At 67.2% G+C, this 93,158-nt stretch carries 80 protein-coding genes (1 of these 80 only partly in view); 34 read left to right on the plus strand and 46 right to left on the minus strand.

What is annotated here, in order from left to right; genetic code table 11:
- From WKW79_RS10605 to WKW79_RS10620, 4 genes are all read right to left on the minus strand, one after another.
- A protein-coding gene (locus tag WKW79_RS10605; protein ID WP_340335095.1) for a TonB-dependent receptor crosses the window boundary here: on the minus strand, positions 1–2,263 show its 5' portion. It extends 83 nt beyond the left edge of the window; only the first 2,263 of its 2,346 coding nucleotides appear in the window; the start codon lies at positions 2,261–2,263; its stop codon lies off the left edge, out of view.
- A gap of 83 nt (positions 2,264–2,346) precedes the next feature.
- Positions 2,347–2,718, minus strand: a complete 372-nt coding sequence (locus WKW79_RS10610; protein ID WP_340335096.1) for a DUF2946 family protein — start codon at positions 2,716–2,718, stop codon at positions 2,347–2,349.
- A gap of 11 nt (positions 2,719–2,729) precedes the next feature.
- Positions 2,730–3,722 (minus strand): TraB/GumN family protein, encoded by a 993-nt coding sequence (locus tag WKW79_RS10615; RefSeq protein WP_340335097.1) that lies wholly within the window; start codon positions 3,720–3,722, stop codon positions 2,730–2,732.
- Positions 3,719–4,966, minus strand: a complete 1,248-nt coding sequence (locus WKW79_RS10620; protein WP_340335098.1) for a cystathionine gamma-synthase family protein — start codon at positions 4,964–4,966, stop codon at positions 3,719–3,721. Before WKW79_RS10620 ends, WKW79_RS10615 begins: the two co-directional genes overlap by 4 nt.
- A 37-nt stretch (positions 4,967–5,003) precedes the next feature.
- On the opposite strand from WKW79_RS10620, the gene WKW79_RS10625 reads away from it, so the two are divergent.
- Both WKW79_RS10625 and WKW79_RS10630 read left to right on the plus strand, forming a co-directional pair.
- Positions 5,004–5,417, plus strand: a complete 414-nt coding sequence (locus tag WKW79_RS10625; protein WP_340335099.1) for a VOC family protein — start codon at positions 5,004–5,006, stop codon at positions 5,415–5,417.
- 88 nt (positions 5,418–5,505) lie between these two features.
- Positions 5,506–7,020: an ATP-binding protein gene (locus WKW79_RS10630; RefSeq protein WP_340335100.1), complete on the plus strand. Its 1,515-nt coding sequence runs from the start codon at positions 5,506–5,508 to the stop codon at positions 7,018–7,020.
- 252 nt (positions 7,021–7,272) lie between these two features.
- Here WKW79_RS10630 and WKW79_RS10635 read toward each other — a convergent pair whose 3' ends face one another.
- The 5 genes from WKW79_RS10635 to WKW79_RS10655 all read right to left on the minus strand — a co-directional run bounded on the left by WKW79_RS10635 (position 7,273) and on the right by WKW79_RS10655 (position 11,899).
- A complete protein-coding gene (locus WKW79_RS10635) occupies positions 7,273–8,247 on the minus strand; it encodes a Bug family tripartite tricarboxylate transporter substrate binding protein (protein ID WP_340335189.1) in 975 nt (324 codons plus the stop codon).
- Between the two features lie 34 nt (positions 8,248–8,281).
- Complete coding sequence (locus WKW79_RS10640) at positions 8,282–8,506, minus strand: hypothetical protein (RefSeq protein WP_340335101.1); 225 nt, start codon at positions 8,504–8,506, stop codon at positions 8,282–8,284.
- Positions 8,503–10,101 carry an FAD-dependent monooxygenase gene (locus tag WKW79_RS10645; RefSeq protein WP_422823867.1) on the minus strand — a complete coding sequence of 533 codons (1,599 nt, stop codon included), beginning with the start codon at positions 10,099–10,101 and terminating at the stop codon, positions 8,503–8,505. Before WKW79_RS10645 ends, WKW79_RS10640 begins: the two co-directional genes overlap by 4 nt.
- Before the next feature lie 156 nt (positions 10,102–10,257).
- Positions 10,258–11,382 carry an alpha/beta hydrolase gene (locus tag WKW79_RS10650; protein WP_340335103.1) on the minus strand — a complete coding sequence of 375 codons (1,125 nt, stop codon included), beginning with the start codon at positions 11,380–11,382 and terminating at the stop codon, positions 10,258–10,260.
- Positions 11,375–11,899, minus strand: a complete 525-nt coding sequence (locus tag WKW79_RS10655) for a VOC family protein (RefSeq protein ID WP_340335104.1) — start codon at positions 11,897–11,899, stop codon at positions 11,375–11,377. The genes WKW79_RS10650 and WKW79_RS10655 overlap by 8 nt, the downstream gene beginning before the upstream one ends.
- Before the next feature lie 75 nt (positions 11,900–11,974).
- Between WKW79_RS10655 and WKW79_RS10660 the strand changes: the two genes are divergently transcribed.
- Entirely contained in the window at positions 11,975–12,769 is a 795-nt protein-coding gene (locus tag WKW79_RS10660) for a helix-turn-helix transcriptional regulator (protein ID WP_340335105.1), read from the plus strand.
- Positions 12,770–12,814: 45 nt separating this feature from the next.
- On the plus strand, positions 12,815–14,155 hold the full coding sequence (gene fic / locus WKW79_RS10665) for a protein adenylyltransferase Fic (protein WP_422823862.1): 1,341 nt from the start codon (positions 12,815–12,817) through the stop codon (positions 14,153–14,155).
- A gap of 122 nt (positions 14,156–14,277) precedes the next feature.
- Here fic and WKW79_RS10670 read toward each other — a convergent pair whose 3' ends face one another.
- On the minus strand, positions 14,278–15,324 hold the full coding sequence (locus tag WKW79_RS10670; RefSeq protein WP_340335106.1) for a fumarylacetoacetate hydrolase family protein: 1,047 nt from the start codon (positions 15,322–15,324) through the stop codon (positions 14,278–14,280).
- A gap of 199 nt (positions 15,325–15,523) precedes the next feature.
- Here WKW79_RS10670 and WKW79_RS10675 point away from each other — a divergent pair, with 199 nt between their 5' ends.
- The 3 genes from WKW79_RS10675 (at position 15,524) to WKW79_RS10685 (ending at position 18,075) form a co-directional block, all read left to right on the plus strand.
- Positions 15,524–16,636 carry a DUF3108 domain-containing protein gene (locus WKW79_RS10675; protein WP_340335107.1) on the plus strand — a complete coding sequence of 371 codons (1,113 nt, stop codon included), beginning with the start codon at positions 15,524–15,526 and terminating at the stop codon, positions 16,634–16,636.
- 198 nt (positions 16,637–16,834) lie between these two features.
- Entirely contained in the window at positions 16,835–17,113 is a 279-nt protein-coding gene (locus WKW79_RS10680; protein ID WP_340335108.1) for a BTH_I0359 family protein, read from the plus strand.
- A gap of 143 nt (positions 17,114–17,256) precedes the next feature.
- Positions 17,257–18,075: a ChaN family lipoprotein gene (locus WKW79_RS10685; RefSeq protein ID WP_340335109.1), complete on the plus strand. Its 819-nt coding sequence runs from the start codon at positions 17,257–17,259 to the stop codon at positions 18,073–18,075.
- A gap of 61 nt (positions 18,076–18,136) precedes the next feature.
- On the opposite strand, the gene aptA is transcribed toward WKW79_RS10685, so the two are convergent.
- The 6 genes from aptA to WKW79_RS10715 form a co-directional block, all read right to left on the minus strand.
- Positions 18,137–19,471: an omega-aminotransferase AptA gene (gene aptA, locus WKW79_RS10690; protein ID WP_340335110.1), complete on the minus strand. Its 1,335-nt coding sequence runs from the start codon at positions 19,469–19,471 to the stop codon at positions 18,137–18,139.
- Positions 19,472–19,566: 95 nt separating this feature from the next.
- Positions 19,567–20,226, minus strand: coding sequence for a LutC/YkgG family protein (locus WKW79_RS10695; RefSeq protein ID WP_340335111.1), 660 nt, complete (start codon positions 20,224–20,226; stop codon positions 19,567–19,569).
- Positions 20,223–21,650: a lactate utilization protein B gene (locus WKW79_RS10700; RefSeq protein ID WP_340335112.1), complete on the minus strand. Its 1,428-nt coding sequence runs from the start codon at positions 21,648–21,650 to the stop codon at positions 20,223–20,225. Before WKW79_RS10700 ends, WKW79_RS10695 begins: the two co-directional genes overlap by 4 nt.
- A gap of 7 nt (positions 21,651–21,657) precedes the next feature.
- Positions 21,658–22,437: a (Fe-S)-binding protein gene (locus WKW79_RS10705; RefSeq protein WP_340335113.1), complete on the minus strand. Its 780-nt coding sequence runs from the start codon at positions 22,435–22,437 to the stop codon at positions 21,658–21,660.
- A gap of 17 nt (positions 22,438–22,454) precedes the next feature.
- The gene (locus WKW79_RS10710) at positions 22,455–24,116 is read right to left on the minus strand and encodes an L-lactate permease (protein WP_340335114.1); all 1,662 of its coding nucleotides are present in this window, start codon (positions 24,114–24,116) and stop codon (positions 22,455–22,457) included.
- Positions 24,117–24,296: 180 nt separating this feature from the next.
- Positions 24,297–25,193, minus strand: a complete 897-nt coding sequence (locus WKW79_RS10715) for a LysR substrate-binding domain-containing protein (RefSeq protein WP_340335115.1) — start codon at positions 25,191–25,193, stop codon at positions 24,297–24,299.
- Positions 25,194–25,317: 124 nt separating this feature from the next.
- Here WKW79_RS10715 and purU point away from each other — a divergent pair, with 124 nt between their 5' ends.
- From purU to WKW79_RS10735, 4 genes are all read left to right on the plus strand, one after another.
- The gene (gene purU / locus WKW79_RS10720) at positions 25,318–26,166 is read left to right on the plus strand and encodes a formyltetrahydrofolate deformylase (RefSeq protein WP_340335116.1); all 849 of its coding nucleotides are present in this window, start codon (positions 25,318–25,320) and stop codon (positions 26,164–26,166) included.
- Between the two features lie 84 nt (positions 26,167–26,250).
- Positions 26,251–27,339, plus strand: a complete 1,089-nt coding sequence (locus WKW79_RS10725; protein WP_340335117.1) for a hypothetical protein — start codon at positions 26,251–26,253, stop codon at positions 27,337–27,339.
- A gap of 160 nt (positions 27,340–27,499) precedes the next feature.
- Complete coding sequence (locus WKW79_RS10730; protein ID WP_340335118.1) at positions 27,500–27,853, plus strand: CidA/LrgA family protein; 354 nt, start codon at positions 27,500–27,502, stop codon at positions 27,851–27,853.
- Positions 27,854–28,579, plus strand: coding sequence for an LrgB family protein (locus WKW79_RS10735; RefSeq protein WP_340335119.1), 726 nt, complete (start codon positions 27,854–27,856; stop codon positions 28,577–28,579).
- Positions 28,580–28,846: 267 nt separating this feature from the next.
- Here the strand turns inward: WKW79_RS10735 and WKW79_RS10740 are convergent, their stop codons facing one another.
- From WKW79_RS10740 to WKW79_RS10755, 4 genes are all read right to left on the minus strand, one after another.
- Complete coding sequence (locus WKW79_RS10740; RefSeq protein ID WP_340335120.1) at positions 28,847–29,218, minus strand: YXWGXW repeat-containing protein; 372 nt, start codon at positions 29,216–29,218, stop codon at positions 28,847–28,849.
- Between the two features lie 118 nt (positions 29,219–29,336).
- Positions 29,337–30,620 carry an SGNH/GDSL hydrolase family protein gene (locus tag WKW79_RS10745; RefSeq protein ID WP_340335121.1) on the minus strand — a complete coding sequence of 428 codons (1,284 nt, stop codon included), beginning with the start codon at positions 30,618–30,620 and terminating at the stop codon, positions 29,337–29,339.
- A gap of 134 nt (positions 30,621–30,754) precedes the next feature.
- Positions 30,755–34,066: a carboxyl transferase domain-containing protein gene (locus tag WKW79_RS10750; protein WP_340335122.1), complete on the minus strand. Its 3,312-nt coding sequence runs from the start codon at positions 34,064–34,066 to the stop codon at positions 30,755–30,757.
- A gap of 7 nt (positions 34,067–34,073) precedes the next feature.
- Positions 34,074–35,699, minus strand: a complete 1,626-nt coding sequence (locus WKW79_RS10755; RefSeq protein ID WP_340335123.1) for an AMP-binding protein — start codon at positions 35,697–35,699, stop codon at positions 34,074–34,076.
- Between the two features lie 64 nt (positions 35,700–35,763).
- On the opposite strand from WKW79_RS10755, the gene WKW79_RS10760 reads away from it, so the two are divergent.
- Both WKW79_RS10760 and WKW79_RS10765 read left to right on the plus strand, forming a co-directional pair.
- Positions 35,764–36,435, plus strand: coding sequence for a TetR/AcrR family transcriptional regulator (locus tag WKW79_RS10760; protein WP_340335124.1), 672 nt, complete (start codon positions 35,764–35,766; stop codon positions 36,433–36,435).
- A 58-nt stretch (positions 36,436–36,493) separates the two neighbouring features.
- Positions 36,494–37,750, plus strand: coding sequence for a branched-chain amino acid ABC transporter substrate-binding protein (locus WKW79_RS10765; protein ID WP_340335125.1), 1,257 nt, complete (start codon positions 36,494–36,496; stop codon positions 37,748–37,750).
- A 52-nt stretch (positions 37,751–37,802) separates the two neighbouring features.
- On the opposite strand, the gene WKW79_RS10770 is transcribed toward WKW79_RS10765, so the two are convergent.
- On the minus strand, positions 37,803–38,000 hold the full coding sequence (locus tag WKW79_RS10770; protein WP_340335126.1) for a hypothetical protein: 198 nt from the start codon (positions 37,998–38,000) through the stop codon (positions 37,803–37,805).
- Between the two features lie 249 nt (positions 38,001–38,249).
- Here WKW79_RS10770 and rocF point away from each other — a divergent pair, with 249 nt between their 5' ends.
- The 7 genes from rocF (at position 38,250) to WKW79_RS10805 (ending at position 48,300) form a co-directional block, all read left to right on the plus strand.
- On the plus strand, positions 38,250–39,167 hold the full coding sequence (rocF, locus tag WKW79_RS10775) for an arginase (RefSeq protein WP_340335127.1): 918 nt from the start codon (positions 38,250–38,252) through the stop codon (positions 39,165–39,167).
- Between the two features lie 182 nt (positions 39,168–39,349).
- Positions 39,350–41,065, plus strand: coding sequence for an aspartate-alanine antiporter (aspT, locus tag WKW79_RS10780; protein ID WP_340335128.1), 1,716 nt, complete (start codon positions 39,350–39,352; stop codon positions 41,063–41,065).
- Positions 41,066–41,075: 10 nt separating this feature from the next.
- A complete protein-coding gene (gene aspT, locus WKW79_RS10785) occupies positions 41,076–42,764 on the plus strand; it encodes an aspartate-alanine antiporter (RefSeq protein WP_340335129.1) in 1,689 nt (562 codons plus the stop codon).
- A gap of 130 nt (positions 42,765–42,894) precedes the next feature.
- A complete protein-coding gene (gene aspT, locus WKW79_RS10790) occupies positions 42,895–44,583 on the plus strand; it encodes an aspartate-alanine antiporter (protein WP_340335130.1) in 1,689 nt (562 codons plus the stop codon).
- A 67-nt stretch (positions 44,584–44,650) separates the two neighbouring features.
- A complete protein-coding gene (locus WKW79_RS10795) occupies positions 44,651–46,300 on the plus strand; it encodes a bifunctional aspartate transaminase/aspartate 4-decarboxylase (protein ID WP_340335131.1) in 1,650 nt (549 codons plus the stop codon).
- A gap of 54 nt (positions 46,301–46,354) precedes the next feature.
- Complete coding sequence (locus WKW79_RS10800; RefSeq protein ID WP_340335191.1) at positions 46,355–46,561, plus strand: IS66 family transposase; 207 nt, start codon at positions 46,355–46,357, stop codon at positions 46,559–46,561.
- A gap of 176 nt (positions 46,562–46,737) precedes the next feature.
- Positions 46,738–48,300 (plus strand): DUF1254 domain-containing protein, encoded by a 1,563-nt coding sequence (locus WKW79_RS10805; protein ID WP_340335132.1) that lies wholly within the window; start codon positions 46,738–46,740, stop codon positions 48,298–48,300.
- Between the two features lie 185 nt (positions 48,301–48,485).
- Here the strand turns inward: WKW79_RS10805 and WKW79_RS10810 are convergent, their stop codons facing one another.
- The 10 genes from WKW79_RS10810 to WKW79_RS10855 all read right to left on the minus strand — a co-directional run bounded on the left by WKW79_RS10810 (position 48,486) and on the right by WKW79_RS10855 (position 58,194).
- Positions 48,486–49,856 (minus strand): DUF58 domain-containing protein, encoded by a 1,371-nt coding sequence (locus WKW79_RS10810; RefSeq protein ID WP_340335133.1) that lies wholly within the window; start codon positions 49,854–49,856, stop codon positions 48,486–48,488.
- A 20-nt stretch (positions 49,857–49,876) separates the two neighbouring features.
- The gene (locus tag WKW79_RS10815; protein ID WP_340335134.1) at positions 49,877–50,872 is read right to left on the minus strand and encodes an AAA family ATPase; all 996 of its coding nucleotides are present in this window, start codon (positions 50,870–50,872) and stop codon (positions 49,877–49,879) included.
- A gap of 17 nt (positions 50,873–50,889) precedes the next feature.
- Positions 50,890–52,092, minus strand: a complete 1,203-nt coding sequence (locus tag WKW79_RS10820) for a DUF4350 domain-containing protein (protein WP_340335135.1) — start codon at positions 52,090–52,092, stop codon at positions 50,890–50,892.
- A complete protein-coding gene (locus tag WKW79_RS10825) occupies positions 52,089–52,853 on the minus strand; it encodes a DUF4129 domain-containing protein (protein ID WP_340335136.1) in 765 nt (254 codons plus the stop codon). Before WKW79_RS10825 ends, WKW79_RS10820 begins: the two co-directional genes overlap by 4 nt.
- Positions 52,837–53,571, minus strand: a complete 735-nt coding sequence (locus WKW79_RS10830; RefSeq protein ID WP_340335137.1) for a hypothetical protein — start codon at positions 53,569–53,571, stop codon at positions 52,837–52,839. Before WKW79_RS10830 ends, WKW79_RS10825 begins: the two co-directional genes overlap by 17 nt.
- Positions 53,561–54,553 carry a stage II sporulation protein M gene (locus WKW79_RS10835; RefSeq protein ID WP_340335138.1) on the minus strand — a complete coding sequence of 331 codons (993 nt, stop codon included), beginning with the start codon at positions 54,551–54,553 and terminating at the stop codon, positions 53,561–53,563. The genes WKW79_RS10830 and WKW79_RS10835 overlap by 11 nt, the downstream gene beginning before the upstream one ends.
- The gene (locus WKW79_RS10840) at positions 54,550–55,272 is read right to left on the minus strand and encodes an RDD family protein (protein WP_340335139.1); all 723 of its coding nucleotides are present in this window, start codon (positions 55,270–55,272) and stop codon (positions 54,550–54,552) included. Before WKW79_RS10840 ends, WKW79_RS10835 begins: the two co-directional genes overlap by 4 nt.
- 17 nt (positions 55,273–55,289) lie before the next feature.
- Complete coding sequence (locus WKW79_RS10845) at positions 55,290–55,802, minus strand: RDD family protein (protein WP_340335140.1); 513 nt, start codon at positions 55,800–55,802, stop codon at positions 55,290–55,292.
- A gap of 120 nt (positions 55,803–55,922) precedes the next feature.
- Entirely contained in the window at positions 55,923–56,846 is a 924-nt protein-coding gene (locus tag WKW79_RS10850; RefSeq protein ID WP_340335141.1) for a DUF2242 domain-containing protein, read from the minus strand.
- Between the two features lie 73 nt (positions 56,847–56,919).
- A complete protein-coding gene (locus tag WKW79_RS10855; RefSeq protein WP_340335142.1) occupies positions 56,920–58,194 on the minus strand; it encodes a Glu/Leu/Phe/Val family dehydrogenase in 1,275 nt (424 codons plus the stop codon).
- A 328-nt stretch (positions 58,195–58,522) separates the two neighbouring features.
- Between WKW79_RS10855 and WKW79_RS10860 the strand changes: the two genes are divergently transcribed.
- Together WKW79_RS10860 and WKW79_RS10865 are read left to right on the plus strand one after the other, a co-directional pair.
- A complete protein-coding gene (locus WKW79_RS10860) occupies positions 58,523–59,710 on the plus strand; it encodes an AAA family ATPase (protein WP_340335143.1) in 1,188 nt (395 codons plus the stop codon).
- Entirely contained in the window at positions 59,707–60,297 is a 591-nt protein-coding gene (locus WKW79_RS10865; RefSeq protein WP_340335144.1) for a DUF4276 family protein, read from the plus strand. Before WKW79_RS10860 ends, WKW79_RS10865 begins: the two co-directional genes overlap by 4 nt.
- On the opposite strand, the gene WKW79_RS10870 is transcribed toward WKW79_RS10865, so the two are convergent.
- Positions 60,294–63,245: an L-glutamate gamma-semialdehyde dehydrogenase gene (locus tag WKW79_RS10870; RefSeq protein ID WP_340335145.1), complete on the minus strand. Its 2,952-nt coding sequence runs from the start codon at positions 63,243–63,245 to the stop codon at positions 60,294–60,296. The two genes, WKW79_RS10865 and WKW79_RS10870, sit on opposite strands and share 4 nt — an antisense overlap.
- A gap of 97 nt (positions 63,246–63,342) precedes the next feature.
- Here WKW79_RS10870 and WKW79_RS10875 point away from each other — a divergent pair, with 97 nt between their 5' ends.
- The gene (locus WKW79_RS10875) at positions 63,343–63,810 is read left to right on the plus strand and encodes an Lrp/AsnC ligand binding domain-containing protein (RefSeq protein WP_340335146.1); all 468 of its coding nucleotides are present in this window, start codon (positions 63,343–63,345) and stop codon (positions 63,808–63,810) included.
- Positions 63,811–63,825: 15 nt separating this feature from the next.
- Here WKW79_RS10875 and WKW79_RS10880 read toward each other — a convergent pair whose 3' ends face one another.
- Positions 63,826–64,515, minus strand: a complete 690-nt coding sequence (locus tag WKW79_RS10880) for a YggS family pyridoxal phosphate-dependent enzyme (protein WP_340335147.1) — start codon at positions 64,513–64,515, stop codon at positions 63,826–63,828.
- 72 nt (positions 64,516–64,587) lie between these two features.
- On the opposite strand from WKW79_RS10880, the gene WKW79_RS10885 reads away from it, so the two are divergent.
- The 3 genes from WKW79_RS10885 (at position 64,588) to WKW79_RS10895 (ending at position 67,846) form a co-directional block, all read left to right on the plus strand.
- A complete protein-coding gene (locus WKW79_RS10885; RefSeq protein WP_213959841.1) occupies positions 64,588–65,631 on the plus strand; it encodes a type IV pilus twitching motility protein PilT in 1,044 nt (347 codons plus the stop codon).
- A 27-nt stretch (positions 65,632–65,658) separates the two neighbouring features.
- Positions 65,659–66,795, plus strand: a complete 1,137-nt coding sequence (locus WKW79_RS10890; RefSeq protein WP_340335148.1) for a PilT/PilU family type 4a pilus ATPase — start codon at positions 65,659–65,661, stop codon at positions 66,793–66,795.
- Positions 66,796–66,919: 124 nt separating this feature from the next.
- On the plus strand, positions 66,920–67,846 hold the full coding sequence (locus WKW79_RS10895; protein WP_340335149.1) for an NAD(P)-dependent oxidoreductase: 927 nt from the start codon (positions 66,920–66,922) through the stop codon (positions 67,844–67,846).
- A gap of 3 nt (positions 67,847–67,849) precedes the next feature.
- Here WKW79_RS10895 and WKW79_RS10900 read toward each other — a convergent pair whose 3' ends face one another.
- From WKW79_RS10900 to WKW79_RS10910, 3 genes are all read right to left on the minus strand, one after another.
- The gene (locus WKW79_RS10900) at positions 67,850–68,650 is read right to left on the minus strand and encodes a BON domain-containing protein (protein WP_340335150.1); all 801 of its coding nucleotides are present in this window, start codon (positions 68,648–68,650) and stop codon (positions 67,850–67,852) included.
- A gap of 84 nt (positions 68,651–68,734) precedes the next feature.
- Positions 68,735–69,373, minus strand: a complete 639-nt coding sequence (locus tag WKW79_RS10905) for an SIS domain-containing protein (protein ID WP_340335151.1) — start codon at positions 69,371–69,373, stop codon at positions 68,735–68,737.
- Between the two features lie 73 nt (positions 69,374–69,446).
- Complete coding sequence (locus tag WKW79_RS10910; RefSeq protein WP_340335152.1) at positions 69,447–69,860, minus strand: YraN family protein; 414 nt, start codon at positions 69,858–69,860, stop codon at positions 69,447–69,449.
- A 2-nt stretch (positions 69,861–69,862) separates the two neighbouring features.
- On the opposite strand from WKW79_RS10910, the gene rsmI reads away from it, so the two are divergent.
- The gene (rsmI, locus tag WKW79_RS10915; protein ID WP_340335153.1) at positions 69,863–70,804 is read left to right on the plus strand and encodes a 16S rRNA (cytidine(1402)-2'-O)-methyltransferase; all 942 of its coding nucleotides are present in this window, start codon (positions 69,863–69,865) and stop codon (positions 70,802–70,804) included.
- A gap of 174 nt (positions 70,805–70,978) precedes the next feature.
- Here rsmI and WKW79_RS10920 read toward each other — a convergent pair whose 3' ends face one another.
- Positions 70,979–71,707 carry a glutathione S-transferase gene (locus tag WKW79_RS10920; RefSeq protein WP_340335154.1) on the minus strand — a complete coding sequence of 243 codons (729 nt, stop codon included), beginning with the start codon at positions 71,705–71,707 and terminating at the stop codon, positions 70,979–70,981.
- Between the two features lie 204 nt (positions 71,708–71,911).
- Between WKW79_RS10920 and WKW79_RS10925 the strand changes: the two genes are divergently transcribed.
- The 4 genes from WKW79_RS10925 (at position 71,912) to WKW79_RS10940 (ending at position 73,708) form a co-directional block, all read left to right on the plus strand.
- On the plus strand, positions 71,912–72,667 hold the full coding sequence (locus tag WKW79_RS10925; protein WP_340335155.1) for an SDR family NAD(P)-dependent oxidoreductase: 756 nt from the start codon (positions 71,912–71,914) through the stop codon (positions 72,665–72,667).
- A 152-nt stretch (positions 72,668–72,819) separates the two neighbouring features.
- Positions 72,820–73,011 carry a hypothetical protein gene (locus WKW79_RS10930; RefSeq protein WP_340335156.1) on the plus strand — a complete coding sequence of 64 codons (192 nt, stop codon included), beginning with the start codon at positions 72,820–72,822 and terminating at the stop codon, positions 73,009–73,011.
- Positions 73,012–73,025: 14 nt separating this feature from the next.
- A complete protein-coding gene (locus tag WKW79_RS10935; protein WP_340335157.1) occupies positions 73,026–73,265 on the plus strand; it encodes a hypothetical protein in 240 nt (79 codons plus the stop codon).
- Positions 73,266–73,378: 113 nt separating this feature from the next.
- The gene (locus WKW79_RS10940) at positions 73,379–73,708 is read left to right on the plus strand and encodes a hypothetical protein (RefSeq protein WP_340335158.1); all 330 of its coding nucleotides are present in this window, start codon (positions 73,379–73,381) and stop codon (positions 73,706–73,708) included.
- Positions 73,709–73,756: 48 nt separating this feature from the next.
- Here the strand turns inward: WKW79_RS10940 and WKW79_RS10945 are convergent, their stop codons facing one another.
- The 9 genes from WKW79_RS10945 to WKW79_RS10985 all read right to left on the minus strand — a co-directional run bounded on the left by WKW79_RS10945 (position 73,757) and on the right by WKW79_RS10985 (position 83,275).
- Positions 73,757–74,905: a hypothetical protein gene (locus WKW79_RS10945; protein ID WP_340335159.1), complete on the minus strand. Its 1,149-nt coding sequence runs from the start codon at positions 74,903–74,905 to the stop codon at positions 73,757–73,759.
- Positions 74,902–75,600, minus strand: coding sequence for a nucleotidyltransferase family protein (locus WKW79_RS10950; RefSeq protein ID WP_340335160.1), 699 nt, complete (start codon positions 75,598–75,600; stop codon positions 74,902–74,904). The genes WKW79_RS10945 and WKW79_RS10950 overlap by 4 nt, the downstream gene beginning before the upstream one ends.
- A 12-nt stretch (positions 75,601–75,612) precedes the next feature.
- Positions 75,613–76,764 (minus strand): vWA domain-containing protein, encoded by a 1,152-nt coding sequence (locus WKW79_RS10955; protein WP_340335161.1) that lies wholly within the window; start codon positions 76,762–76,764, stop codon positions 75,613–75,615.
- Entirely contained in the window at positions 76,758–77,654 is an 897-nt protein-coding gene (locus tag WKW79_RS10960; RefSeq protein ID WP_340335162.1) for an AAA family ATPase, read from the minus strand. The genes WKW79_RS10955 and WKW79_RS10960 overlap by 7 nt, the downstream gene beginning before the upstream one ends.
- Positions 77,651–78,484 (minus strand): SRPBCC family protein, encoded by an 834-nt coding sequence (locus WKW79_RS10965; protein ID WP_340335163.1) that lies wholly within the window; start codon positions 78,482–78,484, stop codon positions 77,651–77,653. Before WKW79_RS10965 ends, WKW79_RS10960 begins: the two co-directional genes overlap by 4 nt.
- A complete protein-coding gene (locus WKW79_RS10970; RefSeq protein ID WP_340335164.1) occupies positions 78,481–80,898 on the minus strand; it encodes an aerobic carbon-monoxide dehydrogenase large subunit in 2,418 nt (805 codons plus the stop codon). The genes WKW79_RS10965 and WKW79_RS10970 overlap by 4 nt, the downstream gene beginning before the upstream one ends.
- 47 nt (positions 80,899–80,945) lie before the next feature.
- Positions 80,946–81,497 (minus strand): (2Fe-2S)-binding protein, encoded by a 552-nt coding sequence (locus WKW79_RS10975; protein ID WP_340335165.1) that lies wholly within the window; start codon positions 81,495–81,497, stop codon positions 80,946–80,948.
- A 32-nt stretch (positions 81,498–81,529) separates the two neighbouring features.
- Positions 81,530–82,396: an FAD binding domain-containing protein gene (locus WKW79_RS10980; protein WP_340335166.1), complete on the minus strand. Its 867-nt coding sequence runs from the start codon at positions 82,394–82,396 to the stop codon at positions 81,530–81,532.
- Positions 82,397–82,531: 135 nt separating this feature from the next.
- Positions 82,532–83,275: a PAS domain-containing transcriptional regulator gene (locus WKW79_RS10985; RefSeq protein WP_340335167.1), complete on the minus strand. Its 744-nt coding sequence runs from the start codon at positions 83,273–83,275 to the stop codon at positions 82,532–82,534.
- Positions 83,276–83,471: 196 nt separating this feature from the next.
- On the opposite strand from WKW79_RS10985, the gene recC reads away from it, so the two are divergent.
- Genes recC through recD form a run of 3 tightly spaced genes read left to right on the plus strand, consistent with a single transcriptional unit; the run spans position 83,472 to position 92,916 of the window.
- Positions 83,472–87,014, plus strand: a complete 3,543-nt coding sequence (recC, locus tag WKW79_RS10990) for an exodeoxyribonuclease V subunit gamma (protein ID WP_340335168.1) — start codon at positions 83,472–83,474, stop codon at positions 87,012–87,014.
- Positions 87,011–90,766 carry an exodeoxyribonuclease V subunit beta gene (gene recB, locus WKW79_RS10995; RefSeq protein WP_340335169.1) on the plus strand — a complete coding sequence of 1,252 codons (3,756 nt, stop codon included), beginning with the start codon at positions 87,011–87,013 and terminating at the stop codon, positions 90,764–90,766. The genes recC and recB overlap by 4 nt, the downstream gene beginning before the upstream one ends.
- Positions 90,763–92,916, plus strand: coding sequence for an exodeoxyribonuclease V subunit alpha (gene recD, locus WKW79_RS11000; protein ID WP_340335170.1), 2,154 nt, complete (start codon positions 90,763–90,765; stop codon positions 92,914–92,916). The genes recB and recD overlap by 4 nt, the downstream gene beginning before the upstream one ends.
- Positions 92,917–93,158 lie beyond the last annotated feature (242 nt).

Here is a 93,158-nt window from a genome sequence, read left to right on the forward strand (position 1 = left end):
CGATGCCGACGGCGGCGCTCCACTGGCGGTCGATGCGGTAGCGCACGCGGATGTCCGTGACGAAGTACTTGCTGAAACCGGTGTAGGTTGCGCCGTTGGGGTCGCTGTTGTCCAGCGTGCCGTATTGCGTGCCGCTGTAGCGGGCGCCGAAGGTGTAGGACCAGTTGGCATCGGGCCTGTACGTGGCCAGCAATGCGGCGCGCACGCGCGGCACGCGGGGTTGCTGCTTGCCGACGCTGGCGGGGAAGCCGGTGTTGGCGGTGATCTCCGAATCGGCCAGCGTGAGGCTGCCGCCCAGTTCCAGGCCCTTGATGCCGACGTCATAGCCGTTGAACGCCAGCTCCAGTCCCTTGGTGCGGATGGCATCGACGTTCTGGATCGTCGTGATGTTGTTGGCGGAGGTCTGGCTGTAGAGCGCGTCCTGGGTGCGCTCGAAGAACAGCGTGGCGCGCAGCAGGCCGTCGACGCCCCAGTTGCGGGTGTCGCGCTCGGCGGTCAGCTCGGTGGTCCAGGACTTTTCCGGCTTCAGCAACGGGTTATTGTTGATGATCGTGTTGCCGAGGATCTGGCCTTGGTAGAGCTCGCTGACCGTGGGGTAGCGGACGGCGCGGCCGACGGAGGCCTTGAGCAGCCAGTCACCGTTGGCTTGCCATGCGATGGCGGCCTTCGGCGAGATGTCGTTCTGATGGCGCTCCGGAAAGCCGAGCAGCGTGGCGGCACTGCCCAGTTGGCCGCCATAGGCCTTCCAGTCCTCGAAGCGCAGGCCGAGCGTGGTCTTCCAGTCGGGGGCGAAGCGCCAGGTGTCCTGGGCATAGAGCGACTGCAGCCGCGTGTTGCCGTTGAACTGCGAGAAGGGCGTGAGGGCAGGGCCGGAGAACCAGTCCGCCGTGTTGCTGACCTGCGTGCGCAGCTTGGCGGTGTCCTGCTGCGCGCCGAAGTCGACCACGTGTGCGCCCACGCCTTCGGCGCTGCCCGTCGGACGCCAGGTGCCGGCGAGCTTGAGCGTGTTCCAGCCTGTGCCGTTCATGTCGGTGGTGCGGCCGGGGGCGCCGAAGACGCTTGGGGGTGTTCCGAGCGGGAGCCAGTACGGCGCGGCGGTGGCCGGGTTCGTCGACACGATGGGCGTGCGCAGCGTGTCCTTGGCATAGTCGTAGAGGCTGCCCGACACCTCCCAGTCGAACACGCCGCCGGTGTGGCTCTTGACCGACAGGCCCTGCATCGTGTGCGTGATGTCGTTCTGCGTCGGCGCCAGCGCGGGGCTCGGCGAATCGAGGTTGTAGACGCGGCCGGCGATGTTCACCCGGCCGCCATATACCGGCAGTCCGTTGCGATCGCGCAGGTAGCTGTCGACCGAACCATAGGTGCTGTTGTTCCAGGCGCCCAGGATGTAGGTGGCACGGATGGTGGGCGTGAAGTCGTAGGCGATCTTGAGCTTGGCCTGCTCCTGGGTGGTGTCGTAGATCGTCGCGCCGCCGACCAGCCACCAGGGCTGATTGCTCGGGTTCAGGTCGGGGACCGCGCCGGTGACGGGCGTACCCGCATTGCCGACGGTGCCCGCGCTCAGCAGGCGGTTGCCGAAGGTCAGCGCCTGGCCCACGCTGTGCATGCGGCTGGCGCTGAGCCACCAGGACCAGTCGCCGTTGCGGCCGCCCAGCGACATGTCGACCTGGTTGGCCGATGGCGTCGAACTGCTGCTGTACTGGTCGAAGTGGCTGTAGGCGCCGCCCAGCTTGATGTGCGCCTCGAACTTGTCGGGCACGCGCGTTACGTAGTCGACCACCGCACCGACCGAGTTGCCCGGATAGGCGGCCGAGAACGGCCCGTACAGCACGTCGACGCGGTCGATCTCCTCCGGCGACACCATGCCCCAGCGCGGCGCGAAGGTCGCGCCGTTGCCCAGCAGGTTGGACAGCGGAATGCCATCGGCAAAGACCATCGAACGCGCGCTGTTGCCGGTGCCGGAAGCGCGCGTGGCCAGCACGGCATGGTTGTAGTCGCCGATGTAGCGCTTGCGCACGACCAGGCTGGGCAGGTACTTGAGCGCGTCCTCGGCGTCGGTGGCGTTGACCGTGGCCTCGATCTGTTCGCGCGTCGTGCCTTCGATGACGGTCGGGATCTGGGTCGGCAACGAGGTCGGCCGGCCGCCGGTCACGGTGATGGTGCCGAGCATGCGGGCGTTGGTGTCGTCGCCGAGTTGATGGTCGGCCCAGGCGGGCGCGGAAAAGGCCATGGCGACTGCCACGGCGGTGCGTGTTCTTGTCATCGAGGGGTTCCTCCGGGACTTCTTGGCCAGGACGGCCAGCAGCGCCCGCGCTTTCGGCGCGGGCGTCTGCAACCTGATCGAATTCAGGCGAAGGCGGGAGGTCCGCGCGCCGGCAGCGGCGCACGGGTGGCCGCGGCAATGCGCGCGGCGGGGATGGACTGGACGGCGTGTCCCAGCGGCTGGATGACGGGGAGATTGGCCAGCGGCGTGGCGGGCGGGGGCGCGCCAGTCAGCACGCAGAGCGGGCAATCCATGTGGCTGGCGCCGAGTTCCTGCGCACCATCGTCGGTCTGCACGATGACCTTGATGGCGCCGACGCTGGAACACACCAGTTCCACCACCTGCGGATGCACGATGGGCGAGGCGATGGCCGCGCCCATCGACAGCATGAACCACAGCAGCACGCCGCGACCGACGAGGCCGAGGGAGCGGGTGTGGCGAAGCAGGCGGAACATGGAACCCGGGATTATGGCTCGGGCACCACGCGTGTGACGGTGAAGCCGCGCGCCGCCATCAGGGCGGGCAGGCCATTGGGGCCGATCATGTGCAGGGCGCCGACCGCGCCGAACACGCGCTGGCCGAGCTTGTGCAGTGTGGCGATCCCGTCGGCCAGGCCGGGGTTGCGGTCGTCGAGGTAGCGGCGCATGCGACGCTTGTCGTCGGGGCGGTCCACGCACTTGCACCACTGGAAGTAGGTCTCCAGCCTCGCGGCGTCGCTGCGCGCCCAGGCGTCGGCCAGCGCGACGGTGCTGGCGCGGGCCTCGCCGCGCTCGAGGTCTTCCAGCGAAGCATCGATGTCCTCGGCCTGCTCCGCCTCGGAGTCGCCTTCGAGCATGCGCAGTTGGCCTGCCGCGGTTTCCAGCGCGATCACGGGCTTGCCGGCGCCGCGCGCGATGCCGGCCAGCACGCCTTCGATGCCGAATTCCGGGTACAGGCCGTCCGCGCGCATCGACAGCGAGCCCAGCGCGGCCACCTGGATCACCGGGCGCAGCTTGCGTTGCGATTCGCTCGGCAGGCAGGCCAGGGCGCGCTGGCGCTCGATGCGGCGCAGGCGCTCGGATGTCAGCACCCGCGCGGCGCTACCGGGATCGGGCGGCGAGAGCAAGGTGCGCAGGGTCTCGGGGTCGCTCAGGTCCAGTTCCAGCGCGACGGTGTCGCTCTGTTCGAGGGCCTGCGTCACCTTGGGGCCCGGGAACAGCCAGGTCGGCTTGCCGAGGTGCAGGGTGCCGTAGAGCCACGAGACGCGACCGTCGCGCTCGATGCGCCACAGCACGCCGCGGTCGGACGCACGCTTGGCCGCGCGCTCGGCACCGCCGGGCACGAAGGTCGGCACCTGTGGGGGCGGCGGACAGACGATCGGTGGCTCCTTGATCGGCGGCGTCTTCGCTGGCGTCACCGCGCCCGCGGGCGCCGCTGCGAACAGTGCGCAGGCCGCGGCCAGCAGGAGCCGCCCGATCACGCCAGCGCCGCCTCGAAGTCCGCGATGAGATCGCTGGCACGCTCCAGCCCGACCGACACGCGGATCAGGCCTTCGGCCACGCCCACTTCGGCACGCTTGGCCGCGCCCATTTCCCAGAAGATCGTCGGTGCCACGGGAATGATGAGGGTGCGGGTGTCGCCCAGCCCGGTGGCCTTGATCGGCAGTCGCAGCTTGTTGATGACCGGGACGAGGGTATCGGCATCGCGCAGTTCGAAGGAGAACAGCCAGGAGCCTGCGCTGAAATATTCCTTGGCGAAGTGGTGCTGCGGATGCGAAGGCAGCATCGGGTAGTAGACGCGAGCGACGGCCGGATGGCTTTCGAGGAAAGTCGCGAGCGCAAGTGCCGTCGCGCTGGTCTGCGCGATGCGCAGCGAGAGGGTTTCCGCACCGACCGAGATGCGATGCGCCGCATCGGAACTCAGCGTGCCGCCCATGTCGCGCAACGCCTTCTTGCGGATCTGCGTGAGGCCCCACTGCTTCACGTCGCCCTGGCGATAGCCGGCGAAGATGTTGTCGTAGCGCGTCCAGTCGAACAGGCCGGTGTCGGTCACCGCGCCGCCCAGCGTGTTGCCGTGGCCGGCGATGGTCTTGGTCAGCGAGTTGATCGACAGGCTGGCGTTCACGCATTTCGGCAGGAACAGCGCGGGCGAGCTGATCGTGTTGTCGACCACGTAGACCAGGCCGCGTTCCTTGCACAACTCGCCGATGCCGGCCAGGTCGGGGATCTGCGTGCCGGGATTGGCGATGGTCTCCACGAACACCATGCGCGTGGCGGGCGTGACCGCGTCGGCCACGGCCTGCGTCGAGGTTGGATCGACCAGCGTAACGCCCACGCCCAACCCTTGCAGTGTGGTCAACAGGCTCAGCGTGTTGCCGAACAGGTAGCGGCTCGCGACCAGGTGGTCGCCCGCGCGCAGCAGCGTGAAGAACACCGCCGTGACCGCCGCCATGCCGGTCGCGAAGCAGACCGTGCCGACGCCCTCCTCCAGTTGCGTGATCTTGGATTCCAGCGCGGCGGTGGTCGGCGTCCCTTGGCGCGCGTAGTTGAACTTGCCCTTGAGCGTGCCCTGGAACACGCCGATGAGGTCCTCCACGCGTTCGTAGCCGTACTGCACCGAGGTATGGATGGCCATGTGGACGCCGCCCTGCTCTACACCGAAATGGCGGTCCGCATGGACGAGGCGGGTGGTGGGGTCGGGCGATGTGGTGTCTTCGGGGGTCATGGTGGTTCCGTCGGTGCGGCGCGGCTATGCTGCGCGGATGCACAGCATATTTCACCTTGCCTTCAACGTCCGCGACCTCGACGCCGCACGCCGCTTCTACGGTGGCCTGCTCGGCTGCACCGAGGGCCGCAGCACCGACACCTGGGTCGACTTCGACTTCTTCGGCCACCAGATCTCGCTGCACCTCGGCGAGCCCTTCGCCACCGCGCCGACCGGGCGCGTGGGCGACGTGATGGTGCCGATGCCGCACTTCGGCCTCGCACTGGAATTGCCCGACTGGCGCGCCATGGCCGATCGGCTCGAGGCGGCCGGGACGGAGTTCGTACTGAAGCCGCAGTCGCGCTTCGAAGGCCAGCCCGGCGAGCAATGGACCATGTTCTTCCGCGACCCGTTCGGCAATCCGATCGAGGTGAAGGGGTTTCGGTCGCTGGAGACGGTCTACGAAAAGTAGGGTGTCGATTGAGACAAGAGTCGCAAACTTGGCGCATTCGATCGACACCCAGGTCAGCCAACCCACCATCCGGAACGCGCAGTAGACGATGGCCGTAGATGAAAAGTTGTCGGCGCGGGCGAGTGCGATCCTCAATGTATTAATTGCCCAGCGAGAGGGTCACGACCTTGAGTTCAAGCGTGTCAGCGGGAAGATGGTGGGCAAAGCACTGGAGACCGTGTGCGCGCTTGCCAATAGTGCGGGTGGCTTCCTGGTGCTTGGAATCGCGGACCTGAAAGATTTTCAGGGGAATGCCCGAATATTCGGGCAGGAAGAGAATCCCGAGGCCGTCGATGAGTTGGAACGCAAGTTGCGAACCGAATTTCAGCCACCCATTGAAGCAATTCGGCTACGGCGCTTGCCGACCTCGCTACACAACGGCCCCTGCAAGGGGCAAGCGGGCCACGTGATCCTGCTTCAGGTGGCCCGCAGCGATCGCGTTCATTCGATCGTGAATAGCGGCACTTTCACGCGCCTGGGAGCGAGCAATCGGCAAATGTCGGCGAGCGAGGTCACGGAACTCTCGTACCAACGCGGTGTGCGCAGCGCGACCTCCGAGCCTGTCGCCATCTCGCTTGAGCGCCTTCAAACTGATACGTGGAAACGCTTTGTAGCTGCACGTGGGCTTCGTACCGGCACACCTGCCGAACAGCTGCTTCGCATCGGTCTGGCCGTGGAGATTGAAGGCATCGTGCGACCGACGCGCGCGGCGGTGCTATTGTTCGCGGATGAGCCTGGCAGCTTGCTTGCGGCGCATGACACGCGCGCTGATGTTCGTCTCATGGTGTATGACGGCAAGGCCGTGGTTCCAGGCGCGACCCCTAACCTGCGCAAGCAACCCAAGACAATTCGCGGGCCGCTGGTAACCCAGATCGATACGACAGTCTCTGTCCTGCTGGACGAACTCGCGCATGGCCTTACGCTGTCTGGCAGTGGGTTCAAGACCGTGCATCTGTATCCCGAGCGCGTCATCAAGGAGGCGATCGTCAATGCGGTGATCCATCGCGACTACCGCCTGAACCGCGACATCTTCGTGCGCGTCTTCGACGACCGGATCGAAGTTGAAAGCCCCGGCCTGTTGCCGGGCAGCATTACGCCGGCCAATATCGCGAAGGCCGGCTCCAAGTCACGCAATGCGTTGATTGCAAGCAACCTGCGAGAGTTTCCGCTCGCGCCGAACATCGACGCCGGCGAGGGCGTGAAGATGATGTTTGCCGAAATGGCGTCAGCCAAGCTGTACCCACCCCAATACCGGCAGAGCACAGAGGCAGCGGTCGAAAGCGTGACGGTGACTCTGTTGAACCTCCATCGACCAAGTGCTTGGGATGAAGTCAGCAACTGGATCGATCTTCATGGCTCGATCGCGAACGCCGACGTGGTCAGGATCGCCAAGGTCGACACGTTGAAAGCATCGAAGATGCTTGGCGCCTGGCGCGAGCAGGGGCTGCTCGAGGCGCTTCCAGGCCGAGGAAAAAGGAATATGGCCTATGGGCGGCCAGCGCAATCCGGGGAGCAGGGTTTGTTATCCGAGCTCGCAGATAACAACGCCATTTCTGGGAATTAGTTCTTTCAAATCAACCACTTGGCGCTGACGTTGTTTTCTTTGACAGCAGGAAAACAAAAAACCAAGGCTGGTTTTTTCATTTTTCTGCTTCGCATGGAAGCCCCTGGTTCTTGCGGTTGAAGTGACAGGCCGCCGGTGCCGGCCCGTCACTGCCGGCGGATCGGTTGTCCGCTGCACCAGCGCGGCGATCTTGGGGATCGCCATCAGCCCCCCGACCCGCACCGAAGGTGGGAGAGGCTCAAAGTCCCAGCTTCAATCCAACCGAATCCCTTGGGCCTTGATGATCGGCCCCCAGCGCTTGGCCTCGGCGCGTGCCAGTGCTTGGAATTGCGCCGGTGTGCCCGGCAGCGGCTCCATGCCGAAGTCGTCGAAGCGCTTCTGCACGGCGGGATTGCTGAAGGACTTGTTGAGCTCGGCGTTGAGCCGGGTCACGATCGGCGCGGGCATCCCCGCCGGGCCAAGCACGCCCTGGAAGGCGAACACCTCGGTGTTGGGCACGCCCACCTCGGCCAGCGTCGGCACGTTGGGCAGCAGCTTGCTGCGCTGCGCCGAGCCGATTGCCAGCACGCGCACCTTGCCGCTCTGCATGATCGGCAGGCCCGAGGCCAGGTCGAGGAACATGCACGGCACCTGGCCACCCATCACGTCGGCCATGGCCGGCGCGGCGCCGCGGTACGGGATGTGGGTGATGAAGGTGCCGGTGCGGTTCTTGAACATCTCCATCGCGAGGTGATGCGGCGAGCCGTTGCCTGGCGAGGCGTAGTTGAGCTTGCCGGGGTTGGCCTTGGCATAGGCCAGGAACTCCTTGAAGTCCTTCGCCGGGAAGGCGGGGTTGACCACCAGCGCCATCGGGAAGCGGCCGATCGCGCCGATGTAGCTGAAGTCCTTCTCGGGGTTGAAGGGCAACTTGCTGAAGAGGAACTCGTTGAAGGCGAGCACGGCGTTGTCGGCCGACATGAGGGTGTAGCCGTCGGGCTTCGACTTGGCGACCAGTTCGGCACCGATGTTGGTCGACGCGCCGGGGCGGTTGTCGATGACGATGGACTGGCCCAGTGACGGGCGCATGGCTTCGGCGAGCGTGCGGGCGATGACGTCGGTGCCGCCGCCAGCCGGATAGGGAACCACCCACTTGATGATCTGGTCGGGATAGTTCTGCGCGTGCGCCCACGGTGCGAGCGTGGTGGCGCCGGCAGCGGCCAGGCCGGTGAGGAGGGTTCTGCGTTGGATGTTCAAGTTGCGGTCTCCGGGAGAGGATCAGGGGTCAAGAGGAAAGGGATTCCGACAGCGAAGGCATCGGCAGTTCATGCAGCGCATCGGCCAGCGCCTGGTTGCATCGGGTCTCGTCGCCGACCTGCTCGAACAGGAGCAGGGCGAGGCGTGCGAGGAACAAGGATTCGCGCGCGGCGCCGGCTTCGCTGATGGCGTGTGCGCATTCGGCGTAAAGGCGGTCGCGGGCGTCGGCGGGCAAGGGGGTTGCTGTTGTCATGTCGTCTCCAGGATGTCGGCGCGGGCGTTCGCTGCGCGGGCCAGCGCCTTCGAGATGGTGTCGGCCGAGGGATGGCGCCAGCGCGCGGCGACGTGGCCGTCGGGCCGCAGCAGGTAGACCGCGCCGGCCTCGCCGGCACCGAGCGCAGCGAAGGCGGCGGCCGTGCTGTCGGTGTGGCGCAGCTTGTGGCGCACCAGCGGCAGGTTGTGGGTTTCGATGTCGAGCGTCGCGTCGGCCGTGGTGCCGGCGGCTTGCAGAACGAGCAGCGTGAAGGCCGGCTTCGTCAGGAGGTCGCTCAGGTGCAAGGTGGGACCGAGTTGTTGCTCGGGCATCGCCTCGCCTGGCTTCGGGCCGGCGGGCAGGTCGTCGCTCTCGCTGGACAGGGCAGAATCGTCGTAGCGCACCGCCTGCGTCTGGCGCGGATTGATCAGGTTCGCAATCTCGCGATGCTTGCCCGACAGCGACAGCGCCGCTTCGCGCAGTAGGTCGAAGCCGCGCGAGGGCGGCGACATGAACTCGGTGCTGCGCATCGCGCTTTCCGCATTGATGTGGAAGGCGGCGATTCGCTCTTCCGAATAGCTGGCCAGCAGGGCAGGCTCCGACAGGCCCTTGGCGACCAGCGCCAGCTTCCACGCGAGGTTGTCGGCATCGTCGAAGCCCGAGTTGAGCCCACGCACGCCGAAGATCGGCATCGCATGCGCGGCATTGCCGGCGAACAGGATGTGGCCGTGGCGATAGTTCTCCAGCGTCATCGCGCCGGCGCGGTAAACGGAGGTCCAGACCGTGTGCCAGGGCAGGTCGCCTTCGCCGATCGCCTCGAGGTGACGCTGCACGAACTCGGTCACGGCCTCGGGCTTGAGCGCCTCCTCGGTGCTTTGGCCGGCGCGCAATTGGTAGTCGATGCGCCAGATGTCGTCGGGCTGGCGATGCATCAGCACGGTGGAGCCGGGGTTCCACGGCGGGTCGAACCAGGCGCGGCGCTCGGTGGGGTGCTTGCTCTTGAGTTCGATGTCGATGATGACGTAGCGGCCTTCGTAGCCGGTGCCGTGCAGTTCCAGGCCGAGCGCCTTGCGCACGCTGCTCTGGCCTCCGTCGCAGGCGGCGAGGAACTGGCCGTGCAGCGCGTAGCTCCCCTCCGCGTTGCGGACCTGCACGGTCACGCCGGCATCGTCCTGTGCGAGCGACACGAGTTCGGTGCCCCAGCGAATGTCGATGAGGCCCGGCGTCGCCGCATTGCGCCTGACGATCGCATCGAGCAAATATTGCTCGATGTAGTACTGCTCCAGGTTGATCATCGGCGGCAGCTTCTGCGTGTCGTCGTGCGGCATCTCGAAGCGGAACACCTCGTCGGTCTTGTAGAAGCTGCGCCCGCCCGTCCATGCCAGGCCCTTGGCCAGGAAGGCCGGCAGCGCGCCGAGGCGCTCGATGATCTCCAGGCTGCGGCGCGAGATGCAGGCGGCGCGGCTGCCGACGCAGACGGTGTCGTCGGCTTCGAGGATCACGCTGCGCGCGCCGTGGTTGGCCAGGCCGAGCGCGAGCGCCATGCCGACCGGTCCACCGCCGGCGATGACGACGGGGTGGCGGCCCGGCTCCATGCCGTGCTCCAGCGGCGGCGTCCAGGTGTTGAAGCGCGTGTAGTGGAAGGCGCCGACCGGTGGCGGCAGGTCCTGGTAGGCCGAGGGCGGCAACGGGCCGGAGGCGGCGCTGCCGAGGGTTGCGGAAGGCGGGTTCTCAGTGCTCACGACGACCTCTCAGACTTTTTGCAGCCACGCTTCCATCGCGTCGGCGGATTGGCGGATCAGGTCGGGCTGCCCGGCCAGGTAGTGATTACCGCCCTTCACCGGCACCTCGGTCAATCGGTTGCCACCCGCCTCGCGCCACAGGGCGGCGGTGCTGGGGAAGGTGGAACCGTCGGCGGTGTGCGTCATCAGCAGGACCGGCACCGACGTTCGTGCCAGGCAAGCCGGGCCATCGGCCTGCGAGCCCGAGGACCATTGCGACAGCCACGAGCGCAGCGTGTTGAAGCGACCCATCGCGTTGGCCGCGTAGTTGACGGTGCGCGCGTCGCCCCAGATCGAGCCGACCGGGCGGTCGTTGGCGTCGAGCGTGGTGTCGAGGAAGCGCGGGTCGCTGTGCGTGCGGTAGACGAGGAAGGTCTGGTCCGAGGGTGCGCCGGGCGTGGCGCGCAGCATGCGCAGGCGGGCCCAGACCCAGGCTTCGATGCGGTCGCGGCGGGCCAGTTGCGCCGCGCGGAACTGCGCGACGAAATCGGCGCTGAAGGGCACGGGTTCCTTCATGGCGTAGAGATCGAAGGCCGGGTCGGTGGCGAGCGGATCGGCCTCGTCGATGACCGACGGGTCCAGCCATTCGGCCAGCAGGCGCGAGCGGCCCGGATGCGCCGCTGACAGCATGAGCCCATCGACCGGCGGCAGGTCGGCCGCGGACAGGTGCGTCGGCAGGCCATCGACAAAGTGCGTCGCGGTCAGCAATTCAGCCTGCGACTGGTAGAACGAGGACAGCGCGGCGCCGCCCGAATTGCCGATCAGCACGACCTTCCTGTAGCCCTGCGTGCGCAGCCACTTCACGCCGGCGCCGAGGTCCTGCAACACCGTTTCCATGAGCAGCATGGTGTCGTTGCCCGCATAGCGCGAGTTGAGGCCCATGCAGGCGATGCCGCGTTCGGCCAGAGGCTCCAGCAGGTAGTGGCCCATGAAGTTGCTGGTCGGGTGCATCACGATCGCGGCGACGCCCGTGCCCTGCCCCTTCGGCCGCTTCAATGCGCCGAAGATGCGCGGGCGCAGCGCCTGCAGGCCCGACTGGCTTTCCATGGTGACGCCCGGCTGGACGTCGATGACGACGAGTTCGAGATCAGACACGGGTGGCCTTTCTGAAGGTCGTCCACTCGGCGAGCGCGGCATGCGCGTCGCGCTTGTAGCCATCGAGTTCGCGTTGCGTCGCGAGTTCGGTCGTCAGTTCAAGGCGGAAGCCGTTGGGGTCGAAGAAGTAGATCGAGTGGATGTAGCCATCGTGGTCCGTCACGCCGATGACCTCGATGCCGTTGGCCTGCAGGCGCGCCTTCATGTCCTCCAGCGCCTGGTCGGAATCGACGCGCAGCGCGATGTGGTTGACCCAGCCCGGCGTGTTGGGCGACGGCTCCGCCGCGGTGTCGTCGCCGAGATCGAAGAAGGCCATGTGCGAGCCATCGGCCATGCGGAAGAAGATGTGGACGTACGGGCAGTGCTCGCCGGTGGAAGGCACGGTGTCCTTCTTGATCACATGCGTGAGCGGCAGGCCGAGGATGTCCTCGTAGAAGTGCCGGGTCTCTTCGGCGTCGCGGCAGCGCCAGGCGAAGTGGTGCAGGCCGTGGATGGGATGGAGGGGTGCGGGCGTCATGGTGGAGGGATTGTCCCGATGGCCTCCGATGCTGCGTGTCGTAACTTTGTACGAAGCGTTTACCCTAGCGAGTTCATGAAGCGCCACCGTATCCACCCCGCCACCCAGCCCGAGGGCGTGTCGGCCACCGTCGCCGTCGGCATCGTCGCAGGCATCGGTACGCCGCACCTGGCCGACGGCTTCCTGGTGGCGATGCAGAAGGTGCTGCCGCTGACCTTCTGCACCGTCTTCGCACTCGGCGCCAACGGGCGCGTCGTGACGGTCTCGACCGCGAGCAACTACGGCGATACGGCGCTGCAGACCTCCGAGCGCTACATCGAGAACCGCTTCGACCTGCTCGACCCGAACATGGTGTGGCTGTCGGCGCGCAAGCTGCCGAAGCATGCGCAGCTTTGGCTGAGCCACCAGCATGCGGACGAGGTGGCCGACCCGGCGTATCGCGCGGCCTGCTATGGGGATGTGGGGATTCGGGAGCGCACTTCGGTACTGCTGCTGTTGCCGGGTGGGCAGCGCGCGGCGGTGAGTTTTTATCGGAGCCTGGCGTTGCCGGAGTTCACCGAAGGGGACTTCGCGGCGATCGAGGCGCACGCGGCGCTGCTGGCGGAAGCGACGGCGGCGCACAGCCGGGGCTTGGTGGGGGCGGCGTCGCGGGCTCCGGGGGCCGCGGCGTCCTCACGGCTGCTGTCGCTGAGCCTGCGCGAACGCGAAGTCATCGACCACCTGCTGGCCGGCCGCACGGCCAAGCAGGCCGCGCGGGAGATGGGCGTGGAACTCAGCACCGCGCGCACCCATCAGTACCGGGCGTTCCGGCGATTGAGCATCGGGAGTTTGAAGGAACTGCTGGTGCGGGAAGACTTCAGGCCGTCTTGAGGTCCAAGCCGCCCGGCACGGCGAACAGTTCGTCCACCTTGGCGGGTGGCGAAGACACCCCTAAGTTTTGCGCCATACCGTACAGCATGCGTTGCGAAAAGTCGGCAAATCGGACATGTTGGCCGTTCATGTCGTCCGCAGCAACACGTCAGGACAACATGTCGTCAAAATCAAAAAATTGCAACACGTTTCATTGACCTGTCGCGTCGGGCGACATATGCTGAAAACATGTCGCAAAAACAAGGTTTCGACAACACGACGCCCCCACTCTCCTCTTGGCAAGCAGATCGCCCCTACGACGCCCTGCCGCCGCTCCCCCCGGCGATCGACCTCGAAAGCAAGCCGATCCTCAAGCAATGCATCACGGCGCGGGCCGCGTTGGCGGAACTGAAGCAGGCCACCGAGTTGATCCCCAACCCGACGGTCCTGATCAACATCATTCCCTTGCTGGAAGCCAAGGACAGTTCCGAAATCGAGAACATCGTCACCACCACCGACAAGCTTTTCCGGCATGCCGACGGCCACGACAGCCAGGCCGACCCCGCCACCAGGGAGGCGCTTCGCTATCGCACTGCCTTGCACCAAGGATTCCAGTCTTTGAGCAGGCGCCCACTCTGCACCTCCACGGCGGTGGAAATCTGCACCGCCATCAAGGGCGTGGAGATGGACATCCGGAAAACGCCGGGCACCCAACTGATGAACGAACGCAGCGGCGAAAGCATCTACACCCCGCCCGAAGGCGAGGCCCTGCTGCGCAAACTGCTCGCCAATTGGGAACGCTTCCTGCACGAGACGGTCGACCTCGACCCGCTGATCCGAATGGCCGTGGGGCACTACCAGTTCGAGGCCATTCACCCCTTCACCGACGGCAACGGTCGCACCGGGCGTGTCATCAACATCCTCGTGCTCATCCAGGAACGACTGCTAGCGTTACCGGTGCTGTACCTGAGCCGCTACATCATCGCGAACAAGACCGACTACTACCGCCTGCTGCAGGACGTCACGCGCCTGCAGTCGTCGGATGGTTGGGAGGCCTGGGTGCTCTACATGCTGCGCGCAGTGGAAGACACCGCCCGCTGGACCACGCAAAAAATCGCGGCCATCCGCACCTTGGCCGAACACACCACGGAGTACGTGCGCGAGAAGCTGCCCAAGATCTACAGCCGCGAACTCATCGAGACGATCTTCGAACAACCGTACTGCCGCATTGGCAACCTCGTGGACAAAGGGCTCGCCGGCCGGCAGGCCGCATCACTGCACCTCAAGAGCCTGGCCTCGCTTGGCGTACTGAGTGAAACGCAGGCAGGCAGGGAAAAGCTGTTTGTGCATCCGAAGCTGATGCAGTTGCTGATGCGGGATGGGAATGGGTTCGCGCGGTATGCCTGAAGCGGGAGCGCACCCGGCGAGCGCGCGCAGGAACAGCAGGTAGGTGCTCGTTGACTTCGAGCGGGTTGGCGAAGCCGCCGGACCAGAAGGCATTCCAGACCTGGTCGACCTTGTTCTTCAACTCACCGGTGAGCATCGGCATCTTTTCTGTTAATGGACGCTAATTGCGGCGCCACGATCTCCTGATCAATCGCCCCGAACACCGAGTGCCCGTCCCTGCCCTTCATCTCGATCCGGATCGTGTCCCCGAACTTCATGAACTCCGTCGTCGGCTGCCCGTCCAGGATCGTCTCGATGCAGCGCTTCTCCGCGATGCATGAATAGCCCTTGGGCCAATCCATCTTCCCGTTCTTCTCCACGCCCTTGTTGCTCACCGTGCCGCTGCCGACGATGCTGCCGGCGCGCACGTTGCGCGTCTTGGCGATGTGCGCGATGAGCTGGCCGAAGTGGAAGGTCATCTCCTCGCCGGCATCGCACAGGCCCACCTTGCGGCCATTCCAGGTGCTTTGCAGCGTGAGGTGCACGCGCCCGCCGATCCAGGCCTCGCCCAATTCATCCGGCGTAACCGCCACGGGGCTGAACGCCGTCGCCGGCTTGCTCTGGAAGAAGCCGAAGCCCTTGGCCAGTTCGGCCGGGATCAGGTTGCGCAGGCTCACGTCGTTGGCCAGCATCAAGAGGCGGATGCCGTCGAGCGCTTGCTCGGCGCTCGCGCCCATCCGCACGTCGCCGGTGATGACCGCGATCTCGGCCTCGAAGTCGATGCCGAAGGCCTCGCTCGCCACCACCACCGGATCGCACGGCCCGATGAAGTCGTCGCTGCCGCCCTGGTACATCAGCGGGTCGGTGTAGAAGCTCTCGGGCACCTCGGCATTGCGCGCCTTGCGCACCAGTTCGACGTGGTTGATGTAGGCCGAGCCGTCCGCCCACTGATAGGCGCGCGGCAGCGGGGCCATGCACTGGGCCGGGTCGAAGGGGAAGGGATGGCGCGCGCGCCCGGCGCTGAGCTGGTCGTACAAGTCCTGCAACTGCGGGCTCAGGAAACCCCAGTCGTCCAGCACGTCCTGCAGGCGGTTGGCGATGCCGGTGGCGTAGTGCGCGGTGCCGAGGTCGCGCGAGACGACGACGAGTTGGCCGTCGCGCGAGCCGTCCTTGTATGTTGCGAGTTTCATGGCGTGTGCGAGACGATGTGGAACGCAAGCGCCCCGCATCGCTCTACTAAACTGATTGAACGGGCGGCAGTGTACCGATGTACCCCTACGGCGCTGGGTGCCCCGCCCGCCTTTCCACCCTGCCATGACGCCCTTGCCGCCGCCGCGCAATGCTGATGCCGCTTCCTTGCCGGCGGATGGGTCGCAGCACGCGCGGCGCATGCTCGCGCTGTTGACGCTGGCGGTGCTGGCTGCGCATCTGCTCGTGTTGGGACTGATTCCGACCGGCGTAGGGCCCGAACAGTTGCCGCTCGAGAACAAGTTCATCACGCGCACCATCGTGATCACGCCCCCGGCGGCCAAGGCCGAAGCGCCCGCCCCGGCCGCGGCCACGCCGCCCCCGCCGCCGCGCGTGGCCAAGCCCGCGCCACCCAAGCGCCCACGCGCGATCACGCCACCGCGCACCGAACCCGCGCCCACGCCGCCGCCCATCCTGGCCGCCGAGTCTTCCGCCGACCCGATTCCGGTCGAGCCAGCACCCGAGGCACCCGTTGCCGAAGCGACGCCCGCGCCGGACGGCGCATCGGCGGGTGCAGGTTCCGGCACAGCATCGGCAGGCGGATCGCCCGATGGCAGCGCAGGCGGCGTCGGGAGTGGCGCAGGCGAGGTCACGACCGGCGCGACACAGCCGCTGGTGGTCCCTGGCTCGGTCAAGCTCTCGTTCGAAGTCGGCGGCCAACGCGGTGCGCAGCCCTACTCCGGCGGCTACGGCGAACTGGTCTGGCTGCAGAACGGCGACGAATACAACGCGCGCCTCTCGCTCAAGGCGCTGTTCATGACCTTCCTGAGCCAGACCAGCGTCGGCCACGTCGACGCCAGCGGCATCGCGCCCACGCGCTATTCCGAAAAGCGCAAGAGCGAGGTGGCCTCGCACCTGGTGCGCGACAAGGGCGAGATCGTGTTCAGCAACAACTCGCCGAGCGTGCCCTTGCTGCCCGGCGCGCAGGATCGCCTCAGCGTGGCGATGCAATTGGGCGCGCTGCTCGCAGGTGACGCGGGCCGCTTTCCACAGGGCAGCAAGATCCGCATCCAGACGGTCGGGCCGAAGGATGCCGAGGTGTGGGTCTTCAATGTCGAAGGCGAGGAAACCATCGAGGTATTGGCCGGCGAATTCAAGGCGCGCAAGCTGTCCCGCGCCCCGCGCCACGACTACGACTACGAACTGGACCTCTGGCTCGCGCCGGAGATCGGCTACCTACCGGTGCGAATCCAGCAGCGGCAGACCAATGGCGACATCGTCGACATGCGCTTGCGTGCGAAATCCGTGCCATGACGGATTCCTGCAAAAGTTCCACGAAAGCGCGCGCCAAGGCGGTGCATTGCGCTGAAAACACGTTCAAAACCGCCTGAATGCCGAATTGATCACACTCGTGTGGGCGAAATGCCCGCAAGAATTCGGCCATCTTGAAACTGGCGCGTTGATTGCTGTCTAACCATCATGAATGCAATCGACTACCGGAGCCACCCAGCCATGCAAATGCTCTATGACTCGGAATCCTTCGTTGTGGTGCACATGCACTCCAACGAAGACGATGCACCTGCGGCGCCCAACATTCCCGCGTTGGCGCGGCACGGCTTTGAAATCGTCGACAAGCGCTCCGGCAAGGAGGTTTATCTCGACGGCTCCTGGGCAGAACTGTTCCAGCAGAAGATCACGGCTTGGCAATTGAATACGCCGACGCAGGAAGAAGTCGAGGACACGCTCGAAGGCTATGCCGAACTGGCACAGAACCCGGTGCTGATGCACTGAGCGCTTGCTACGCCTCATGCCCTCAGGCCGCGTTTCGACGCGGCTTTTTTTCGTCTGGCCGGCGCGTCAACCGTCTTTCTCCGACAGCCCGAAGCGCCAGAACATGGGGCGCTCGGCGCAATCCCCTCGCGTAGTATTCCGCGATGCGAATCCCGCGAACGCCCTTCCTTTCGATCTCCTTGCTTGCCGCCACGCTCATGCTGGGTGCGTGCACCAGCATGCGACCCGCGGCGGACGTGCCCATTGCGACCCGCGTCGCGGCCCTGACGCCGGCCGATGCCTTGTTGCTGGGCGAGCAGCACGACGCCGCCGACCATCACCGTATCGAGCGCGAGACAGTTCAGGCGTTCGTCGACAGCGGCAAGCTCGCGGCGCTGGCATTGGAGATGGCCGATGACGGCACCAGCACCGCCACCCTCCCCACCAGCGCCACCGAGGCCCAGGTCCGCACCGCATTGGCCTGGCAGGAGAAGGGCTGGCCCTGGGAGAACTACGGTCCGGCGATCATGGTCGCGGTACGCGCTGGCGTCCCGGTGCTCGGCGCCAACCTGCCGCGCGCGCGAATGAAGGATGCGATGGCCGATGTCTCGCTCGACGTGCAACTGAACGACAAGGCCCGCGTCCAGCAGCAGGACGCCGTGCGCGACGGACATTGCGGCCTGCTGCCGGACTCCCAGATCCTGCCGATGACGCGCATCCAGATCGCACGCGACCGCTCGATGGCGCAGGTGGTGGTGAAGGCGCGTCAACCCGGCAAGACAGTCCTGCTGATCGCTGGCGGCGCGCATGCGCTGCGCACGCTGGGCGTGCCGCAGCACATGCCGACCGATGTCAAGGTGGTGTCGGTGCAGATGCTGGCGTCGGCCACGGCCCCGTTGCGCGCCGGGCCGGAGTACGACGCGATCTGGCGGACGCCGCCGCTGCCGGAGAAGGACTATTGCGCCACCTTGCGCAAGCAGTGAGCGCTCGCGGGGGACACCCTCACCCCGGCCCTCTCCCGCTGGCGGGAGAGGGAGAGGTACCTCAGGCGAACTTCTTGATGGCGTCAGCCAGGGTGTTGACCAGCTTGTCGATGTGCAACTTCTCGACGATGTACGGCGGCGCGATCACCAGCACGTCGCCGGCCGGGCGCACCAGCGCGCCGTTGTGGAAGCACTCCAGGAAGATGTCGTAGGCGCGCTTGCCCGGCGCACCGGCGATCGGCGCCAGTTCCACCGCGGCGGCCAGCCCCAGGCTGCGGATGCCGATGACGTTCGGCAGGCCCTTGAAGGTGCTGTGGAAGGCGTCGCCGAGCACCTTGCCCATCTCGCCGGCGCGCGCGAACAGGTTCTCCTGCTGGAACAGGCTCAGCGTGGCGATCGCCGCCGCGCACGCCACCGGATGGCCCGAGTAGGTGTAGCCGTGGAAGAACTCGACCACATGCTCCGGCGCGTCGGTCTTCATCATCGCGTCATAGAGCTTGTCGCGGCAGATCACGCCGCCTAGAGGAATCACGCCGTTGGTCACGCACTTGGCGAAGTTCAGCATGTCGGGCACCACGCCGAAGTAGTCCGACGCGAAGTTGGTGCCCATGCGGCCGAAGCCGGTGATGACCTCGTCGAAGATCAGCAGGATGCCGTGCTTGTCGCAGATGGCGCGCAGCTTCTGCAGGTAGTCCTTCGGCGGGATGTACCAGCCGGCCGAGCCGGCGATGGGCTCGACGATGATCGCGGCCACGTTGCTCGGGTCGTGCAGCGGCAGGATGCGCTGTTCGAGGTCGGCCAGCGGATCGTCCGCCCACACCGGTTGCTCGTTGTGGACATAGGCATGGTTCACCGGGTCATGGATGAAGCGCATGTGGTCCACGCGCGGCAGGAAGGCCGAGCCGAACACCTTGCGGTTGCCCGGAATGCCGCCGACCGACATGCCGCCGAAGCCGACGCCGTGGTAGCCCTTCTCGCGGCCGATGAAGAGGTTGCGATGGCCTTCGCCGCGGGCTCGGTGGTAAGCGAGCGCCACCTTCATCGAGGTGTCGGCGGCTTCGCTGCCGGAGTTGCAGAACAGCACCTTGTTCAGGTCGCCGGGCGCCATCGCGGCGATCATCTCGGCGGCCTTGAAGGCCTTGTCGTTGCTGACCTGGAAGGCGGTGGCGTAGTCGAGCGTGTCGAGCTGGGCCTTGATGGCCTCGTTGATCGGCTTGCGGTTGTGGCCCGCGCCCACGCACCACAGCGAGGAGATGCCGTCGATGACCTTCTTGCCGTCATGCGTGGTGAATTCCATGCCGTCGGCGGCCACGAAGACGCGCGGGTCCTTCTTGAAGTGGCGGTTGGGCGTGAAGGGCAACCACTGGTTGTCCATGCTGAAGTCGGTGTAGGCCATGTGTCTCTCCTGTACGGCATGCGGGTTCGAGCCGTACATTCTGTCACTTCGGGCGGCTTTGCATGGGCGGCCGAGGCATCGGCCGTTTGGGGGAGTCAGGCCGATCCGGCGATGACGATGTGCAGGTACTTGGGGCCGTGCGCGCCGAGCACCAGGCTGCCTTCGATGTCGGTCGTGCCGCTGGCGCCGGTGATTATGTTCACGTTGCGCGGCGGTGGCCGGCCAGTGGCCTGGGCGGCGGAAGCGTAGTCCTCCAAATGGCGCACGATGGTCGCGGCACGCACCAGCACGATGTGGTGCAGGGGCAGGAAATTGGCGAGGATCGGTGTTTCCGGACCGGAGTGGAAAACGAGCGAGCCGGTTTCCGCGATGCCCCAGAGCGCCATGCCGACGCCCACCGGTTCGTCGGCCGTCAGGGTGTCGGGCCGTTCGAAGCCGGTCCAGTCCAATGCGCGCAGCGCCACCGCGGGTTGCAGGGCGATGCGGTGCGGCAGGCCCCTGGCGTCGAGGTAGCGGGCCACGGCAGCGGGCATGTCGTGCAGGTCCGGGATGTGGTCGACGGAGGCGGAGACCTTGGGCGAAATGACACGCGCGGCGAACAGATCGACGACCGGGCCGGTGGCTGCGTAGGCGGGCCGCGCGGCTTCGGAGCCTTCGAGCAGGCTGGCGGCTTCGCGCCGCACGCGCTCGGCGTCGACGGTCTGTCCGCCGAGGCCGGCGCGCACGGCGGCGAGGATGGTGTCGCGTAGGGTCATGGACGTGCCTCCGTCTTCTGCGCCGCGTCGCGCTCGCTCATCATTTCAAGGAAGGTGCGCTGGGCCGGCGCCGGGAAGTCCCGGTACTGCGTCCACCCGCCCACCATCGGCAGGCCGCGCAGCTTGCCGTCGCGCTTGAACAGCTTCATCGCCCGCACCGCCAGCGCCGTGCCCCATCGGTACAACCAGGGCCGCGACGTGACGAAGGTGTAGACCCACAACCCGGCCCGCACCGATGCCGGCTCCAGGCCCTCGCGCCAGGACTTGTCGCGCCAGCCGCGCAGCAAGGTCGGCAAGGGAATGTCCACCGGGCACACCTGCTGGCAGCGGCCGTTCATGGTGCAGGCATGCGCCAGCTCGCGGCCCTTTTCCAGCCCGTCGAAGACAGGGGTCAGCACGGCGCCCATCGGGCCGGGATAGGTGCCGCCGTAGGCATGGCCGCCCACCTGCCGGAACACCACGCAATGGTTCATGCAGGCGCCGCAGCGGATGCAGCGCAGCATCTCCTTGAGGCCATCGTTCAGCATGCGCGAGCGGCCGTTGTCGACCAGCACGATGTGGAACTCCTCCGGTCCATCACGGTCGCCGGGCTGCTTCGGGCCGCAATGGAAGGTGGTGTATTGCGTGATGTCGCCGCCGGTGGCCGAACGCACCAGCAGGCGCAGCAGCGCGAAGGCGTGCGTGGTGCTGGGCACGAGTTTCTCGATGCCGGCGGTCACGATGTGCACGCGCGGCGGCGTGGTCGTGAGCTCGGCATTGCCTTCGTTGGTGACGGTGCAGGTGGCGCCGGTGTCGGCCACCAGGAAGTTGGCGCCGGAGATGGCCACGTCGGCCGACAGGAACTTGTCGCGCAGTTCGCGCCGCGCGCTGTCGACCATGGCCTCGATGGTCTCCTCGCGATGCGGTGCGCGATGCGACTGGTGGAACATCTCGGAGACCTGCTCGCGCGTGCGATGCATCGAGGGCCAGATGATGTGCGAGGGCGTGTCGCCGCCGAGTTGCACGATGTGCTCGGCCAGGTCCGTCTCGACGCGCTCGATGCCGGCTTCGTCAAGCGCATGCGGCAGGCCGATCTCCTCGCCGAGCATCGACTTGACGCGTGTCACGCGCCTGGCGCCGGCGGCCTTGCAGAGGTCGACCACGATGCGCGATGCCTCGCTCGCCGTGGCCGCCCAGTGCACCTTGGCGCCGGAAGCGATGGCGTTGCGCTCGAACTCGACCAGGTAGTGGTCGAGGTTGGCGATCACATGGTCCTTGATGCGCTTGCCCAGGCGACGCGCTACCTCGAATTCGGGGAAGCTCTCCAGTGCGATCGCGCGCTTGCGTTCCGCGGTACCGGTGGTGCGCTCGATGGCGGTCTTGAGCGTGGGGTCGGCCAGCGCCGCCGCGGCGCGCGCCTTGAAGTGGATGGGCTGGGCTTGCATGGCTGTGCTACCGCGCGCGTTCGGACTCGCCGATGGCGGGCGCATCGGCCATGCCGGCGAGCACTTCGACGGTGTGCATCACGCGCACGCTCGAATGGCGCCGGCTCAGCTTGCCGGCCATGTTCATGAGGCAGCCGAGGTCGCCACCCAGCAGCAGGTCCGCGCCCGTGCGTTCGACAGCCACGGCCTTCTCGTCGACGATCCCATTGGAGATCGCCGGGTACTTCACGCAGAAGGTGCCGCCGAATCCGCAGCACACGTCCGAGCCTTCGAGCTTGCGCATCTCCAGGCCACGCACTTGCTGCAGCAGCGCTCGCGGCTGGTCATGGACGCCGAGTTCGCGCAGGCCGGAACAACTGTCGTGGTAGGTGGCGGTGGCTTGCAGCGAGCGGTCGCGGGGCGCGAAATGCATCACGTCGGTGAGGAAGCTCGTGATCTCCCAGGTGCGCACGGCCAGTTGGCGGGCGCGCGCAGCCCACGGTGGGTCGTCGGCCAGGGCTTCCTCGTAGTGGGCCTTCGTCATGCCCGCACAGGAACCCGACGGAATCACCACGTAGTCGTATTGCTCGAAGGTCTCGATGAACTGGCGCGCCAGCCGCGCCGCGCCGCGCGTGTCGCCGCTGTTGAACATGGGCTGGCCGCAGCAAGTCTGGGCCAGGGGTACTTCGACGCGGCAGCCGGCTTCTTCCAGCAGTTGCAGCGACGCCATGCCGATGCTCGGGCGCATGGTGTTGACCAGGCAGGTGGCGAACAGGCCGACGCGGGGATTCACGGGGGGCGCTTGCATGGTTTCTGCTCCGTCGATCAGTGAACCACCATCAAGGTGAACGGCCACACATAGGCCTGCATCGTCACGTACAGCCCCACCAGCGCGGCCAGCGCGATCGAGTGGAAGAACACGTAGCGCAGGATGTCGCCCTCATGGTCGAACCAGCGCGTCGCAGTCGAGGCCACCACGATCGACTGCGCATCGATCATCTTGCCCATCACCCCGCCCGAACTGTTGGCCGCACCCATCAGGTTCGGGCTCAGGCCGAGTTGCTCCGCCGCCACCTTCTGCATGCCGCCGAACAAGACGTTCGATGCGGTGTCGGAGCCCGTCATCGCCACGCCGATCCAGCCCATCAGCGTGCCGAAGAACGGGTAGAACGCACCGGTGTTCGCAAAGGCCAGCCCCAGCGTGGTGTCCGTGCCCGAGAAGCGCGTCAACGTGCCCAGCGCCAGCATCAGCACGATCGTCAGCAGCGAATAGCGCACCAGCCAGAGCGTGCGGAAGAAGGTGCGCACGATCTCCACCGGGTTGTACTTCATGAACAGCGCGCTCACGATGGCCGACAGCAGGATGCCCGTGCCCGTGGCCGACAGCAGGTTGAGCACGTAGACGGCCGACTCCTTGTGCGGCGTGGGCACCACCGGCGGCATCTTGTCGATCATGTTGTGCAGCCCGGCCATCGGGAAGGACGGAGCGAAGATGCCGTTGAGCGCGGCCTTCACCGGCGGCAGGCCCCAGACGAAGACGAACACCGAGAGGATCAGCCAGGGTGTCCAGGCCCGAACCAGCTCCGCGCGCGGATGCACCACGATCGGCGCAGGCGGCTTGGCCTCATGCGCGCTCACGTCCTTGCCGCGCAGGGACGGCGAGTGCCAGATCTTCTTCGGCTGCCAGACGCGCAGGAATAGCACCAGGCTGACCATCGAGACGATGGCCGCGATGATGTCCACGAGTTCCGGGCCGATGAAGTTGGAGACCAGGTACTGCGGGATGGCAAACGACAGGCCCGTCACCAGGATCGCCGGCCAGATCTCCATCATGGCCTTGCGCCCGGCGAAGGCCCAGATCAGCCAGAAGGGCACCAGCAGCGAGAAGAAGGGCAACTGGCGGCCGATCATCGCGGTGACTTCCATGAGGTCGTAGCCGTGCACCTTGGCCAGCGTGATGACCGGGGTGCCCAACGCGCCGAAGGCGACCGGCGCGGTGTTGGCGATGAGCGAGAGGCCGGAGGCGGCCAGCGGCGAGAAGCCCAGGCCGATCAGGATGCCCGCGGTCACCGCCACCGGCGTCCCGAAACCCGCTGCACCCTCGAAGAACGCGCCGAAGCAGAAGGCGATCAGCAGCAGCTGGATGCGCCGGTCCTCGGTGATGCCGGAGAGCGAATCCTGCAGCACCTTGAAGCTGCCGTTCTGCTCGGCCAGTTGCTGCAGGAAGATGATGTTGAGCACGATCCAGCCGATGGGCAGCAGGCCGGTGAAGCCGCCGAAGAGCGCCGCACGGCCAGCCATGTCGGCAGGCATGCCGTAGGCGAACACGGCCACCAGCAGCGCGGCCAGCAGGCCCAGGCCCGCGGCGATGTGCGCCTTGATGTGGAAGAAACCCAGGCAGGCCAGCATCACCACCACCGGAATCGCGGCCAGCGCGGTGGAAATGATCATGTTGCCGAACGGGTCGTAGATCTGCTGCCAGGTCATGGGGGGGTGTCTCCTCGAAGGTTCTTCTGTGGGGTCCCACGCGCCGGAGCGCCGGGCGGGGGCGATCCGCCACTGTAGAAATGCAGCGCACATCACCGCGTGAAAAGCGCAGCCCGCCGGCGTGAAAACTTTTCAATCGGCTTGCCGAAGCGCGCCCATGCGGCTCAGCGCACGCGGGGACTATTCCCGCAATGCCGCGCGCAGCCAGTCGACGAAAGCCGCGCACTCCCAGCGCTGCAAGGTGCCCGGCTTCCAGCAGAGAAAGTAGTCGTGCGGCGAGCGCACGCTGTTGCGTGACAGGCGCACCAGCCGGCCGCTGTCGAGCCAGGCCTGACCCAATCGCAGGCGCAGCAGCACTACGCCAAAGCCGGCCACTGCCGCATCCAGGGCCAGGCCCAGGTCGTTGAACTGCGCACCGGCACTGGGCTCCGCCTGCGTGATGCCGCAGGCCTTGAACCAGGTGCGCCAAGGCTCCAGCGGCGAGCGGATCAGGCGCGCCCGGGCGATCGAAGCGGCGGTGTCGAAGCCGTCAAAGGGGCCGGCCTCGTTCAGGTAGTCGGGGCTGCACGCCGGGCACACCTCGTCGGACAGCAGGTGCATCGACTCACGATCCGCGAAGGGGCCGCTGCCGAAGCGCAGCTCGATGTCCGCCTCCTCCGCCGTCACGTTCTGCACCGGGATGGCCACTTGCAGCGTCAACTCGATTTCGGGGTACGCGTGGCGGAACAGCGCCAGCCGGGGCAGCAGCAACTGGCGCGAGAAGGTCGGCGTGACCGCCACGCGCAGGCGGGTGACCGGCGCCCGGCCCGCATCGGCCCGACCCGGCACCTGCTGCAACGCGGCCAGCGCCTCGCGCACCCGCGCCAGATAGGCCGCGCCATCCGTGCTCAGGCCGAAGTCGTTGCGCGCAAAGAGCTTGAGCGCGAGTTGCGATTCCAGTTGCTTGATGCGGTGGCTGACCGCGCTGGGCGTGACGGCCAGTTCCTCGGCCGCCAGCGTCACGCTGCGCAGGCGCGCCACCGCCTCGAAAGCCAACAGGCCCTGGATGGGCGGAATGCGGGGCGGTGCGCTGCTCATGTTGTGGCTGACATTGTGCAGGCGCGCGCCGGCGCCCGTTGCAGGCGCTCATGAATTCGGACAACCGGACGCAAAGGCCGCCCGGCCACAGCGCCAAGCCTCCCCTGCGACAATCGCCCGCTCCATGAATTCCGCCTACATCCTCACCCTCTCCTGCCCCGACCGCACGGGCATCGTGCATGCCGTCTCGGGTTTCCTGCTGGAGCGCGGCGCCAACATCGAGGAGGCCGCGCAGTACAACGACCACGACACCGGCCTGTTCTTCATGCGCGTGCGCTTCGCCTGCGAGACGCATGACGAGGCCACGCTGTGCGCGCAGATCGGCGTGCTGGCGACAAGCTTTGGCATGAATTGGCAGTTGCACGCCGCCGCCGTACCGATGAAGACGGTGATCCTGGTCAGCAAGGACGGCCACTGCCTCAACGACCTGCTGTTCCGCTGGAAGAGCGGCCACCTGCACATCGACATCCGCGCCATCGTCTCGAACCACCGCGACTTCTACCAGCTGGCCGCGAGCTACAACGTGCCCTTCCACCACATCCCGGTGACAGCCGCGACCAAGGCGCAGGGCGAAGCGAAGCAGTACGAGATCATCGAATCCGAAGGCGCCGAGCTGGTGGTGCTGGCCCGCTACATGCAGATCCTCAGCAACGACCTGTGCCAGAAGCTGGCCGGCCGCGCGATCAACATCCACCACTCCTTCCTGCCCAGCTTCAAGGGCGCCAAGCCTTATTACCAGGCGCACGACCGCGGCGTGAAGCTGATCGGCGCGACCGCCCACTATGTGACCGCCGACCTGGATGAAGGCCCGATCATCGAGCAGGACGTGGCCCGCGCCGACCACACCGACACGGTGGAAGACCTGACCGCCCGTGGCCGCGATACCGAAAGCCAAGTGCTGGCGCGTGCGGTGAAGTGGCACAGCGAGCATCGGGTGCTGCTGAACGGGCACCGGACCGTCGTGTTCCGCTGAGCGAAGCGCCGCGCCCCGCCACGCTGGCGGCGATTTGTATCTTTGCGTAACATCGCGCCTCCATTCTTTCCTGGAGAAGGCGCAATGCGACGTAGGGCAATGTGGCTGCTGGTGTCCGCCTGGACGCTGTTTCTCGTGGGCTGCGGTGCCACTGGCCCGCGCTATTCCGAAGTCGAAGGCAGCCTGCCCTCCCTCGGCGACAACCAGGGCCGCATCGTGTTCCTGCGCGACTCCGGCTTTGGCGGGGCGGTCCAGCCCGAGGTGCGCCTCGACGGCCAGGTGGTCGGCAAGTCGCAACCCAACAGCTTCTTTTTCGTGGACCGGCCGGCCGGAACCTGGCGCGCGAGTGCCAGCACCGAGACCGAAACCAGCATCAGCGTGCCGGTGAAGGCCAAGGCGTCTTCGTATGTGCTGATGGGGGTGGATATGGGCCTGCTGGTGGGACGTCCCTCGTTCCAGGTGCTTGGCGAGTCCGAAGGGAAGACACGGGTGCGCTCGCTCGCCTACGGCGGCGCGGTGCCGGTGGCGCCCGGCAGCGCCGCCGCAGTTGCTGTGGCACCGGCACGCCCTGCCCCCTCCGCGCCGGCATCCGCGGTATCGCCTTCGCCACCGAAGGCGACGCCACCCGGCCTGCAGGTCGTGGAATACACGCTGCGCGACAGCTACAGCCTGCGCGAGCGCAGGGTGGTCTACCGCGTCGACGAATCGACGCCCGAGCGGCGCAGCTTCAACAACGGCGGCTGGGTCGAGAAGCCCGATGGCGAGGTCATCAGCGTCGACGCGCCGATCGCTGGCGAGTTCGACCTCGCGATGCCGCCGGGTGGCTGGATTCGCGGCGACCTGGCCGATGGCTCGGGCTGGTCCGCCGACTACCGGGTCGAACGCAGCGGCCTCCTGATCAAGATGGACCTCCAGGCCAGCGTCGTCGAGCGATCCAGGATGACCGTCGCCGGACGTGAACTGCAGGTGGTGCAGGTCGACTATCGCGGCTTCACGCAACGCATCCCGAGCGGCGGCAACATCGGCGCCGCGCAGCCCGGCAGGTTCCGCGCCAGCGTGTGGTGGTCGCCGGAGCTGGCGCGCGTGGTGCGCTTCGAGGCCAGGAGCCAGGGCGGTAGCGGCGGCAATGCGTTTCGGGTGGACGAACGGCTGGAACTCGCGGCATTGCGCTGATGCCGCGCAGGTGTCGCGGCGTTGACGTAGAGTCTTTCGCCATGAACGCACCCGCCACCTCGCTGCGGCCATCGCAGCGGAAGAGATCGAGATGCCGGCAAGGCACGCACATGTCTCGTGCCAGCGCCGTCAGGGCGTTGACCGACCGGGCCGCATCCGAATGAACGGCCTGCGCGGCCTGGCCTGGTTGCTGGTGTTCCAGTCGATCGGCGAGGCGCTGTCGCGCGGCCTCTCGCTGCCCTTGCCGGGACCGGTGCTCGGAATGATGCTGATGCTGGTGGGTCTTCGCTTCGAGCGGGTGCGCGGGCCGGTCGGCGAATGCGCGACTTTCCTTTTGCAGCACCTGTCGCTGCTGTTCATCCCGGTGGGCGTGGGCGTGATGACGCATCTCGCGCTGGTGAGCCAGTACGGCGGGCGCATGCTGTTCGTCATCGCAATCTCGACATGGATCGGCCTGGGCGTGACGGCGCTGGTGCTGTACTGGCCGGATCGCCGGAAGAAGGCGGAGGGCTGAATGCCGCGCTTCGTCGAGCTCTGGATCTATCTCTCGGCGACGCCGCTGTTCGGCCTGACCGCGACGCTGGTGGTCTACCTGCTGGCGCAGGCAGCGTACAACCGGCTCGGCGCCGCGCCTTGGGCCAATCCGGTGCTGTGGTCGGTGCTGGCGATTGCCGGCGTGCTGCTGGCCACGGGCGTCGACTATCCGACCTACTTCGCCGGGGCGCAGTTCATTCACTTCCTGCTGGGGCCTGCGGTGGTGGCGCTGGCCTGGCCCTTGTGGCTGCGGCGGGCCGAATTGCGGGCGCGCTATGGGCGATTGCTGATGGCCGCCTTGCTCGGCGGCATCGCGGCCAGCGGATCGGCCATTGCGCTGGGATGGGCGGTCGGACTTCCGCATGACGTGGTGCTGTCGCTCGCGCCCAAGTCGGTGACGGCGCCGGTGGCCATGGGCATCTCCGAGAAGATCGGCGGCATTCCCGCGCTGTCGGCCGTGTTCGCGGTGCTGACCGGGATGGTCGGTGCGCTGACGGGCAAGTACCTGTTCGACCTGCTGCGCATCGCGACCGACTCCACCGGCATGTCGGCGCGCGGCTTCGCGCTGGGGACCGCGGCGCATGGCATCGGTGCGGCGCGTGCTTTGCATGTGAACGCGGACGCCGGCGCCTATGCGGGGCTGGCGCTGGGAATGCAGGTGGTACTGGCCGCGCTGCTGATGCCGCTGGCGTTTCGGTTGTTGTAGCGCACAGCAAGACGCCCGCCATTTCCAGGCGGGCGTCCAGTGTCACACGGGGGTGCTCCCGTATCAGATTTTCATCGCGCTATCGCATGACCCGCGAACTTCGTGGGCACCCGCGGAACCGGCTTTGCCGGGCCGCTGGGTGCGCCCCCTTGAGGGGCTGAGGGCCGCGGCTCCAAGCCTGCCTGCGCAGGCTTGGACGGTCCCGCAAGAGCAGCCGCCTCTGGTGGCCGCCCCGGCGCCGCAGGCGCTTCGGGGGTGGGCTTCATTTCAGCTGCGGTTCGGATTGTCCGGACGGCGGTCGTGCTGGTTGGGAACGCCGTCATGGTCACGGTCCCACGAGCCGCTGCGATAGACGTAGCGGCCACCTTGCTCACGCCATTCCGGTGCGTGGTACGCATAGCCCGGGCGTGCGCGAACCCAGGTGCCGTTGGTCCATGCGTAGCGGCCGTGGCGTGCTTCCCAATGGCCCGGCGCCCAGACATAGCCCTTGCGCGGCGGCGGCACGTGTTCCACGCGCGGCGGCGGTGGCGGTTGGCCGATCTGCACGCTGATGCCCTGGGCCTGCGCGGCCGTCGGGATGATGAAAGCGCCAGCGCTCAGCATGGTGGCAACAGCGGTGGCGAGAATGATCTTTTTCATGGGGTACTCCTCATGAGTTGCAGGAGCCTTCATGGTGCAGTCGCCCTGTAAACGCACTGTCAGCCATCTACCGGCACGCACGTAAAGGGTCGCCACCGGCAGTTACAGGACTGTGCCCCTACTGCAACAGCGCGCGTGCATCGATCGCGGCCGCCATGGCCGCATTGCCTGCTTCGCCAGGGTGCAGGTGGTCACCGCTGTCGTACAGGGGGTTGAGCGCCTGCGGATCATCCGGGTCGCGCAATGCGGCATCGAAGTCCACCACCGCCGCAACGGCATGCTGGCCGCGGATCCATCGGTTGACGGCCTGCCGGATCGCTTCGTTCTGCTCACTCCAGTAGCCGCTGCCTTTCACGGGCAGCAAGGTGCCGAGCATCACCTTCACGCCGCGTGCGCGGGCCATGTCGAGCAGGCGTTGAAGCCCCGCGATCAGGCGCTCGGAGTTCACCGTGCGGGTGGTGGAAGGCAGACCGCTGCCCGGTGCGCCGATGAAGGTCTCGAAGCCGATGTCGTTGATGCCCAGGAGGATGATGGCCTGGGTCACGCCGCTCTGGGCGAGCACGTCGCGCGTGAAGCGGTCGATGCCCGACGGGCCGATGCCCTCGCTGAGCAAGCGGTTGCCTGCGATGCCGGCATTGAGCACCGACACCACGGGAGCGCCCGGCGTGCCGTCGCGCAGGCGCTCGGCCAGCCGGTCGGGGTAGCGGCCCAGCACGGGCACGAAAGCATTGACGCCTTCGGTGATCGAATCACCGAAGGCGACCACGACGCGCGCCGGTCCGCGGCTCATTACGTCGAGCCCGGTCACGATGTGGTTCCAGTCCGAGGGCACGGCAGCGGGAAGCGTCGAATCGCCCACCACGTTGCCGGGCGCGACCCAGCTCGCGCCGGCGGGCATGCGGTGCACCGTGCCGAAGGGCGTGCGCTCGTCGAGGTAGAAACTGACCGACATGGCTTGTCCGGCGCGTACCGCCACCGGGACCGCGTCGCTCCAGGCGTCGGCGCCGGGGGCGATGGTGATGTCGCGACGCCCGCCGAACAGCAGCGGCTGCAGGGAAGCGGGCGAGATGGCGCTGCCGCCGGTACCCAGTGCGATGGTGGCTTCGGCCAGGTGCAGCGGAACGGCGCCGAAGCGGTTGGAGAAGCGCACACGCGCCTGCTCGCCGCTGATGGTGGGGAACACGCACTCGCGCACGGTCTGCGCGCGAAACGAGGGCGCGGGTGCAGGCTGCGCCCCATTCGCGACCGGAAACACCGGCATGCCCTGTGACGCAGCGGCCCAGCTGGCGATCCAGCGCGGCGCATCGAAACGAGGCTGCGCCATCGCCGGCGAACAAAGGATCGCCAGTGATGCGAAGGCGGCCAACGCGGGACGCAGCAGGCAGTCGAGCCAGGATGTCATGCGACTTTCTAGGCGGCGGAAACGATGCAGTTTATGGCCTGTTCATCGGGGCCTGTCCCACGCGATTCCGGCATTGCGACGACCTGTCCGCTCTCTTGGACCGCGGCGCGAAACGCACGCCACGGTCCGCCGCGCTACCAGGTGTCGACGTAGGCCACGGCCGGCTCCGGCGTGCGCGATGCCGAAGCCAGCCCGCGCACCAGCCAGGCCCGCGTCTCGGCCGGGTCGATCACCGCATCGATCTCCAGCGTCTGCGCCATGTTGATCGCCTCGCCATTCGCATATTGCTGGTCCACCAGCTTCTTGAACAAGGCATCGCGCTCGGCGCCTTCGGCCACCGCTTCGAGCTCCTTGCGGAAGCCCAGGCGCACCGCGCCCTCCAGCCCCATCGCGCCGAACTCGCCGGTGGGCCAGGCCACGGTGAACACCGGCGCATCGAAGCCGCCCGCCGCCATCGCCTGCGCGCCGAGGCCGTAGCCCTTGCGCAGCACCACGCAGAAGTACGGCACGCGCAGGTGCGCGGCGACCATGAACATGCGGCAGACGTGGCGCACCTGTGCCTGCGCCTCGATCTCCGGGCCGACCATGAAGCCCGGCGTGTCGCACAGCGAGACGATCGGCAGGCCATGTGCATTGCACAACTGCATGAAGCGCGCGGCCTTGTCGGCGGCATCGACGTCGATCGCGCCGCCGAGGTGATGCGGGTTGTTGGCGATGAGGCCGATGGGCTTGCCCTCGATGCGCGCCAGCGCGGTGAGGATGCCCGCGCCGAAGCTCGCGCGCAGTTCCAGCAGCGAACCGCTGTCGACGATGCCGCGCATCGCAGCGCGCACGTCGTAGACGCGCAGGCGGTTCTCGGGGATCGCATGGCGCAGGGTGCGCTGGTCGGCGCAGTGCCAGTCGGCGGTCGCGCCCTGGAAGTACGAGATGTACTGCTTCGCGACCGCGACCGCTTCCGCCTCATCCTGCACCAGTACATCGATCACGCCGTTCTTCGACTGCACGCCGCTCGGGCCGATCTGCTCGGGCGCGAAGGTGCCGAGCCCGCCACCCTCGATCATCGCGGGGCCGCTCATGCCGATGTTGCTGCCGCGCGTGGCGATGATGACGTCGCTGCAACCCAGCAGCGCCGCATTGCCCGCGAAGCAGCGGCCGTGCACGATGCCGACCACCGGCACCTTGCCCGACAGCGCCGCGAACTGGCTGAAGGTGTGGTTGTTCAGGCCGGCGACGATGGGCATGTCGGTGTCGCCAGGCCGGCCACCGCCGCCTTCGGCGAACAGCACGACGGGCAGCTTGAGTTGGTGCGCAATGCCGAGCAGGCGATCGGTCTTGGCATGGTTGCGCATGCCCTGCGTGCCCGCCAGCACGGTGTAGTCGTAGGCCAGCACGGCGCAGCGTGATTTCTCGGGGCCGAACTGCTTCGCATTGATGCTGCCGACGCCGGTGACCATGCCGTCGGCCGGCGTGTTGGCAATGAGGTCGTCGAGCTTGCGGCGGCGCGTCTGCGCGGCGATGGCGAGGGCGCCGTATTCGAGGAAGTTGCCGGGGTCGGAGTCCAGGTCGCAGAGGTCGGCGATGTTGGCGCGGGCCGTGCGGCCGCCTTGGGCGTGCCGCTTGTCGACGGCCGCCTTGCGGTTGATGTCGAGCGTGGGGGCGTGGCGGTCGATGACCTTCTGCAGGTCGGGGCGGATCAGCGACAGGTCGTGCGCGGCCTGCGCCTCGGCCTCGACAGATTGGGCGTCGACGGCTTCGAGTTGCACCAGCGGCTGGCCTTCGACCAGGTAGTCGCCCGGTGCGGCAAGCAGCGCGACGACGCGGCCGGCCTGCGGGGCGTTGAGCAGGTGCTCCATCTTCATGGCTTCGAGCACGCCGAGTTGCGCACCGGCGGGCAGCACGTCGCCGACGGCAACTTCGAACTGGACGAGTTTCGCGGCCATGGGGGCGCGGACGACCAGCGCATCATCGGTGTCGTCGAATTCGATGACGGGCTTCACGGCCGTCGCATGGACGGGTGCGGCCGACTTCTGCATTGCCGCATCGAGTTGGGCAGCGCTGGACAACAGTTCCGCGAGGTGCTGTTCGACGAAGCGCGTGTGCACACGTTGCGACGCGAACTCGGGGCGTGCCGCAATGGCGCGCAGCAACGAGAGGTTGGTCGCGATGCCCTCGACGCGACACTCTTCCAGAGCGCGCAAGGAGCGGCGCAGCGCGTCCGCGAAATTCCTGGTCGAAGACTGCACGATGAGCTTGGCCAGCAGCGTGTCGTAGTGCGGCGATGGCGCGAGGCCCGCATAGCCGTGGCTGTCGACGCGCACGCCCGGCCCTTCGGCCAAGTCGAAGCGCGAAAGCGTGCCGCTCGCGGGCCGCGCGTTGCCTTGCGCATCGAGCGTCTCCGCGTTGATGCGCCATTGCACCGCGAAGCCGCGCTGAGGCGCCGTGCGATCGGCCTCGATGCCGAGTGCATCCAGGCGCTGGCCTGCGGCCACCGCGATCTGCAGTTGCACGAGGTCCAGCCCCGTCACGGCTTCCGTCACCGTGTGCTCGACCTGCAGGCGCGGATTGGCTTCGATGAAGACCCAAGGCAAGGAGGTGGCCTGCTCGTCGACGAGGAACTCCCACGTGCCCAAGCCGCGATAGCCCACCGCCTTGGCCATGCGCAACGCGGCAGCAGTGACCTCGGCGCGAATCGATTCGGGCAACGAAGGGCTTGGCGCAATCTCGACCAGTTTCTGGAAGCGCCGCTGCAACGTGCATTCGCGCTCGCCGAGGCTGGCCACTGTTTGGCCATCGCCCAGCACCTGCACTTCGATATGCCGCGCATGAAGCATCAGGCGCTCCACGTAGACGCCATCGACACCAAAGGCCGCCTTCGCTTCAGAGACGCAACGCGCGTGCGCTTCGGCCAGGTCTTCGGCACGCAACACCGCGCGCATGCCGCGACCGCCGCCACCGCCGATGGCCTTGACCATCACGCCTGCTTGCGACCCATCCGCCACCTGCGCCGCAAAGAAGGCCTGCGCCTGCGCCAGCGTCACCGCGCCTGTGCTGCCCGGCATCACCGGCACATCGCATTGCGCGGCCAATTCGCGTGCACGCGCCTTGTCGCCGAACAAGGCCAACTGCTCCGGCGTCGGTCCGACGAACACCAGCCCCGCGTCCGCGCAGGCCTGCGCGAAATCCGCACGCTCGCTGAGGAAGCCGTAGCCCGGATGCACTGCATCGCAGCCTTCGGCCCGCGCGACCGCAATGAGCGCGCCGATGTCGAGGTAGGCCGAAGGCCCGGTCGCATCCAGCGCCACCGCCTTGTCTGCCAGACGCACATGCAGCGCCTGCGCATCGTCCTTCGCGAACACGGCCACGCTGGCAATGTCGAGGTCACGCAAGGCGCGCACCAGCCGCACCGCGATCTCGCCGCGGTTGGCCACCAGAATCTTTTGGAACATCGGAACCCTATTGGTCTTTGAGCAAACGGCGCAGCACCTTGCCCGCGCCGGTGGTCGGCAATGCGTCGATGAAGCGCACGCTGCGCGGCGCCTTGTAGCTGGCCATGTTGTCGCGCGACCAGGCGATCAGCGCCTCCGCCTCGACATCCGCGCCGGCCTTCTTCACGATGAAGGCCTTCACGACCTCGCCCTTCTCCGCATCGGGCTGCGCAATCACCGCGGCCTGCGCCACGGCGGGATGCTTGATGAGGATGGTCTCCACCTCCTCCGGGAACACGCTGTAGCCGGAGACCTTGATCATCTCCTTGAAGCGGCCGATGAAGGTGAGGTAGCCCTCCGCATCGATCTTGCCCATGTCGCCGGTGTGCACCCAGCCGTTGCGCAAGGTGGCGGCGGTCGCCTCGGGCTTGTTCCAGTAGCCCTTGAAGGAGCCGGCGCTGGTGAGGATGATCTCGCCGATCTCGCCCGTGGGCCGGTCTTCGCCGGTGTCGGTGTCGATGATGCGGATGGTCACGCCCGGTGCCGGGATGCCCTGCGTGCCCCAGCGCGGCGCATGGTGCGGGGTGTAGGTGTCGCAGGTGTGGGTTTCGCTGAGCCCATAGGCGGCTTCGAAGGAACTCGCGTTCTTCGCGAAGCCTTTCCACTGGTTGGCCAGGCCTTCCGTGAAGGTGATGCCGAAGCTGGTCACCGGGTTCATGCGCAAGCTCGACAGGTCGAAGGACGCGATGTCGGGCAACTGCATGACGGCCACGTTCATCGGCGCGATGCTGTACCACCAGGTGCACCTGTACTTGTCGATCGCCTGCGGCACCGCATGCGCGTCGAAGCGATGCAGCAACACCGAGGTGGCGCCGGTGAGCACCGGAATGTTGACGCCCATCAGCATGCCGGCAATGTGATACAGCGGCGCGATGGACAGCAGCACGTCGTCTGCGCTCACGCCATTGCAATCGGCCGCCGTCGCCGTCTTGAACAGCGCATTGCCGTAGCTCAGCATCGCGCCCTTGGGCAGGCCGGTGGTGCCGGAGGTGTAGGTCATCAAGGCCACGTCGTCGAGGTCGAAGGCCACGGGCTGCGGCTTCGCGTCGGTGTGCATCACGGCCCAGAAATCCTCGCAGCCGGTCGGCACCTCGCGCGGCGCCTTTTGTGCGGCGGCCAGTTCCGCGGGCAGGTCGATGGTGGCCGTGGCGGGCAGCCAGTCGGCGTAGTGCACCGTGAACACATGTTCCAGCGCGCTCTGCGGCCGCACCTTCTCGACCACCGGCAGCAGCGAGGACGCGGCCACGATCACGCGCGCCTTCAGGTCACCGACCTGGTAGGCCAGTTCATGTTCCTTGTTGAGCGGACCGCTCGGGCAGACGATGGCGCCGATCTTCTGGATGCCGAAGTGCGCGACCAGGTATTGCGGGCAGTTGTTGAGGAAGAGCACCACTGGCTCGCCCTTCTTCACGCCCAGCGCTTGCAGGCGTGCGGCGAAGGCATCGCTGGCGCGGTCGAGTTCGGCGAAGCTGATGGCGCTGCCGTACCAGATGCATGCGGGATGGTCGCCGCGCTCCCGCGCATGTGCGCGCAGGAACTCGTGCAGGGGCTGCTGTGCACGCACGGGGGCGTTGGCTTTTGTTGTTGTCTCCATGGCGTCTCTTTCTGAGGGTTATCGATAGCCGCTTCAGCCGCATCGTGCCCGAACAATCCTACCGATGGGTATAACTTCGGCGACACCGCACAAACCCGCGCGAGCTTCCAACGACGCGCGCCTGCCGCGCGGCAATGGCAGGCAGCGCGCCGTCACGGCCGCCACCGACATGCAGCGCGAGCGCATCCTGCAGGTGGCGACGCAGCTCTTCGCGAAGCAGGGCTATGCCAACACCACGATGGCGCAACTGGTGCGCGCGCTGGGCGTGACCAAGCCCTTCGTGTACTACTACTTCCGCGACAAGCAGGAGATCTTCGAGGCGCTGTCCTGGCCGCCCGCGGTGGAGTGCCTGACCTCGATGGACTTCGCGCCGGACGACACGCGGCCCGCGCGCGACAAGGTGCTGGAAGGCATCGAACGGCTGATCCGCGCGACGGTGGCGCATCATCCCGCGGCCTTCTTTCCGTACCGCGATCCGCAGGCCTACCGCCCGGAATACCGCGCCGCGCAGGCCAAGCTGGCACACCACTTCTACGACCAGTTGTGTCCGCTGCTGGAACAGGCGCGGCGCGATGGCGACCTCGACTTCGACGACACGCGCATCACCGCCCTGGCCGCCTGCAGCCTGCCGGGCTTCCTCTACAGCTGGTATCGCCCTGACGGCCGGCTGTCGCCCGACGAAGTGGTGGCCGCGCTGAACAAGCTGGCCTTGCGTGTTCTTGGCCTCAAGAGCTGAAGCACATCGGCACGCCCGCATCTCGAATTCCAACACGCACAACACCCAAGGAGACACCATGACCTTCTTCAAGCGCGCGCCGCTCGCCGCAGCCGCCCTGTTCATCGCCGCCACCGCCGCCCAGGCGCAGCCAGCCACTTACAAGGTCGCCTACATCGACCCGCTCTCCGGCGCCTTCGCCAACGTCGGTGAACTGATGCTGGCGCACCTGCGCTTCGCGGTGGACGACCTCAATGCCAAGGGCGCCTTGCCGGGCGGGCAGAAGATGCAGTTGCTGCAGTTCGACAGCAAGCTCTCGGCGCAGGAGAGCCAGAGTGCGTTGCAGGCTGCCATCGACCAGGGCGCGCAGGTGATCGTCACAGGCGGTTCAGGCTCGTCGGTGGTGGCGGCGCTGGTGCAGTCGGTCAATCGCTGGAACGAGCGCAACCCCGGCAAGGAATTGATCGTGATGAATCATTCGTCGATCGACCCCGACCTCACCGGCAAGAACTGCAGCTTCTGGCACTTCCAGACCGAGGCCAACACGGCGATGAAGATGAAGGCCATCGCCAACTACATCAAGAAGACGCCGGACATCAAGAAGATCTACTTGCTGAACCAGGATTACGCACACGGCAAGCAGTGGGCCAGCTACGGCCGCCAGATGGTGGGTGCGGCGCGACCCGACATCCAGTTCGTCGGCGAGCAATTGCACCCCATCGGCCGCGTGAAGGACTTCGCACCCTACGTCACCAACATCAAGGCGGCGGGCGCCGACTCGGTCATTAGCGGCAACTGGGGCCAGGACATGACCTTGCTGCTCAAGGCCGCGGGCGATGCGGGCCTCAACCTGCGCTACTTCAACCACAGCGCGGGCTCGGTGCCCGGCACGGTGCTGGCGGTGTCGCAAGCGAAGATCGGGCAACTGACCTGGGTCGCCGAATGGCATCCGGGCGAGGCCGACACGCCCAAGGTCGACGCACTGGCCAAGGCCTACAAGGCGAAGATGAAGCAGGACTTCCTGGCACCCCGCATCGAGATGACGCTGCGCCTGCTGGCCGCCGGCGTCAACAAGGCCGGCAGCACCGACTCGATGAAGGTCGCGAAGGCGATGGAAGACATGACCTTCGAATCCGTGGTCGGACCGGTGCGCATGCGCGGTGAAGACCATCAACTGCTGTTGCCGCAGGTGGTCAACACGATTGCGCCGGTGGACGGCAAGACCGTGCGGGTCGGCTGGGACGGCACCAACTACGGCTTCCGCACCGATGCGGTCTACACCGGCAACGAGTTGGCGCAGGGCACGGAATGCAAGATGGTGCGGCCCGCGCAATAGGGGCCGGTGGGAGGGCACGGGCGCCTGGCGCCCGGCCTTCCTGTGACGATTGCTACGAATGGCCCGTGAGGCGCCGCAACATCAACGAGCCCACCGCGAGCGCGCTCGAATAGCTGTCTTGCGGCTGCTCCGCCGCACGGAGCCGGCGGTACACCATCCGGTCCTGTGAATCGTCGGTGATGGCTTCGAGCACCACCCAGTAAAACTCTCCCTGCGCGCGTTCCTCTACCGTCAGCGCCAAATCACCCATGCTGGACACAGCAAACTCCTTGTCGTTGTAGTCGTTCTCCCCATGACGTTTTCAGTCAAATCGAGGCATCCGGGGGTTATGGCACGCCCGGAAAATATCGCCGTGTAGGACAAGCCTCGGCGCGTGGCGGAATGCACGTCGCGAGGGCTGTCCTACAAGCCGACGTGAAATTTGTCCAGGGCCCTGCGGGTCCGTCGAGGCGCACACGATTCATGTATTAATAGGACCCGATCCAGCGCGGGAACTCGCATGACGAACACCACCACACTCGAATTGATCGGCGCACCCACCGACGTCGGCGCCAGCGTCCGCGGCGCCGGCATGGGCCCCGACGCCTTGCGCGTGGCGGACCTGCCCGGCGTGCTGGCGCGCATGGGCTTCACAGTGCGCGACGCGGGCAACCTGCACGGCCCCGCCACGCCGTGGGCCGCGCCGCAGGAAGGGCTGCGGCACCTGGCGGAAGTGGTGGCCTGGAACCGCGCGGTGTACGAGTCGGTCGACGCCGCGTTGGGGGCAGGACACACGCCGCTGCTGATGGGCGGCGACCACTGCCTGGCCATCGGCTCGATCAGCGCGGTGGCCTGGCACGCGCGGCAGCGCAAGAAGAAGCTGCGCGTGATCTGGCTCGACGCGCACACCGACGTCAACACCAACACCACCAGCCCCAGCGGCAACATCCACGGCATGCCGGTCGCGTGCCTGCTGGGCCATGGGCCGGCTGCGCTCACCGGATGGAGCGGCGAGCAAGCCGCCATCGAGCCCGACGGCATCCGCTTCATCGGCATCCGCAGCGTCGACAGCGAGGAGCGCGAGGCCATCCGCGACCAGGGCCTGCGCGTGTTCGACATGCGCCATGTCGACGAGAACGGCATGCGCCTGACCATGGCCGATGCACTGCATGACGTCGATGAGGAAACCCACCTACACGTGAGTTTCGACCTTGACTGCCTCGACCCCGACTACGCACCCGGCGTGGGCACCGGCGTGCGCGGCGGACCGACCTACCGCGAGATGCAGCTCTGCATGGAAATGATCGCCGACACCGGCCGGCTCGGCTCGCTCGACGTGGTGGAACTCAACCCCGCGCTCGACGTGCGCAACCGCACCGCCGAAGTCGCGGTGGAACTCATCGAAAGCCTGTTCGGCAAGTCGACGCTGGTGCGCTGACCAGACCCTGACGCGTCGGCCACCGCCCGGAAGGCCACGCGGACAAGCACTCAGGGGCAATTGCGCGCGCGGCAAGCGTTGCGCAATGATTCACTTTTGTCGCCAAAGGTGCCTAAACTCGCGGCGCTCTGAAGTCGAGGCGGCGTTGTCGTCTCGACTTCGATCCCCTGGGGAACATGCCAATGAGCTGGATCGGTGAGCTGCTTCGCGCGCATCCCGAGATTGCATTGTTTCTGGCCTTGTCCATCGGCTACGCCGTCGGACAGATCAAGTTCGGCCCGATCCAGCTGGGCGGCATCTGCGGGACGCTGATCGCGGCGCTGTTCATCGGGCAACTGGGCGTGACCTTGCCGTCCAGCGTGAAGAACGTGTTCTTCATGCTCTTCATCTTCGCGCTGGGCTATGCGGGCGGGCCGCAGTTCTTCGCCAACCTCAATGCCAAGGGCCTGCGCATCGGGCTGCTGTGCCTGATCGAGGTGGTGGTGGTGCTCGCGCTGGTACTGGCAGCCACGCGCTTCATGGGGCTGGACCAGGGCACGGCGGCGGGCCTGATGGCCGGCGCCGCCACCGAGTCGGCCGTGGTCGGCACGGCAACCGACGCCATCTCCAAGCTGGCCCTGCCGCCGGACCAGATCAAGCAGCTGCAGGCCAATGTGGTCACGGCCTATTCAATCACCTACATCTTCGGGCTCATCACCATCGTGGTGGTGACCAGCCAGGTGTTCCCGCTGATCCTGCGCATCAACCTGCGCGAGGAGGCCGACAAGCTCTGGAAGGCGATGGGCGGCAGCGCCGACGACGAGAGTGCGACGCCCGCCGTGCCCGAGATGGTGGGCCGCGTCTACACGATCACGGCCGGCGCCGGCCTGCCGGTGCGCAACGTCACCGCCCACCTGCGCTTCAACGGCAGCGTGCAGGGACTGATGCGGCACGGCCAGCCGATCGCCTTCTCGCCCGGCACGCCGCTGGAGGCCGACGATCACTTGCTGGTGGTCGGCCATCGGAAGGCGGTGCTCGAATGGGCGCATGCGAACGCGGACCTGGGCCATGAGATGGAGGACGCCAGCGAGTTCGACGTGGTGCTGGATACGGCCGACGTGGTCTTCAACCATCCCGCGGCCGGCACGATGACGCTGCGCGGCCTTCACCTCGGGTCTGCCCCTGGCGTGCCCGCGCCGCTGCCGGAAGGCGTGCTCGTGGCCGACATCGAGCGAGGCGGCCAGCGACTGCCATTGCTGCCGGAACTGAAGCTGGAGCGTGGGGACCGGCTCAAGCTGTACGGCCGCGCCGAGGACATCGCGATGGCCCTGCCGCGCATCGGCGAGAGCGTGATGAAGTCCACCCGCAGCAACATCGCGCTGGCGTCGGCGGGCATCGTGCTGGGTGTGTGGATCGGGCTCTACAGCGTGAAGCTCGGCGGCATTCCGTTCTCGCTCGGCACCGGCGGCGGCGCGTTGCTGAGCGGGCTGGTGTTCGGCTGGTACCAGGCGAAGCATCCGAGCCGGCTCAGCGTGCCGCACGATGCGCTTAACCTGCTGAAGGACCTCGGGCTGTCGACCTTCATCGCCTGCGTCGGCCTGGCCTCGGGGCCCAGCGCGATGGAACTGATCATGAAGTACGGCATCTCGCTGCCGCTGATGGGCGTGGCCATTGCCGTGATTCCGGCCACCGTGTCGCTGTTCGTCGGGCGCTACCTGCTCAAGTTCGAGGCGCCCGTCCTGCTCGGCGCCATCGCCGGCCAGCAATGCAGCACGCCCGCCCTGAGCGCGATCCAGGCCGTGGCCGGCAACACCACGCCGCTGCTGGGCTACACGATCACCTATGCGATCTCCAACGTGGTGCTGCCGCTGATGGGGCCGCTGATCGTCGCGCTGGCCGGCCTGGTGCGGGCGCATTGAGGAGTCGACCGTGGACTGGCTGCACGACATCTTCAAGCGCTCGCCGGAGATCGCGGTGTTCCTGTCGCTGGCCATCGGGTACGGGATCGGCCAGGTCAAGCTCGGCAAGTTCCAGTTGGGCGGCGTGGCTGGCTCGCTGATCGCAGGCGTGGCACTGAGCCAGGTCGGCGTGGAGATCGACTCGGGCGCCAAGGTGGTGCTGTTCGCGCTGTTCATCTATGCGCTGGGCTTCGAATGCGGGCCGCAGTTCTTCGCCTCGCTCGGCCGGCAGACGCTGCGGGAGCTGGCGCTGGCCATCGTCGCGGCGGTCTCGGGGCTGGCCACTGTGCTGGTCATGGCCAAGCTGTTCTCGCTCGACAAGGGCATGGCGGCCGGCGTGGCAGCGGGTGCGCTCACGGAGACGGGGATGCTCGGCACGGCGGGCCAGGCCATCGATGCGCTGGGCCTGGCGCCGGCTGCCGCGCAACAGTTGCAAGCCGGCATGGCGGCGGGCTATGCCGTGACCTACATGTTCGGCGTGCTGGGCGCGATCCTCCTGTGCGTCTATGTGCTGCCCTGGATGATGGGCCGAAGCATCCGCGACGACGCCATCCGCGCCGAGCAGGAGATGCAGCCCGGCGTGCAGTTGCGCGCGCCGGGACAGGAGGCGGTGGTGACCGAACTCATCGGCCGGCTGTTCCAGGTCTCGGCCGGCGGCGGGCACACGGTGGGGCAGATCGAGCATGCGGAGCGCGACACCACCATCTCCATCGAACGCGTGAAGCGCAAGGACCAGTTCATCGAGGTCGCGCAGCAACTGGTGCTGGCGCAGGACGACATCGTGCTCGTGGTGGGCCGCCGCGCGGAGGTGATCCGCTGCGCCGGGCTGATCGGCAAGGAGGTCTATGCCGTCGACGGCATGGAGCTCACGATGCAGCGGCGCGACGTCGTCATCTCCAACCCGGAGTTCCACCGCAAGACGATCGGCGAGATCCGCCGCGCCACCGCCGCCGGCGTGCGGCACGGCGTGTTCGTGGTGAAGATCAGCCGCATGGGCCGCCTGATGCCGATGAGCCCCGAGCTGGCCCTGGAGACCGGCGACACGGTCACGCTCTACGGCGTCGAGGCCGATGTGCAGCGCGCGGCCGGGGTGGTCGGCGACCTGGTGCAGCTCGGAGACAAGACCGACTTTGTCTACCTGGGCGGCGGCCTGGTCGCGGGGCTGTTGGCGGGGCTGGTGAGCGTGACGATCGCGGGCATTCCGCTGAGCCTGGGGAGCGCCGGCGGGGCGATGCTTGCGGGCCTGGTGGCCGGCTGGTACCGGGCGCGGCGGCAGACCTTCGGCGCGGTGCCGCCGGGGGCCCTGCGGATCATGAAGGAGCTGGGCCTGGCCGGATTCATCGCGATCCTCGCGTTGCAATCCGGACTGCTGGCGGTGCAGACGGTGCGGACGCACGGCATCGGGCTGTTCTGTATTGGTGCGGTGGTCACGCTGGTGCCGCTGCTGGTGACGATGGCGGTCGGCCGCTTCATCCTGCGCTACGACAACACCGCGTACTTCGCCGGTGCGCTGGCGGGTGCGCGCAGCGCCGGGCCGGCCTTTGGCGAGGTGCAGGAGAAGGCTCGCAATGCCGTGCCGACGGCGCCCTTCGCCATCACCTATGCGCTCGCGAATGTGTTCCTGACATTGCTGGGGCCGGTCATCGTGGCGTTGGCCTGAAGACCCCAAAAGAGAGACAGAAAAAAAGGATCGCCATCTCGCGCGTGCCCGCTTCCCCGATGCGACACGCATTTGCTCAATGGGCCGGGCCGCGCAAGCGGCGCTGAAGGATTTCTGGAAAGGACTCTCCATGGAATGGCTGCATGACATCTTCAAGCGATCACCGGAGATCGCGATCTTTCTCTCGCTGTCGCTGGGCTACCTGCTCGGCAGCATCAAGTTCGGCAAATTCCAGCTGGGGGGAGTGGCCGGCTCGCTGCTGGTGGCGGTGGTGGTGAGCCAGGTCGGCGTGGAAGTCGACTCGGGCGTGAAGGCGATCCTGTTCGCCCTCTTCATCTACGCCGTCGGCTTCGAGAGCGGCCCGCAGTTCTTCACCTCGCTGGGCAAGCAGTCGGTCAAGGAGATCATCCTGGCCGTCGTGCTGGCGGCGACCGCGCTGGCCACGGTGATCGTCATGGCCAAGCTGAGCGGGCTGGACAAGGGCCTGGCCGCCGGCGTGGCGGCAGGCGGCCTGACGCAGTCGGCCATCATCGGCACCGCGGGCGATGCGATCGCCAAGCTGGGCCTGGCCGCCGACGAGACCAAGCGGCTGCAGGGCAACGTGGCCGTCGGCTATGCGGTGACCTACGTGTTCGGCACCTTCGGCGCGATCATCGTCTGCGTCAACATCCTGCCCAAGCTCATGGGCACCAGCATTCGCGACGATGCGATCAAGGCCGAGGCCAGCATGCAGGCCGGCGTGCGGGTGCTCGGCGCCGACCAGCAGCATGCCGCGCCGGACCTGGTGGGGCGCCTCTACAAGGTCTCGACGGGCAGCAAGCACACGATCGGGCAAGTCGAGAAGGCGGCCCCCGGGTCCTTGATCACCATCGAGCGCGTCAAGCGTGGCCAGCAACTGCTCGAGGTCGCGCCCGACATGCTGCTGGAGGCGGATGACATCGTGCTGGTCGTCGGGCGGCGCAACGCCGTCGTCGGCAGTGCCGGCCTCCTGGGCAAGGAGGTCTACGGCATCGAAGGCATGGAACTCATCGTGCAGCGGCGCGATGTGGTCGTGTCCAACAAGGATTTCGAAAAGAAATCCTTCGGCCAGATCCGCGACGCGATGGGCTTGGGCGTACGCCACGGCGTCTACCTGGTGGAATACCGGCGCATGGGCCAGGCGCTGCCGATCACGCCGGACCTGGTCGTGCAACTGGGCGACACGGTCACGCTGTACGGCGCGGACCTGGACGTGCGGCGCATGGCCAGCGCGATCGGCCAGGTGCTGGTGCCCAGCACCAAGACCGACTTCGTCTACCTCGGCGCCGGCCTGGTCGCGGGCCTGCTGGTCGGGCTGCTCAGCGTCAAGCTGGGTGACATCCCGCTGACGCTGGGCAGCGGCGGTGGCGCGCTGCTGTCGGGCCTGCTGTTCGGCTGGTACCGCGCGCGGCGCCAGACCTTCGGCGAGTTCCCGGCCGGGGCGGTGCAGATCATGAAGGACCTGGGCCTGGCCGGGTTCGTGGTGGTGGTGGGGTTGCAATCCGGGCTGCAGGCCGTGACGACCATCAAGGAGCATGGCATCACGATCTTCGGCGTGGGCGTGGTCGTGACCATCGTGCCGCTGATCCTCACGATGCTGATCGGCCGCTACGTGCTGCGCTACGACAACACGGCCATCTTCGCCGGTGCGCTGGCGGGTGCCCGCAGCGGCAACCCCGCCTTCGGCGAAGTGCTGGACAAGGCGCAGAACTCGATTCCCACGGTGCCGTTCGCCATCACCTATGCGCTGGCGAACGTGCTGCTCACCTTGCTTGGCCCGCTCATCGTGGCCTTGGCCTGACCGCTTTCATTTCGTCCCCCTCGCCTCGCGACGCGGGGCTTTTCAATCAACCCTGCAGGAGACTTTCATGGATTTCAAGGACATCGAGAAACTCGGTTCACTGAGCCCGTTCGAACTGAAGGACGCATTGATCCAGGTGGCCAGCGAGAGCGACCGCGTGATGCTCAATGCCGGCCGGGGCAATCCGAATTTCCTGGCGACCACGCCGCGCTACGGCTTCTTCCAGTTCGGCCAGTTCGCGATGACCGAGGCCGAGCGCTCCTACATCTACATGGAGGACGTCGGCGGCTTCCCGCAGCGCGAAGGCATCGAGGACCGCTTCGAGATCTACGTGGCCCGCAACAAGAACGTGGAGGGCGTACGCTTCATCGCGGCGGCGGTGTCCTATGTGCGCGACCAGATGGGGCTGTCGGCCGGCGACTTCATCTACGAGATGTGCGAGGCCATCCTAGGCTGCAACTATCCGGTGCCGGACCGCTTCCTGCGGCTGTCGGAAATCATCGTGGGCAAGTACATCCACGACGAGATGATCGGCTCGCACCCGTTCCAGGGCAACTTCGACATGTACGCAGTCGAGGGCGGCACGGCGGCCATGACCTACCTGTTCAACAGCCTGCGCGAGAACCACATCATCGAGAAAGGCGACACCATCGCGCTGGGCATGCCGATCTTCACGCCCTACATCGAGATCCCGCACCTGAATGACTACATGCTGGAGGAGGTGTTCATCGACGCGCCGCCCGAGAACAACTGGCAGTTCACCACCAAGGAACTGGACAAGCTGCTCGACCCGAAGATCAAGGCCTTCTTCCTGTGCAATCCGAGCAACCCGCCATCGGTCAAGCTCAGCGACGAGGTGCTGGCGCACATCGCCGGCATCGTGAAGAAGCGGCCGGACCTCATCCTCCTGACCGACGACGTGTACGGCACCTTCGCCGACAACTTCGTCTCGCTCTTTGCGATCTGCCCCTACAACACCATCCTGGTGTATTCGTACTCCAAGTACTTCGGCGCGACCGGCTGGCGCATGGGGGTGGTGGCCACGCACGAGAAGAATGTGCTCGACGAGAAGATCGCCGCGCTGCCCGAGCCGCTGCGCAAGGAACTCGACCACCGCTACGAGTCCATCACCACCACGCCGCGCGCGCTGAAGTTCATCGACCGGCTGGTGGCCGACAGCCGCACCGTGGCGCTCAACCACACGGCGGGCCTGTCGACGCCGGTGCAGGCGCAGATGGTGATGTTCTCGCTGTTCTCGCTGATGGACGAGCCGCAGAACTACAAGGCCGCGATGAAGCGCATCGTGCATCGGCGCAAGGAGGCGCTGTATCGCGCGCTGGCGCTGCCGATGCCGGTCGACCCGAACTCGGTGAGCTACTACCACCTGCTCGACTGGGAGGAGGTCGCGACGCAGATGTATGGCGCCGAGTTCGCCGCATGGGGCGTCAAGCGCATGAAGCCGAACGAAGCCTTGTTCGAGATCGCGAAGGAGAGCAGCGTGGTGCTGCTGCCGGGGCGCGGCTTCGGCGGCAATCACCCCTCGGGGCGGGTGTCACTGGCCAACCTCAATGAATACGACTACGCCAACATCGGGAGGGCGGTGCGTAACCTCGCGGACAAGTACTTTGCGCTGTACCAGGCGGAAGGGGGCAAGGCGGGTGGGCAGGCGGCGGAGGCTGCTTCCAAGGGGAAGACGGGAAAGAAAGGCAAGAAGTAGCTTGCGTCTGATTGCGCGCCGTTCTCGACGCGCCAGTGTTTGATTTGCGAGGCCTTGCGGGCACATGCTCCCATCGCGTTTCTCGGCACGACGGACGCCGGCCATGAGGCGCGACATTGGCGTGGCACCTTGGTTCGCGACGAATACAGCGCGTACGACAGCGTAGCGGGCGCGCGACCCGGACGCCTGCCTGCAGGGTGCCTTGCACACGCGGGACGCAAGTTTGATCAACTGCTGCTGGAATCGGGCAGGCGCTCCTGAGCCGGCTGCCCAGGCAGTTGAACAGACGCATCGACGAACTGGCATGGGCCTCCGGCGAGGGTCCCGTCCCTCACCGCAGAGAAATTGTCGTTTGCACACTTCACACATAGACTCTTCCCGACTGGTCGCGCATGGCGCGGCGTCTCACCTTTCATTTTTTGAAAGCGAGTGAATCGATGACGTTCGGAAATGTCACCCAGGTCGCACGCGCCGTATCAGTCTGCGCTGCATTGGCGGGCTTCGGCAGCGCTTCGTTTGCACAGGATCCTCCGATTCCTGACCGCTTCAAGCAGCTCGCCAATTCGGAATTCAAGAACGACTATCCCGTTCCGGCGACGACCAACTCCTTGTTGGACGAGCTCTACTTCCAGCGCGCAGTCATGGTCTACCACTGGGCACTTCCGGCCGTGAACATGTATGCCATGAAGGAGGGCGCCGACAAGGCCTACGGCCAGGGCTACAACGTGATGAGCATCTGGAAGAAGCGCCTGGACGCCAAGACCCTCATCACCACGCCAAACTCGGACGTGATCTACGGCGTGGGCTTCCTCGATGTGGCGAAGGACGGCCCGATGGTGATAGATGCACCGCCAAACTTGCAGGCCATCCTGGACGACTACTGGCAGCGTCCCATCGAGGGGCCGACTGTCGATGGCCGCAAGTACCTGGGTGACGTGGGTCAGCCGGGTCCGGACAAGGGCAAGGGCGGCAAGTACCTGGTGCTTCCTCCGGGCTACAAGGGGCAGGTGCCGAAGGGCTACTACGTCTATCACAGCCGCACGAACGGCGTATTCGTCTTCCTGCGCGGCTTCTTCGACCGGCCTGACAACCTCGGCCCGGCTGTCAAGAACATGGAAGGCATCAAGATTTATCCGCTTGGCAAGTCGGCCAGCGCCAAGCCGATGCAATTCCCTGACGTCTCGGGCATAGCAGTGAACATGGTGCCGCCGCCGGACGGCTCTTACTTCGACATGCTCAACCGATTCATCCAGAGCGAGGTGACCGACTATCCCAGTTCAGAGTACATGCGCGGCGTGGCCGCGTCCATCGGCATCGTGAAAGGCCAGGACTTCGCACCCACCCCGCGGCAGAAGGAAATGCTGGACCTGGCTGCGCGCACGGCGTGGAAGATGGCCAAGGTGGTGGCGACCGAACAGTTCCCCAAAATGCCAGGCGCCAAGTGGTACAACAACCGCCAGTGGTGGGGCCATATCCGCGACGGCGGCAAGAACTTCGGCAAGCCCATCGACGACTTCAACTACATGGTGCCCGGCGCGGACTACATCGACATCGATCCGCAGTTGCACATGTTCATCAACTACTACGCGATGAGTCCGGGCATGGGCACGAGTGTCCCCGGTGTCGGCTCCAAATATCTTGTGGGCGCGAAGGATGCGGACGGCGACTACCTGGTGGGCGATGGCAACTACACGCTTACCCTGCCGCCCAACATCCCGGCCAAGAACTTCTGGTCGGTCACGCTGTACGACCCGGTGACGGCAGCAGGCCTGGACAACGGTCAGCCCTTCCCGTCGCTCAATTCACGTGACAACCCGGTGAAGAACGCCGACGGGTCCACCACCTTGTATTTCGGCCCGGCGGCACCGGCAGGCAAGGAGAAGAACTGGATGAAGACCGTGCCGGGCAAGGGCTGGTTCACGCTACTCCGCCTGTACGGGCCAGAGAAGCCCTTCTTCGACCAAGCTTGGGTCCCGGGAGACTTCCAGAAGGTGAGGTAGACGCTACGTGATGTCGGCCTCTGAAACTGGTCGCTGCGTGTCCTCGCCCACGCAGCGACCATCGCTTCAAGCTGATCGACTCAGCCGGCGTCAAGACGGGTGCACGGGACGCCTACATTTCCCGATTCCACTCTCGCCAAGTGCCTGCAATTGATAAGAGGACTTCTCTTGTCATCGGTGGCTTGCTACAACAACCCTGCCCGCTTTACCGCGTGATACCGATTGACCAAGGCCACCGCGAGCTGCGCCGGCTCCACGTCGATCGACAGCGGATCGTTCCCCACCACCCGCGCAAACGCGTCGTGCCGTGACTGGTCGAACAGATGCGCGGCGGCCACGTCGACCGCGTCGCGCGCACGCACAATCGGCTGCCCGGCGATGCGGCCCAACACGCGCTCGCGCAGGCTCGCCACCAGCACCAGGTGATTGCGACGCAGCAGCTTGATGGCAGGGCGCAACTCCGAAGCGTCCTCGTCACGGAAGTTGGTCAGCACAATCACCAGCGCGCGGCGGCGCTGCACGCGCAGCAGCTCCTGCGCGGCCACTTGATAGTCGGAATGCGTGGCGCCGGGCTGGATGTCGTGCAGCCGGTTCATGAGCGCGTTGAGCGTGGCGGTGCCCTTGCGCGGCGCGAAGTCGCGGCGCTGTTCCGGCGAGCCGCCAAAGGTCATCGCGCCGACCTCGTCGCCTTCCTTCAGCGCCACATAGCTCAGCAACATCAAGGCGTTGAGCGCCTCGTCGAAGTGACTGCCACCGCGTTGTTGTTGCTGAGTTTGCATGCCTTCGTCGGCGCGCATGCGGCGGCCGCAGTCGAGCAGGAAGTAGACGCACTGGTCGCGGTCGTCCTGGAACTCGCGCACGATCGGGCGCTGGTGCCGCAGCGTGGCCTTCCAGTCGATGTGGCGCAGCGAGTCGCCGGTGCGGTAGTCGGCAAGCTGGCGGAAATCGGTGCCCTGCCCGCGCTGCTGAAAAGTCTTGATGCCGATCTGCGCGAGGCGCCTGTCGCCCGACAGCCATGCATAGCGCGCCAGCGCGGCGAAGTTGGGATACACGCGGATGCGCTGCGGCTGGCCCAGCGGCTGGCGCACTTCGAAGCAGCCGGCGCGCGTGCGCCAGCGCAGTTGCGTGACGCCGAATTGCGCGACGCCGCGCGTCAGGGCCGTGGCCGTGTAGCGCAGCTCCACCTTGGCACTGGCCGGCACCACCACGTCTTGCGGCAGGCCTTCGAAGCTGAAGTGCGGATCGACCTCGTCGAACACCGCCACCTGCCAATCGACGGTGCCTTCGTTGACCAGCGTCAGCGACAGCACGGTCGGCACGCCGAGCGAGAACGCGCCGGGCAGTTGCCGCTCGACGCGCAAGGGTGCCGCGCGCCAGTCACGCCAGCTCCGCCACAGGTCGACACCCGCATAGCCGATGCCAGCGGCCAGCAACACGCCACTCGCCAGCCCCACCCACTCCGACGGCGCGCCGGCCATCGACGCCACCGCGGCGAGCACGGCCAGGCCGGCCAGTGCCTGCACGGTGCCTCGCGTGGGGATCAGCAAACGGCGCATCGCGTGACTTGTCCGAAGGCTCAGAGCCGCGGGGCCTCGACACTGTCGAGCGCCCCGCGCAACAGGTCGTCCACGCCGCGGCCTTCCAGTTGCGCATCGGGCGAGATCATCACGCGGTGCCGCAGGGCCGGCAGCGCCTGCTTCGCCACATCGTCGGGCGTGATGAAGTCGCGGCCTCGCATCAGCGCCGTGGCGCGCGCGGCGCGGATCAGCGCCATGGTGCCGCGCGGACCGGCGCCGGAGGACAGCCCCGGCCAGTCACGCGTGGCGCGCGCGATGCGCACCGCATAGTCGACCACGCGCGCATCGGCATGCACCAGGCAGGCGAGGCGTTGCAGCTCGATCACATGCGCCTCGGCCAGGCAGGGCACGACCGCGTCCAGCGGGAACTGGTTGCCGGCGCGATGCTGCGTGGTGAGCTGCACGATCGCGTTCTCTTCCTCGTGGCTCGGAAAGCCGATGGCGATCTTCAGCAGGAAGCGATCGAGTTGCGCCTCGGGCAGCGGATAGGTGCCTTCGGTATCGATCGGGTTCTGCGTGGCCATGACCATGAAGGGCTTTGGCAATGGGAGCGCCTGGCCTTCCAGCGTGACCTGGTACTCCTGCATGACTTCGAGCAAGGCGCTCTGCGTCTTGGCCGGCGCGCGATTGATTTCATCGGCCAGCAGCAGGCTGGTGAACACCGGGCCCTGGTGCACACGCAAGGTGCCGATGCCGCTTTCGCCGCGCCCGGCCGGGTCGAGCACGGAATGGCCGGTGATGTCGGAGGGCATCAGGTCGGGCGTGAACTGCACGCGGGCATAGCGCAGCGACATGGCCTGCGCGAGCGCGCGTGCGAGCAGCGTCTTGCCGAGCCCCGGCACGCCTTCGATGAGCACATGGCCGGAGGCGACCAGCGCGACCAGCACCTGGTCGATGGCCTCGGCCTGGCCGACCACGGCCTTGCCGACCTGCGCACGCAAGGCGTCGAGCCAGCCGGCCGCGCGGGTCAATTCGTCGGGGGTGATTTCTGACATGGGGATCTTTCGAGTGATCAGGGTGAAGTGGATGCGTGCGGGATCGCATACGCATCGAGGCGGCGGCGTGCCGTCTCCAGCAGTTCGAGGTCGGCCGCCAGTGCGCCAGGACCGCGCTTGCCCAAGGCCATCGCCTGCGACAGGGCGCGGGCATCGAGGCCGGTGGCTTGGGCGATGGCGGCGGTGCGTTGCCCGGCATCGCCTTGGGCATGGCGGCGCAGGTGTCTGCTCGCCGATTCGTCGAGTGCGCGCACCTGGGCCGCATGCAAGGCATCGCCACCGTGCATGTGCAGGAACTCGGCCGTGCCGCGCACCTGCTCGGCCATCGAGCGGCGCTGCGTGCCCGCCGCGGCGATCAAGGGCCCGAAGCGCACGCCCGCACGCCACAGGGCGAAGGCCAGCGCCAGTGCGCCAAGCAGGATGGCGGCCTGGCCGTTGTGCCAGAGCCAGGGCAGGAAGGATTCGCGCGATTCCTCGACGACGAACCAGAACTCGGCGCCGGATCGCGCCTGCAATGCGGCTGCCACGAGCAATGGGTTGTCGGCGCGCAGGAGGTTGAAGTTCTGAAGCGCGGACCAGCCTCCGAGGACGGTGACGCTGCCTTTGCCCATCGGCATGCGCAGCATCTCGGTGCCGCGCGGTCCTTGCATGGACCAGAGCGGTGCTTGCTTCTTGTCGCGCGACAGGAATTCGGAACTGCCGTTGTAGCCGCAGACGCGCAAGCTACGCGCACCGGCATGACTCGCGGGCGAACTGTCGGCCTCCGCCAGGGTGCGGCAATCGGCATCCTTCACGGGTGCGCCGGGAGCCGGTCTTGGCACCGGCGCGGCCTTGGGGTCGACCTTCATGGTGCGGCTGTTGATCGGCAGCCAGTCCTTCAGCGCATCCTGGTCGACGAAGTGACCGGGGATGACCAGGTGCCCGCCCTGCTCAACCCATTCGCGCAGCCGCGCTGCGCGGTCCGGGAACAGGTCCCAATGCCGCGACGCCAGCACCAGCCGGGCCTGCGCGGTCGGCATCTGGTCGAGGCCCGGGCGTTTGACCACTGTGCCGCCCAGTTCGCGCAGCAGCCTCTGCGTCGCATAGAAGCCATTGGTCGCCGCCTCGCCGCGTGCGGGCGTGCGGGTTTCGGTGTCGGCCCATTCGGTGGCGCTGACGAGCCATGCGCCGGCGGCCACCAGCAGCAGCGCGATCAGGATGCGGACCAGGTTGTCCTTCATCGCGCGGCTCCCGTCGATGCCGCATCCGGCAGGTGACGATCGAAGTCCCCACACAGTGCGAGCACGCCGGCCGTGGCAGGCAAACGTTCACCATAGGCCGCGAGTTGCCAGGCATCGACCAACTGTGCAAAGAAGGCCTGCGGCGCGGGCGCCAGCACGCGCGATGCCAGCGCGACACATTCGCCCTCGGTGCTGGCCGCGCGCACCGGCACGGACTGCACATGCACCAGGCGCGACAACGCACCGCGATAGAGCAGCGACAGGGCCGCGCGTTGCTGGCCGCGCTGCCAGAGGCCGGCGGCTGCATCGCCGATGTTGGCGGGCAGGGTCTCCGGCCGGATGTCCAGCACGCCGACATGGCTGGGCAAGGGGTCCATCGCATGACGCGCCCCGTCGGCGCGCACTTTGACCCAGCGGTGCAGGCTGACCGCGACCCAGGCGAACAGCAAGGCGCCCAGCACCCACACCAGCACGCGGCCGCCTTCGCTGATCGCCCGGAAGAAGTCGACCAGCCACGGGGCGATTTCGTCCTTCTTCGCCTCGGGCTTGTCCTTCTTTTCGCGGTCCTTGAAGCGCAGTTCCTTGGTGGTCTTGGTACCCGGCAGGTTCGGATCGGCGCGAACGACGTCCGCCGCGGCCTGAACCTGCTCGCGCGTCGGCGCATCCGTGGAGGGCGCGGCCTGCGCCACCCCACACGCGAAGGCGCAGGCCAGGACGACAGCAATGAAGCGGTCCCGCATCCGCTCACTCCGCGAAGTCACGCCGAAACTCCTGCTCGATGTCCCAGGCCTCGAGCTCGACGCGGCGGTTCAGGTACATCGCGAATCCCGCCCCTACATAGAAGGGCTCCAGCAGCCCGACCACGGTGGCATAGGCGCTTGCGACGATCACGCTGGACAGCACGGACTCGCCGTTGCCCAGCCAGCCGAACACGTTCCGCAAGCTGCCCTCGGGCGCGAACCACAGCGCCAGCGACAGCAGTGCCATGTACAAGGCCATCTCGGCATTGGCAAACGCGAACTGCAAGCCGGTGGCGGCGCCGCGCCGGCCGCGCAGCATCTGCTCGCGACGCTTGCGCCGCGCGCCGCCGCGCTGGCCTTCGAGTTGCTCGATCGCCTGCGTGTAAGAGCGCCACGGCGACAGCCGGCGCCAGAACAGGCTGCGCAACAGTTGCCCGCCCCAGACGGCGCGGCGCTGATCCCACAGGTCGGCCCATCGCGTGGCCTGGCCGAAAACAGCGCGCGACAGGATGAACAACAGGCTGCGGTCCAGCCAGGGCTTCAGCATGAAGATCAGCGTGGCCGGCAGCCAGGTCGCGAACTCGGCCGTGCACAGCGCCAGCAGCACGACCACCGCATAGAGCGGCAGGAAGCTGCGCCATACCGAGGCCGCATGCTGCCGGACCAGCGCCGCGCCGAGGTCGGCGGCCTCGGCCATGGGGCGCGGCCGCAGGGCGATGGCGAGTCCGTCAACGCGCATCGCTTCCTCCAGTGTCACGCTCGGCACGGCGCGGCCGTCCCTGCCAGCCGAGGTAGCCCAGCACCAGCAGCCAGCAGGCCGCGCCCACGCCGTATTTCACCCCGGGCGCGACCCAGCGCGCCGAGGACCAGAAGGCCTCGATCGCCGCGGCCACCAGCAGCATCCCCACCACGCCGTAGATCACCACCACCGCATGGTGCGCAGCCAGCCGCAAGGACTCCAGCCGCGTATGCCGCCCCGGCGCGATCCATGCGTAACCGAGTCGCAGGCCCGCCGCGCCCGACAGCACGATGGCCGTGAGCTCGAACGCACCGTGCGTGACGACGAAGGAGCAGAAGTTCTGCGCGTGCCCGGCCTGGATCAGGTAGCCGCCGACGGCCCCTGCCTGCACGCCGTTGTAGAGCAGGAAGAACGCACTGCCCACGCCCGCGAAGATGCCCGACGCGAAGCAGCGGAAGCCCACGCCGATGTTGTTCATGATGTAGTAGCCGAACATCGTCCAGTCGTCGTCGGCATCGCGCTTGCGGCCGAAGGCGTCGGCATCGTCGCCATACATGTGCTCGAAGTTCTGCACCTGGTCGGCATCCAGCAGATGCAGGATGAAGCCGGGGTCGTGCCATGCCGCGAAGCCGGCCAGCAGCAGCGGCAGCGTGAACAGCAAGGTGGCCGCGAGCAGGAAACCGCGATGTGCGCGCACGGCTTGCGGAAAGTCGACCAGCACCAGCCGCCCGAGGCGCGCCATGCCGTAGTCGTGGCGGCGATAGATCAGCCGGTGCGCGCCCTGCGTCAGCGTCTCCAGGCGCTGCGTCATGTGCACCGGATAGGCGCGTGCCTGAGCCAGCGCCAGGTGCTCGCAGACGCGGCGGTACAGCGTGGCGAGGCGCGCGCCGTCGAACTTGCGCTTGCGCTCAGCCATGCGGAGTTCGTCCTCCAACTCGGCCCACAAGGGCGCGTGCATTTCCTCGAACTGAAGCGGCGTCACGGACGCGCTCCCCGGTCGTTGGCGTTGGCGTTGCGACGGCCCATGACCCACTGCGCGACACCGAGCAATCGCGCGGTGGCCTTGGCGCCGGGCGGGGCGGCCGGCAGCACCGGCTGCGCGATCAGTGCCAGTTCTTCAAGACGTTCAGGCGTCAGGCGGCGCGCGCGGCCAGCCCAGGACACGACGGCCGCCTGCTCGCGCATGCTGAGCGGGCGCAGGGGCGCGAGCGGCTCGGCCGCGGGCACTTCGCCATGCAGGCTCACGCTGTCGGTGAACACCACCAGCGTGCCGGCCGCCAGGTCGCCCAGGCGCTTGCTGTCGCGGCGCAGCAGCATGCTGGTCAGGCCGGCGCCGTAGAACGCGGGCAGGAAGTCGGCGGTGCGCAGCAGGTTGCGGATGAGCGCGGCAGCGGGCGTCACCGGCAGGCCGGAATCCATCACCACCCGCAGGCCCATCACCCGTTTGCCGGGTGTCGCGCCACGGCGCGAGAGTTCGAACACCACCGGGTACAGCCACTCCAGTGCGAAGAAGCCGATGAGCATCAGCGCGGTGCCGACGCCGCCCATGAACCGGGTGACGATCGAAAGGACGATGAAGAACACCAGCCGGATCGCCAAGTCGATCATGTACGCCAGGCTGCGCGCCATCAGGCCCGCCGGGCGCAGGGAGAGGGCAATGCCTTCGGGCGTTTCCGCGGTGTGGAGCGTGTCGAGGCGCACGGGAGGGATTGTCGGGCTCAGGCGCGAACGACGACCGTGTCCGCGATGCTGTCGTGCAGGCAGCGGCGGGACTTGCGGAAGATGAACAGCGCGTCGATGAAGGCGTAGAGCAGGAGCGAACCTGTGGTCACGCCCGTCACCGCGTCAATGCAGCAGCGCAGGCCGATGACGCGGGCCGCCGACACGCGCGCGCCATCGGGTCGCGCGATGCGGATCCTGAAGAGGGCCTTGCCGATGGTCTGGCCGCGCATGACCAGCAGGTAGCCGTTCAGCAGAAGGAAGAGCACGAACTCCATGCCGAACTCCTCGAGACGGAGTGTCCAGAGGCCGCCCGTGTCGGCGTTCGGATCGACCAGCGGCGAGAAGTTGGCGAGCAGATGGGTCGCAACACTCAGGATGACGCCGTCGACGATGTAGGCGAACAGACGCGTCCAGCGCCCCGCCAGTTCTCCCCTGCGATCGTCTGACTGCACGTCCTCGACGTGCGATTGCGGCGGCGCATAACGCTCGTCTTGCGATGTCGGCTCCATGAACCCTTCTCCCCTCCCGCGGTGCGGGCCTTTGATTGATGTGCGGAAGGATTCTATGGAGTTGTTTCAATTTGTCAGAACGGAGTTTTCACGTTCTGGCAACGTTTGATACGCACGCGCTCAACCTTGGTTCGTTGAGGCGGGAATCGGGATATTTGTTGCGGACGCGGGCGATGTGACGGCGCCCGGAGAACTGGCAGCGGATGACGGTGACGCCGGCGCCGCCGGCGCGGGCGATGGTGCAGGCGCGGGCGGCTGCGCGGCGGCGGGCGTGGCCGCGGGAGCCTGCGCGGGTGGTGCTGCGGGTGGGGTCGCTGTTGCCGTTGCCGTCGCTGATGAGGTTGCAGGCGTCGCGGCCGCTTCCGATGACGGCGATACGACCAATGACGCTGCCGACGGCACCGCCAGGGGCGCGGGCGCAGGCACCGCCACGGGCTCCGGCTCCTGCGCCGCCGCCTCGATGTCCCCCGCCAGATACTGGTCCAGCAGCACGAAGAAGCGGTCGTAGAAGCGGTTGTCCGTCACCGTCTCGCTGGCGACCTTGACCATGGCGTCATCGCTCGCGGAAATCGGCAGGGACAGCGACCCGAGCACGCCGACGCCGACGCTCGCGGAGTTGTTGGTCTTCTTGAGGCTGTAGCGGTCCTGCAGCGCGGTGACGAAGGCCAGCGTGCTCTCGCGCTTCGGCTTGCCCTTGCCAGCCTGCGCCTCCTTGGCGCAGACCACGCGCACCTCGACCTCCAGGTGCACCTCGTTGGCCGGCTGGAAGTTCTTGCGCCCGGTCACCAGGTCGGCGTTGGCCGCCGTGATCAGGTAGCCCTGGCTCAGCAGCGCGCGCCGCGCCGCCTCGCAGGTCTGCGCCGTGGTGGTCGGGAAGGTGCGCGTGTGCGTGGTGGTGGAGTCGAACTCCTCGGTGTCGTAGGAGGTGCGCTTCGCCGAAAAGGTGGTGCACCCCGCCAGGGTCAGCGCCGACAACAGGGCAACGAGGCCCCACAAGCGGGGCTTCGAGACAGGATCGAGGAAACGGGAACGCTTGGACTTCATGGAACGGGAATGCTACCCGGCGGATCGCCGGCCCCGTTTCAAGCACGCACCGTGCCCAAGCGTTCCCCGGACTTCAGGGGTAAAGACCGCGTTCCTGGCGCGCCATCAGGATGCGCTCGCAGGCCACCGCATAGGTCGCGGTGCGCAGCGTGATCTTGTGCTTGTCGGCCGTGTCCCAGATGTGGTTGAGCGCATTCATCATGATGCGGTCCAGCCGCACGTTGATCTCGTCCTCGTCCCAGAAGAAGGACGAGAAGTCCTGCACCCATTCGAAGTACGACACCGTCACGCCGCCGGCGTTGCAGATCACGTCGGGCACGACCAGCACGCCGCGCTCGGCCAGGATGTCGTCGGCCTCGGGCACCGTCGGACCGTTGGCGCCTTCGAGCACCAGCTTGGCCGTGGTCTTCTTCGCGCGCTCTGCCGTGATCTGGCCTTCCAGCGCGGCCGGGATCAGGATGTCGCAGGGCACGTCCCAGAACTTGTCGTTGGGAATCACGTCGCCGCCCTTGAAGCTCACCGCGCCGGCCACCGTGCGTGCGATGGGAATGAGCTTGCTCAGGTCGAGGCCGTTCTCGTTGACGATGGTGCCGGTGTGGTCCTGCACCGCGACGATCTTCGCGCCCGCCTCGGCGAACAACTCGGCCGCGACCGAGCCCACGTTGCCGAAGCCCTGCACCGCGATGCGCGCGCCGCGCAGGTCCAGGCCGATGCGCCGCGCGCCTTCGCGTCCGGTGACGAACACGCCCCGGCCCGTGGCCTTGACGCGGCCGAGCGAGCCGCCCAGGTGCAAGGGCTTGCCGGTGACCACGCCGGTGGCCGTGCCGCCGACGTTCATCGAATAGGTGTCCATCATCCACGCCATGATCTGCGCGTTGGTGTTCACGTCGGGCGCGGGGATGTCGGTGTGCGGGCCGATGATGATGCCGATCTCGCTGGTGTAGCGACGCGTGACCTTCTCAAGTTCCTGCAGCGACAGTTTCTTCGGATCGACACGGATGCCGCCCTTGGCGCCGCCGTACGGCAGGTTCACCGCGGCGGTCTTGACCGTCATCCAGGCCGACAGGGCCATCACTTCTTCCAGCGTCACGTCGGGGTGGAAGCGCACGCCCCCCTTGCCCGGGCCGCGCGACATGTTGTGCTGCACCCGATAGCCCTCGAAGTGCGCAACGGTGCCGTCGTCCATCTCGATCGGCACGTCCACGATCAGCGCGCGCTTGGGGCGCTTCAACGTCTCGGACCAGCGCGCGAGGTCGCCGAGGTACGGGATCACACGATCGACCTGCTGGAGATAGGTGCCCCACGGGCTGTTGGGAGTGGGACTGACGAAGGAGAGGTTTTCGCTCATGACAAAGCCTTTGGTGCCTTGGGTGGATGGATGGGCTGCACGATAGACCTGTCGGGGGCGAAGCGCCATGCCTTATGCGCGTTGGCAATGGCAGTTATGCGAAAGGCGTTATGCGGCGGCGGCCAGCAAGGCTGCGTTGCCCCGGCGACGGTCTGCCGGCACGGAAGCAATGAAGTCGTGTGCCCGCTCGCCTTCGCCCGATTCCGCTAAGGCCCTCGCCGCCGAATCGTTTATGCACAATGCGCGGTGTTCGAGATGCGCGCAATCGCACAACCTGTCGCCCCCGCCTTCCCGTGATCTAGCTAGTTGCTCAAACTGGAGCTGAACATTGAAGATTGAATCCATTCGCCTCAAGAACTTCAAAGTCTTTCGTGACGTTCATCTCAAGGACATTCCCCCGTTCCTGGTTGTCGTAGGCGCCAACGGAGCGGGCAAATCCACTCTGTTCGACGTTTTCGGATTCCTTCATGATTGCCTGAAAGGAAACGTCCGACAAGCGCTGGACAGTCGCGGCCGCTTCCAGGAAGTCAAGAGCCGGGGCTCCAACGACGATGCGATCCTCATTGAAATCCAGTACCGCATGCCCATTACGGGTGTCGAGCGGCTGGTCACGTACTCGCTCGAAATTGCCGAACGAAACGGTGTCCCCTTCGTCAAGCGGGAGATCCTGCGCTACAAGCGCGGTCGATACGGAAGTCCGTTTCGCTTTCTTGATTTTTCGAATGGCGAGGGCTATGCAATCACCAATGAGGAGGACTTCAAGAAGTCGGACGAGGACTTGGAGCGCGAGTACCAAAAGGTGACGCCTGACACACTGGCTATCAAGGGGCTCGGGCAGTTTGAGCGATTCAAGGCCGCAAACGCTTTCAGGCAATTGATTGAGTCTTGGCATGTGTCCGACTTTCATATCAATGCTGCCCGAGGAAGAAAGGAAGCTGCGGGGGATTCTGAGCACCTTTCAGAGACAGGAGACAACTTGCCGCGCGTTGCTCAGTACCTGTTTGAACAGCATCCTTCGACGTTTCAAACGATTCTTGACACCATGGCGCATCGCGTCCCGGGAATAGCCAAGGTGGAACCCGTCTTGATGGAGGACGGTTATCTCACCCTTCGCTTCCAGGATGGTTCCTTCAAGACCCCCTTTCTCGACCGGTATGTCTCAGACGGAACGATCAAGATGTTTGCCTATCTGGTTCTGTTGCACGACCCTGGCCCACACCCACTGCTCTGTGTGGAAGAGCCCGAAAACCAGCTCTACCCGAAGCTCATGGCGGAGCTGGCAGAAGAGTTCAGGATGTATGCCATGCGTGGCGGCCAGGTGTTGGTGTCGACACACTCTCCGGACTTTCTGAATGCGGCCGAACTGGACGAAGTTTGCTGGCTTGTGAAGAGGGAGGGCGGGACCGACATCCGGCGCGCAAGAGATGACCCACAACTGGCTGAGTACATGGCAGATGGAGACAAGATGGGCTATCTCTGGAAGCAAGGGTTCTTCGAAGGCGCAGATCCCGAATGAGAGAGTTGGTTTTTCTTCTTGAAGAGGAATCCGCCGCTGCCATGTTGAAGACACTCCTGCCGCGCATGTTGAACCCAGGGATCACGCCGCGCTACATGCCCTTCGAAGGCAAGCAGGATCTGGAGAAGCAGTTGCCAAAGCGCCTCAAGGGCTATCTCAATCCAAATGCCCGCTTCATCGTTTTGCGAGATCAGGATCGCGATGCCGATTGCAAGGCTCTCAAGGCAAGACTCGCCACCATGTGCGCTGAGGCCGGGAGGTGCGCCACCTCGTCTGTACGAATTGCATGCCGCGAATTGGAAGCGTTTTATCTGGCCGACCTCGAAGCGGTGGGCCGCGCGTTGGGCATACCGAACTTGGACCGCCACCAGCGTGCAGCCAGGTTTCGAAGTCCCGACACGGTCGTCAGCCCCAGCAGCGAGTTGGCCAAACTGTGCAAGCAAGTCGGCTACAAAAAGGTTGGCGACTCAAGAAAGATCGGAGCGGTACTGAGCATCGACAACGAGCGTTCTCCAAGCTTTCGGAACCTCCTTGGCGCGATACGCCGACATGAGCGGGAGTTGCTGGCGCTACCTGACTCGAGTTAAGGGCTTGCCAGCAGCGCCGCGTTACCACCCGCCGCCGTCGTGTTGATCGTCACGGTCTGCTCCGCGCAGAAGCGATAGAGATAGTGCGGTCCACCCGCCTTCGGTCCCGTGCCGCTCAGGCCCTCGCCGCCAAAGGGCTGCACGCCCACCACCGCGCCGATGATGTTGCGGTTCACGTAGATGTTGCCGACATGCGCCTGCGCTGCGAGCGCGGCGGCGCGTGAATCGATGCGGGTCTGGATGCCCAGCGTCAGGCCGTAGCCCAGCGTGTTGATGTGCTCGATGACGGCCGAGGGCTCGCCCGACCAGCGTGCGATCTGCAGCACCGGGCCGAAGATCTCGCTCTTGACACTGTCGATCGCATCCACCTCGTAGGCCGAGGGGGCGATGTAGTTGGCGGACGCTGAGGTCGGCACATCGGGCGCCAGCAGCACCTTGTGTTGCGAACCCAGCTTCTGCGCGGCGCGCGAGATGTTGTCGAAAGCCTCGGTGTCGATGACCGGGCCGACATCGGTCGCGAGCAGCGAAGGGTCGCCGCCTCGCAGTTCGGCCGCGGCCCCACGGATCATCTCGATCACATGGTCTGCGATGCCCTCGTGCACGCACAGCAGGCGCAACGCGGAACAGCGCTGGCCGGCGGAACGGAAGGCGCTTTGCACCACCGCATCGGCCACCTGTTCGGGCAGCGCGCTGGAATCGACCAGCATCGCGTTGATGCCGCCGGTCTCGGCGATCAGCGGGACGATCGCGCCGTCCTTCGCGGCCAGGGCGCGGTGGATGATCTTCGCGACCTGCGTCGAGCCGGTGAACACGACGCCAGCCACGCCGGGTGCGGCGACCAACGCGGCACCGACCGTCTCGCCGGGACCATGCAACAGTTGCAAGGCATCGGCGGGCACACCGGCCGTGTGCATCAGCTTCACGGCTTCCAGCGCGATGGCCGGGGTCTGCTCGGCGGGCTTGGCGAGCACCGTGTTGCCGGTGGCCAAGGCCGCCGCGACCTGGCCCATGAAGATCGCCAAGGGGAAGTTCCACGGACTGATGCAGACCCACGGGCCGCGCGCGGTGAGGCGCAGTTCGTTGCTCTCCCCGGTCGGGCCGGGCAGTGCGACGGGTTGCATGATGCGTTCCGCCTCGTCGGCGTAGTAGCGCAGGAAGTCGACCGCCTCGCGCACTTCGGCGATGGCGTCGCCCCAGGTCTTGAAGGCTTCCTTCACGAGCAGTGCGCAGAAGCGCGGCAACTCGGCTTGCAGGGCGTCTGCCGCGCGACGCAGCATCGCCGCGCGCTCTGCCACGGGGGTCTTGCTCCACTGGCGGTAGCTTGTGGCGCTCACCGTGAGCGCGCTGTTGGCGCGGCTGGCGTCGAAGGTCGGTACCGCGGGCACGACCGTCCTGGCATAGGCATCGAGCAAGGGTGCGCGCATCGTCTCGACGGCCAGGTCCAGGCCGGTGCTGTTGCGCCGTGCCGGCGCAGGACCGTAGAGCCATTCGGGCAGCGGCAATGTCGATTCGGTCGTGAGGTGCAGGGGCGAGGCGAGCAACTCGTCCATCGGCACATGGTCATCGCCAAGCTGGTTGACGAAGGACGAGTTCGCACCGTTCTCCAGCAGGCGGCGCACGAGATAGGCGAGCAGGTCCTTGTGCTGTCCGACCGGCGCATAGACCCGCACGGGCGCATTCGTCGTCTTCATCAGTTCGCGATAGACACCCTCGCCCATGCCATGCAAGCGCTGCAATTCGAATGGGGTGCTCCCCGCCATCTGCAGGATCGCCGCAATGGTCCCCGCGTTGTGCGTCGCGAACTGCGGATAGATCGCATCCGGCACGGCCAGCAGCGCCCGCGCGCAGGCCAGGTAGCTCACGTCGCTGTGGTGCTTGTGCGTGAAGACGGGGTAGTGCGGCAGGCCGAGTTCCTGCGCGCGCTTGATCTCGGCATCCCAGTACGCGCCCTTGACCAGCCGGCACATGAGCCGCAGCTTGTGGCGACGCGCGATGGCCGTGACGTGCTCGATGAGGTCCAGCGCCCGCGTCTGGTAGGCCTGCATCGCCAGGCCGAAGCCCTGCCATTGCGGCCGTTCCGCCGCGACCTTGGCGGCCAGCGCCTCGAACACGTCGAGCGAGAGTTCCAGCCGGTCAACCTCTTCCGCGTCGATGGTGAGGTTGAGGTTGGCATCGGCCGCGCGCTGGCAGAGTTGCCACACAGAGGGCACCAACTCGCGGAGCACGCGCTCGCGCTGCGCGTCCTCATAGCGCGGATGCAGCGCGCTGAGCTTGATCGAGATGCCGTCGTTGCTGACCGGCGCGCCGGACTTGCTGGAAGCGGCGGCGATCGAGTCGATCGCGTCCAGGTAGCTTTGCAAATAGCGCCTGGCATCGGCCGCCGTGCGCGCGCCCTCGCCCAGCATGTCATAGCTGAAGCGCAGTTGCGGCTGCCTGCCACGCGCCGACTTCGCCTCCTTCATCGCCTCGCCGATGGTCTGGCCGAGCACGAACTGACGTCCCAACAATTGCACCGCGCGCAAGGTGGCCGCGACGACGGTGCGCGCGCCGAGCTTGGCCATGAGGCCGGGCGGATGGTCGCTCTCGGGCAAGAACTTCTTCGACAGCGCAATCGCCGACGAGGACAGCCGGGCGAGTGCCGAGTCGGCGGCGCCCTCGAAATCGGCGCGGCCCAGTTGGTCGGCGGTGAGCGCGATCGCGGTCTCGGCATCGGGCACGCGCAGCAGCGCCTCGGCCAGCCGCATCAACGCCAAGCCTTCGGCGCTGGAGATCGGGTATTCGCGCAGCAGGCTTTCCATGGCCCAGAACGGCGGCGGGTGCTTGCGCACTTGCGCCACCCACGGCTTCGCGACAGCAGCAGCGGCATGCCAGTCGAGCGCACCGGCCAGGGAGGCGAGGCGGTGGGAGACGATGTCCGATTCGGGGCGGTAGGGGGTGGGCAGGCGCACGGCGATTTCTTCCTGAATTGTTTTGATCTCGCTATGTTCCGAGGCTTTAGGCCGAATTACCCACCAAAAATTGACCTTTGAACTGGATAATCTTCGGATGCTCGACCTGGACCGCATCGACCTCAAGCTGCTGAAGCTCCTTCAGCAGGACGGCCGCATCTCCAACCAGAAGCTGGCGGAAACCGTGTCGCTGTCGCCCACCGCCGTGCTGGCGCGCGTGCAGCGGCTCACGCGCGACGGTTTCATCGTCGGCTACGAGGCGCAACTCGACCCGCAGAAGCTCGGCCGAGGGCTTACGGTTTTCGTGGAGGTCCTGCTCGACCGCACCACCCCCAACGTGTTCGACCAGTTCAAGGCCGCCGTGCAGGTGCGCGACGAGATCATGGAATGCCACATGGTCGCCGGCGGCTTCGACTACCTGCTCAAGACCCGCATGGCCGACATGGCTGCGTACCGCGAGTTCGCCGGGACCGTGCTGTGGCAGCTGCCGGGGATCCGGGAGACGCGGACTTATGCGGTGATGGAGGAGGTGAAGTGCACGACGCGGTTGGCGTTGCCGGGGTAGTGTGAGGACTGCTCGTCAGCCCCGCCCCCCAAAGATCGCCGTCCCGATCCGCACCATCGTGCTGCCTGCGGCAACCGCCGCTTCCAGATCTGCGGACATCCCCAGCGACAGCACGTCCAGCGCGATGCCGTCCGCCCGGATCTGCTCGTAGACGGCAGCAGCCCGCAAGAACAGTTCGCGCTGCGCCTCGAAACCCTCCGCCGGTTCCGGAATCGCCATCAGCCCCCTCAGCCTGAGCCGTGGCAGCTTCGCCACGGCCCGCGCCAGCCCAAGCGCCTCCTCCGCTGCCACGCCCGACTTGTTCGCCCCGCCATCCACATTCACCTGCAAACAAACCTGCAACGGCGCCAGCCCCGCGGGCCGCTGTTCGTTCAGCCGCTCGGCAATCTTCAGCCGGTCGATGCTGTGCACCCAGTCGAATTGCTCGGCCACCGGCCGCGTCTTGTTGCTCTGCAACGGGCCGATACAGTGCCACTCGATGTCGCCGCGCAGATCGGCGAGCATCTCGATCTTGGCCAGGCCCTCCTGCACGTAGTTCTCGCCAAACGCACGCTGGCCCGCCGCGTGGGCCTCGCGCAACGCCTCCGCCGGAAAGGTCTTGGACACCGCTAGCAGGCGCACACTGGCAGGATCACGCCCAGCCGCCGTGCAGGCCGTCACAATCCGCGCCTGAACTTGCTGGAGCTTGTTCGCAATCATCGTCATAATCGTCAAAAATCGTATCAAAACGTCACCGGATCGTTTCCGCCGACGCACTACTGCTGATTGAGGAGTCTCGTGGACATTACCCAATTGCTGGCATTCAGCGTCAAGAACAAGGCATCGGACCTGCACCTTTCCTCGGGGCTGCCTCCGATGATCCGGGTCCACGGCGACGTGCGGCGCATCAATGTCGACGCGCTCGACCACAAGCAGGTGCATGCCATGGTGTACGACATCATGAGCGACACCCACCGCAAGCACTACGAAGAGTTCCTGGAAGTCGACTTCTCCTTCGAGATCGAAGGCCTGGCTCGCTTCCGGGTGAATGCCTTCAACCAGTCGCGTGGCGCGGCGGCCGTGTTCCGGACCATTCCGTCCAAGATCCTCTCGCTCGAGCAACTCAACGCACCGAAGATCTTCGCCGACCTGGCCCTGCGTCCGCGCGGCCTGGTGCTGGTGACCGGCCCGACCGGCTCGGGCAAGTCGACCACCCTCGCGGCGATGGTCAACTACCTCAACGAAACCGAGTACGGCCACATCCTCACGGTGGAAGACCCGATCGAATTCGTGCACGAGTCGAAGAAGTGCCTGATCAACCAGCGCGAAGTCGGCCCGATGACGCTGAGCTTTGCCGCCGCCCTGCGCTCCGCGCTGCGTGAAGACCCGGACGCGATCCTGGTGGGCGAAATGCGCGATCTGGAAACCATCCGCCTGGCCATGACGGCGGCGGAAACGGGCCATTTGGTGTTCGGCACGCTGCACACCTCGTCGGCGGCCAAGACCATCGACCGGATCATCGACGTGTTCCCCGGCGAAGAGAAGGACATGATCCGCGCGATGCTGTCGGAGTCCCTCCAGGCCGTGATCTCGCAGACGCTGTGCAAGACCAAGGACGGCCAGGGCCGCGTGGCGGCGCACGAGATCATGCTGGGCACCCCCGCCATCCGCAACCTGATCCGCGAGGGCAAGGTGGCGCAGATGTATTCGTCGATCCAGACCGGCCAGGGCCAGGGCATGCAGACGCTGGACCAGAACTTGACCGACCTCGTTCGCCGCAGTGTCATTTCCGCAGCGGAAGCGCGCGGCAAGGCCAAGATTCCCGAGAATTTCCCCGGCTGAACTTCAGACTGAACGGAGCCCGACATCATGGAACGCGATCAAGCCAGCCAGTTCATCAACGACCTGCTCAAGCTCATGGTGAGCCGCAACGGCAGCGACCTGTTCATCACGGCGGACTTCCCGCCGGCGATCAAGGTCGACGGCAAGGTGGTCAAGGTCTCCGGCCAGGCGCTCGGCGCGCAGCACACGCTGGCCCTCGTGCGCTCGATCATGAACGACCGGCAGACGGCCGAGTTCGAGCGCACCAAGGAGTGCAACTTCGCGATCTCGCCCACCTCGATCGGCCGCTTCCGCGTGAACGCCTTCGTGCAACAGGGCAAGGTCGGCATGGTGATGCGGACCATCCCGCAGAAGCTGCCGACCATCGACGGCCTGGGCATGCCGCAGGTGCTGAAGGACGTGGCCATGACCAAGCGCGGCCTCACCATCCTGGTGGGCGCGACGGGCTCCGGCAAGTCCACCACGCTGGCGGCCATGGTCGACTGGCGCAACGAGAACTCGCAGGGCCACATCGTGACGGTGGAAGACCCGATCGAGTTCGTGCATCCGCACAAGAACTGCGTGGTGACGCAGCGTGAAGTCGGCATCGACACCGACAGCTGGGAAGCCGCGCTGAAGAACACGCTGCGCCAGGCGCCGGACGTGATCCTGATGGGCGAAATCCGCGACCGCGAGACGATGGACCATGCCATCGCCTTCGCCGAGACCGGCCACCTGTGCCTCGCCACGCTGCATGCCAACAGCGCCAACCAGGCGCTGGACCGCATCATCAACTTCTTCCCCGAGGAACGTCGCACGCAGTTGCTGATGGACCTGTCGCTGAACCTCAAGTCGCTGGTGTCGCAACGCCTGATCCCGACCGAGGACGGCCGTGGACGCGTGGCGGCGGTGGAGATCCTGCTGAACACACCGCTGATCTCCGACATGATCTTCAAGGGCGAGGTCGGCGAGATCAAGGAGATCATGAGGAAGAGCCGCAACCTCGGCATGCAGACCTTCGACCAGGCGCTCTACGACCTGTTCGAATACAACGCGATCTCGCTGGAAGACGCGCTGCGCAACGCCGACTCGCAAAACGACCTGCGGCTGCAGATCAAGCTCAACAGCCAGCGGGCGAGGACGACCGATCTGTCGGCCGGGACGGAGCATTTCGCGATCGTCTGAGGCTTGTGGTCGTTCAACGGCGCGTTGAGTGCGGACTGCCGGACGCAGAGGGCGGCCAAGTCCGATCCCGCATTTGCGTAGCTCCCACAAGGCCGCAGTCATCGGGCGTTGATAAGCTCGCCGGATGACTTCCCTTATCTCCTCCAAGACCTACGACGCCATTCCCCCACGCAAGCTCGCCTTTCTCGGCCTGGGCGTGATGGGCTATCCAATGGCGGGTCACCTGGCCCTCGCGGGCCATGACGTCACGGTCTACAACCGCACCGCCGCCAAGTCGGCCGCGTGGGTTGCGCAACTCACCGAAGCCAAGGCGCCCGGCGCGCTGGCGCATGCGGGCACCCCGCGCGAAGCGGTAGTGGGCGCCGACATCGTGTTCTGCTGCGTCGGCAATGACGACGACCTGCGCTCCGTCGTGCTCGGCGACGACGGCGCGTTGGCCGGCATGCGCGAGGGCGCGGTGTTCGTCGACCACACGACCGCCTCGGCCGACGTGGCGCGCGAGCTGTCCAAGGCGGCGCTGGCTGCGGGCCTGCAATTCATCGACGCGCCCGTGTCGGGCGGCCAGGCCGGCGCGCAGAACGGCGCGCTCACGGTGATGTGCGGCGGCGACGCGGCGGCTTTCGAGGACGTCAAGCCCGTGGTCGCGCACATGGCGCGTGCAGTGACCCTGCTGGGCGAGAGCGGGGCGGGCCAGCTTGCCAAGATGGTCAACCAGATCTGCATCGCCGGGCTGGTGCAGGGCCTGAGCGAGGGCATCGCCTTCGGCCAGCGCGCGGGCCTGGACATGGAGGCGGTGCTCGCCGTCATCGGCAAGGGCGCGGCGCAGAGCTGGCAAATGGACAACCGTGGCAAGACCATGATCGACGGCAAGTTCGACTATGGCTTCGCGGTCGACTGGATGCGCAAGGACCTGGGCCTGGTGCTCGACGAGGCGCGGCGCAACGGCTCGAAGCTGCCGGTGACGGCGCTGGTGGATCAGTTCTATGCCGACGTGCAGCAGGCCGGCGGCCGGCGCTGGGACACGTCGAGCCTCATCACGCGATTGAAATAGCCTTTAACGCACCGGCGAGGTCACAACACCGTTGTTTGCGGGCGCAGGTGCGGGCGCCGGCGACACATTGCTCTGCGGTAGCGGCGCCATCGGCGGCAGCGGCACGCGGGACGACGACGAAGAGCCACCCGCGCCCGCATCCTGCACCGGTGCCGGTGCGGTCGGCGTGGCGACGGTGCCGTTCGAACGCTGCGCATTGGCCAGGTCGGCATCGGTGACGATGTCCATCACACGCACCACCTTCGCGACCCCCGCCACGCCCCGCGCGACGTCGCTGGCGCGGTCGGCTTCACGCCGCGTGGCGATGCCCATGATGTAGACCACGCTGCGCTCGGTCACGATCTTGAACGAGGTGCCGAAGATGTCCTTGGCGTCGAGCAGCGAGGCCTTGACCTTGCCGGTGAGGTAGGTGTCGTTGGACCGGTCCGCCAGGGTGCTGCCCGGGCCGACCGTCACCTCGTTGACCACCCCGCGCACGTTGTCGAGGCGCTGCATCTCGGCGCCGACGCGCTGCTTGTCGGCCTCGCTGCCGACCGTGCCGACCAGCAGCACCTGGCGGTTGTAGCTGATCACCGTGACGTTCATGTTGTCGTTGGCGATCTGGCTGACGCGCGCGGCGCCGCGCAGTTCGATGGCCTGGTCGTCGAGTTGCACGGCAGAACTGCGGCGGTCCGTCGCGACCATGCCCGCGCCAGCAACCACCGTGCCGCCCACCACCAGCGGCACGCAGCCCGGAAGGCTGGCGGCGAGTGCGGCGACAGCCGTGAATGCGATGAGGAGGCGCTGGGCGGAACGGGTCTTCATGGACGGTTTTTCCTGTGCGTTTTGTTGTGCAAGCGGCGGTCTGCCGGTCAGTTTAGTCGACGGTTTTTCGTGTGCGTCAGGCACTCAGACGGCCAGCTGCGATGCGTCGGTTTCCTGTTCGCCCAGCAGTTGGGCGTCCACGCCATCGCAGAGGCAATGCAATGCCAACAGGTGGACTTCATGGATGCGCGCGGCGCGTTCATGGGGCACGCAGACTTGAACATCGGTCTCGCGCAAGGCGCGTCCGACAACGCCGCCATTGCTCGTGCGCCCGCCGCCGGGCGCGAGGCCGAGCAGCGCCACGACGGTCATGTCGCGTGCATGCGCGGCCTCCACCGCGGCCAGGATCGCGGACGACTGGCCGCTGGCGCTGAGCACCAGCAGCACGTCGCCGGCCTGGCCCAGTGCGCGCACCTGGCGCGCGAAGCGGTCGGCATCGGCGGCCTGCGGCGTGTCGGCCAGCGGATCGGCACTGTCGCCCGCCAGCGCGATGGCACCGAGCTCGGGCCGTTCGCGTTCGAAGCGGCCGACGAACTGCGCCGCGAACTGCGCGGCCAGCAGGCCGGACACGCCTGCCCCGCATGCGAGGATCTTGCCGCCGCTGGTGACGCACGCAAGCAGCGCCTGCATTGCCTGGGAAATGGGCTTGCTGAGGACAGGGCCTGCCTGGTACTTGAGATCGGCACTGTCGATGAAGTGCTGCTGGATGCGTTGCTCGAGCATGGTCCGGGATGATAACGATGGGTATGCGATTGAAAGAGGAGAAGCCCGCAAGTTCCTGATGCCGGCCCGCTGCTCAGGCTGCGTCGAATGCGGCTTGGAGCCACTCGATCCGGCCGGCTTCGACAAGAACCACATCGAAGCGACAAGGCGGCAGTGTGCGAAGCTTCATGAGGTAGTGCCGCGCGGCAAAGATCACGCGATGCTGCTTCAGGCCTGTGATGCTGCCACCCGCGCCGCCATGCGAGCCGCTCGCGCGACGCCGCACTTCGACAAAGACCAGCGTGCCATCGCGCGGATCGCGCATGATCAGGTCGATCTCGCCGCCGCCGCGACCGGGGGTTCGATAATTGCGCGCGACGAATGCGAGGCCGGCTTCGAGCAGATGCGAAAGCGCCGCGTCCTCGCCCGCGTCGCCGCGCTGCTTGGTCGTCACGCCGGCGCGCGTGGCGCCTGCCCTTCCTGATGATGACTTGTTCTGGAGAAACACCTTTGAGCTCCCTGATACCCGCCTCGTTCGGTGCCACACTGCAGGCGGCACGCGATGCCGCGGGTGCGCAGCATTATCCGCAAGGCACGCTGTACGTCGTCGCGACGCCGATCGGCAACCTCGCCGACATCACCCTGCGTGCCCTGCATGTTCTGGAGATCGCCGATGCCATCGCCTGCGAGGACACGCGCCACACCCAGGGCATGCTGCGCGCCTATGGCATCGACCGGCCGGGTGCGCGGCTGCTCGCCGTTCATCAACACAACGAGGCCGAGGCGGCGCAGGGCGTGATCGCGCGGTTGGCGCAAGGGGAGCGCATTGCCTATGTGAGCGACGCCGGCACGCCGGGTGTCAGCGATCCGGGCGCGCGCCTTGCGGCTGCGGTGCGCGAAGCGGGTCATCGGGTGCTGCCCTTGCCGGGCGCGAGCAGCGTGACGACGCTGCTGAGTGCGGCCGGACTCGTGGGCGCCGAGGACGATGGCAGCGCCTTCGTGTTTGCCGGCTTCCTGCCGACCAAGGCCGGCGAGCGCGACGCGGCGGTGCTGCAGCTTGCAGCGGAGCCGCGCGCGGTGCTGCTGCTCGAGGCGCCGCATCGCATCGAGGCGATGGCGCGCGCCTTGGCGGTGCTGGGGGCGCGGCGGGTCACGCTGGGCCGTGAACTCACCAAGCAGTTCGAGGAGATCGCGACGGTTGCCGCACGGGACCTGGCCGGCTGGCTCAACGCTGGCGCGCAACGCACGCGCGGTGAATTCGCGCTGGTGCTGCACCCTGCCCCCCCGGGAACCGACAGCGCCGGCGATGGCGAGCGCGTGCTGAAACTGTTGCTGGCCGAACTGCCGGTGAAGACCGCGGTGAAGCTCGCCGCGGAAATCAGCGGCGCGCCACGCAATGGGCTCTACGAGTTGGCGTTGAAGCTGCGGGCCGGCGAGTCACGGGAAGACTGAACGGAGCGCGCGGCCCCTGTCCGTTTTTCACCACGATCTCGCGTGACCTGCGACGCATGAAACCAGTGCGAGCAATGCCTCTTCGTGGGCACCCGCGGAGCCGGCTTTGCCGGGCCGCTGGGTGCGCCCCCTCGAAGGGGGTAGCGCCGCAGGCGCCTCGGGGGTGGGCGTCATTCAGCCATCCAGTTCCGGATACCGCCTGAAGATCCCCTCCTCGTTGAACGCGATCCGCCGCGGGCTCTTCAAGTACTCGTGGACGCGCTGCCGCCGTGACACGTTGTCATGCAGCTTGACCACCGCCGCCGTCGCCGCCAGCGCGCGGGCCGTGGCCTTGGGGAAGGCGTAGCGCAAACCGTCCACCAGCTGGAACAGCGACAAGTCGGCATAGCTCAGCGCGTCGCCGACAAGGTGCGTGTCGCCGGCCGGGTTGCGGCGCAGCACCTGCTCGAACCAGTTCAGGTACTTCGGGATGCGTTCCTCACGGAAGGACTGGGCCACGCGCGCCGCCTCGGGCTTCTGGTCCTCGTAGTAGAGGCCGGTGCCGACCGGGTGGTGCGTGTCGTGCGCCTCGGCCACGATGTCGGCGATGGTGAGCTGGATCTGGTGTGTCCAGACGCGGTCCTGCTCGGAATCGCCGACGAGGAAAAGGCGCGGACCGAGGTACAGCAGGATCGCCGCCGTCTGGCCGATCACCACGCTGCCGTGGACGAGAAACGGTGGAGCGAAGGGCGGCCAGGGGTTGTGCGGATCCCTCAGCCGGCGCATCAGCGCGGTCTCGCCGCCGCCCCGCTTCGGCGATTTGCGCGCCACGTCCACATAGTCCACGCCGGCCGCCTCCAGCGCCAGCCGGACAAATTCGCCTCGGCCCTGGATGGTGGGCCAGTAGTGCAGTTGGTAGGTCATCGGGAAGGCCTCGTCGTCTCTTGTCGAGGTGCTCGCAAGCTTCAAGCCAGACCCAGGCCGCCAAGGAAACGCCGGCCACGCATTCCAGCTCAAGGCACGGGAAAACCCGAAGAAATGGACTTAGATCGACCATCGAACTAATCCTGCTTCGCCGCTACAGTCTCCTACCTCCCTCCCCTCCTCAATTTCCTTGAAAGAGTCGCGATGTCCCATGCCATCTATCCCTCGCTGAAGGGCCGTACCGTTTTCATCTCCGGGGGCGCCTCGGGCATTGGCGCCGACCTGGTCAGCGCCTTCGCGGCACAGGGTTCGAACGTGGGCTTCGTCGACATCGACGACAAGTCCGGCGAGGCGCTGGCGCAGAAGCTGGGCACGGACACCGTGTTCTATCAACACTGCGACATCACCGACACCGAGGCCCTGCGTGCGGCCATCGCCGCGGTGCGCGCCCGCTTCGGCCTGATCGGCGCGCTGCTCAACAACGCCGCCAACGACACGCGCCACACGGTGGCCGACGTGACGCCCGAGTTCTTCGACCGCACCGTGGCCGTGAACCTCAAGCACCAGTACTTCGCGGCCCAGGCCGTGGCGCCGGACATGGCGCAACTGGGCGGCGGGAGCATCGTCAACTTCGGCTCGGTGAGCTGGATGAACAAGAACAACGACCTCTCGGTCTACGCCACCTGCAAGTCGGCCGCCCAGGGCCTGAGCCGGACGCTGGCGCGCGATCTGGGCAAGCAGAACATCCGGGTGAACACGATCGTGCCGGGCTGGGTGATGACCGAGCGGCAGCTCACGCTGTGGGTCAAACCGGAATCGGCGGCCATCATCGACGCCGCGCAATGCCTGCCGGGCCGTGTGATGGGCTCGGACATCGCCGCGATGGCGCTGTTCCTGGCGGCCGACGATTCGCGCATGTGCAGTGCGCAGAACTTCATCGTGGATGCCGGCTGGAGTTGAGCGGCGCTGTTGGGCGGGCCTCGCCGGCCGCCCTCCGGCGCCGGACTGAAACACTCTCCGCCCCGCGCCTCCCCACTTTTGGGGATAATTTGTTAACTTTTGTGTGCGCAAATTACTGGCGCCCCTCGTGAAATGTAAGCACAATCGCTTACATGTCACAAAGAGCACACACTTCTCACGAATGGTGGAAAGACAAGTCCGACCCGACGGAGTTGGCGGCTTTCCGGGAGTCCTACCTTGCCGGCGAACGCGAACGGCGCAAGGCCGGGTGGCGCCGCAACGTGATGCTGCTGGTGCTGGCGCTGGCAACGCCCTTGTTGATCCGCCTGGTGGTTGCCTTGTGAGCATTGCAGACTCCTTGCGCGATCGTCTGGACGGCTCGGCGGCCGGTGCGCCGCGCCTGAGCGTCGACCAGCTCTTCCAGATCGCCCACAGCTTGCGCTCGCAGCCCCAGATCGACGCCCGGACCGCCCAGGCCGTCGCCACCGCGCTCGAATCCGTCGCGATGCGGCGCGCCACGCGCGAACGACTGCGCAGGGAATTCAGCACCTTTCCGTCGTTTCGCAAGGCGGTGACCTGGGCGACTTCCACGTTCTGAGCCCCAGCTTCCTCCCCGCCCGACCTTCGCCGTCACCTTTCGCCCAAGCAAAATAGGCGATGGGCTGCCTTGGGCGCCCGCCGAACCCGTTTAGCCAGGTGCGTCACTCGTCCATGCAACAGTTGTCCTGGGCCGATCGAATCTGCTCCGCCGTCCTGGGCGCCCTTTTCGGTGCCATCGTCGGGTTGGCGATCGCCTGGCTCGTCGGGGTCTACTCGAACACGCTTGGCGCTGCCGCCGGTCCGCTTTGCTTCACCTGCTGGTCATCGGGGTGTGCCGCTCTTTTCGGTGTCATCGGCCTGGTCTTTGGCCCCGCTGTGGCCACTGTGCTGGGCCACGTCATCACAGGCATTTTCGAGTTCGAGCGTCTTGCGCTTCCTCTATGGGTCGTCATCGCCTCGCTTTTGGCAGCAGCGGCATGGTTCCTTTGGTGGCCGGGATAGGCCAGGCATTGCGCAGCGACACCGCCACGGGTCAGATCAACGAAGGCATCACGACTTGTGCACGAGCCCCTGCTCACGGGTCGCCAGGACGTACGCCCAGGCGAGCGCCGCCGCCAGCCCCAGGCCGGCCTGCGTGAGCGCCAGCCCGGCCGGCCCCCACTGCTCGACCGCCAAGCCCACGCCCATCGTCAGCGCCGCATAGCCGATGGCGGGGCGCAAGGGCGACGTGCCCTGGCGGCTGCGCCTATCGGGCGACCAGAGTTGGCCAGTCCAGGCGAGCGACCAGGCGGTGCCGTGCGCGAGCGCGACGCCGAGCAGGTTCCACGGTGCGCTCGCCCAGATCGCCGCAACCGCACCTGCCGCCAGCAGCAGCGTGCAGGCCAGCGCCAGCACGCGAGCGGGCCAGTGGCCGACCGATTGCCGCAGCATCAGCGCCGGCAGGAACATCGCGGCGAAATGCAGCGCCACCATGCCCTGCGGCGCCATCGCGTCGGTGCGGCACCAGGCGACCATCAACGGCAGCGTCGCCATCATGGGCAGCATCCCGAGGCCGGCGAGCAGCACCGGCCATTGCTGCGGGTCATGCCACGCGCCGACAGGCCAGGCGGGTAGCGAACAATCGAACAGGCCGGCCCGGCAGCGGCTGGCGGCGACACCGGGGCGGTCGTCGATCTGCAGCAGCGCCAGCGCGAAAGCCGCCGCCAGCACCAGCACGCCGAGCCGCAATGACAGCGCTCGCGCATCGGACGGATCCCCGATGGCGATGCCTGCGCACAGGGCGCCCAGGGTCGCGGCCCCAATCGGCGGCGCGGGGCGCAGGCGCTGGGCCAGCCGGACGCTGCGCACCACGCCGGAAGCCAGCGCGGTGAGGCCGGCCCATCCGCCCAACGCGACCAGCACCGCGGGCACGCCGCCGCCGTGCGTCGCCCCCACCAGCGTGGCCGCGGTGAGCACTGCGCAAAGTCCCAGCCCGATGCGCCGCGAGCGTGCACGCAGGCTGTCGCGCGTGGCGACCAGGGCGGCGACGCCAAGCGCCAGCAGCCAGGCGGCCACCAGTGCATGCACGCCCTCCAGCCTCGGCGTCAGCGACAGCGCCACGCCGCCCAGGCCGACCCAGCCCGCCAGCAGCAGCGCCCAGGCCATGGCGCGCGCGAGGGTCAATCGCGGCGAGAAGGCGTTGGCGTCCGGTTCGTTCATGGCGTTGCGGCGAGTGCCATCGATGCGGGCCATGCCAGGCGATGGCCGGTGGTCGCGGCGAAGCGTTCGATGTCCTCGGGCGTGTCGATGTCGATGCGGTAGCGGCGGTTGTCGGTGTCGAACCAGCGCACGCGATCGGGATGCGACTGGCGCCATTTGCGGCAGGCAAGGTTGGCGTCGCCGGCCAGCCATTCGTCGCGCAATGCGGCGTCGAAGATGACGGGGTTGCCGGGCGCCGTCTCGCCGTCTTCGCCACGCACGCGCGGCACGACCATGGCCGCGTCGCCGCGCTTCTTGAAGGCGCCGATGAGGTCGATCACGTCCTGCGCGTCGATCAGCGGCTGGTCGGCCAGCGCGACCATCACGGCATCCAGCTTGGGCGACAGGGCCTGAAGGCCGATGCGCACCGACGAGGGTTGGCCGTCATCGGGATTCGGGTTGCGCACCAGCGTGATCGGGAAGGTGCGCACGGCTGCCTCGACGGCATCGGCGTGGTGGCCGAGGACCACCGCGACTTCATCGACGCCGGCGCCCGACAGCGCGATCAGCTGACGCATGATCAGCGGCACGCCGCCGAGTTCGAGCAGCGACTTCGGCCGCCCGCCCAGGCGCGAGCCCGCGCCCGCCGCGAGCAGCACGGCGCCGACCGTCATGCGGCTGTACAAGCCGCTGTTGCCTTTGAGGATGCAGCCCATGGTCAGCTCCTTTCACCGGAGTGCGTCGATGAGGCCCGGCAACACCGCGGCGATGCTCGCGAGGTCCGCGCCGGGCGCGAGCAGGTCGAGATGCGGCAACGCGGCCTGCATGCCCTGGCTGACCGGCGCAAAGCCGGGCCGGTTGCAGAGCGGGTTGAGCCAGACGATGCGGCGGGCGCGGCGGCGCAGTTGCACCAGCGCGTCCGACAGCTGCGCGGGCTCGCCGGTGTCGTAGCCATCGCTCATGACGATGACGGCGGTACGCGAATGCACCATGCGCGGCGCATGCTCGCGGTTGAACTGGGCCAGGCTTTCGCCGATGCGCGTGCCGCCGGCCCAGCCTTGTGCGATGAGGTGCAGTTGCTCCTGTGCACGCCAGGGGTCCGGGTCATGCAGCGCGCGGGTCACGGCCGTCACACGGGTGTGGAAGATGAAGCTGTGCACATCGGTCAGCTCGGCGCCGAGGGCGCGGGCCAGGCGCAGGTAGAAGAAGCTGTAGGCGGCCATCGAGCGGCTCACGTCGATGAGCAGCACGATGCGCGGGCGCACGCGGCGGTGGTTCTTCCATGCCAGGTGGAAGGGCGTGCCGCCGCTGGCGACGCTGCGGCGGATGGTGGTGCGCAGGTCGAGGCGACGCCCGTGCAGCGCGTGTGCCTCGCGGCGCAACTGGATGTGCTTCAGGCGGAGCGCGAAACGGCGCATCAGGGCCTCGATGTCGAGCGTGTGTTCGCGTGCGACCAGGTCGCGGAAGTCGGCGGAGCTGAGGACGTCCTGGCGACTCGCGGTGTCGCGGCGCTGCGAACCCTTGTCGTCATCGTCGTTGGCCGCGTCCCCCTCGCGCGGATGGCTGGCGGAACGGTCGCCGCTCAGGCCTTCGGCATTGGGGCCGCGGCGTTCGGGGCGTTGCCACTTGTTGGCGGGGAGGAACCAGGCATCGAACAGTTCGTTGAAGCGATGCCATTCGTCGCGCCGGCCGCACAGCAATGCTTGCAGGCTCCAGCGCAGCACGTTCTGGTCGAGCACATCGATGCGCTGCGCGGCCTGCAGCACTTCGACCGCATCGGCGCCGCCGATCGCAAAGCCGTTGGCGCGCAGGAAGCCGGGGAAGCCTGCGAGGCGTTGCGCGGCCCGGTCGCCGACATCCGGCGCTTGCAGCGTCAGCATGCGGCCGCCAGTCGCGCGACCGCGGCGCGCGGGAAGGCGGCGCGGTCGTCGCGGGTCTTGATGAGGGCGCTGAGCGTTTCCATGATGCGATCGGTGCCGTCGATGTCGATCACGGAGATGTCCAGGCGCAGCAGGGCCGCCGCCCAGTCCAGCGTCTCGGCGATACCGGGCTTCTTCTGCAGGTCCATGCGCCGCACGGACTGCACGAAGGCCACGATCTGCTGCGCAAGCTGGGGCGCGGCATCGGGCGCCTTCCTGCGCACGATGGCGAGTTCCTTCTCGTGGTCGGGGTAGTCGATGAACTGGTAGAGGCAGCGGCGGCGCAATGCATCGGAGAGTTCGCGCGTGCCGTTGGAAGTGATGACGACGATCGGGCGGCTGGTGGCATGCACGGTGCCGAGTTCGGGGATCGAGAGCTGGAAGTCGGAAAGCAGTTCGAGCAGGTAGGCCTCGAAGGCCTCGTCGGCGCGGTCCACCTCGTCGATCAGCAGCACGGGCGGCTGCTCGCAGCTGATGGCTTCGAGCAAGGGGCGCTTGAGCAGGTAGCGCTCGGAGAAGATGTCCTGTTCCTTTTGGGCCATGCCCCGCTCATCGTGCTCCAGCAGCTTGATGGCGAGCAACTGGCGCTGGTAGTTCCACTCGTACATGGCCGCGTGGGCGTCAAGGCCTTCGTAGCACTGCAGGCGGATGAGGCGCGTGTTGCGGACCTGCGCCAGCACCTTGGCCACCTCGGTCTTGCCGACGCCGGCATCGCCTTCGAGCAGCAACGGGCGGCCGAGGTCCTGCATCAGCAGCAGTGCGGCGACGAGGCCCGGCTCGGCGATGTAGCCCGCGTCGCCGAGTTGCTGTTGCAAGGCGGCGAGCGCGAGGGAGCGCCCCTGGGTTGTCATGTGCGTTTGGCTGCGAACAGCGAATGCAGCCAGTCCTTGAAGGCGCCCCAGAGGAGGGAGGTGGCGTTGAGTTGGGCGGGTTCGGTAGGTGCGGGCGAGGCGGTGGGTGCGGGCGCGGATGTGGCCGTGGCTGCGCGCGTGACTTGGGCGGCGGTTGCGGCCGAGAGCGCTGAAGCGGATGGGTTCGGGACCGGTGCATCGGGCCTTGCGGCCGAGTGCGCCGAGGCAGTCGCGCCGGATGCTGCCGAAGTCGATGCGGTAGCCGTCGTGGCCGATGCGACGGTGCCGGGCGTTGCGAGAGCCCCAGTTGAATCGTTTGCCGCGACGGGAATCACCGTCGACTCCGCAGGCGCCGCAGTCGCCGCCGCCTCCTGCACCGCGCTCACCCGCTTCGCGAAGTTCGCCGCGAACTGCTTCAGGACCTGGTCCGCGACCGAATCCATCATGCGTCCGCCAAAGGCCGCCGCCTTGCCGCTCATCGCGACCTCGCTCGTGCCGACGAGCTGGCTGGACGCCGCGTCAATCGCGTCGATGCGCGCCGTCAGGTCCATCGACGCGCCCGAACTGCCGGTGCTGTCCGTCCCCTTGCCCATCAACCGCAGCGTCTTGCTCGCCGCATCGAGCGACAGAATCTCCACGTCCCCGCGAAAGGCCATGTTCGCCGGCCCGAACTTCACCGCCACCGTGCCCTTGAAGTGCGTGGCATCGATGCGCTCGGTGATCTTCGCGCCAGGCATGCAGCCTGCGACCGCATCGATGTCCTGCAAGACCGTCCATGCCGCGTCGGCGGACCCGGGCATGGGGAAGGTCTTTTCGAGCGAGACTTTCATGTGCGTTGGTCGATGCCCAGCGCGTGGCACTGCTTCCACACGCGGTACGAGGTGTGCGGCATGTCCATGTGCGTCACGCCGAGGTGGGAGAACGCATCGATCACCGCATTGCTGAAGCACGGGATGCCGCCCACATGAGGCGATTCGGCCACGCCCTTCGCGCCGATGGGATGGTGCGGACAGGGCGTGACGGTGTGGTCCGTCTCCCAATGCGGCGTTTCCATCGAGGTCGGCAGGAAATAGTCCATCAGGCTGTTGCCGAGGTGGTTGCCGTTCTCGTCGAAGGGGATCTGCTGGCCCATCGCGACCGCGAAGGCTTCGGTGAGGCCGCCGTGGATCTGGCCTTCGATCACCATCGGGTTGATGCGCGTGCCGCAGTCATCCAGCGCATAGAAGCGGCGCACGCTGACCACGCCGGTGAACTTGTCGACATCGACCACGCAGAGATACGTGCCGAAGGGGTAGGTCATGTTCGGCGGGTCGTAGTAGGCGACCGCGTTCAGGCCCTGCTCCATGCCCGCCGGCAGGTTGCCGGTATGCGAGACCATGCAGATCTCCTTCATGGTCTTGGCCGCTGTCGGGTTGCCCTTGACCTTGAAGCGGTCGATCTCCCACTCCAGGTCGCCCTCGGCCACTTCAAGCAGATGGGCCGCGATCTTCTTCGCCTTGTCCTTGATCTTGCGTGCGGCCATCGCGGTGGCGGCACCCGACACCGGCGTGGAACGCGAGCCCCAGGTGCCGGCGCCGTAGGGTGCCTTGTCGGTGTCGCCCTCCTCCACCACGATGTCGCTGGCGGGCAGGCCGAGTTCGGTCGCGATGATCTGCGCGTAGGTCGTCGCATGGCCCTGGCCCTGCGTCATCGTGCCGAGCCGTGCAATCACGCCACCGGTGGGATGCACGCGGATCTCGCAGCTGTCGAAGAGGCCGATGCCGAGGATGTCGCAGACCTTGGTCGGGCCGGCGCCGACGATCTCGGTGAAGGTCGCGAGGCCGATGCCCATGAGCGTTTCCGAATTCGGGTCGGCACGGCGCGCGGCTTGCTCCTTGCGCAGGCCTTCGTAGTCGCAGGCCTTGAGCACCTTGTCGAGCGCGGGTTCGTAGTTGCCGCTGTCGAGCGTCCAGCCGAGCGAAGTGGTGTACGGGAACTGCTCCGTCTTCACGAAGTTGCGGCGCCGGATCTCCGCCTTGTCGACGCCGAGCTTGAGCGCCAGGATGTCCATCATGCGTTCAATGAGGTACACCGCTTCCGTCACGCGCAGCGAGCAGCGATACGCCACGCCCCCGGGGGCCTTGTTGGTGTAGACCGCATCGACGCGGCAGTACGCATTCGGGATCGCGTAGGAGCCGGTGCAGATCGAGAACAGCCCCGCCGGCAGCTTGGTCGCCGATACATGCGAGTTGAAAGCGCCATGGTCCGCCAGCGCGGTGAATCGCAGGCCCTTGATGCGGCCCTGGCTGTCGGCCGCGAGTTCGCCGACCCCGTGATAGTCCCGCGCAAAGCCCGTGGTCGAGATGTTGTCGATGCGCGATTCGATCCACTTCACCGGCACGCCCGTGACGATCGACGCCACGATCGCCACCACATAGCCCGGATACACCGGCACCTTGTTGCCGAAGCCGCCGCCGATGTCGCCGCCCACCACGCGGATCTTGCTTTCCGCGACGCCGGAGAGCATCGCGAGCACGGTGCGCACCAGGTGCGGCGCCTGCGTCGTCATGTAGACAGTGAGGTAGCCGGTGGCTTTGTTGAAGGAGGCGACGCAGCCGCAGGTTTCCAGCGGGCAGGGATGCACGCGCGGATTCAGGATCTCCTCGCGCACTGTGATTTCGGCGTTGGCGAAGGCTGCATCGGCCGCCGCCTTGTCGCCCGCTTCCCAGGTGAAGATGTGGTTGGGATGCGTGCGCGGGCCGTGGCCCACCTCGGTCTTGTCGGCGATGTCCTCGCGGATGATGACCGCGTCGGGCGTCATCGACTTCTTCGGGTCGACGATGGCGGGCAACTCCTCGTAGTCGACCTCGACCAATGCCGCGCCATCGGCCGCGGCATAGCGGTCGGTGCCGAGCACCATCGCCACTTCCTGCATCTGGAAGCAGACCTTCTTGTCGGCCAGCACGGCCTGCACGTCGCCGCCGAGCGTGGGCATCCAGTGCAGGTTGACGGGTTTCAAATCATCGGCCGTGAGCACGGCCACCACGCCCGGCGCCGCCAGTGCCTTCGACTTGTCGATCGACTTGATGCGTGCATGCGCGTACGGGCTGCGCACCACCGCGCCGAAGAGCATGCCCGGCAGCTTGATGTCGTCGACATAGCTGCCCTGGCCGCGGATGAAACGTGCGTCTTCCTTGCGCAGCAGGGACGTGCCCATGCCTTGCAAACCAAGCTCGCGCTGCTGGAGTTCGGACATGTCGCCCATGGAAGTCTCCGGTGAAGATCGTGAGGAAGGAGGATTGGAATCGGCGCTCAGGCCGGCACGGCTTGCGGTGCCGGTGCTGCGGACTCGGCAGCGGGAGCTTCGGCGGCAGGCGGCGCGGCCCTGGCGGCGGCGAGCTTCTTCGCGGCGGACTGCACCGCCTTCACGATGTTCTGGTAGCCCGTACAGCGGCAGAGGTTGCCGGCCAGGCCGTAGCGAATGTCCTGCTCGCTCGGGTCGGGGTTCTCCTGCAGCAGCCGGTAGGCGCGCGTGATCATCCCCGGCGTGCAGTAGCCGCATTGCAGGCCGTGCTCTTCATGGAAAGCCTGTTGCAGCGCATGCAGCACGCCGCCCTGCTCCATGCCTTCGATGGTGACCATCTGCGTGCCTTCGCACTGCACGGTGAGCACGGTGCATGACTTGACCGACATGCCGTCCAGGTCGACGGTGCAGGCGCCGCAATGCGAAGTCTCGCAGCCAATGTGCGGGCCGGTGTGCGCGAGGCGCTCGCGCAGCGTGTGGATGAGCAGTTCGCGCGGCTCCACCATCACGGCGACGGGCTTGCCGTTGAGCTGGAAGGACACGGTGTGGGTGTTGGCCATCGTGGGGCTCCGTTGTTGTTCAGCAGCGTTATTCAGTGCGGGGTACGTTCGTACGCGGCCAGCAGCGCGCGGCGTGTCATCTCGCCGCACATCGCGACCTTGTATTCCGCATCGCCGCGCTGGTCGGGTGTCGGGTCGCAGATGCCCATGGCCAGGCGCGCGGCGACGTTGACGCTGGCGTTGTCGATCGCCTGGCCAAGGAGCGACTGTTCCGCCGCGTTGGCCTTCAGCGCCGTGGCGCCCGCATTGGTCAGCGCGATGTTGACCTTCGAGACGACCCCGCCGCTCATCTGCAGCAGCACGGCGGTCGCGGCGGTGGCGAAGTCGCCGGTCTTGCGCTTGAGCTTCTGGTACGACCAGCCGGTGCCCGGCGGCGGGATCGGGATGCGGATTTCCGAGAGCACTTCATCCGGCTCCAGCAGCGTCGAATACATGCCGAGGAAGTAGCCATCCGCCGGCACGACGCGCTCGCCCTGCGGCCCCACGAGCACAAAGGACGCATCCAGCGCCAGCATCAACGCCGGATGGTCATTGCCGGGGTCGCCGTGCGAGATGTCGCCGCCGATCGTGCCCTTGTAGCGCACCTGCGGATCGGCAATCCAGCCCGCGCCTTCGACCAGCAGCGGCAGCTTCTCTGCGAGCAGGGATGACTTGAGCAGGTCGGCCTCCGTCGTCATCGCGCCGATGCGGATCTCGTTGCCTGCCTGCGAGATGCCGCGCAGCCCCTCGATGCGGCCCAGGTCGATCAGGTGCGAGGGCGTCGCGAAGCGCAGCTTCATCATCGGCAGCAGGCTGTGGCCGCCGGCCAGCAGCTTGGCGTCCGGCCCCAGTTCACCGAGCAGCGCAACGGCATCGGCCACCGAGCGCGGCGCGTGGTATTCGAATCCGGCAGGGATCATGGCGACTGTCTCCAAATGCAACGACTCGGACCTTATCGACAGTGCGGTGCAGCAATTACGCGCGATGCACGAAGCGCTTGCGCCCCTGCACGAACGGCGGTCTTCGGTGCACGAAGAGCGCGTCGCGCCCCGGATTCACATCTTCTCGGTCTCCGCGATCCCGAGCCGCTCCAGCAAGCGCGGCACGCTGGCCCGCGCCACCGGCAAGCCGTGGTCATCCCCACCCGCCAGCTTCAGCATCACCTTCCCGTCGTCCCGCACGATCTGCTCCGCATGGTCCAGGTTGGCGACGTAGCTGCGGTGAATCCGCAGGAACGAGCCGCTGTCGAGCCGGCCTTCCAGGTCGCCGATGTTGAGGTTGCAGAAGCTTGACCCCTGGGCCGTGTGCACCCAGGTGTAGTGCCCCTCGGAGCGGATGTAGCGCACGGTCGCCGCGTCCACCAGCACGATGCGGTTGCCCGACACGGTCGGGATCTTCAACAGTTGCCGCTTCTGGCCCGGCCGCTGCGCGGCGCCGTCCTCGCGCGTCACCGCGTCGGTGATGTCGTAGAACACCAGCGTGTAGCCGGAGGTGTCGCCTCGCGCATCGGACATCTTGCTGACCTTGATCAGCAGCACGCGCTCGGGGATGTTGATGATCATCGTCATCGGCGGCGGATTGCTGACCGGGCATTCGGCCTGGTCGAGCAGGAACTTGACCTTGCTCTGCGACCGCTCCGGATGGAAGGACAGCACCATCTTCTCGAAAGGCTGCTTGTCCTCCACCGGCAGCGCGCGCCGGGCGAAGCTGTTCATCGCCACGACCTTCAAGTCGCGGTCGAGCTGGACCAGCCCGACATCGCTGCGTTCCAGCAGGTAGAGCGGGCTGTTGTTCGTCACGCGTGCATCCACGGTCGAACCCTTGTTGAGCAGAAAGTACTATTTAAACGCTCGGGTCCGGGAGACGCATCGGGTAAAGCCCAAGGGCAGGTTCGGCGAAGGGCAATCTTTTTGGGCCGGGCTCATGCAGTGGGCCTCGCAGGAACGAAACTCCACCCCCATCTCCGACACGGCCCACCGCCCTTCCAACGACGCAATGACCGAATCCGCAGCACTCCCCCCCGGCTTCATGGCCGTGCACGGCAACCACCCGGAAGCCCTGCGCGACCTGATGCTGGCCTGGATGGCGCGCCATCCGCTCGCGCCGCTGGAAGACGAGTTCGTGCTGGTGCAGAGCAACGGCGTGGCCCAGTGGCTCAAGCTCTCGCTGGCGCGCGACGCGGGCCAGGGCGGCGTGGGCGTGGCGGCAGCGATCCGCACCGAGCTGCCCGCCAGCTTCATCTGGCAGGCGTACCGGGCCGTGCTCGGCGCGCAGCACGTACCGGCCGCCTCGCCCTTCGACAAGACCCTGCTGACCTGGCGCCTCATGCGCCTGCTGCCCGCGCTGCTGGCCGAGGAGGTGTTCGCGCCGCTGTCGCGCTTCCTCGTCGACGACCGCGACCTGCGCAAGCGCCACCAGTTGGCCGAGCGCTTGGCCGACCTGTTCGACCAGTACCAGGTCTACCGGGCCGACTGGCTCGCCGACTGGGCAGCGGGCGAGGACACCATCTCGACCTCGCGCGGCGGCAAACAACCCGTGCCGCCCGAGCTGCGCTGGCAGCCACGTCTCTGGCGCGCACTGCTGGAGGACGTCGGCCCCGAAGGCGCCGCGAGCAGCCGCGCCGCCGTGCACCAGCGCTTCATGGCCGCCGCATCCGACCGGCAAGGCGAGCGGCCCGCCGGCTTGCCGCGCCGCCTCGTGGTCTTTGGCATCTCCTCGCTGCCGCAGCAGTCGCTCGAAGTGCTGGCCACGCTCGCGCGCTGGGTGCAGGTGCTGATGTGCGTGCACAACCCCTGCGAGCACGACTGGTCGCACATCGTCGCCGACAAGGACCTGCTCCGCGCCGAACGCTGGCGCCAGCAACGCCGCCCCGGCAGCGAAGGCCCCATCGCCGACGAGGCGCTGCACCTGCATGCACAACCCCTGCTCGCCGCATGGGGCAAGCAGGGCCGCGACTTCATCCGCCTGCTCGACGTGCATGACGAACAGGAAGCCTACGCGCAGCGCTTTGAGGCCATCGGCCAGCGCATCGCCTGCTTCGACGCCAACCCGCAGGGCACCGTGCTGCGCCAGTTGCAGGACGACATCCGCGACCTGCGCCCGCTCGCCGAGACCCGCGCCACCTGGCCCGCCATCGACACGCGCGCAGATCGCTCCATCGCCTTCCACGTCACGCACGGCCCGCAGCGCGAGGTCGAGGTGCTGCACGACCAGTTGCTCGCCGCCTTCGCCGCCGACCCCACGCTGCACCCGCGCGACGTGATCGTGATGGTGCCCGACGTGGCCACCTACGCGCCGCACATCCAGGCCGTGTTCGGCCTGCTCACGCCCGACGATGCGCGCCACATCCCCTTCACGCTGGCCGACCAGGGCCAGCGCCACCACGACCCGCTGCTGGGCGCACTGGAAAAGCTGCTCGCGCTGCCGCAGTCCCGCATCGCAGTGAGCGACGTGCTGGACTGGCTGGAGGTGCCGGCCCTGCGCGCGCGCTTCGGCATCGAGGAAAGCCAGTTGCCGCTGCTGCACCGCTGGATCTCCGCCGCCAACATCCGCTGGGGCCTGCATGCCGAGCAACGCCAGTCGCTCGACCTGCCCGAAGCGCTCGCGCAGAACAGCTGGGACTTCGGCCTGCAACGCATGCTGCTGGGCTATGCCGTGGGCTCCAGCGAGGCCTGGGCCGGCGTGGAACCGCTCGACGAGGTGGGCGGTCTCGATGCCGCCCTGCTCGGCCCGCTGGTGCAACTGCTGGCCACGCTCGAAGCGCACTGGCGCACGCTCGCCACGCCGGCCGCGCCCAAGGTCTGGGGCGAGCGCCTGCGCGCGCTGCTGGCCGACTTCTTCGAGACGGGCGAAGACGCCGACGGCTTCACGCTGATGCGCTTGGGCACCTCGCTGCAGGACTGGCTCGCCGCCTGCGAGAACGCCGGTCTGGTCGAGGAACTGCCGCTGTCGGTGGTGCGCGAACACTGGCTTGCGCAGATCGACCAGCCCACGCTTAACGCCACCTTCTTCGCCGGCGCCGTGACCTTCGCGACGCTGATGCCGATGCGCGCCATTCCCTTCCGCGTGGTCGCGCTGCTGGGCATGAACGACGGCGACTATCCGCGCAGCCGCGTGCCGATGGACTTCGACCTCATGGGCCACGACTACCGCCCCGGCGACCGCTCGCGCCGCGAGGACGACCGCTACCTGTTCCTCGAAGCGCTGCTGTCAGCGCGCGAGAAGCTGCACATCAGCTGGGTCGGCCACAGCATCCTGGACAACTCCGAGCGACCGCCCTCGGTGCTGGTGGCTCAGCTGCGCGACCACCTGGCTGCGGGCTGGCGACTGGCGGGTGACGAGGACTTGGCGCAGGACAAGGCGGGCAAGCAACTGTTGCATGCGCTGACGGTCGAACACCGGCTGCAGCCCTTTCATCCGGCCTACTTCACGCAGGGTGGCGACGACCGCTTGTTCAGCTATGCCACCGCATGGCGCGCTCAAGCCGCGACATTGACCGACGACGCGCCCGACCCGGAACTGCCCCCGCGCCCCTTCGAAGGACCGCTGACCCTGCGCATGCTTTCGGACTTCCTCAAGGAGCCGCCACGCGCCTTCTTCCGCTTGCGCCTCGGCGTCTTCCTCGACGACCGCGAGAGCGAAAGCGAAGACCATGAACCCTTCGACCTCAATGCGCTCGAGAACTGGAAGCTGCAGGACGAGTTGATCCAGTCGCAACGCAGCGCGCTCGAAGCCGGAGAAGCTCGCGAGGACGCGATGAACAGCAAGCTCGAACGCATCGCCGGTCGCGGCGCGCTGCCGGCCGGTCCCTTCGGCGTGCTGCAGCAGCAAGCGCTCGCCGAACCGATGGAAGCCATGTTCACCGAATACGCGAAGGCGCAGGACGAATGGCCCATCGTGCTGCCCGACGAAGCGCTCGACCACCTGCCCGAAGGCCTTCATGAATCGCTGCGTCTCGCCGACTGGCTCGGCGGCCTGCGCGCCAACGCGAACGGCGAGCGATGCCGACTGGTGCTCCACAGCAGCAGCCTTGTCAAGGACGACCGCTACCGGCGCGACAAGCTGCACCCGTTCTGGATCGCCCACGTCGCCGCGCATCTGGACGGCGGTTCGATGACCACGCGCATCATCAGCAAGGTGGGCACCGTGACCCTGCAACCGCTGGACCCTGCGGACGCACGCGCCTGGTGGTCCAGGCTGCTGGACGCATGGCAGCAGGGCCAGTGCCGACCGCTGCCACTGGCACAGCAGACGGCCTTCGCCTGGCTCGACGCCGGCGGCACGAACGCCGATGTGCCCCACGAAGCCGCGTTCGAAGCGGCGCGCAAGTGCTATGGCGACGCGCGGGTTCCGGACAGCGGCGAAATCCAGTTCAGTGACTACCTGCTGCGCGCCTTCCCCGACTTCGACGCGCTCTGGTCCGATGGCGAATTCGCGCGATGGACAGTGGACCTGCTCAAGCCGATTGGCGATGCCGTGGGCAACGCCCGCATCAAGGCTGCCAAGGGCGCACCCGCCGCCATCAAGGAAAGCGCATGACCACCACGCCCCCCTTGCTTCAACCGCTCACGTTCCCACTGCGCGGCAGCCGCCTCATCGAGGCCAGCGCCGGCACCGGCAAGACCTTCACCATCGCCGCGCTGTACCTGCGCCTCGTGCTCGGCCACGGCGGTCCGGTCGCTTTCACGCGCGCGCTGACGCCACCCGAGGTTCTCGTCGTCACCTTCACCGAGGCCGCGACCAAGGAGCTGCGCGACCGCATCCGCGCACGCCTGGCCGAAGCCGCCGAAGCCTTCGCCGTCGACCCGGCCACGGTGGACCTGGCAAACCCAGGCAACGACCTGCTCCACCAATTGCGCGCAGACTATCCGCCCACCGAATGGCTCGCCTGCGCCCGTGCCCTGCGCCTGGCCGCCGAGTGGATGGACGAAGCCGCCGTGTCGACCATCCACGGCTGGTGCAACCGCATGCTGCGCGAGCACGCCTTCGACAGCGGTGCCCTGTTCACGCAGACCCTCGAAGCCGACCAGGCCGAACTGCGCGCCGAGGTGCTGCGCGACTACTGGCGCACCTTCTTCACGCCGCTGTCGCTCGAGGATGCGAAGCAGGTCAGCGAGTGGTGGGCCACGCCAAAAGTGCTGGCGGACTCGGTCCGCAACCTGCTGACGCTGACGCAGTCGCTCGCTGCGGGAACGGAGCCCGCCGTTGCGATGAAGGCCGCACGCGATCAAGCAACGCGCGAACTCGCCGACATCAAGGCACCGTGGAAGAAGTGGGCCGACGAACTGGAAGCCATCTTCGACAAGGCTTGCGCGGCCAAGCAAGTCGATGGCCGCAAGCTGCAAGCCCGCTTCTATCAAGCCTGGCTGGGCGATCTGCGCGACTGGGCTCACGGTGAAGCGGTGCAGCCCTTGCCCAAGACCAGCACCGCCTGGACCCGCCTCACGCCCAACGGCATGGCCGAAGCTTTCACCAAGGGCGCGCCAGCCCCCGACCATCCCGCACTCGACGACATGCTCACCCTGCGCGACCGCCTCGCCGCGCTGCCCGATGCCCACGACGACGTCCTGCGCCACGTCGCCCACTGGTCCGCCGCCCGCCTCGCGACCGAGCAGGCCCGCCGCGCCGAGATGGGCTTCGACGAACTCCTCACCCGCCTCGACGCCGCCCTGCAAGGCCCCAACGGCCAACGTCTCGCTGCCCTCATCCGCACCCAATTCCCGGTCGCCCTTATCGACGAATTCCAGGACACCGACCCGCTGCAATACCGCATCTTCGATGCGGTATACGGCGTCGCGGCCAACGCGCAGGACACGGCCCTGGTGCTGATCGGCGACCCCAAGCAGGCTATCTACGCCTTCCGCGGCGCCGACATCCACACCTACCTCGCCGCGCGCCGCGATGCCGCCGACCGCCACTCGACGCTCGGCACCAACTACCGCTCGACCACGGCGATGGTCGATGCGGTCAACCGCGTGTTCCAACTGGCCGAGGATCGCGAGCAAGGCCAAGGCGCCTTCCTGTTCCGCACCGCGGAAGAGAGCCCCCTGCCCTTCCTCTCCGTCGAAGCCCAGGGTCGCAAGGAACACTGGACGCGCGACAACGCGCCCGCCCCCGCCCTCACCTGCTGGACCGTCGAAGGCGGCGAGACCGTCGGCAGCACCGAAGCGATGCAGTCCATGTCGTCAGCATGCGCCACCGAGATCGTGCGCCTGCTGGCCGAGGGCCAGGCCGGCACCACCGGCTTCACCGACGACGCCACCGGCACGCTGCGCCCCGTGCAACCGGGCGACATCGCGATCCTCGTCAACAAGGGCAGCGAAGCCGCAGCCGTGCGCCAGGCCCTGAGCGCCCGCAACGTCCGCAGCGTCTACCTCTCCGACAAGGGCCTCGTGTTCCAGAGCGCCGTCGCCGTCGAACTGGAACGCCTGCTCACCGCCTGCGCCGAACCCGATGACGACCGCCCCCTGCGCGCCGCCCTCGCCTGCGCCGTGCTCGCCCTGAGCTGGCATGAGCTGGACCGCCTCAACCATGACGAACTCGCCTGGGAAGAGCGCGTGCTGCAGTTCCGCCGCTACCAGCAGATGTGGCAGCGCCAGGGCGTGCTGCCGATGCTGCGGCAACTGTTGCAGGACTTCGCCGTGCCGCAGCGCCTGCTCGCCGCCGGTGACGACCGCACCCTCACCGACCTGCTGCACCTGGCCGAACTGCTGCAGCATGCCAGCGTCCAGGTCGAGGGCGAGCACGGCCTGATCCGCTGGCTGTCCGAGCAGCGCGGCGAGAGCGAGACCGACAACGAGAACGACGCCCGCAAGCTGCGCCTGGAAAGCGATGCCGACCTGGTCAAGGTGGTGACGGTGCACAAGTCCAAGGGCCTGGAATACCCGCTGGTCTTCCTGCCCTTCGCGACCGCCTTCCGCCCCGCCAGCCCGAAAGATCTGCCGCTCAAATGGCACGACGACGAGGGCCGCCTCGTGGTGGCCCTGCAGGCCGACGACGAAGCCGTCGCACGCGTGGACGCCGAGCGCCTGGGCGAAGACCTGCGCAAGCTCTACGTCGCACTCACGCGCGCCCGCTACGCGACCTGGGTGGGTGTGGCGCCGCTGTCCGGCGTGGAGCGCAGCGCACTCGGCTACCTGCTGGGCGGCGGCCTGCCGATGCCGCCCTCGGCACTCAACGCGGCACTCGATGCACTGGCAAAGGATGGCGCCTCCTGCATCGCCGTCCAGCCCGCCCCCGCGCCCGACGACACGCGCTACCAGCCCCCAGCCACCACCGTCCTGCCCGCCCCCGAACCACCACTGCCCGCCGGCCCGCGCGAGAGCTGGTGGATCGCCAGCTACTCGGCCCTGCGCAGCACGGGCACCACCGACGACACGCCCGTCGACGACACCACGCCCGCGCTGCCGCCGGCCATGCTCCCCAGCCCCGCCACGGCCGCCGAGGACACCTACGCCGAGAGCCGCGCCGGCAACGAGTCCCTCTCCGAAGACGCGGATGCGGCACCAGCGACCGACACGCCCATCGGCGGCCTGCACGGCTTCCCGCGCGGTTCCGGCCCGGGCACCTTCCTGCACAGCCTGCTCGAATGGGTCGGCCGCAAGGGCTTCGCCCGCGTGCATGCCGATGCAGAAGCGCAAGCCGACCTGGCCGACCTCATCGCGCGCCGCTGCAACCTCAACGGCTGGAGCACCTGGATCGAGCCCCTGCGCAGCTGGATGCTCGACTGGCTGCGCACGCCGCTGAAGCTCGATGCGCTGCACGCGGATGCAAAGCCCGTCAGCCCCTCATCGCTCGGCCGCGTACAGATCGAGATGGAGTTCTGGCTCGCCGCGCAGCAGGTCGACACGCGCGCACTCGACGCACTCGTCACCCGCCACACGCTCGACGCCGCGCACCGGCCGCAGCTGCTGCCGCAGCAGGTCAACGGCATGCTCAAGGGCTTCATCGACCTCGTCTTCGAGCACGAGGGCCGCTACTACGTGGCCGACTACAAGTCCAACTGGCTCGGCCCGCGCGATGCCGACTACACGCCCGAGGCCCTGCGCAGCGCCGTGCTGCACCACCGCTACGAACTGCAATACGTGCTCTACATCTTCGCGCTGCACCGCCTGCTGCGCTCCCGCCTGCCCGACTACGACTACGAGCGCCATGTCGGCGGCGCCGTCTACATCTTCCTGCGCGGCCATGCGGCACCGAGCCAGGGCCTGCATTGCGAACGACCGCCGAAGGTGCTGATCGATGCGCTCGATGCGCTGTTCAGCGGTGCGGCTGCGGAGGTCGCAGCATGAACGCGACAGTCTTCCTCCGCCCCCTCCCCACCCGCCACGCGCCGCTGCTCGCCGATCTCGACACCTGGGTCACCCAAGGCTGGCTGCGCGCGCTCGACCGCAGCTTCGCCGCCTTCCTCGCGCAGCAGGCGCCGGACGCCGACCCGCTGCTGATCCTCGGCGCCGCGCTCGCCAGCCATCAACTCGGCCGCGGCCATTCCTGCCTCGACCTGCGCGCCGCATTGGCCAATGCCGGCCAGGCCCTGTCGATGCCGCCCGAAGGCGTGGCCCGCGCCACCACCGAAGGCTCGCCGCCCACACCGCCATCAGCCCTGCTCGCAGGCGTGACCCTGGCCAAGTGGCACAAGGCGCTCAAGCATCGCACGCTGGTATCGGCCGGCCCGGGCACGACCCCGCTGGTCCACGTCGGCGACCGCCTCTACCTGCGCCGCTACTGGCAGTACGAGCAGTCCGTCAGCGAGGCCATCGCCCAGCGCGTGGCCATGCCCACGCCGGCCGCGGCGCCCGAGGCGCAAGCCAGCCTGGCCGAATCACTCGACGCCCTGTTCCAGCACCGCGACGGCGCCAACACCGACTGGCAGAAGGTCGCCTGCGCCATCGCCGTGCGGCAGGGCTTCAGCATCATCACGGGCGGCCCCGGCACCGGCAAGACCACCACCGTCGTGCGCCTGCTGGCCGTGCTGCAGCACCTGGCACTCTCAGAGGGAGGCGATGGCGACAAAGGCCGGAGGCTCCGCATCCGCCTGGCCGCCCCCACCGGCAAGGCCGCGGCGCGCCTCAACGAATCCATCGCCAGCGCCGTCGCCAACCTGCCCCTCGCCGCGCTGGCCGATGCCGAGGCCGTGCGCGCCGCCATCCCCACCGAGGTCACGACCGTGCACCGCCTGCTCGGCAGCCGGCCCGACACGCGGCACTTCCGGCACAACGCGCACAACCCGCTGCCGCTCGACCTGCTGGTGCTCGACGAAGCCTCGATGCTCGACCTGGAGATGATGGACTCCGTCTTCGCCGCCCTGCCGCCCCAGGCCGCCCTGATCCTGCTCGGTGACAAGGACCAGCTCGCGTCCGTGGAAGCCGGCGCCGTGCTCGGCGACCTGTGCGCGCGCGCCGACGCCGGCCACTACACCGTCGACACCGCCGCATGGCTGCAGGCCGTCACCGGCGAGCTGTTCGACGCGGCGCTCTGCGACGCCAAGGGCACGCCGCTGGACCAGGCCGTCGTCAAGCTGCGCGTGAGCCACCGCTTCAGCGCCAGCAGCGGCATCGGCAAGCTGGCCGAAGCCGTCAACGCCGGCGACGGCCCGGCCGTGCGGCGCATCTTCGACAGCCGCAAGCACGCCGACATCGCGCACCGATGGCCGATCGACGACGCGTCGCTGCGCCGCCTGGTGGTCGACGGCGCGCCGGAGGGCTTTGCAGGAATGACAACAGGCCAGGGCCCAGGGCGCCAGGACGCCAACAGCAACAAGCGGCCGGTGCCGCCCCCCGTGGGCTATCGCCACTACCTGACGCTGATGCGCGAGCGCCAGCCCGCCATCGATGCGCCGCAACCCGCGTTCGACGCATGGGCGCAGCAGGTGCTGGCCGCCTATGGCAAGTTCCAGCTGCTGTGCGCCCTGCGAAGCGGCCCGCAGGGCGTGGAAGGCCTGAACCCGCGCATCGCAGGACTGCTGCGCGCCGAAGGCCTGCTCGAAGCCGAACACGGCGGCTGGTACCCCGGCCGCCCGGTGCTGGTCACGCGCAACGACTACGGCCTGGGCCTGATGAACGGCGACGTCGGCGTGACGCTGGCGCTGCCCGCCACCCTCCCCAGCGAGAAGCGCCCCCGCTGGACCCTGCGCGTGGCTTTCGCGACCGGCGACGGCACGGGCAGCATCCACTGGGTGCTGCCGAGCCGGCTGCGCGCGGTGGAGACCGTGTTCGCGATGACAGTGCACAAGTCGCAGGGCTCGGAGTTCGCGCACACGGCGCTGCTGCTGCCCGACCGAGCGAGTCCGATCGTGACGCGGGAGCTGGTCTATACGGGGATCACGCGGGCGCGGGACTGGTTTACGTTGGCGGCTGCGCCGGAGGTGTTGGAGGGGGCGATTGGGCGGAGGGTGGATCGGGTAGGGGGACTCGCTGCGCGGCTGGCGCGGTTGGATTACTGAGCCTTTCGGGTCCCAGCCTCGCACAGCTCCACGCGACGTCGACGCACTGCGTGGCCCACAACAAGCAACCGGTTTCCCCGTCACGCGCGTAGTTTGTGCCCAATCCACTTGGCAACATTGACCAATAACTGTGTCGGCGCCGGTTGAATTCTGACCCACCCTGCCGGTTGAACTTTGACCCGGGGACGGAGGCCGGCATCGTGAACGCCGACTGTGGATAACTGTAGCTCGTTCCCCCTTTC

Origin of the sequence: Variovorax robiniae (assembly GCF_037889955.1) — a bacterium.
Lineage (GTDB): Bacteria > Pseudomonadota > Gammaproteobacteria > Burkholderiales > Burkholderiaceae_C > Variovorax > Variovorax robiniae.

Excerpts from the sequence above, each read along its gene's own strand:
- WKW79_RS10810 (WP_340335133.1), bottom strand. The coding sequence starts at position 49,856 with ATGCGCCGTTTGCTGATCCCCACGCGAGGCACCGTGCAGGCACTGGCC.
- rocF (WP_340335127.1), top strand. The coding sequence starts at position 38,250 with ATGACGAACACCACCACACTCGAATTGATCGGCGCACCCACCGACGTC.
- WKW79_RS10625 (WP_340335099.1), top strand. The coding sequence starts at position 5,004 with ATGCACAGCATATTTCACCTTGCCTTCAACGTCCGCGACCTCGACGCC.
- WKW79_RS10795 (WP_340335131.1), top strand. The coding sequence starts at position 44,651 with ATGGATTTCAAGGACATCGAGAAACTCGGTTCACTGAGCCCGTTCGAA.
- WKW79_RS10680 (WP_340335108.1), top strand. The coding sequence starts at position 16,835 with ATGCAAATGCTCTATGACTCGGAATCCTTCGTTGTGGTGCACATGCAC.
- WKW79_RS10805 (WP_340335132.1), top strand. The coding sequence starts at position 46,738 with ATGACGTTCGGAAATGTCACCCAGGTCGCACGCGCCGTATCAGTCTGC.
- WKW79_RS10905 (WP_340335151.1), bottom strand. The coding sequence starts at position 69,373 with ATGCTCGAGCAACGCATCCAGCAGCACTTCATCGACAGTGCCGATCTC.
- WKW79_RS10815 (WP_340335134.1), bottom strand. The coding sequence starts at position 50,872 with ATGTCAGAAATCACCCCCGACGAATTGACCCGCGCGGCCGGCTGGCTC.
- WKW79_RS10645 (WP_422823867.1), bottom strand. The coding sequence starts at position 10,101 with ATGGAGCCGGGCCGCCACCCCGTCGTCATCGCCGGCGGTGGACCGGTC.
- WKW79_RS10730 (WP_340335118.1), top strand. The coding sequence starts at position 27,500 with ATGAACGGCCTGCGCGGCCTGGCCTGGTTGCTGGTGTTCCAGTCGATC.
- WKW79_RS10980 (WP_340335166.1), bottom strand. The coding sequence starts at position 82,396 with ATGATCCCTGCCGGATTCGAATACCACGCGCCGCGCTCGGTGGCCGAT.
- WKW79_RS10660 (WP_340335105.1), top strand. The coding sequence starts at position 11,975 with ATGAAGCGCCACCGTATCCACCCCGCCACCCAGCCCGAGGGCGTGTCG.
- WKW79_RS10875 (WP_340335146.1), top strand. The coding sequence starts at position 63,343 with ATGCTCGACCTGGACCGCATCGACCTCAAGCTGCTGAAGCTCCTTCAG.
- aspT (WP_340335130.1), top strand. The coding sequence starts at position 42,895 with ATGGAATGGCTGCATGACATCTTCAAGCGATCACCGGAGATCGCGATC.
- WKW79_RS10865 (WP_340335144.1), top strand. The coding sequence starts at position 59,707 with ATGAGAGAGTTGGTTTTTCTTCTTGAAGAGGAATCCGCCGCTGCCATG.
- WKW79_RS10750 (WP_340335122.1), bottom strand. The coding sequence starts at position 34,066 with ATGTTCCAAAAGATTCTGGTGGCCAACCGCGGCGAGATCGCGGTGCGG.
- purU (WP_340335116.1), top strand. The coding sequence starts at position 25,318 with ATGAATTCCGCCTACATCCTCACCCTCTCCTGCCCCGACCGCACGGGC.
- WKW79_RS10695 (WP_340335111.1), bottom strand. The coding sequence starts at position 20,226 with ATGACCCTACGCGACACCATCCTCGCCGCCGTGCGCGCCGGCCTCGGC.
- WKW79_RS10920 (WP_340335154.1), bottom strand. The coding sequence starts at position 71,707 with ATGACCTACCAACTGCACTACTGGCCCACCATCCAGGGCCGAGGCGAA.
- WKW79_RS10760 (WP_340335124.1), top strand. The coding sequence starts at position 35,764 with ATGGGTATAACTTCGGCGACACCGCACAAACCCGCGCGAGCTTCCAAC.
- WKW79_RS10740 (WP_340335120.1), bottom strand. The coding sequence starts at position 29,218 with ATGAAAAAGATCATTCTCGCCACCGCTGTTGCCACCATGCTGAGCGCT.
- WKW79_RS10820 (WP_340335135.1), bottom strand. The coding sequence starts at position 52,092 with ATGAAGGACAACCTGGTCCGCATCCTGATCGCGCTGCTGCTGGTGGCC.
- aspT (WP_340335128.1), top strand. The coding sequence starts at position 39,350 with ATGAGCTGGATCGGTGAGCTGCTTCGCGCGCATCCCGAGATTGCATTG.
- WKW79_RS10685 (WP_340335109.1), top strand. The coding sequence starts at position 17,257 with ATGCGAATCCCGCGAACGCCCTTCCTTTCGATCTCCTTGCTTGCCGCC.
- WKW79_RS10895 (WP_340335149.1), top strand. The coding sequence starts at position 66,920 with ATGACTTCCCTTATCTCCTCCAAGACCTACGACGCCATTCCCCCACGC.
- WKW79_RS10630 (WP_340335100.1), top strand. The coding sequence starts at position 5,506 with ATGGCCGTAGATGAAAAGTTGTCGGCGCGGGCGAGTGCGATCCTCAAT.
- WKW79_RS10755 (WP_340335123.1), bottom strand. The coding sequence starts at position 35,699 with ATGGAGACAACAACAAAAGCCAACGCCCCCGTGCGTGCACAGCAGCCC.
- recC (WP_340335168.1), top strand. The coding sequence starts at position 83,472 with ATGACCGAATCCGCAGCACTCCCCCCCGGCTTCATGGCCGTGCACGGC.
- WKW79_RS10620 (WP_340335098.1), bottom strand. The coding sequence starts at position 4,966 with ATGACCCCCGAAGACACCACATCGCCCGACCCCACCACCCGCCTCGTC.
- WKW79_RS10970 (WP_340335164.1), bottom strand. The coding sequence starts at position 80,898 with ATGGGCGACATGTCCGAACTCCAGCAGCGCGAGCTTGGTTTGCAAGGC.
- WKW79_RS10710 (WP_340335114.1), bottom strand. The coding sequence starts at position 24,116 with ATGACCTGGCAGCAGATCTACGACCCGTTCGGCAACATGATCATTTCC.
- WKW79_RS10845 (WP_340335140.1), bottom strand. The coding sequence starts at position 55,802 with ATGGAGCCGACATCGCAAGACGAGCGTTATGCGCCGCCGCAATCGCAC.
- recD (WP_340335170.1), top strand. The coding sequence starts at position 90,763 with ATGAACGCGACAGTCTTCCTCCGCCCCCTCCCCACCCGCCACGCGCCG.
- aptA (WP_340335110.1), bottom strand. The coding sequence starts at position 19,471 with ATGGCCTACACCGACTTCAGCATGGACAACCAGTGGTTGCCCTTCACG.
- WKW79_RS10975 (WP_340335165.1), bottom strand. The coding sequence starts at position 81,497 with ATGGCCAACACCCACACCGTGTCCTTCCAGCTCAACGGCAAGCCCGTC.
- WKW79_RS10670 (WP_340335106.1), bottom strand. The coding sequence starts at position 15,324 with ATGAAACTCGCAACATACAAGGACGGCTCGCGCGACGGCCAACTCGTC.
- recB (WP_340335169.1), top strand. The coding sequence starts at position 87,011 with ATGACCACCACGCCCCCCTTGCTTCAACCGCTCACGTTCCCACTGCGC.
- WKW79_RS10610 (WP_340335096.1), bottom strand. The coding sequence starts at position 2,718 with ATGTTCCGCCTGCTTCGCCACACCCGCTCCCTCGGCCTCGTCGGTCGC.
- WKW79_RS10890 (WP_340335148.1), top strand. The coding sequence starts at position 65,659 with ATGGAACGCGATCAAGCCAGCCAGTTCATCAACGACCTGCTCAAGCTC.
- WKW79_RS10735 (WP_340335119.1), top strand. The coding sequence starts at position 27,854 with ATGCCGCGCTTCGTCGAGCTCTGGATCTATCTCTCGGCGACGCCGCTG.
- WKW79_RS10765 (WP_340335125.1), top strand. The coding sequence starts at position 36,494 with ATGACCTTCTTCAAGCGCGCGCCGCTCGCCGCAGCCGCCCTGTTCATC.
- WKW79_RS10705 (WP_340335113.1), bottom strand. The coding sequence starts at position 22,437 with ATGCAAGCGCCCCCCGTGAATCCCCGCGTCGGCCTGTTCGCCACCTGC.
- WKW79_RS10855 (WP_340335142.1), bottom strand. The coding sequence starts at position 58,194 with ATGAGCGAAAACCTCTCCTTCGTCAGTCCCACTCCCAACAGCCCGTGG.
- WKW79_RS10900 (WP_340335150.1), bottom strand. The coding sequence starts at position 68,650 with ATGAAGACCCGTTCCGCCCAGCGCCTCCTCATCGCATTCACGGCTGTC.
- WKW79_RS10655 (WP_340335104.1), bottom strand. The coding sequence starts at position 11,899 with ATGACGCCCGCACCCCTCCATCCCATCCACGGCCTGCACCACTTCGCC.
- WKW79_RS10830 (WP_340335137.1), bottom strand. The coding sequence starts at position 53,571 with ATGCGCGTTGACGGACTCGCCATCGCCCTGCGGCCGCGCCCCATGGCC.
- WKW79_RS10675 (WP_340335107.1), top strand. The coding sequence starts at position 15,524 with ATGCTCGCGCTGTTGACGCTGGCGGTGCTGGCTGCGCATCTGCTCGTG.
- WKW79_RS10960 (WP_340335162.1), bottom strand. The coding sequence starts at position 77,654 with ATGACAACCCAGGGGCGCTCCCTCGCGCTCGCCGCCTTGCAACAGCAA.
- WKW79_RS10725 (WP_340335117.1), top strand. The coding sequence starts at position 26,251 with ATGCGACGTAGGGCAATGTGGCTGCTGGTGTCCGCCTGGACGCTGTTT.
- WKW79_RS10770 (WP_340335126.1), bottom strand. The coding sequence starts at position 38,000 with ATGGGTGATTTGGCGCTGACGGTAGAGGAACGCGCGCAGGGAGAGTTT.
- WKW79_RS10940 (WP_340335158.1), top strand. The coding sequence starts at position 73,379 with ATGCAACAGTTGTCCTGGGCCGATCGAATCTGCTCCGCCGTCCTGGGC.
- WKW79_RS10925 (WP_340335155.1), top strand. The coding sequence starts at position 71,912 with ATGTCCCATGCCATCTATCCCTCGCTGAAGGGCCGTACCGTTTTCATC.
- WKW79_RS10640 (WP_340335101.1), bottom strand. The coding sequence starts at position 8,506 with ATGACAACAGCAACCCCCTTGCCCGCCGACGCCCGCGACCGCCTTTAC.
- WKW79_RS10965 (WP_340335163.1), bottom strand. The coding sequence starts at position 78,484 with ATGAAAGTCTCGCTCGAAAAGACCTTCCCCATGCCCGGGTCCGCCGAC.
- WKW79_RS10850 (WP_340335141.1), bottom strand. The coding sequence starts at position 56,846 with ATGAAGTCCAAGCGTTCCCGTTTCCTCGATCCTGTCTCGAAGCCCCGC.
- WKW79_RS10880 (WP_340335147.1), bottom strand. The coding sequence starts at position 64,515 with ATGACGATGATTGCGAACAAGCTCCAGCAAGTTCAGGCGCGGATTGTG.
- WKW79_RS10955 (WP_340335161.1), bottom strand. The coding sequence starts at position 76,764 with ATGCTGACGCTGCAAGCGCCGGATGTCGGCGACCGGGCCGCGCAACGC.
- WKW79_RS10950 (WP_340335160.1), bottom strand. The coding sequence starts at position 75,600 with ATGGGCTGCATCCTCAAAGGCAACAGCGGCTTGTACAGCCGCATGACG.
- WKW79_RS10715 (WP_340335115.1), bottom strand. The coding sequence starts at position 25,193 with ATGAGCAGCGCACCGCCCCGCATTCCGCCCATCCAGGGCCTGTTGGCT.
- WKW79_RS10700 (WP_340335112.1), bottom strand. The coding sequence starts at position 21,650 with ATGCAAGCCCAGCCCATCCACTTCAAGGCGCGCGCCGCGGCGGCGCTG.
- WKW79_RS10745 (WP_340335121.1), bottom strand. The coding sequence starts at position 30,620 with ATGACATCCTGGCTCGACTGCCTGCTGCGTCCCGCGTTGGCCGCCTTC.
- WKW79_RS10930 (WP_340335156.1), top strand. The coding sequence starts at position 72,820 with ATGTCACAAAGAGCACACACTTCTCACGAATGGTGGAAAGACAAGTCC.
- WKW79_RS10945 (WP_340335159.1), bottom strand. The coding sequence starts at position 74,905 with ATGAACGAACCGGACGCCAACGCCTTCTCGCCGCGATTGACCCTCGCG.